This is a genomic window from Kitasatospora sp. NPDC036993 (genome assembly GCF_055607525.1).
Genome location: NZ_JBVJRP010000002.1, coordinates 340,280 through 434,866 on the forward strand (window position 1 = coordinate 340,280; position 94,587 = coordinate 434,866).

Genomic DNA, 94,587 nt, shown 5'->3' on the forward strand with positions numbered 1-94,587 from the left:
GACGAACTGTTAGGTCTCTTGACAGACCAGTGGTCTAGTCCAAACATAAGCATGTCGATCCGACCGGGATGCACTGTGGGGGTGTGGCCACCGGCGGCTGAGGCACTGCCCTGCCATGTTCCGTTCCACCCCCGCTCCGTACGGCGCGCGCATGCGCACGCCGCCCGCATCCACGCGAGCCGGCGAGCACTCGCCCGCCCGCACGCTGGTGCTCCCGATATCCGACCCGGTCCAGGCACCACGCTGCCGACCCCACACTGCTGCGCCGCCCGGACCGATCGCACCTCCCCAACGTCCTGCCCCACCAAGTCTGTTGGAGATTTCATGCGCCTTCGCCGAACAGTCCAGGCCGTGTTGACGGCCTGCGCCACGCTGGTCGCCTCGGCCGGCCTGGTAGCCGCCGGGACGAGCTCCGCCCAGGCCGCCACCCCGCTCCCCAACCGGGTCTTCGCCCCCTACTTCGAGGCCTGGACCGGCCAGAGCCCGGCCCAGCTGGCCGCGCAGTCCGGCGCCAAGCACCTGACCATGGCGTTCCTCCAGACCGCCACCAAGGGCTCCTGCACGCCGTACTGGAACGGCGACTCCTCGATGCCGGTGTCCTCCGCGACCTTCGGCGCCGACATCGCGACCATCCGCGCCAACGGCGGGGACGTGATCCCGTCCTTCGGTGGCTACACCGCCGACAACACCGGCACCGAGCTGGCCGACAGCTGCACTGATGTCAACCAGATCGCGGCCGCCTTCGAGAACGTGATCACCACCTACGACGTCAGCCGGATCGACCTCGACATCGAGGACAACTCGCTGACCAACACGGGTGGGATCGACCGCCGCAACAAGGCGATCAAGCTCGTCCAGGACTGGGCCGTCACCAAGGGCCGGACCATCCAGTTCTCCTACACGCTGCCGACCACCACCTCCGGGCTGGCCGACAGCGGCCTCGCGGTGCTGCGCAACGCGGTCAGCAACAACGCGCGGATCGACGTCGTCAACATGATGACCTTCGACTACTACGACAACGCCACCCACGACATGGCGGCCGACACCCAGACCTCCGCGCAGGGTCTCTACAACCAGCTCGCCAGGCTGTACCCGTCCAAGACCCCCGCCCAGCTGTGGGGTTCGATCGGGATCACCGAGATGATCGGTGTCGACGACTTCGGCCCGGCCGAGACCTTCACCCTGGCCAACGCCACCACCGTGTACAACTGGGCGGTCGCCAAGGGCATCAACACGCTGTCCTTCTGGGCGCTCCAGCGTGACAACGGCGGCTGCCCGGGCACCAAGGGCAACGACAACTGCTCCGGGATCGCCCAGAACACCTGGGACTTCACCCACATCTTCGCGCCGTTCACCAGCGGCTCGACGGTGAGCAACGACTTCTCGATTTCGGCCAGCCCGAACTCCGGTACGGTAACCGCAGGTTCGTCCACCTCGGCGACCATCGCGACGGCCGTGACGGCGGGTTCGGCGCAGAGCGTCAACCTCACGGTCGGCGGCGCCCCTGCGGGCGTCACCGCGACCGTCACCCCGGGCAGCGTCACCGCCGGCAACAACGCCACGCTGAACATCAGCACCACCTCCGCGACGGCGCCCGGCAGTTACCCGATCACGATCACCGGTTCGGCGGCCTCCGGCAGCCACAGCAGCAGCTTCATCCTGACGGTCAACGGCACTCAGCCGAGCAACGACTTCTCGGTCGCCGTGAACCCGACCTCCGGTACGGTCACGGCCGGTTCGTCCATCTCCGCGGCCGTCACGACGGCCGTCACCGCGGGCTCGGCGCAGAACCTCAACTTCTCGATCATCACCGTCCCGATCGGCGGCCTCACCGCCACCGTCACCCCCGGCACCGTCACCGCCGGCAACAGCGCCACGCTGAACATCACCGCCGCCGCGAGCACGATGCCGGGCACCTACCCGCTGATCATCAACGCCACCGGCCCGTCCGGCAGCCACTCCGCGACCTACTCGGTGACCGTCACCGGGACCGGCCCGGCGACCACCGTGGTCAACGGTGACCTGGAGAGCGGCAGCCTGGCCCCGTGGACCTGCCAGAGCGGCGGCGGCCTGGCCTCCAGCCCGGCCCACTCCGGCACCCACTCGCTCCAGGCCGCGGCCACCGCGAGCCAGACCGGCGAGTGCGCGCAGACCGTCACCCTGAAGCCCAACACCAGCTACACCCTGAGCGGTTGGGTGCAGGGCAACTACGCGTACGTCGGCGTCAGCGGTGGTGCCACCGCCAGCGTCTGGGCCAACTCCTCCACCTGGACCAAGGTCTCCGTCCCCTTCACCACCGGCGCCAACGGCACCGTCACCGTGTACCTGCACGGCTGGTACGGGCAGGGCAACGTGTTCGGGGATGACTTCTCCATCGTCTGAGTCCGCTTCGGCTGACGAATAACGGGTGACAGCTGACAGATTTCAACATCTGTCAGCTGTCATCTGTTTTCTGTCCTCTGGTTTCTGTCCTCTGGTTTCTGTCCTCTGGTTTCTGTTCGTCGCTCGCCGCTCTCTGCTACCGCTCCGGTCGGCACAGCGCCAGGTACGCCACCGTCGCCAGCACCCCGCAGACCAGGACCACCAGCGCCAGCAGCACCGCCGACGGCTGCCCGCCAAGGCTGCTCAGCGGAGCGACCACCGCGCCGCACAGGAAGTTGCCCGTCCCGAGCAGCGCCGACGCCGTACCCGCCACCTGCGGCTCGACCAGGCCGAGCGCCTGCGCGGCGGTGTTCGGCAGGAGCACCCCCAGGCTGCCCATCATCACGAACAGCGGCGGGCAGAAGCCGGCCAGCCCGAAGTCCCACACCGTCGTCAGCAGCACCAGCGCCACCCCGGCGGCGACCGCCGCCGCGAGGCTGCCGAGCATCAGCGCCCGCTGGGTGAAGCGCGGCGCCAGCACCCGCCCGTTCAGCTGGGTCATCACCACGATCGCGAACGAGTTCAGCCCGAACAGCAGGCTGTAGGTCTGCGGCGAGACCTGGTACACGTGCTGGAGCACCGTCGACGACCCGCTGATGTAACCGAACAGCGCCCCGAAGGCGAGCGAGCTGGTCAGCGCCAGCCCGAGGAACGGCAGGTTGCGCAGCAACCGCCCCATCGTCCGCAGGGCCGCGCCCACTCCACCGCGGTCCCGGGTCTCCGGCGGCAGCGTCTCGCGCAGCACGCCGAACGCGACCAGGGTGAGCAGCAGTCCGAGCGCCGTGAGCACGCCGAAGGTGCCGCGCCACGAGGTGAACCGCATCAGCTGCGCACCGACGATCGGGGCGAGGATCGGCGCCAGCCCGGATATCAGGGCGATCGAGGCGAGGAAGCGCAGCAGCGCGACGCCCTGGAAGCGGTCCCGGGAGACGGCCCGCCCGATCACCAGCCCGGCGGACCCGGCCGCGCCCTGGACGAAGCGGGCGGCGATCAGCACCGTGAGGTTCGGCGCGAACACGCACACCACGCTGGCCAGGGTGTAGAGGACGAGCCCCACGAGCAGCGGCACGCGGCGCCCGAAACGGTCGCTGAGCGGTCCGAAGAGCAGCTGCCCGGCCGCGACCCCGAACATCGAGAAGGTCAGGGTGAGCTGGACGGCGGCCGGCTGGGCGACCAGGTCGTCGGCGATCGCGGGCAGGCCCGGGAGGTAGAGGTCCGTGGTGAGGGGGCCGAGCGCGGTGAGACCGCCGAGGGCGGCGATCACGGCCCAGCCGGGGCGGGCCTGGCCGGTGTCGGGTGCGGCGACGGATCCGGTGGCGGTTCCGGGGACGGACGGGGCGGGCAGGACGGACGGGGTGGCGGCGGCTGCGGTCGACGTGTCGTCGGTGGGGCCGACGGTCGGGCCGGGCATGGTTCTCCTTGCGGACAGGTGACGTGGGATTCGTTCGCGCTCCGTCCTATCGCAGCCCGGCCCGGTTCCGACAGCGGGGGTGGGCCCTGTTCGGCCACAGAGTGTGCCCGGATCGATCGCCCGCCGGCCGGTCCCTGCTCGGCTCGCCCACGACGACGGCCCGCCCGCACCTTCCGGTGCCCGGCGGGCCGTAGCGGTACCTGGCCAGAATCAATCAGGAACGGCCAGGGGTGATCAGAAATCGGTCAGCAGCAACCGGGGGCGCCGATGCCCGAGCGGTGCGCTCAGTGCTTGACGACGTGCTCGGCCCTTGGCGACGTGCTCAGTGCTTGACGACGTGCTCGGCGCGGAGCGCCGCCTGCACCGCCGCACCGTCCTGCCACGCGTAGAGCTGGTTGCCGTTCAGCGCGACGCTGTAGTGCCCGCAGGTGCCGCTGGCCTTGGTCGCGACGCCCTCGGGGAACCAGCCCGCCTTGAGCGATTCCGGCACCGGGTGCGTGCCCCGGCCCGGCTGCCCGGCGGTGCAGCCGACGGGCAGCCGCCCCTCCGGAAGGGTGGCGCGCAGCAGGCGGTCGTCGCCGGTGGTGGACATCAGGTACTTGACGCCGGAGGCGTTGTCGGGCAGCCAGGCCGGCATCGTGTGACGGTCGGCCTTGGCCTGGGTGCCGGTGTCATAGGCAGCCTGCTGCTGGTGGCGCTCGTCGTACCAGTCGGACACCCGCGGGCCGATGGCCACGGCCGCCACGGCCACGGCCATGCCGGTGCCGGCTACTCCCAGCGCGACCTTGCTCACGATGCCCTTCATGCCCGGCTGTCCTCTCCCGTGTCGTGACCGATGCGGCCGTTGCCTGTTGTTCCCGCTGCCGAGGGCCGTTCACGTCGTTCGGCTCTGCGCCACCGGCCCGGTCTGCGCGGTCCGCCGCCCGGTGTCACCATCGTGTCCCGGACGGACCCGTCGGATCGTCACCACTAGGTCGCGATCTCGGCTCCGACCCACGGGGTAGGTCCTCCACCTTCAGGCGTATGCCGTTCGGCAGAGGCCATGAGAACCGCGGGTTCCGGACCGCCGAGGCCCCGGGCACCTGCCGCTCCGGCACTCAGGGTGGCACCCCCGGGTCGAGCACGACCCGAGTCCCAGTCGAGCCTTGCTCAAGCCCGGCGCCGCCGCAGCCCGGCCTGCTGCACCCGGAGCACAGGCGGCCGGCCCCAGGGTCGGCCACTCTGACCCGGACCGCCCGGCTGGGACCGCCCAGGCCTGGAGCCCTTCGGGCTCAGACCTCCGCCGGTACCGGCCGCGCGACCGGGAACGGGCGGCCGTCGAGGGTCCAGTGCGGGTCGATCGGGCGCAGCAGCGAGGCGTACACCTGGGCGGCGACGTCCGGGTGGCGGATCTCGCCGGTGGGCGGGCCGGCCGGGATGCCGTGCCCGGCACAGGCGACCCAGGCCGTCAGCTCCTCGACCGTACGGCCGCCGTGACCGCCGACGTCCACGTGCCCGTGGTCGGTGACGACGATGACCGTCCACTGTTCCTCGGCGTGGGTCGCCCGGCCCCGGACGGCGTCGAGGAGGCGGCCGAGGCGCTCGTCGGCGGTCCGCATGGACGCGCGGTACTCGTCGCCGCAGCCCAGGAAGTGGGCGGTCTCGTCGACGGCGCCGAGGTAGACGAAGGAGGCCTCGGGGTCGGCGGTGCCGAGGACGTGGACGGCCTCCCGGGTGACCTCCTCGTCCACGGCCTCCCAGGCCTCGGGGGATTCCTCGGCGGGCGCCACGTAGGAGAGCCGGCCGGGGGCGCGGAACAGCGGGCCGCCGGACTCGTTGATCACCAGCGGGTCCCAGCCGGCCGCGACGAAGGTGCGGCGGCGGTCGCCCCGGTTGAGGCGGGTGGCGAAGTCGGGGAACACGTCGAGCCGGTTGCCGCCCAGGTGGTTGCCCCAGACCCCGTGCTTGGCGGGCTCGACCCCGGTCACGATGGTGGCCCAGCACGGCCCTGACATGGTGGGCGTGCCCTCCCCGACGGTGACCGGTACCAGGAACCCGGCCTCGGCGACCTCCTGGAGCCGGGGCATCGGCACCTGCGCCAGGTAGTCGTGGCGGACGCCGTCGATCCCGACGACGAGCACGCGGGGGCGGGGCCACTGGGCAGCGGACATGCTGGGGTTCCTTTCGGTCGTGCGCATCCGGCCGCACCCGCCGAGGGCGCCGCCGACCGCGCCATGCTTCACCGGCCGCCGTACGGATCGGCGTCACTCCGTCGAACCCCAGGTGGCCGCAAGGTGTCGGAAGGGCACCGTCCGACTGCCCGGTGGCCGCCCGCCCGCCCGCCCGCCCGCCGCCCGCCAACCGCCAACCGGCGACCCGCGACCCGCGACCGCCTCAAGCCACGCCGAACCGGTCAGGGCAGCGGGCGGAACTCGTGCACGACCTCGATGCGGCCGACGATGTGCCGGTTGAACTCGGCCAGTTCCCCGGCGGGCACCCAGAGTTCGAGGATCGTGCGGCCGCCCGCCCGCTGCACGGGGTAGCGGGCGAGGAAGGCGGTGTCGACCTTGAAGCGGGTGACGTAGCCGACGCCGGAGGCGGGCACGTTCCAGTCGCGGGCGATCCGGATCGCGTAGTCCTCGTTGAGGACGGGGTAGAAGATCGGCTGCTCGGGCAGACGGGGCGGCCAGGCGCGCCGGTCGGCGGCCTCGACCAGGGCCAGCTCCTCGGGGCCGGTGGGACGCCAGAGGGTGGTGGTCGGGGACGTGACCTGCGCGCTCGAAGGCGTGGCCTGCGGGGTCGGGCCGTTCATGGAAGGGACGGTAGCCGGGCCGCGACGGGCCCGGCCACCGGATATCCCGGCCCCGGGAGGTGCGGGCGGGCCCGTCAGTGGTAGGCGGACTCGCCGGTGATGGCCTCGCCGAGGACCAGGGTGTGGATCTCGCTGGTGCCCTCGTAGGTGAGCACCGACTCCAGGTTGTTGGCGTGCCGCAGCACCGGGTACTCGGTGGTGATGCCGTTGGCCCCGAGGACGGTCCGGGCGCTGCGGGCGATCTCCAGTGCGGTGCGGACGTTGTTGAGCTTGCCGAAGCTGATGTGCGGCGGGCGGGCCGCGCCCTGCTCCTTCAGCCGGCCGATCCGCAGGGCGACCAGGTAGGCCTTCTCCACCTCCAGCATCATCTCGACCAGCTTCTGCTGGGTCAGCTGGAAGCCCGCGATCGGGCGGTCGAACTGGATCCGGCTCTTCGCGTAGTCCAGGGCGGTGGTGTAGCAGTCGCGGCCGGCGCCGACGGTGCCCCAGAGGATGCCGTAACGGGCCTCGTTGAGGGAGGAGAGCGGTCCGCGCAGGCCGACCACCCCGGGCAGCACCGCGTCGGCGGGCAACACCACGTCGTCGAAGGCCAGTTCGCTGGTGACCGAGGCGCGCAGCGACAGCTTGCCGTGCACGTCGGTGGCGGTCAGGCCGCGGGTGCCGCGCTCCACCAGGAAGCCGCGCACCCCCTCCTCGGTCTGTGCCCAGACCACGGCGACATCGGCGATGCTGCCGTTGGTGATCCACATCTTGCTGCCGGACAGCACCCAGTCACCGCCCTCGCCACCCTTGCGCACCGCCCGGGTGCGCATGTTGGCCGGGTCGGAGCCGAAGTCCGGTTCGGTGAGGCCGAAGCAGCCGATCAGCTCGCCGGCGGCCATGCCGGGCAGCCAGCGCTGCTTCTGTTCCTCCGAGCCGAAGGCGTGGATCGACCGCATGGCGAGCGAACCCTGGACGGAGACGAAGCTGCGCAGCCCGGAGTCGGCCGCCTCCAGCTCCATGCAGGCCACCCCGTACGCCACCGCGTCGGCGCCCGCACAGCCGTAGCCGTCGAGGTGCATGCCGAGGACGCCGAGTGCGCCGAGTTCGGGGGCGAGTTCGCGGGCCGGGAAGACCCCGCGTTCGAACCAGTCGCCGATGTGCGGGCGGATCCGCTCCTCGGTGAACCGGCGGACGGTGTCGCGGATCAGCCGTTCCTCGTCGGAGAGGAGGTCTCCGACGGCGAGCAGGTCGGACGGGTCGATCCGGGTCGGCTTCGTCATCGAAGCTCCTTGTACTCTCGGCGGGATACCGGCGAGTATCGCGCACCCGACCGGGCGGTGGACGGGCTCGAACGAGTGAGGATGGCGACACGTCCGACGGCGCGTCACGTAGTCGCCGCGGCGACGGCGAACAGATGACAGCCGACGGATCACAGAGAACGGACGACGGATAACAGATGACAGCTGACAGATTTCAAACTCTGTCAGCTGTCACCCCACTCCACAGAGCCGCAGCACCGCTGTCGTCGCCGCGCCGGCGACGACCACCACCGGGAACGGCGCCCGGCGCAGGGCGAGCACTCCCGCAACCAGCACGCCCGCCGGACGGGCCCACCCCGCGAAGCCGTGCCCCTGGGTGAGCGCACCGGTCACGACCAGGGCCACCAGCAGGACCGCGGCCGCGACGGCCAGCAGGTGCCGCAGCCGCTCCGAGAGAGCGAGCCGGCCGCCGAGCAGCGGCCCCGCGAGCCGGAAGGCGTACGTTCCGGCCGCGAACAGCAGGATCGCGTACAACGGCATCATCGGACCGCCTCCTTCTCCCGGCACTCCATGCTTCGTCCGTCAGCCGTCTTCCGCTTGCCCGCCGTCTTCCGTTCGCCCGCGGCCTCCCGCGCCTTCTCCCCCGCGGCCTCCCCCGCCGCGGGCCGCCCCACGAACAGCAGCCCGACGAGGGCGAGCAGCACCGGCACTCCGACCGGGACGAACGGCGTGGCCGCGACCGCGACCACCGCGCCCGCCACCGCCGCCGTACGGGTCCCACGGTCCGCGAGTGAGGGCAGCACGAGCGCGAGCAGCACCGTGGGGAAGGCCGCATCCAGGCCCAGCGCGTCCGTGTCGCCGATCAGCCCGCCCGCGACCGCGCCGAGCAGCACCGAGAGGTTCCAGATCAGGAACAACGCGATCCCGCAGAGCCAGTAGGCGGCCCGACGCCGGGCCGGTTCGTTCTGCTGCAAGGTGAAGGCCGCGGTTTCGTCGGTGAGCAGGTGCGCACCCAGAAGCCGGCGCCACCACGGGCCGCCGAGCACGTCGGCCACGGCGAAGCCGAAAGGCAGCAGTCGGGCGTTGAGCACCAGTCCGGTGGCGACCGCGGCGAGGGCGCCGCCGCCGGACAGCACCACGCCGACCGCCGCGAACTGGGAGCCGCCGGCGAACACCAGGACGGAGAGCGCGATCGGCACCCAGAGCGGCAGACCGCCGGAGACGCCGATCGCACCGAAGGAGGCGCCGACGAGGGCGTCGGCAAGGCAGACCAGAGCGATGTCACGGATGGTGGCATGTTCCAGTGTTCGGAGAAGCGAACGCATGTTCATTAGAGTGAACCGACCCAGCGCGTTCGTCAAGGCGAACACGTAGACCGATCAAGCGAACGGCATCGGCGGGTCGACCATGGCAGCATGAACGGCAGCAACTGCGACGGAAGCCATGGAAGGGGCCAGGAGAAAGCGTGAGTGGCGAGCATGAGTGACCAGACCACCCCGGCCACGAGCCCCAATGGCAGCGGTCACAGCAACGACAGCGGCACCGGGACTGGCACCGAGCTGATCGGCCTGATCGCCACCTCGATCCGGCGTGAGCGCGAGCGCAGCGGGCTGTCCATGGCCGAGCTGGCGCGGCGCGCGGGCATCGCCAAGTCCACGCTCTCCCAACTGGAGTCGGGCGCGGGCAACCCCAGCGTGGAGACGCTCTGGGCGCTCGGGGTCGCACTGAACGTGCCGTTCAGCCGGCTGGTCGACCCGCCACGCCCGGCGGTCAGGGTGGTCCGGGCCGGCGAGGGTCCGGTGACCCACTCCGAGCACGCCGAATACGCCGCCACCGCGCTCTCCTCCTGCCCGCCGAACGCCCGGCGCGACATCTACCGGATCGAGGCGCAGCCGGGCGAGGCCAGGGCCTCCGATCCGCACATGCCCGGCACCGTCGAGCACGTGTTGATCGGCGCCGGGCGGGCACTGGTCGGGCCGACCGAGGCGCCGGTCGAGCTGGGCCCGGGTGACTACGTGAGCTACCCGGGCGACGCCCCGCATGTGTTCCGCGCCCTGGCTCCGGACACCCTCGCGGTGATCGTGATGGAGCACATCTGACACTTCGTCAGGTAGGTGCGGTTACTTCAACAGCCCGTCCAGGAAGGGGTTTCCGAACACCCGGTGCGGGTCGTGGTGGTCCAGGACGGCGACCGCCTCGTCCCAGCCGGGCCCGCCGCCGGCCCGCAGGCTGTCGGGGATGACCCGGTCGAGCAGATCCTGATCGGACCAGGCGGCGTCGGCGGTGTAGGCCCACCCCTTGGACCACTCGACCCGCAGCCCCGCCCGGGTGCCGTCGAAGGTGCGCAGCAGCCACTGCTCCAACTCCCGGGCGAAGCGCTCCAGTCCGGGGGTGCCGGGGAAGGCGAGGACGTCCAGCCAGACCGCCGTGTCCCACTCGGGGCGGTCCGCGTGCGGGCGCAGCGCCGAGAGCAGCGGGGGCCGGGCGCCGGGAACGCCGGAGGAGGCGGGGTCGTCCAGGCCGGTGGCCCGGATCTCCACCGCGCCGTTCACCGGGAACTCGCCCCTGGCCTGGTAGGCGGCGAGCAACTCCCGGTAGTAGGCGGCGAATTCGCTCACCACCCACTGGAGATCGGCGCGCCTGGTGAGGATCGCGTAGCCGTTGGCGGTGACCCGCAGGGTGGTCGGGCGGACGTACTGGAGCAGGGTGCGCGAGGGGCCCCAGAGATCGGAACGCAGTCCGCCCGCCAGCAGGTGGGTGAGCACCTCACCGCTGAGCAGTCGGCGGAGCAGCCCGCCGGAGAGCAGCACCTCCGTGATGTCCCCGGTGAGGCTCACCTTCGCGACCAGGTACTGGAGTTGGCCGAACAGTGGGGCCGACGCCCAGGCCCCGGTGACGATCTCGCCGGCGAGCCGGGCGACCGGTTCCGGAATGCTGTCCGAGAAGGGGTAGTTGTACGGGTGGTCGACGGCGAGTGAGGCGAACGGCTTGTTCGGGGTGACGCTCCAGGTCTTGAGCCAGGGGTAGTCGGTGTAGGCGAACCAGATCGCCTCGGCCCGGCCGTCGCGTTCCACGAAGTCGGCGAAGGTGCGCGGGCCGCCCCCGCCGCCGAGGACACCGCCCAGCACTCCCCCGAGCACTCCGCCGAGCCCGCCGTCCGTACCGGCTCCCGCACCGGCACCGGCACCCGTGCCACCGCCCGTGCCGCTGCCGGAGCCGCTGCCCGGGCGAGCGAAGAGGTCGCTAGCCGGGATGTCGAGCCGGCTGACGCAGCGCAGCGGCCGGTCGGCGCCGGCCCTCAGCACCACCTCGGTGAGGAAGGCGCGGCCCAGGTGCACCAGGAAGGCGGCGCTGTCGGCCTCGGAGCGGTCGAAGCCGCGCAGCGTGTAGCGGCCGGTGGCCGGGTCGAGGACGACGGCGGTGAGCCGGACGACCTGGTTGCTGACCGACCCGTAGCCGTGCCCCTCCGGCCGCACCTCACCGGCGGCCGGCACGGCGGTGCCGTGGCCTCCGATGGCGAGCACCCCGCCCACGGTGATCTCGCCGGGAGCCGGGCAGGCGGTCAGGCCGAGGCCGCGGCCCGCCAGGTGTGCGAGCAGCGCCTCCATGGTGGCGCCGGTCTGCACCCGGACGGTGCCGGGCGAGTCGGCGCTGATGGCGGTGAGGTGGCGACTGGTGTCCAGCAGCAGGACCCGGGCGCTCTCCCTGGTCCCGGCCGCGACGGTGAGCGGCGCCCAGGTGTGCCGGTAGCCGGAGGCGCGCAGCCGCCAGCCGTTGGCGTGCGCCCAGTCGGCGAGGGCCGGGACCTCCTCGGGAGTGCGGGGCGCGCAGGTCCACAGCTGGTCGGTGCGGATCTCGCCGGACCAGTTCTGGAAGACCCGCTGGTACAGCTCGGTGCCGGCGGGTAGCGCGGGCGGTACGGGCGTGGCGGCCTCAACGCTGTCGGGACCGATGGTGCCGCGCAACAGCCAGGCCGCACCGCCGAGCGCCGCCGACGCGCCCAGCAGCTGGCGCCGGGTGAGGCCTCCGGGAGTGTTCGTGGCGGCCTCGGCGCCGGTGACGCCGGTGACGCCAGTGAACGCGGGCGCGTCAACGGAGGCATTCGTCGGAATCATCCCCTCCGATATCGCCCCGTCGCCCGCTCCGCTCGTCGGCCCGTGTCCTGTGGTCATCGTCCGTCCGCCCCTCGCACTGGTCCCCCCGGGCCGAACTGCGGCACTCCGGGTCCGGCCGGAGTCGGCCCGGCCCGATCCGGAGCGTATGAAGGGGTGGACGGCAGTCTGAAGCGCCTTCCGTCGATCTCACTCCTTCGAGTGAGATCAGCCCCGATCGGGACCCAAGGGCCCCGATCACCTCCTCCGCCCCTCGCACGCCTTCGTTGCCCATGCCACCGACGGGCGCATAGGTTGATCATGACCAGCTCACCCCGCCCCGCCGGAGGCCCCGCCATGCCCTCGTCCGCGACCTCTGCCACAACCTCTGCCACGGCCTCTCCCGCGCCCGCGCCGCTGACCGTCGCGGTAGCCCAGCCCGTCTGCGCCGCCGCAGGCCGTCCGGACACCGTCTCCGAGAACGTGGCCCTGCACGCCGAGGCGGTACGGGCGGCGGGCACCCGGCTGGTGGTGTTCCCCGAGCTGTCGCTGACCGGCTACGACCTGGCCGCACCGGCCGTCGGCCCGGCGGACGCGCGCCTCGCTCCGCTGGTGGCGGCCTGCGCCGCGACCGGCGCCGTCGCCCTGGTCGGGGCGCCGGTCGCCGAGGCCGACGGGCGCGAGTCCATCGCCACCCTGGTGGTGACCGGGGAGGGCGCCGTCGTGGCCTACCGGAAGATGCGCCTCCACGGCGCCGAGGTGGAACGTTTCACCCCCGGGGAGAAGCCCGTCACCCTGGAGCTGGACGGCCTGCGGCTCGGCCTCGCGATCTGCGCGGACGCCGCCGACCCGGCGCACGCCGAGGAGACCGTCGCGCTCGGCGTCGACGCCTACGTCGCCTCCACCCTCTACGGGCCCGGTGCCGCCCAGGCCGAGCGCCGGGACGGACACTTCCGCGACCGGGCCGCCGCCCACGGCGTGTGGTGCGTGCTCGCGACCTGCGCCGGGGCCACCGGCGAGTACCCCGACAGCTCGGGCGGCTCCGGCGTCTGGGCCCCGGGCGGCGAACTCCTCGCCCAGGCCGGTACCGCCCCGGGGGAACTGCTCCGCGTGGAGTTGCCCCGGCGGTAGGCCTCGGACGGCTACGGACGGCGTCCGTAGCACCCGGGTCGGATCACGGGATCATCGGATCATCCCGGCCGGAAATACCCGGGCCCCGCTCGCGGCTGTGGTGATCGGAGATCCGTTCCGGGCCCGTCGGGCCCGTACAGGAGGTGCAGCGCACGATGGGTGACGAGCAGGAGAAGCCGCAGGAGTACCGGATCGAGCACGACTCGATGGGCGAGGTCCGGGTGCCGGCGGACGCGAAGTGGCAGGCGCAGACGCAGCGGGCGGTGGAGAACTTCCCGGTGTCCGGTCAACGGCTGGAGCGCGCGCACATCGCCGCGCTGGCCCGGATCAAGGCCGCCGCGGCCCGGGTGAACGCCCGGCTCGGGGTGCTGGACGAGGAGACGGCGGAGGCGATCGCGGCGGCTGCCGAGGAGGTCGCGGAGGGGCGCTGGGACGACCAGTTCCCGGTGGACGTGTTCCAGACCGGCTCGGGCACCTCGTCCAACATGAACACCAACGAGGTGATCGCCACCCTGGCCGGGGAGCGGCTGGGCCGGGCGGTCCACCCGAACGACCACGTCAACGCCAGCCAGTCCTCCAACGACGTCTTCCCCTCCTCGATCCACATCGCCGCCACCGCCGCCGTCACCCACGACCTCGTCCCGGCGCTGGAGCACCTCGCGGAGGCGCTGGAGCGCAAGGCCACCGAGTTCGCCCGGGTGGTCAAGTCGGGCCGCACGCACCTGATGGACGCCACGCCCGTCACGCTCGGCCAGGAGTTCGGCGGCTACGCGGCACAGGTGCGACACGGACGGGAGCGGCTGCTGGCCACCCTCCCCCGGGTGGCCGAACTCCCGCTCGGCGGGACGGCGGTGGGCACCGGCATCAACACCCCGCCCGGCTTCCCCGCGGCCGTCATCGCCGAGGTCGCCCGCGCCACCGACCTGCCGCTCACCGAGGCCAGGAACCACTTCGAGGCACAGGGCGCGCGGGACGCCCTGGTCGAGCTGAGTGGTCAACTGCGCACGGTGGCGGTCGGGTTCACGAAGATCGCGAACGACCTGCGGTGGATGGGCTCCGGCCCGCGCACCGGGCTCGGCGAGATCAACCTGCCGGACCTCCAGCCCGGTTCGTCGATCATGCCGGGCAAGGTGAACCCGGTGCTGCCCGAGGTGGTGCTGATGGTCGCCGCCCAGGTGGTGGGCAACGACGCGACGGTCACGCTGGCGGGCGCGAGCGGCAACTTCGAGCTGAACGTGATGCTCCCGGTGATCGCCCGCAACGTCCTGGAGTCGGTGCGGCTGCTCGCCAACAGCGCCCGGCTGCTGGCCGACCGGACGGTGGACGGCGTCACCGCCAACGTCGAAAGGGCCAGGGAGTACGCGGAGTCCTCGCCCTCGGTGGTGACTCCGCTGAACCGCTACATCGGGTACGAGGAGGCCGCGAAGGTCGCCAAGCAGGCCCTGGCCGAGCGCAAGACCATCCGCCAGGTGGTGGTGGAGCGCGGCTACGTCGAGCAGGGCCGGCTCACCGAGGAGCAGCTGGACGAGGCCCTGGACGTGCTGCGGATGACGCACCCGTAGCCGGCCGCGCGGCGGGCGGCTGTGGGCATCGGCGCGGGCCGACGGGCGCGGGCCGGGGCGCGGCGGGCGGTTGTGCCCTCCGCGCCCCGGTCACGGGCTGCGGGGAAGATCAGCCCTTGGCACGGCCTGCCCGGCCGCGCCGCATTGACGCTCCGTTCGACGTCATGGTCGCCATCGAGATCGCCGCGAGGCCGAGCAGGAACATCACGGCGCCCACGATGATGCAGGTCACGATGTTCTTGCCGTGCGCGACGGACCCGGAGACGACCCAGGGGGAGATGATCGTCCAGACACCGAGCGCGGCGGCCGCCCAGGCCCTCGCGTGGGTGCGTTCGTAGGCCGATCCGTAGCCGGCCATCAGGGCCGTGTAGGCCAGACCCACGATCAGGCAGGTCACGGTCAGGGTGCTGTACGCCGTGAAGCCGACGATCCATGGCGATGCCGCCAGGAAGAGGCCGGCCAGGACGGCCATGGCCTCGACGGCCTGGGCACGAGGAGTCGAGGTGACCCGCTCGTAGCGTTCGCGGAGTTCGACGATGTCCGGATGGTGCTCCATGCCCGTCGTCGGGATATGGGTTGCCACCGATACCACCTCCTGTGGTCGGGACCGGTAAGGCGCTTGCCCCGTACCCATTCTGGCTCTTATCTAACGTTTTGCACCCGTTGGACGGAAATGCCGGATAACCATCCGATCACGGCGGTGACCTGCGTCTCAACCGTCCGGGTCGGCATTGCCTATGCAACTGGTTGCATAGCAGGATGCGAGCCATGGCACTGGAGCACGCGATCCTCGTCTCGCTGCTGGAGCAGCCCGGCTCCGGCTACGAGCTGGCCAGGCGCTTCGACCGCTCGATCGGACGCTTCTGGACCGCCACCCACCAGCAGATCTACCGGGTGCTGCGGCGGATGGAGTCGGACGGCTGGGTGGCCGCGCAGGAGGTCTCCCAGGACGGGCGACCGGACAAGAAGGTCTACTCGGCGGCCGAGGCCGGCCGGGCCGCGCTGGCCGGCTGGCTGCGCGAACCGGTCGAGCCGGAGACCGTCCGGCACGAGCTCGCGGTCAAGATCCGGGCCGCCGCCTTCGACGATCCTGCCGCGCTGATCTCCGAGGTCGAGCGGCACCGCGAGGGCCACGCCAGCCTGCTCGCCCGCTACCTGCACGGCGAACAACGGGACTTTCCCGACCCCACCGCACTCGACGCCCGACAGGAGCTCCAGCACGTGGTGCTGCGTGGCGGCATCGAGTACGAGCGGATGACCCTCGCCTGGCTCGACGACGTGCTCGCCACCCTGCGCCGCCTCGCCGACAGCCGACCCTCCTGACGGACTGCCGCCGGCCGCCCTGAGCGGCCGACCGCCGGCCATCGGCGAGCACCATGCGGCAGCCGGCAGCCGACGAATGACAGATCACGGATGACAGATAACAGAATCTGAAAGCTGTCATCTGAACTCTGTCACCCCGCCCTCCCCGACACCCTCGACCCCCGGGAGCCCCTCGATGCTCTTCAACCCGCGCAGCTACGACCCCGCCCAGTTCGACGAGCCGACCCGCCGGCTGCTGCGCGCGACGGTGGACTGGTTCGAGTCCCGCGGCAAGAAGGCGCTGATCGACACCTACGTCGACCGCAGCTGGTACGCCGACTTCCTGGCCTTCGCCGCCGAGGAGGGCCTGTTCGCGGAGTTCCTGACCCCCGCCACGGCCGACCCCGACAAGCGCTGGGACACCGCGCGGATCGCCGAGCTGAACGAGATCCTCGGCTTCTACGGCCTCGGCTACTGGTACACCTGGCAGGTCACCATCCTGGGCCTCGGCCCGGTCTGGCAGAGCGAGAACGAGGCCGTCCGCGCCCGCGCCGCCAAGCTGCTGGCCGAGGGCCACGTGATGGCCTTCGGTCTCTCCGAGCGCACCCACGGCGCGGACATCTACTCCACCGACATGATCCTCACCCCGGACGGCGAGGGCGGCTTCACCGCGACCGGCTCCAAGTACTACATCGGCAACGGCAACGTGGCCGGCCTGGTCTCGGTGTTCGGCCGCCGCTCGGACGTCGAGGGCCCGGAGGGCTACGTCTTCTTCGCCGCCGACAGCCGCCACGAGGCGTACCACCTGGTCAAGAACGTGGTGAACGCCCAGATGTACGTCAGCGAGTTCCGCCTGGAGGACTACCCGGTGCGCGCCGAGGACGTGCTGCACACCGGCCAGGCCGCCTTCGACGCCGCGCTCAACACCGTCAACGTCGGCAAGTTCAACCTCTGCACCGCCTCGATCGGCATCTGCGAGCACGCGATGTACGAGGCCGTCACGCACGCCGACAACCGGGTGCTGTACGGCAGGAAGGTCACCGACTTCCCGCACGTCAAGCGGGAGTTGACCGACGCGTACGTCCGTCTGGTGGCGATGAAGCTGTTCAGCGGCCGGGCCGTGGACTACTTCCGGACCGCCTCCCCCGAGGACCGCCGGTACCTGCTGTTCAACCCGATGACCAAGATGAAGGTCACCACCGAGGGCGAGAAGGTCATCGACCTGATGTGGGACGTCATCGCGGCCAAGGGCTTCGAGGCGGACACCTACTTCGACAAGGCCGCGAAGGACATCCGCGGCCTGCCGAAGCTGGAGGGCACCGTCCACGTCAACCTGGCGCTGATCCTCAAGTTCATGGGCAACTACCTGTTCGCCCCGGCCGATTACGCCCCGGTACCGACCCGTCTGGACGCCACCGACGACGCCTTCCTTTTCCGCCAGGGGCCGGCCCGCGGCCTCGGCGCGATCCGCTTCCACGACTGGCGCGCCGCCTACGACCGCCACGCCCAGCTGCCCAACGTCGCCCGCTTCCGCGAACAGGCCGACGGGTTCTGCGAGTTGCTGCTCAAGAACGCGCCGAGCAAGGAGCAGCAGGCGGACCTGGACTTCCTGCTGGAGATCGGCCAGCTGTTCGCGCTGATCGTCTACGGCCAGCTGGTGCTGGAGCAGGCCGAGCTGACCGGTCTGACCGCCTCCGAGCACGGCGGGGACCTGTTGGACCGGATCTTCGACGCACTGGTCCGCGACTTCTCCGCGCACGCCACCGAGCTGCACGGCAAGGCCTCCGCCACCGAGGAGCAGGCCGGCTGGGCGCTGGCGAACGTCCGCCGCCCGGTCGCCGACCCGGCCCGGGACGCCCGGGTGTGGACGCGGGTCGAGGCGCTCTCCGGCGCGTACGAGATGCAGCCGTAGCAACGGCGCTCAAAGACCGCCTCCGGAGGCGACCTCCGGAGAGGGCGTCCGGAGAGGACCTCCGGAGGCGGCGGGCGAAAGCGGGTTTCGGAAAGGACGTACGGAGAAGACGTCCGGAAGCACCGAGACCCCGGGGGTGCCGGTCGGCGGGCCGGCACCCCCGGTTCACCTCTCCTGGCGGGTCCCGCCGTCGCCGAGGCCCATGTCGCGGGCCCGGGCGACGGCCTCGGCGCGCGTGGCGACGTGCAGCTTCTCGAAGATGTGGGTGATGTGGTTGCGGACGGTCTTCTCCGCGACCACCAGCTCGCGGGCGATCCGCCGGTTGTCCAGCCCGCGCGCGACCAGGTCCAGCACCTCGGCCTCGCGGGCGGTGAGTTCGGGGAAGAGCTGCCCCGCCTCGCGCATCCTCGCCCCGGCCAGCAGGGCGGTGATCCGGCCGGCCACCTCGCCGCCGAACACCGCGCCGCCCGCGGCGACCGTCCGCACCGCGTGCAGCACCTCCTCGCGCCCGGCGCCCTTCACCAGGTAACCGCGCGCGCCCGCCTGGAGGGCGGCGAGCAGGTTCCCGTCGTCGTCCGACATGGTCAGCATCAGCACCGGCGGTGGTGCCTCCCGGGTGGCGAGCTGCCGGACGGCCTCCAGTCCGGAGCCGTCGGGCAGCGAGAGGTCCATGATCACCACGGTCGGACGGTGCCGGGCCACCGCCTCCGGGACGTCGGCGACCCGCTCGGCCTCGGCGACCACGAGGACGCCCTCGGCACTCTCCAGCGCCGCCCTGAGGCCCTCCCGGAACAGGGGGTGGTCATCGACGATCAGCACCCGGACGGACGGGGCGTCACCCGGTTCCGAGGGTGCCACCGGCTGTTCTTCATCCACCCGGCCGACACTATCAGCGGCCATCGCGTGACTTTCCGTGACGAGCCCGGGAGGCCGCCCGCGTGTCGGGGCCGTCCCGGCGGCGGGCGACGACCGGCAGATGACAGATGACAGCCGACAGATAACAACAAACAGCTGACAGATTTTGAAATCTGTCAGCCGTCTGTTGCCACCACCGCGGCCGACCGGAGCGAGGCGAGGGATCGCCCCGGCCTCACCCCTGCGGACCGGTCTGCCCCGAGCACGTGGGCCTGTCGCCCCACTCCGGTCCCGGAACGGCGCCGGGTGCGCCGACCCGGCCCAGCACGACGGTGACCGGTCCGCGCCGGCCGACCCGGAGGCCGTACTGCTCCCCCGCCCTGACGTAGACCAGGTCGCCGGGGAGCAGTGACTCTTCGCCGAGGTCACCGAGGAAGACGGCGGCCCCGGTGAGGACCAGCAGGAAGGCGTCGGCCGCCCGGTCCCGGTACGGTCCGCAGGTGCCGCCCGGGTCGATCCGCGCCGTGCCCACGTCCACCTGCCGCCAGCTCCGGGCGGACCGGGAGTCCGACCGCTGAGCGGGGATGTCGGCCCTGGACGTGGGGCGGACCGTGAGCACGGTGGTCGGCGCGCCGCGGACGGCTGAGATCCGGTAGGAGGTGCCGGGCCGGTGGTGCAACGCCTCGCCCGGGCAGAGGATCCGGCCGGCCACGAACAGTCGACCGGAGAGCACCACGGTCACCGACTCGACGGATTCGTAGGGAAGTTGCTCGACCCGGACACCCGGCGGCAGCGCCTCGACGGTCAGTCCGGCGCGGACGGCCGGCCGCTGCTCCGGGTCGATCAGCCGCTGGAAGGCGGGCGCGGTGCGGGGCACGGCAGCGGGGACGAGAATCACGAGAGGCCTCCTCCGGACGAGGACGGGCAGGACCGGTCAGGGCCGGTCGCAGCGGGCGGCGCGGCGCCGGGCCAGGGCGGCCCGGGTGGCGGCCGAATGCCGGGGGACGGCGAGGGTCAGACGGAGCAGTTCCACGCCGAGCGGCCCGGCTTCGAGGTGCAGCGTGCGGCCGCGGCGGGCCAGCAGCAGGTCCCCTTCGGAGGCCAGGTGGTCAGGCTCGCCGGAGAGTCGGCCGACGACGGCGGCGCCGCGCAGCACGTGCAGGACGGTCTCGGTGTCGGACCGGCCCGGGAGGACGTGGTGGGCGCCCGGGCTCAGCCGCAGGTGGTCGAAGGCCTCGCAGGCGCTGGCGAGCATCGGGCGCCGGGCGAGGGAGCGGATCCGTACGCGCTCGCCGTTCGGGCCGATGACGACCATGGCGGAGCCGGTGTCGGTGGTGACGATCACCTGGGGTCGCCTCCTTCGGGAGGGGCTTCGGACGGGGCTGAGGAGGAGACGGGGACGGCGAGCACGGCGTGGAAGAACTCCAGCCCGGCCAGCCCGGCGGTCAGGACGGTCCGCGAGCCGAGCGGCAGCACGACGGCGGTGCCCTCGACCAGCGGCAGGCCGACGCCGACGGATTCCGGGCGGTCCTCGGGTGCCGGGCCGTCCGCGTGGTCGGGGTGCTCGAAGCTCTCGGGCAGGTCGGCGAGACCGGAACCGGCGGTGACGTAGATCGCGTGCTCGACGCCGTCGGCGGCCACCTCGGTGCGGTGGCCCGGGTCGAGCCGTTGCAGCCCGACGCCGCGCAGCGGACCGGCGAGCAGTCGGCCGGGGTCGACCGCACCTCGTCGCCGCAGGTCGGTGATGACGGTTCCCGACATGACAGGCGCTCCTTCCGGTCGCGGGCGGGCTCTGTGGTCCGCCTCTGCGGTCCACCCTGCGCCGCCCGCTGTCCCGGCCACACGGGGGCGTCGTCCCGTCCGGCTCCCGGCCCGATCCCACCCGCGATCCCGGCCCCGTCCCAGGCCCGATCCCACCTGGGATCCCACCCGTGGTCCCGCCCCGGCCCCACCCCGCCTGCACGGCGGTCAGGACCGGTCAGGATCCAGTCAGGACCGGTCCCCGGCTCCGTCCCCCGGCCGCCGCCCGCACCCGCCGTGGGCCCGCCCGCGACCGCCCCGAGCCGAGCGGAACGACGTACGGTGGAACCGGAGGCCGTGTCATGCACGTCACCGGAACCCACTTCACCCGCTTCGCCGACCGCACCGAGGCGGGCCGTCGGCTGGCCGCCCGGCTCGGCCGTCTGGCCGGCCCCGACACCGTGGTCGTGGCGCTGCCGAGGGGCGGCGTGCCGGTGGCAGCCGAGGTCGCCTCGGCGCTCGGCGCACCGCTGGACATCTGCGTGATCCGCAAGCTCGGCGTGCCCTACCAACCCGAGCTGGGCATGGGGGCGATCGGCGAGGACGGCGTCCGGGTGCTGAACGAACAGGTCATCCGGTTCTCCGCGGTCACCGACGAGCAGTTGGCCGAGGTCGAGCGGCAGGAGCGCGCCGAACTGGCGCGCCGGGCCCGCCGCTACCGGGGCGACCGGCCGCCCGCCGACCTGCGCGGCCGTACGGTGGTCGTGGTGGACGACGGCATCGCCACCGGGTCGACCGCCCGGGCGGCCTGCCGGATCGTCCGGGAGCGCGGCGCGGCCCGGGTGGTGCTCGCCGTCCCGGTGGCGCCCGCGGACTGGACCGAGCGCCTGGACGAGGTCGCCGACGAATTGGTCTGCGTCGGCACGCCGTCCCCGTTCTTCGCGATCGGCGAGTTCTACACCGACTTCTCGCAGACCCAGGACGAGGAGGTGCTGCGACTGCTGGCGAAGGCCAGGGAGGGGGGCGGCGGCGGGATCGGGAGCGGTCCGTCCACCGGCCCCGCCGCGGTCGACCGCGAGCTGCTGCTGCCCGTCGCCGGAGTCCGTCTCGCGGGCCGGCTGACCGTCCCGGCCGGCGCGCGCGGTGTCGTCGTCTTCGCGCACGGCAGCGGCAGCGGTCGGCTCAGCCCGCGCAACCGGCACGTCGCCGAGTACCTGAACCACACCGGACTGGCCACACTGCTCTTCGACCTGCTCACCGAGGACGAGGAGGCCGACCGCCGGAACGTGTTCGACGTGGCGCTGCTGGGCTCCCGGCTGAGCGCCGTCGCCCGGCGACTGGGCGCGGCGGAACACACCCCGGACGACCCCGACGACCCCGACGACCCCGACCGCCCGAACCACCCGGACCGCCCGGACGACCCGGTGCCCGAGACCCAGGGCCTGCCGCTCGGCCTGTTCGGCGCCAGCACCGGCGCCGCCGCCGCGCTGCACACCGCCGCCGACCTGGGCCCGGCGGTGCACGCCGTGGTCTCCCGGGGCGGCCGGCCCGACCTCGCCACGCCGGACGTGCTGACCCGGGTGCGCGCCCCGACGCTGCTCCTCGTCGGTTCCCTGGATCCGACCGTGCTCGACCTCAACCGGCAGGCCCGCAGTCGGCTGCGCTGTGCGAGCGAGCTGATGGTGGTGCCGCGCGCGAGCCACCTGTTCGAGGAGCCGGGGACCCTCGACCGGGTCGCCGAGCTGGCCTCCGGCTGGTTCCTCCGCCACCTCCCGCTCCCCGTCAACCCCGGAAGTGCGTGATCGCCCCATTGCGCAGACTTCGTGCGTCACCCCCGGTCAGCAGCACATTTTGCGCAGCGGACCGCGGGATTTTCTAATCATCTTGTACACATTGAGCAGTCAGAATCCGACCTGTTGCCCAACCACTCCGACAGGAGCAAGCTCTCCGCAACCACACCGCCCACCCGTTCGCGGTGTGGTGGCGATCCAGCGGAAGCCTCGACGGCGAGGCCCGAAGTGGAGGAACGAGCGATGACCCCGCAGTCCCACGCCCTTGAGTTGACCCCCGAGGAGCGCGAGGCCGGTCTTGACGCCGACCAGCTGCGCCGCCTCGTCGGCCTCGTCGAGCACGACGCGGCCGCCGATCCGTTCCCGGTGACGGCCCAGGACGCGGTCGTCTTCGTGGTCGGCAACGCCACCCAGACGGCCCAGTTCTACCAGGTCGTCTTCGGCATGGAGCTGGTCGCCTACTCCGGCCCCGAGACCGGCCGCCGGGACCGCAAGGCGTACGTGCTGCGCTCCGGCTCCTGCCGCTTCGTGATCAAGGGCGGCGTCCAGCCGGACAGCCCGCTGCTGGAACACCACCGCCGCCACGGCGACGGCGTCGTCGACCTCGCCCTGGAGGTCCCGGACGTCGACAAGTGCATCGAGCACGCCCGCGCGTGCGGCGCCACCGTTCTGGAGGAGCCGAACGACATCTCGGACGAGAACGGCACCGTGCGCCGCGCGGCCATCGCCACCTACGGCGAGACCCGCCACACCCTGATCGACCGCTCCCGCTACCACGGCCCGTACCTGCCGGGCTACGTCGTCGCGGAGAGCAAGGTCACCCACCCGGAGGGCTCGCCCAAGCGCCTCTTCCAGGCCCTCGACCACGCCGTCGGCAACGTCGAACTGGGCCGGATGAACGAGTGGGTGACGTTCTACAACCGCGTCATGGGCTTCGTGAACATGGCCGAGTTCGTCGGCGACGACATCGCCACCGAGTACTCCGCGCTGATGTCCAAGGTCGTCGCCAGCGGCAACCACCGGGTGAAGTTCCCGCTCAACGAGCCGGCCATCGCCAAGAAGAAGTCCCAGATCGACGAGTACCTGGAGTTCTACACCGGCCCCGGCTGCCAGCACATGGCGCTCGCCACCAACGACATCCTCACCACCGTGGACGTGCTGCGGGCCCGCGGTGTGGAGTTCCTCAACACCCCGGACGCCTACTACGACGACCCGGAGCTGCGCGAGCGGATCGGCAAGGTCCGGGTGCCGATCGAGGAGCTGAAGAAGCGCGGCATCCTGGTCGACCGCGACGAGGACGGCTACCTGCTCCAGATCTTCACCAAGCCGATCGGCGACCGCCCCACCGTCTTCTACGAGTTCATCGAGCGGCACGGTTCGCTCGGCTTCGGCAAGGGCAACTTCAAGGCGCTCTTCGAGTCCATCGAGCGCGAGCAGGACCGCCGCGGCAACCTGTGAGCGTCGGAGAGCTCTGACGGGCTCCGGCGAGCCCTGAGGGACTCCGAGGGGCCCTGACGAACGGATCTCTGCCAAACGGTCGAGGAGGACCACGGAGATGGCGTACTACCGGCAGCTGGGCAGCATCCCGCCCAAGCGGCACACCCAGCACCGCACCCCCGAAGGCGGGCTGTACTACGAGGAGTTGATGGGCGAGGAGGGCTTCTCCTCGGACTCCTCCCTCCTCTACCACCGGGGCATCCCCTCGGCGGTGGTCAACGCGGTGCCGTGGGAGCTGCCGGACCAGTCCACGGTGCCCAACCACCCGCTCCTCCCCCGTCACCTCAAGCTGCACGAGCTGTTCGCGGACCAGGACTGGAAGTCCGCGGACGTCGTCGGCAGCCGCCGGCTGGTCCTCGGCAACGGCGACGTACGGATCTCGTACGTCGCCGCCGGGGCCCCGAGCGAGCTCTACCGCAACGGGCTCGGCGACGAGTGCGTGTACGTGGAGTCCGGTTCCGGCACGGTCGAGACGGTGTTCGGCTCGATCGAGGTCGGGCAGGGCGACTACGTGGTCATCCCGCGCGCCACCACCCACCGCTGGGTGCCGGCCGGCGACGAGCCGCTGCGCGCGTACTGCATCGAGGCGAACAGCCACATCACCCCGGTCAAGCGCTACCTGTCCAAGTACGGGCAGCTGCTGGAACACGCGCCGTACTGCGAGCGGGACTTCCGCGGGCCGGTCGGCCCGCTGGTCGCCGACGCCCCCGGGGACGTCGACGTGCTGGTCAAGCACCGCGGCCCGAACGGGATCTCGGGCACCCGCTACACCGTGCCGCACCACCCCTTCGACGTGGTCGGCTGGGACGGCTGCCTGTACCCGTACGCCTTCAACATCAAGGACTTCGAGCCGATCACCGGCCGGATCCACCAGCCGCCGCCGGCCCACCAGGTGTTCGAGGGCAACGGCTTCGTGATCTGCAACTTCGTTCCGCGCAAGGTGGACTACCACCCGCTGTCGATCCCGGTGCCCTACTACCACGCCAACGTGGACAGCGACGAGGTCATGTTCTACTGCGGCGGCGACTACGCGGCCCGCAAGGGCTCGGGCATCGGCCAGGGCTCGATCTCGCTGCACCCGGGCGGACACACTCACGGGCCGCAGCCCGGGGCGTACGAGCGCAGCATCGGCGTGGACTTCTTCGACGAGCTGGCCGTCATGGTGGACACCTTCCGCCCGCTGGAGCTCGGCGAGGGCGGCCGGGCCACCGAGGACCCCGACTACGCCTGGACCTGGTCCGGTCGGGGGCCGGGGCGATGAGCGCACTGCCCCCGGGGGGTGTGATCCCCGAACTGTTCCGCGGCCTGTTCGACGACGCGGCGGTGTTCCCACCGGGGAACCTGCCGGTCGTCGAGGCGGTGCCCGCGCACCGGGCGCACCGGGCGGCCTGGTACGCCGAGGCCGTCGGGCCGCTCCTCTGCGGGGCTGGCCGGCTGCGCGAGTTGGCCGCGGCGGTCGTGAACTCCCCGGCAGCCGCGGACGCTTCCGCGGCCACGGACTCCGCGGCGGTGACGGCCGCCGCGGCCGAGGGGGGCGCAGCGGGGGCGGACGGCCCGGCGGCGGGCGGCTGGCCGCTCAAGGTCGGGCTGGTGCTGCCGGGGGGCAGCACCGAGCTCGCCCAGGCGCTCGCCGCCGTCGCGCCGTTCGAGCTGGCCGGCGTCGAGCTGGCCACCCGGGACGCCGCCGAGGCGGTGGCCGAGCTCGACCGGCTGCTGCCGCCGGGCGTCCCGGCCGCCGTCGAGGTTCCGCGCGAACTCCTGCGCGGGGACGGGCTGGACGCCGTCCTGGACGTGCTGCTGGACAGCCCGTACCGGGCGAAGTTCCGCACCGGCGGGGTGGTCGCCGAGGCGTTCCCGGACGAGGATGAGCTGGCCGCCTTCCTCACCGGCTGCGCGCGGCGTGGACTGCCGTACAAGTGCACGGCCGGGCTGCACAACGCCGTCCGGCACACCGACCCGGAGACCGGCTTCGAGCACCACGGCTTCCTGAACGTGCTGCTGGCCGCTCAGGAGACCGACCGGGCCACGGCGGCGACGGTGCTGGCGGAGCGCGACGGCGAGGTGCTGGCCAAGGCGGCGCGCGCACTGACGGATCGTCAGGTCACGGTGATCCGAAACTCGTTCACCGCGTTCGGCACCTGTAGCATCACCGAACCCCTGGGCGACCTGGCCACGCTCGGCCTGCTCCCGCCGCCCAGTCCACTGCACCAGGAGGACCGTTGAGCACCACCCCCAGCAGCTGGCTCGCCAGCGCCCAGGACTCGCCGTTCGGCGTGCACAACCTGCCGTACGGCGTCTTCACCGCCGCCGACCGGCCCGGGCGGCGCCGGATCGGCGTGCGTGTCGGGGACTTCGTGCTGGACGCCGGGGCGGCCGCCCGTGCGGTCGGCGCGCCGTCCGTGCTGCTGGACGCGGACTCGCTCAACCCGCTGATGGCGGCCGGGCGTCCGGTCTGGACCCGGGTGCGGGCGGACCTCACCACCTGGCTCACCGACGAGTCGTTCCGCGAGGCACTGTCGCCCGCGCTGCTGCCGGCCGACGAGGTGGAGCTGCACCTGCCGTTCGAGGTCGCCGACTACGTCGACTTCTACGCCTCGGAGCACCACGCCACCAACCTGGGCCGGATCCTCCGCCCGGGCTCGGAGGCGCTCACCCCCAACTGGAAGCACCTGCCGATCGGTTACCACGGGCGGGCGGGCACGGTCGTGGTCTCCGGCACTCCGGTGGTGCGGCCGCACGGGCAGCGCAAGGCGCCGGCCGACGCCGCGCCGAGCTTCGGGCCGTCCCGTCGGCTGGACATCGAGGCCGAGGTCGGCTTCGTCGTCGGCACGCCGTCGGAGCTGGGCCGACCGGTCGTGATGGACGACTTCCGCGAGCACGTGTTCGGCGTCTGCCTGCTCAACGACTGGTCGGCGCGCGACATCCAGGGCTGGGAGTACGTGCCGCTCGGCCCGTTCCTCGGCAAGTCCTTCGCGACCTCGGTCTCACCGTGGATCGTCCCGCTGGACGCCCTGGAGCACGCCCGGATCGCGCCGCCGGAGCGCGACGTCGAGCCGCTGGCGTACCTGGACGACCGGGGCCGCGAGCCGTGGGGGCTGGACCTGGCGATGGAGGTCCGGCTGAACGGGCACCCGGTCTCCCGGCCGCCGTTCGCCACGATGTACTGGACGGCGCAGCAGCAGCTGACCCACATGACCGTCAACGGCGCCTCGCTGCGCACCGGCGACCTGTTCGCCTCGGGGACGGTCAGCGGGCCCGAGCGGGACACCCGGGGTGCGCTGATCGAGCTGACCTGGAACGGCGAGGAACCGCTCAAGCTGCCGGACGGGACGACCCGGGCCTTCCTGGAGGACGGTGACGAGGTGACCATCACCGCCACCGCGCCCGGGCCGGACGGCGCCGTGGTCGGCTTCGGCGAGGTCTCGGGGCGGGTGCGGGGCTGAAGGGTCCCGGGCGGCGGCAGGTGACAAGCCGCGGGTAACAGATAACGGATTACAGATAACGGATGACAGCTGACAGCTGACAGATGACAGCTTTCATCATCTGTCAGCTGTCATCTGTTTGCCCGCCCCTGCCTACAACCGGGAGCCTCCGGTGGCATCGACCACGCGCCCGGTCATCCACCGCGCGTCGTCCGAGGCGAGGAAGGCGACGATGTCCGCGATGTCCTCCGGCGCCCCGACCCGGCCGAGCGCGGCGAGCGCGGCCGCCTGCGCCCTCGCCTCCGGGTCGGCCAGCCAGCCCGCGTTGAGGTCGGTGTCGATGATCCCGGGCGCCACGGAGTTGACGGTGATCCCGCGCGACCCGAGCTGCTGGGCCAGGTTGAGCGAGAAGGTGTCCAGGGCGCCCTTGGTCGCGCCGTAGGCCATGATCTCCGGCATCGCCATCCGGGCCAGGCCGCTGGAGACGTTGATGATCCGACCGCCGTCGCGCAGCCGCTCCAGCCCGTGCTTGACGATGAAGAACGGCGCGCGGACATTGACCGCGAAGACCTCGTCGAACTCCTCCTCCGTCAGGCCCGCGAGGTCGGAGCTGCGTCCGATCCCGGCGTTGTTCACGATGATGTCGACGCCTCCGGTGGGCGCGTGCCCGCTTATCCGCTCGTCGAAGGCCTCCCACAGCGCGACGGCGTCACCGTACCTCCCGAGCGCGGAGGGCAACGCGAAGGCCCGCCCGCCGTCGGCGCGGATGCCCGCGACCACCTCCTCCGCGGCCGCCTCGTCCCGGGCGTACCCGACGGCGACGGTGGCGCCGTCCCGCCCGAGCCGGCGGGCGATGGCCCGGCCGATCCCCCTGCTGCCGCCCGTGACCAGCGCCGTCCTGCCCTGAAGTCCGTACGCGCCCATGGCTGAGCCCCCTTCTGCTGCATCCCGATAGTTATTGAGCGATCGCTCAAAAAAGAAGCTAGCACACATTTCTTGAGTGAGTGCTCTAAAATTCAGCGCATGACAGCGGCGCAGAAGGCGAAAGCAGCACCGGAAGGCGGGGCGACCGCCCCCACGCCGACCCCCACATCGGCCCCCACGCCGGCCCCCGCATCGGCCCCCCGACGCGGCCGCCCGCCGGCCTTCGACCGGGACGAGGTGCTCACCGCGGCCACCCGGCTCTTCTGGCAGCACGGCTACGAAGCCACCTCGGTCACCGACCTCACCTCCGCCATGGGCATCCGCCCCGGCAGCCTGTACGCGGCCTTCGGCGACAAGGAGTCGCTGTTCGAGGAGGTCGTCCGCCGGTACGGCCGCTCCCCCGTCGGCGCGTTCGTGACCGTCGCGCTGGAGGAGGAACCCACCGCGCACGACGCCTTCGCCCGCATCCTGCGCGAGGCCGCCGCCGTCTACGCCGACCCGTCGCACCCGGCCGGCTGCCTGATGATCTCCGCGGCCACCAACGTCACCCCGCAGGACGCCGGCATCCAGGACCGGCTGCGCGAGCTGCGCAACGGGAACCTGCGGACCTTCGAGGAGCGGCTGCACCGGGCCCGGCAGGACGGCGAGCTGCCGCCCGAGGCCGATCCGAAGACACTGGCCGGCTACTTCGGCACGGTCCTCCAGGGAATGTCCCAGCAGGCCAGGGACGGCGCCACCACCGCCGACCTGACCCGCATCGCCGAACTCGCCCTGCGCGCCTGGCCCTGAGCCGGGCCGCACACCCCGGCTCTCCCCCGGCCCGCCCCACCCCCGGCCCGGTGATCACAACCGCCCGCCTCCCCCGGTACGGTGGACCGCGGAATCCGGCCGGGGCCAGGAGGAACGGCGGAACCGGCGGGTACGGACAGCGGACGGCCACGGAGCCCGGTGGACACCGGCAGGCTCCGACGGACGTCGGCATCACCGAGGGACGGGAGCGGGACCCGATGAGCACAGAGGTGGCGGAGGTCCGGGCCTTCCTGGACGGCGGCGTCGGACGGCTCGTACTGGACCGTCCGCGGGCGCTCAACTCGCTGACCCACGGCATGGTCACCGCCCTGCGCGCCACCCTGGACGACTGGGCCGCGGACGACCGGATACGCGCCGTCGTCCTGACCGGCGCGGGCGAGCGCGGCCTGTGCGCGGGCGGCGACATCCGGGCGATGCACGACGACGCCAAGACGGGCGGGGCCGGCACCCGGGCGTTCTTCCGCGACGAGTACCGGCTGAACGCGCTGATCGCCCGCTACCCGAAGCCGTACGTCGCGGTGCTGGACGGCATCACCATGGGCGGCGGCGTCGGCGTGTCCGCCCACGGCGCGGTGCGGATCGTCACCGAGCGCTCCACGGTCGCGATGCCCGAGACCCGGATCGGCATCGCCCCGGACGTCGGCGGCAGCCGCCTGCTCGCCCACGCCCCGGGCGAGTTGGGCACCCACCTCGGGCTCACCGCGGCCTCGATGGGCCCGGGCGACGCCCTGCTCTGCGGGTTCGCGGACCACTTCGTGCCCTCATCGCGCATCCCCGGGCTGCTCGAAGCCCTGGGCCGGACCACCGCCGCGACGGCCGGCAGCACCACCGCCGGGATCGCCGCCCTCGTCGCCGCGCACGCCGAGCCCGCGCCGCCCGCCGCGCTGGCCGCCCAGCGCCCGTGGATCGACTCCTGCTACGCGGCCGACACGGTCGAGGAGATCGTCGACCGGCTGCTGGACTCCGGTGTCCCGGAGGCCAAGGAGGCCGCCGAAGCCGTCCTGGCGAACTCCCCCACCGCCGTCAAGACCACCCTGGCCGCGCTGCGCCGCGCCCGCACGCTCCCCTCGCTGGAGGCCGTGCTCGACCAGGAGTACCGGATCTCCTGCGCCGCGCTGGAGAGCCACGACATGGTCGAGGGCATCCGCGCGCAGGTGATCGACAAGGACCGCAGCCCCCGCTGGAGGCCCGGCACGCTCGCCGAGGTGACGGAGGCGGACGTCGCCCGCTCCTTCGCGCCACGCGAGGGTGATGAACTTGGCCTCGCGCCGCGCGAGGGCGACGCACCGGGCCTCGCCTGATCCGGCCCCCGACCTCCCACCGGCACACCTGGAGCCCGCCATGAACCACCCGGTCCCGCCGCCCCCGGCCGGGGAAACCGACCCGCTGTCCAGGGTCCCGCTGGGCGAGCAGGTGCGCGGGCTGCTGCTGGAGGGCCTGCTGAACGGCCGCTGGCAGCCCGGCGACCGGATCGTCGAGCGGCGCCTGGCCGTCGAGCTGAAGGTCAGCCAGGCGCCGGTCAGGGAGGCGCTGCGGGCGCTCGGGACTCTCGGGCTGCTCGACGCCGAGCCCAACCGGGGCGTGCGGGTGCGCGAGATCGGCCCGGCCGAACTGCTGGAGGTCTACCAGGTGCGGGCCTCGCTGGAGCGGCTGGCCGCCGAGTCCGCGGTGGTCCGGCTGGCCGGCGACACCACCGCCCTGGAGCGGCACGCCGAGCGGATGGCGGCCGCGGCGGCGGCGGGCGACGCGCTCGGCCAGGCCCGGCACGGGGTGGCCTTCCACCGCGAGATCGTGGCCGCCTCCGGCAACGGGACGCTGTTGCGGACCTGGGAGGGTCTCGGGGTCGAGGTGTGGACGGTGCTCTCGCTGCACCGGGTCCGGCCCGAGCTGCACGAGAACGCCGCCGACCACCAGCCGCTGATCGAGGCGTTCCGGCGGCAGGACCCGGAGGCCGGCCGGCTGCTGGCCGAGCACGTCCTGGAGTACGCCCGACGCGGGAGCGCGCAGGACGAGGACGCCCGGCACTCCGACTGAACCCTCCACGCAGCCGTCCACCTCGCGGGTTCTCCTTCCCTTCATCGATAATGTTCGCACAAAGATGATCGATCATCTCTCAAATTACTCGCCAGTATCGCTTGACGCGCCACCAGAGTGCTCCTTACCGTCCAAATAATTCCATGGAGAGGAATGTCATTCCGCATCCCGGAATGAACACCTGAAGCGCACCGCAAAGGGGAATCCACCGTGTCCCAGCCCGTGTCCCAGCTCGACCAGCTGCCAGACCCAGACCCCGAGGAGACCTCGGAGTGGCGCGCGTCCCTCGACGCCGCCCGCGACTTCGGTGGCCCCGACCGCGCCGCCCACCTGCTGCGCCGCCTCGTCGAGCACGCCGAACTGCGCCGGCTCGACATCCCTCCGCTGCTGGACACCCCGTACGTCAACACCATCCCCGGCGCCGCCGAACCCGAGTTCCCCGGCGACGAGGAGATGGAGCGCCGGATCACCGCCTGGAACCGCTGGAACGCCGCCGCCATGGTGACCAGGGGCAACCACCGCGGCGGCCTGGGCGGGCACATGGCCACCTACGCCTCCGCCGCCTGGCTGTACGAGGTCGGCTTCCAGCACTTCTTCCGCGGCAAGGAGGCCGACGGCTCCGGTGACCAGCTCTACGTCCAGGGCCACGCCGCCCCCGGCGTCTACGCCCGGGCGTTCCTGGAGGGCCGGATCTCCGAGGCCCGGCTGGACCGCTTCCGCCAGGAGGCCGGCGGCGACGGCCTGCCCTCGTACCCGCACCCGCGCCGGCTGCCCTGGTTCTGGGAGTTCCCGACCGTCTCGATGGGCCTCGGACCGCTCTCGGCGATCCACCAGGCCCGGTTCAACCGGTACCTGACCGCGCGCGGGATCAAGGACACCTCCGGCTCGCACGTCTGGGCCTTCCTCGGCGACGGCGAGATGGACGAGCCGGAGGCCACCGCCGCCCTGGGCCTGGCCGCCCGCGAGCAGCTGGACAACCTCACCTTCGTGGTCAACTGCAACCTGCAGCGCCTGGACGGGCCGGTGCGCGGCAACGGCAGGATCGTGCGGGAGCTGGAACGCCGGTTCCGCGCGGCCGGCTGGAACGTGGTCAAGTCGCTCTGGGGCGAGGCCTGGGACGAGCTGCTGGCCCGCGACACCACGGGCGCGCTGGTCCGCCGGCTGGGCGAGGTGCCGGACGGACAGTTCCAGACCTACGCCGCCTCGGACGCCGCGTACATCCGCGCGCACCTCTTCCACGGCTCCCCCGAACTGCGGGCGCTCGCCGACACCGTGGACGACCGGCGGCTGGTCGAGACCGTCGCCACCTCCCGCGGCGGCCACGAGCCGCGCAAGGTGTACGCGGCCTACCGCGCGGCGCTGGAGCACCGGGGCGCGCCCACGGTCGTACTGGTGCAGACCGTCAAGGGCTGGACGCTCGGCCCCGGCTTCGAGTCCCGCAACGCCAACCACCAGATGAAGAAGCTCTCCGGCGCGGAGTTCAGGGCGATGCGCGACCTTCTCGGACTCCCCATCCCCGACAGTGCGTTGAACGACAGGATGCCGCCGTACGCGCACCCGGGACCGGACTCCCCCGAGGTCCGTTACCTGCGCGAGCGCCGCGCCGCGCTGGGCGGACCGGCGCCCGCCCGCCGAGTGCGCTTCACCCCGCTGCCCGACCTGCCCGCCAAGCCCTTCGAGGCGCTGTTCAAGGGCTCCGGCGGGCAGGAGATCGCCACCACGACGGCCTTCGTCCGACTGGTCAAGGACCTGATGCGGGACAAGGAGACCGGCCGGCGCTGGGTGCCGATCGTCCCGGACGAGGCACGTACCTTCGGCATGGAGTCGCTCTTCCCGAGCGCGGGCATCTACTCACCACTGGGGCAGACCTACGACCCGGTCGACCGTGACCAGCTGCTCCACTACAAGGAGTCGGCGACCGGCCAGATCCTCAACGAGGGCATCACCGAAGCCGGCTCGATGGCATCGCTGACCGCCGCCGCGACCGCGTACGCCACCCACGGCGAGCCGGTCATCCCGTTCTACATCTTCTACTCGATGTTCGGCTGGCAGCGCACCGCCGACCAGATGTGGGCGCTGGGCGACCAGTTGGGCCGAGGCTTCCTGATCGGCGCCACCGCCGGCCGGACGACCATGACCGGCGAGGGCCTTCAACACGCCGACGGGCACTCCCAGTTGATCGCCTCCACCAACCCGGCCGCACTCTCCTACGACCCGGCGTTCGGCTACGAGGTCGCTGTGGTCGTCCGCGAGGGACTGCGCCGGATGTACGGCGCCGACGAGCAGCACCCGCAGGGCGAGGACGTGTTCTACTACCTCACCGTCTACAACGAGCCGCTGCCGCAGCCCGCGCTCCCGGACGGCGAGGGGGTCGTGGACGGCATCCTGCGCGGCCTCTACCGCTACCGCACGGCGGACGCCGCCGCCCTGCCCGCCGCCGCGCCGCGGCTCCAACTGCTCGCCTCCGGCACCGCCGTGCGCTGGGCCCTGGCGGCGCAGCGGCTGCTCGGCGAGGAGTGGGGTGTGGCGGCCGACATCTGGTCCGCGCCGTCCTGGACGGAGCTGCGCCGCGAGGCGCTGGACTGCGACGCGGACGCCCTGGCGCGGGCCGCGGCCGGCACCGGGGCGGCGGGCCGCGTCCCGTACGTGACCCGGGCGCTGGCCGGGGCGCCCGGGCCGGTGCTGGCGGTCAGCGACTGGATGCGCGCGGTGCCGGACCAGATCCGCCCGTGGGTGGAACAGGACTGGACCTCGCTGGGCACCGACGGCTTCGGCCTCTCGGACAGCCGGGCGGCGGCCCGGCGGCACTTCGGGGTGGACGCCGAGTCGGTGACGGTCGCGGCGCTCGCCTCGCTGGCCCGCCGGGGCGAGGTCGACGCGGAGACCGTACGGCGGGCGGCGGAGCGGTACGGCGTCCGGTTCTGACCGGCCCGGCTCCGCCCCTCCCATCGCCCCCGCCTCCGGCACCTGGTGACCGGCGTCTCGCATACCAAGACTGGCGCGAGGCGGGGCGCGTCGTAGATCGTTGGGTGGTCAGGGCGCGCCCGCGGGCGCCGAGCAGCGGAAATGGGAGTCGACGGCGATGACCGAGACCGAGACCTACGAGACGATCCTGGTCGAGCGCAGGGGCCGGGTGGGGCTGATCACGCTCAACCGGCCCAAGGCGCTCAACGCGCTGAACACCCGGCTGATGAACGAGGTCGTCGCCGCCGCGACCGCCTTCGACCGGGACCCGGAGATCGGCTGTCTGGTGATCACCGGCTCGGAGAAGGCCTTCGCGGCCGGCGCCGACATCAAGGAGATGCAGGGCAACAGGTTCCCTGACGTCTACCTGGACGACTGGCTGGGCCCGTGGGACCGGATCGGCGCGCTGCGCAAGCCGGTGGTCGCGGCGGTGGCCGGGTTCGCGCTGGGCGGCGGCTGCGAGCTGGCGATGCTCTGCGACGTGCTGCTGGCGGCGGACACCGCGAAGTTCGGGCAGCCGGAGATCAAGCTCGGGGTGATCCCCGGCATCGGCGGCTCGCAGCGGCTCACCCGGGCGATCGGCAAGGCGAAGGCGATGGAGCTGTGCCTGACCGGTCGGATGATGGGCGCAGAGGAGGCCGAACGGGCCGGACTGGTCTCCCGGATCGTCCCGGCGGACCAACTCCTCACCGAGGCGCTGGCCACCGCCGGGACCATCGCGGCGATGTCCACCCCGGCGGCGGTCATGATGAAGGAGAGCGTCAACCGCGCCTTCGAGACCACCCTGGCCGAGGGCGTCCGCTTCGAGCGCCGGCTCTTCCACGCCGCCTTCGCCACGGCGGACCAGAAGGAGGGCATGGCGGCCTTCGCCGAGAAGCGCCCGCCGGAGTTCCAGAACCGCTGACGGCGCGGGACGGCAGACAGAGTTCAGCTGACAGATTTCAGATGTTGAAATCTGTCAGCTGAACTCTGTTTTCTGTTTTCCGGCCTCTGCCAGGTGTCGGCTGTCAGCTGTCAGCTGTCAGCCGAGTTCACCCCTCCCCCACCGCCACCGTGTTCAGCCGGGCGAGCCCGCTGCGGGTGGCGGCGACCACGATCTGGTCGCCCGGGGCGAGCCGCCGGGTGCGGTCGGGGAAGTTCCACTGCAACTGCCCACCGTGGGCGAAGCGCACCGCGATCACCCGGACCCCGCCCGGATCCTCCAGGTCATGCCGGTTAAGCCCGATCAGCCGGCTGCCGTCCTCCGCCTTCAGCTCGGCGATCAGCAGCACGTGCCGGAGCACCGACAGTGTTCCGCGCACCTCGCGCCCCATCAGCGCCGCCGCGAACGCGGGCGCGGCCAGGTAGGACACCGACCGGGAGGCCGCGTTGTCCAGCGTCCGGTAGAAGTGGCTCGCGAAGTCGTCCTCGAACAGCCGCACCACCACCCGGACTTCGGGATTGCCGTGGCGCGCCTCCAGGGCCGCCTCCAGGTTGGTGGCGTCGTCCCCGCTGACCGCGACCAGTGCCCGGCTGTGCTTCAGCCTGGCCCGGCGCAGCTGCTGCTCGAACGGGCCGTCGCCCAGCACCACCGGAATCCCGAGCGCCCGTACGGCGGCGATGCCGCGGGCCTGCGGGTCCCGCTCCATGCAGACCACCGGTACGCCCATGTCGTGCAGTTGGGTCGCCACCCGGGTGCCCACGTTGCCGAGACCGACGACGATCACGTGGTCCCGGGTGCCCGCCCCCGGGTTGCGCGGCTGCCCGCGCCGCCCGGAGCCCAGCACCTCGACCGCGATGGCGGTGGCGACCGGCGCGAAGGTGATCCCGCAGACGGTGATCACCACCTGTGCGACCCGCTGCCAGAACCCGCCGGTGCCCGACCCCGAGGAGATGTCGGCGAGCTGGTCCGGCTGGGCGGCGCCGGCCAGGTCGAGCAGTGCGATGTAGACGGTCCAGCCGAAGTTCCGGTTGAGGTACCAGAGCACCCCGAAGGCCAGCAGCACCGCCGCGAAGGCGGTGAGCAGCACCAGCCTCATCCGGGCACTGGTGAAGAAGCGCATGGTGTCGAGCACCCGCCAGCGCAGCCGCCGTTTCCAGTCGGTCGGCTCCCGGGGCTCGATCCGCAGCACCTGGAGCGCCGCACGGCCGCCCGACTCCTCCTCCGGGGCCGGGTCGGCCTGCGGTACCGGTTCGCGCCGTACGGTGCCGGGACGGATCGGCCCGTCGTCGCCGAACTCGCTGGCGAGCCGGACGAATTCGGCCGAATCGCCCTGCTGTTCGGGCAGCAGCCTGATCCTGCCGACGTCCTGCCGGTCGATCTGGTCGGCGACCACGCAGATCCGGTCGGCGGTGATGTCGTCGTCGAACGCGATGTGCAGGTAGCGTCCCTCGATCTCCACCGAGTTGGGCCGTCCGAGCGCCGCGGAGGCGAAGGCCGGGGCGGCGGTGGCGGAACCGGAGAGCGCGGCACCGTTCTTGAGCAGCCGTTCGATGTTCTCGCCGAGCCGCTGGTTGAACATCCGGAACACGATGCGGATGTCCGGGTTGTGGTTCTGGGCGCTGAGCGCGGTGTGGATGTTCTCCTGGTCGCTCCCCTCGACCAGGGCGAGGCCGCGCGCGGTGCCGATGGACACCGCGCGCAGCGCCTCCTCGGTGACGCTGGCGTACTCCACGACCGCGGCGACGCCGGTGAGTTGCTCGATCTGCGGCGCGTGGTCGCGGGTTCGGTCGGCGACCAGGACGACGACCGGGACCTCGTAGTGCTCGACGAGTTCCCGAACCAGTCGGTGGGCCAGCGCGTTGCCCCCGCAGACGATGTAGTGCTGGCTGATCGGCTCGACCGGAGGGGTCCCCCACCCTTCAGAAGTCATACCGACAGACGGTATCGACGGAGAATGTCCGGGGGATGTCGTTCCGGTGACCGAGGAGAATCCCCCGAACGGCCGAACCCGACGCGCGGTCCGGCGGTGACGCGCGGAGGCTGGGGTTCGTTCCCTGCCCGCCAGCCGGGCGACCCGACACCGATCGTGACCCGACGCCCCACACCGGCCGTCGCGGCATCACACGGTCGGCACGTCATCCGTCGCCCGGCGCCAGCCCGAGGAGTACGCCACCGTGGCCCCTCCGATCATCACTCCCGACGGTGCCCCGGTCCAGGGCCCGCTCGGACTGCTCGCCAAGGCCGCCTGGCAGGTCCTGCTGGTCGCCGGACTCGCCTCGCTCGCCCTCGGAATCGTGGTCTTCGCCTGGCCCCGGCAGACGCTCCTGGTGGTGGGCGTGCTGTTCGGCCTCTACCTGCTGGTGATCGGCATCGTGCAGCTGGTCGCCGCGTTCGGCACCCACTCCACCACCGCACTGCGGGTGCTGGCCTTCATCAGCGGCGCGATCTGCGTCCTGCTGGGGCTGCTCTGCTTCCGCAGCGCCGTGCAGTCGCTGCTGCTGCTCGCGCTCTGGATCGGGATCGGCTGGCTGTTCCGCGGCATCACCCAGCTCGCCGCCGCGATCTCCGACCCGCTGATGCCCGCCCGCGGCTGGCAGGCCTTCGCGGGCGTGGCCAACACCCTGGCCGGCGTGCTGCTGATGGTGTGGCCGGTCGGGTCGATCTCCGCGCTGACCGTGCTGGCCGGCTGCTGGCTGGTGATCCTGGGCCTGGTCGAGATCGTCACGGCGGTGCAGGTGCGCGGCCGGGCCAAGCGGATCCCGGCGGGGGTCTGACCGGCGCCTCCCGAAGGCTGCCCACCCCATACCGGAGGCGTCACGGGCGCGGCGCGTAGCCGATCCGGTAGGTGGCGGCCTCCAGGCGCTCCGGGCTGAGCCGGGCGTCGGTCAGCCGCTCGGCGAGCGCGAACGCGGCCTCGCCGCACAGGTCGTGCTCCTCCGTCTCCAGCTCGAAACCGCAGGCGGTCAGCAGCTCGGGGATACCGGGAGCCTCGGCGTCCGTACCGTCCCGCTGGTCGGGGAAGAGCGGCTCGAAGTGGAGCCGCCGAGTGCCGTGCTCCCACCAGTGGAAGTGGTCCGCGGCGTTGACGTCGCGGAAGTGCGAGACCAGCCGGGTGCCCTCGCCGAGCCGGGGGATCACCGTGTCCAGGACGCCGAGGTAGCCGTAGGGCTCGATCGCGAGGGCCCAGCCGTCGAGTTCGGTGACCGCGACGAGCAACCGGTCCTCGGCCGGGTCGAACAGCGCCCCGGCCTCCGCGTCCGCCCCGTCCTCGTAGGCCTCCGAGCGGGCCGTCACCGCTTCCAGGCCCACGGCGTCGCTCCCCGGCAGGGCGTCGAAGCGGCGCAGCAGCTCGTCGGGCGTGAGCCCCTGGACCCGGGTGAGGCAGTAGGCCTCGGCCAGGCCCGGGTAGCGCGCCTCGAACCAGGTGTAGTCGGTGGCGTGTGCGGTCATGGCGGTGATGCTGCCAGACCCCTCGGACAGCGGGTCACCCGGGCACGTCAGAGCCAGACCGGCTCGTCCGTCCCCCAGCGCCCGGGCGGGCGCGACCAGTCGGCCGGCGCGCCCTCGTAGCCGATCGGCGGCAGGGCGTGGCGCAGCCGCCCGTACGCGGAGTCGGTCTCGGTCAGCCACTGGGAGGGGTCGTACGGCCCGGACGGGACTCCCTGCGGCACTTCCGGTTCCGCCTCCGGTTCGATGCCGTGCAGCAGCCAGGAGGCCGTGCCGGCGAGGGAGAAGCGCAGGTGGCGGCCACCGGGGCGGTGGGTGCGCTGGTCGGTGAGCGCGCGCAGGACGGCGGCGGCGACGAGGTAGCCGGTCCCGTGGTCGAGCGCCTGGGCGGGCAGCACGCCGGGGCGGCCGTCCGCGCCGGAGTCGTGGGCCGCCTCGTGGGCCGCCTCGTGGGCGGCGATGCCGACACCCGCCTGGACCAGGCTGTCGAAGCCCCTCCGACCGGCCCAGGGGCCGGTCCAGCCCCAGGCGCAGAGCTGGGCGAGGATCAGGTCCGGGCGGCGGGCGAACAGGGCCCCGGGGCCCAGGCCGTGGGCGTCGAGGCTGCCGGGGCGGTAGCCGCTGACCACGACGTCCGCGGTGGCGAGGAGTTCCTCGAAGACCGCGTGGTCGGCCGGCTCGGCGAGGTCGAGGCGGGTGGAGCGCTTGCCGAAGCCGGTGTCCGCGTGGGCGTCCTCGGCCTCGGGCAGCCGGGGCGAGTCGATGCGCAGGACGTCGGCGCCCAGCAGGGCGAGGGTGCGGGTGGCGACCGGTCCGGCGATCACCCGGGTGAGGTCGAGGACCCGGATCCCGGCGGCGGGCCGGTCCACGGGAGCCTCGCCGAGCGGGCGCACCGGTGCGGACCCGGCCGCGGCACCGATCTCCCGGTGCTCCACCAGGGGGTGTACGGCCGGGCTCACCGGCGCGACGGCCACCGCGAGCGCCCCTGCCTCGTACGCGCGCTCCTGGATCTGCTCGGCCGGCAGTCCGCGGAGCACCTCGGCGAGCTGCTCGGGCCCGGCGTCGGAGGCGAGGCCGAGGGCGGAGAGCAGCCGGGTGCGGTGGTGCGGGTAGTTGGCGTGGGTCCGCACCCAGCCGTCCGCGGTGCGCCAGAAGCCGGAGTGCGGGGCGAAACCGACAGGCGTACGGCCGTCGATCGCCAGGTGCCGCTCGCTGACGAAGGCGGTGGCGACCGCGCCCTGGTCCACCCGGACGGCGGGAACGGGCGCACCGCCACGGTGGGCGGCGAGTTCGGCGGCGGCCAGTGAGCAGACCGCCACCGTCGCCCGGGCGAGCCGGCGCACCGGGAGACCGGAGGGCAGGACGTCGTCCGGGCCGTGGAAGGTCACCCGCTCCAGCAGTCCGGCCGGTCCGCCGAGGGCCGCCCAGGCGTGGGCGGTGGGGCGGTCGGCGGCTGCGGCGGGCCCGGGAGTTCCAGAAGTTCCAGGCGTCCCAGGGACTCCAGGGGCTCCTGTGGGTCCAGTAGGTCCTGCGGTTCCTACGGTTCCTGCGGTTCCTACGGTTCCTGCGGGCAACGGACGATCGGTCATGCCCGGCATTGTGCTCCCCTTCTCAGGCGCTCGCCGTGACGCCCGCCACCAGCATCAGCAGTACCGCCGAGACCATCGTCATCCGGCGGGCCGCCTGCGGGGTGCCGCCGAACCGCCCGCCGAGGCGCCCGCTGGCGTGGGCGACCAGCCCGTACACCACCGCGCAGGCCAACACGTTGAGCGAGCCGAGCGCGAGCACCTGCCCGCCGACCGGCAGTGCGGCGTCCGGGTCGACGAACTGCGGCACCAGGGAGAGGTAGAGCAGCAGCCCCTTGGGGTTGAGCAGCGCGGTCAGCACGCTCTGGCGCAGCACCGTCGCGGTGGGCTGCGGCTTGGGCGCGGTCAGGGCGGCGGCGCCCCCGCCCTTGCGCAGCGCCAGCAGCATCATGACGGCCAGCACCAGCAGGTACGCGGCGCCGGTCAGTCGCAGCACGGGCAGGGCGGCCGGGACGGCGCGCAGCGCGGCGGCCAGTCCGGCGCTGGAGAGCAGGGTGTGGACGGCGTACCCGGCGCAGACCCCGCCGACCGCGATCAGCGCGGCGCGCCGTCCCTGGCCGAGGCCGCGGGCGGCGATGTAGAGCCAGTCTGGGCCCGGAGTGCAGACCAGGAGCAGGTCGACTCCGAGGAAGAGGAGGAGGGCGTGGGTGTCCATGGGCGTGGGCGTGGCCTGTCGTGCTCGTCACGGTGTGGGACCCGGCGCGGCGGCCGGGGGCGTTCCGGCGGTCTGCCGGGGGTCCCGGCAGCTGGCCAGGGCGTCCCGACGGCCGGTTCGGTCACTGAAGGTAGCCGGATCCGACTGGCACGCGATGGCCACTTCCTGCTGGTCGGAGCGGCGTTTTGGCAGAATGTTGCGCCATGGACCGAATCGACCGCAGAATCCTCCGCGAGCTCCAGCAGGACGGGCGGCTGACCAACGCCGAACTGGCCTCCCGGGTCGACCTCACCCCCTCCCCCTGCCTGCGCCGGGTGCGCCAGCTGGAGCAGGACGGCGTGATCCGCGGCTACCGCGCGATGCTGGACGGCGCCGCGGTCGGGCGCGGCTTCCAGCCCTTCGTGACAATCACCATGCGTCACGAGGACCAGATGACGGTCGCCGAGTTCGAGCGCCGGGTGGCCGAGCTGCCGGAGGTGGTGGAGGCGCACCGCCTGTTCGGCGAGCCCGACTACCTGCTGCGGATCGCGGTGGCCGACATCGCCGCGTACGAGCGCTTCATCACCGACGTGCTGTCCGGTCTGCCGGGCATCGCGCAGGTCAACTCGCACCTGACGATGAAGCAGGTGAAGGCCGACCGGGGGCTGCCGGTCGGCGGGTAGGGTGCGAACGGGGGCCCGCACGGCCGCCCGTACGAGGGCAGAGCGACGCACTGCGACGTGGGGGGCTGAATTGCGCGTGATCCGCCGTCTCGACCTGGGGTACTTCGTCCGGCCGGCCGGCGAGACGGGCGGCCCGGAGCCGCGCGTGGAGCCGGTGCTCGCCTACCTGGTCCGGCGTCCGGAGGGACTGCTGCTCTTCGACACCGGGATCGGCGGCGGCGAGCCGGAGACCGAGGCGCACTACCGTCCGGTCCGCCGCCCGCTGCCGGAGGCGCTCGCCGCGGCCGGGGTCGCCGTCGCCGACATCGACCTGGTGGTCAACTGCCACCTGCACTTCGACCACTGCGGCGGCAACCCGCTGTTCGCCGGCACGCCAGTCCTCGCCCAGGCCGCCGAGCTGGCCGCCGCCAGGAACGGCGGGTACACCATCGACGCGCTGGTCGACTTCCCCGGCGCCGAGCACCGCGAACTCGACGGCGAGGCGGAGGTCTGGCCCGGCGTCCGGGTGCTGCCCACGCCCGGCCACACCGGGGGCCACCAGTCGGTGCTGGTGGACCGCCCGGGCGGCGGGCCGGTCCTGCTGGCCGGGCAGGCGTACGACTTCGCCTCCGAGTACGGGCAGGCGGTGCTCGCCCGGCGGGCGGCGCGCGAGGGCGTGGCCGCGCCGCTGCCCGGCTACCGGACCTGGCTCGACCGGGTCGCGGAGTACGGGCCGCGCCGGGTGCTCTTCGCGCACGACCACGCGGTCTGGGAACCGGCCGACTAGCGGCGGACCCACCGGGGCCGGCCGTGTGGAAGGTTCCACCGGTTCAGCAGGTCCAGGTGGTTCGGAACAGTCGGTTCGGAACAGACGGGTTCAGAAGGTGAAGCGCAGCGAGCGGACCCGGTGGTCGAAGCTGGACGGGACGAGCTGCGGCTCGCCGACCGACCGTGCCTCGGGCAGCCGGGTGAAGAGCTCGCGGAAGAGCGCCGTCATCTCCTGCTGGGCCAGGTGCGCGCCGAGGCAGTAGTGCGGACCGCCGCCGCCGAAGCCGAGGTGCGGGTTGGGCGTGCGGGTGATGTCGAAGGCGTCCGGGTCGGGGAACACCACTTCGTCCCGGTTGGCCGAGCCGTAGAACAGCGCGACCTTCTCCCCCGCCCGCAGCAGGGTGCCGCCGGTGCCGCCCAGCTCGTGGTCGACGGCGAGGGTCCGGTTGAACTGGATGATCGGCGTGGCGTGACGGATCATCTCGTCCACCGCACCGCCGAGCCGCCCGTCGAGGTCGTCGAGCAGCAGGGCGCGCTGCTCGGGGTGGACGGTCAGCAGGTGCAGGCCGTGGGCCAGCGCGTTGCGGGTGGTCTCGACCCCGGCGACCAGCAGCAGGCTGAAGAAGGCGCCCAGCTCGCGCCCGGTGAGCCGGCGGCCGTCCAGGTCGGCGGTGACCAGCGCGGAGATCAGGTCCTCCTCCGGTCGGCGACGGCGCTCGCGGCCGATCCCGGCGACGATGCCCTGCATCCGGCCGAGGGCCCGCAGCCCCCGCCCCGGTGCCCGGAACCGGCGGCGCAGCGGGCGGGCCACCCCGATGTCCTCGGAGCTGCGGTTGACCAGGTCGAGGATGGCGCGGCGCGTCCGCTCGGGAATGCCCATCATGGTGCAGATCACCTGGAACGGGAGCTCGGCGGCGACCGCGCTCACGAAGTCCTCCGGCCGCTCCCGCTCGATCCGGTCGACCAGCTCGGTGCTGATCCGCCGGACGTCCTCCTCGACCCGGTCGAGCAGCCGCGGGGTGAAGGCCCGCGAGACGATCCGGCGCAGCTGGGCGTGGCGGGGGTCGTCCAGGTTGACCATCGAGTCGCCGAACAGCAGCCGGACCCAGCGGGCCGGGGCGGGCGTGGTCACGCCGGGCCCGCTGAGGAAGACGGCGGGGGTCCGGCTGGCCTCGACCACGTCGGCGTGGCGGACCAACGCGTGGAAACCCCGTCCGGTAGCGCGGTCACCGAAGAACACCGGGCCGGGACGGCGGCGCAGCTCCTCGAAGGCTGCGGCGCGGTCGGCGGCGGGCAGCTGCCAGAAACGGGGGTCGGCGAGGTCGGCGGGCTCGGGCGCGGTGGCGGGCTCGGGCGCGGTGGCGGGCTCGGGCGCGGTGGCGGGCTCGGGCGCGGTGGCGGGCTCGGGCGCGGTGGCGGGTTGGGAGGCGTCAGCGGCCTCGGCTGCATCAGCGGGTTCGGACGCATCGGATGCGTCGGATGCGTCGGCGGGCTGGGACACCTCGGATTCATCCGCGGGCTCGGACGCCTCGGCAGCCTCGGCGGGCTCGGCGGGCTCGGACACATCGGCGGCCGGGGTCGGCTCGGCCGACTCGGCCGGCTCCTCGCGGCCCTCGGCCTTCGCCGGGGCGGTCGCCGGCTCCGGGGCCGTCGCCTGTGCTGGGACGGTCGGCTGCGCGGTGGCGGCGGGCTCGGCAATGTCGGCCGTGGGCGCCGAGGTATCCGTCGGGGTCTCCAAGGCGGGACCTCTCTGCTTCTTGACGGCGCCGTTCCGATACGCACCGTACGCGATGATGCACATTTAGTGAGCGAATGATGCGCGCTGTCAAACCGCCCCGATGGTCGTACGAGCGGTTGTTCCGGTCTGCATGCCGGTCGGCGCGGCGGGCCGGCGCACCCGCACCGACGGCGGTCCGGAGCGCTGCGGCCCGGGCGGGCGGGCATGTTCTCACGGAACGGATCCGGCCATCACCGGAGGGTGCGGTCCGGGCCCGGCGGGGCGGGTGCGACGATGAGTGCCATCGTGATGACCGACCGGATCCGCCTGCTGCGCGCCGTGGTCTTCGCCGCGCTGTGCGTGGCGATGGCCGCCACCGCGCACGTCGCCATGGCCGGGTCCGGGGTCACCCCATCGGTGCTGGCCGGGGCTTTCGGGGCGGTCCTCGGGCTGACCTGGCTGCTCGCCGGGAAGCGGCGCGGACTCGGGGTGATCAGCCTCTGGATGGTCGTGGCGCAGACCGTGCTGCACCAGTTGTTCGAACAGGCCGGGGCGCTCTCCCGAGGGGGCGGCGGCCTCGGCCGGCTCGCCGGCACCGACTGGGCCGCCCTGCTGCTGTGCAACCCCGACCGGGCGACCGGCGGGCTCTCCCCGGTCGAACTGGCGCGGATGGCGGGCATCGACCCGGACGTCCCGCCGACCACCGGCGGCCTGCGGCCCACGGCGGGAATGCATCACGGCGCCCCGGGCGCAACGGCCGTGGACCAGGGCCTGCCCGGGATGACCGGCATGGCGGGGATGCCCTCCGGGCCGCACGTGATGCCCGACGGGACGTTCCACGGCGGCGGGTCGTACGACGCGGGGCAGAGCCTGGCCGGCGGACCGGCGCACGAGACGGCGCACGACGTGGCGCACGGAATGTCCCACGGCATGTCGCCGGGGATGACCGCCGCCCACGTGCTCGCCGCGCTGGCGTGCGCGCTCCTGCTCTGGCGCGGTGACGCGGCGCTGGTCCGGCTCTTCGAGCTGCTCGGCGCACTCGGCGCGGTGGTCGCGGGGGCGCTGCTGCTCCCACTGCTGGCGCTGTTCGCGCGCCCCTTCGGCTGCCGGGCCCCTGCGCCGCCCCGACCGGCCGACGACCGGGCCCGGCCGCCGCTGTCGGTGCTGCTGACCCACGCCGTGGTCCGGCGCGGGCCTCCGGCGTTCGCCCTCGCCTGCTGACGCGCCCGCCGCTGTTCCCGCACCCTGGCCGCCTCCGGCCGCCGGGACGCGCGCGACGGGCAGGTCGCCCCGGGGTACGGCCGCGCCTTGCGCCGTCGCGCCGCCGGGGTGCGGGCCCCCGCGCGCCACCCGTGCCTCCCCAGGGGATTCCGGCGTGCCGCGCGGCTGCCCACGGACGCCGACGGTGCCGCGCTGCGCGGTGCCGTTCCCAGCCTTCCCCCGGGACCTTCCCATGCCTGAATTCGACGGCGCACCGGCTCCGGCCGGCGCCACCGTCCTGCCGTTCCCCCTGCCCACGGCGTCCCGACCGTGCCGACCGCGGCTAGCGCTCCGCGGGGGCCTGAACTCCGGGCCGCTCCTCGCCCAGCCGGGCCAGCAGCCGGGCCGACCACTCGGGCGACGGCCCGTCTGCGGTGCCCGACCGCACCTGCCGGCGCAGCCGTTCGGCCCGGGCCAGCCACTCCTGGCAGCCGGTGCAGCGCGCGACGTGCTTGTCCAGCCGGGCCTCCGGCAGGCCGCTCGGTTCGCCGTCGAGCCGGGCGGACAGAGCGGTACGAAATTGCACGCATTTCATATGCCCATCGTCCCGCATGACCTCGACGGCAGGCCCGGTCGGGTCGAGCGCCGCCTGGTCGGGGGCCGTCCGGTCGGGGGCTGCCGTGGATGACGAACAGCTCACCGCACTGGCACTGACCGCCCGCGCCGGACGGGCGGCGGACGTCGAGGCCTTCGTCCGGGCGACCCAGCGGGACGTCTGGCGCTTCGTCGCCCATCTGACCGACGTGCAGTCCGCCGACGACCTCGCGCAGGAGACGTTCCTGCGCGCGCTGCGAGGCCTGCCCGCGTTCGCGGGGCGCTCCTCGGCCCGTACCTGGCTGCTGTCGATCGCCCGGCGCACGGTGATCGACCGGTACCGGATGGCCGCCGCCCGGCCGCGCTGCGCGGCGCTGCCGGACTGGCAGGAGGCTGCGGAACGGCAGGGCGGCGCACCGTCGGCCGGGTTCGAGGACGGCATCGCGCTCGGCGACCTGCTCGACCGGGTGCCCGCTCAGCGGCGGGAGGCCTTCGTGCTGACGCAGGTGGTCGGCCTGAGCTATGCCGAGGCGGCCGAGGTCGCCGGCTGCCCCGTCGGGACCGTCCGGTCCCGGGTCGCCCGGGCCCGGGAGGAACTGGTGGCGCGTCTGCGTGCCGCCGAGACCGGGGAACTCGCGACCGCCTGCTGAGCATGAGGGCCACGGGACGGGCACCGGCGGTCAGCCGACGGCCGACGGCTGACGGCTGACGGCTGACGGCTGACGGCTGACGGCTGACGGCTGACGGCTGACGGCTGACGGCTGACGACGAATAGCAGACAGCGAACAGATGACAGACTTCGAAATCTGTCATCTGTTCGCTGAAAGCTGTCAGTCGCCTGCCCCGCCCCCGCCCCGCCTCCCCGAAAAATTCCCCCACGTGTTCGGAACCGGAGCCCCCGAGCCCCCGACTGCTGTACCGGACCCCGCCGCCGAGGCGGTGTCCGGTACAGCAGCACGGGAGACGGAGGGACTTCATGGCAGCGCATCCGAACCAGGCCGCCGCTTCCCTGACAGACAACCGGCAGCACCCGGCCGACCGCTGGAGCCTGGTGGTCGCGGCCGGCCTGCTGTCGTTCGTCGCGATGCTCGACATGAACGTGGTCAACCTCGCGCTCACCGACATCTCGGCCGGCCTGCACGTCTCCCCCGGAGTCGCCCAGTGGGCCGCCTTGGGCTACCAACTCCCTCTGGTCGCCCTGCTGTTGCCCGCCGGTCGATGGCTGGACCAGGTCGGCACCCGCTCGGCCCTGCTGCTCGCGGTCGGCTGCTTCGCCACGTGCAGCGTGCTGGCCGCCTGCGCCCCCTGGGCCGGCTGGCTGATCGCGGCCCGGATGCTCCAAGGCGCCTTCGGGGCCGTGCTCTTCGTCCTGATGCCGGTACTCGCCGCGACCTCCGTCCGGCCCGGGCTGCGCGGCCGGGCGATGAGCGTGCCCGCGACGCTCGGCCCGCTCGGCGCCGTCACCGGGCCGGTCATCGGCGGTCTGCTGCTGGACCACCTCGGCTGGCGGGCGGTCTTCCTGGTCAAACTGCCGGTCTGCCTGGCCGCCGTCCTGATCGTGTGGCGCCATGCCCCGCGCCATGGCGGGCTACGGCCGCCCGACCGGGCCGCGCTCGGTGACGCCGTGCTGATCGGCACCGCGGTGGCCGCCGTCCTGCTCGGCCTCACCCTGGCGCCCAGGGGGCCGCAGTGGCTGCTGCTCACGCTGCCCGCCGTCCCACTGGTGCTGGGCTGGCTGCGCCGCCCCGGCGGCCGACCGGTGGCCGAGGTGCTGCGAGTCGCCGGGACCGCCGGGGTCAACGCCTCGGTGCTGGCGCTCGCCGCCGGCTTCGCGGCCTGCCACTACCTGCTCGCCCAGCACCTGCGCGGCGCCCGGGGCGAGAGCGCCACCGCCACCGCGCTCACCATGCTGGCCTTCCCGCTCGGCATGGTGCTGGCCGGCCGGGTCGGCGGACGGCTGGCCGACCGCTGGGGCGCCCGCCCGACCGCGCTCACCGGCGCCGCCGTCACCACTCTCGGCCTGGCCCTGCTCGTCCCGCTGGACACCCAATGGTCCGCCCTCGACATCGCCGCGCGACTCGCCCTGGCCGGTGCCGGGATGGGCCTCAACGGCGGTCCCACCCAGGCCCTGGTGATGTCCGCCTCCCCGCCGGGGAAGCTCGCCACCGCCGGGTCCGCCGTCCAGCTCGCCCGCAGCCTCGGCTTCGCGCTCGGTCCGGCCCTCGCCACCGCCGCCGCCCTGACCGGTGACCGCACCACCACCGGGACGCGCGCCGGCATCGCCCTGGCCGCCCTGGTCGCGGCGACGGCGGTCGTCCTGCTCGTCCTGTACCGCCGCAGCGGCGACCGCGGCTGACTCCGACGGCCCGCACCCCGCGCCCCCGGCTCCCCGAACACACCCGCACCCGCACCCGCACCCGCACCCGCACCCGCACCCGCACCGCCGAAGGATCACCCCAGATGACCGAGACCGCCCCCGACACGCCGCGCTGCCCGTACGGATACGACCGGCTCCCCTCCCCCGTCCCGCTGTACGGCCCGGACTACAAGCGCGACCCGTACCCGCTCTACCAGCGGATGCGGGAGGCCGGTCCGGTGCACCGGGTGGAGTTCCCCAGCGGCATCCACGCCTGGCTGGTCACCGGCTACCGGGCCGCCCACGCCGCCCTCAACGACCCCCGCCTGGGCAAGAACCACGCGCTGGGCAACGCCGACTGGCGCCGGCTCGCCTCGATCATGCCCGAGCCGCAGCACTCACAGCTCCAGGTCCACCTGCTCCACCAGGACCCGCCCAAGCACACGTCGATGCGCCGGCTCGTCCTGGACGCCTTCGCCCCGCGCCGGGTGGAGTCGCTGCGCCCCCGGTTCCGGGAGCTGGCCGACGCCCTGGTGGACGAGCTGCCGGAGTCCGGCGGCGCCGACCTGGTGGCCGGCTTCGCGGCCCACTACCCCTTCCGGGTGCTCGCCGAAGTCATCGGCCTGCCACCCGAGTTGGCGGAGCGCTTCGACCGGGACTGGGGCAAGGTGGTCCAGCCGGTCGGCCCGCAGGACCCCGGCCGCCCGGCGTACGAGGCGCGGCTGCGCGGCCTCCAGACGTACATCGCCGACGTCGTCGACCACAAGCGCGCCGACCGCCCGGCCTCCGGTCGGCCCGCCGACGAGGACCTGCTGGGCCGGCTCGTCGCCGCCCACGACGCGGGCGAGTTGAGCCGCGCGGAGCTCGACTCGATGGTGTTCCAGCTGCTGGTGGCCGGGCAGGAGCCGGTCACCAACCAGATCACCACCATGCTGGTCACCCTGCTGCGTCACCCCGAAGAGCTCGCCAGGCTGCGCGAGGGCGTCGAGGAGCTCGGCCGGCTCGCCCGGGCGGTGGAGGAACTGCTGCGCCACGACGCCGCGTTCGAGCTCACCACCTGGCGGTTCTTCGCCGAGGACAGCGACCTGTTCGGCACCGCCGTCCCGGCCGGCGACTCGGTGATCGTCTCGCTCTGCGCCGCCAACCGCGACGACGCGCAGTTCTCCGAGGCCGACCGCCTCGACCTCGACCGCACCCCCAACGCCCACCTGGCCTTCGGCCACGGCATCCACTTCTGCCCCGGCGCCGCGCTGGCCAGGGCCGAGCTCCAGATCGCCCTCGCCACCCTGCTCACCCGGCTGCCGGGTCTCCGCCCGGCCGAGGCGCCCGGCGACGGCCTCGCGGACCTGGTGTGGGTTCCCGCCGTCCTGGCACGCGGGGTGAACCGGCTGCCGGTCGCCTACGACCGCCGCCGCTGACCCCCGGGCGACGACCCGCCGTCGCCACCGCCGTCACCCGGCAACGCCCGCCCGCAGCCCGCACCGCACCACCTTCCCGTGGAGGAACCACCATGCCGCCCGTCGGCACCGCTCCCACCGCCACCGCCCCCGCCGCCACCACTCCCTTCATCGGCGCTCCCGCCATCGGCGCCCCCACTCCCGAGGACCGCCCCTCGGCCGAGCGGCTCGCCGCCCGCGTCCTCGGTCTGCTGCTGCCGCACCGTCGCGCCGCCGACCCGGAGTTCGATGCCCGGCCTGAGCACTTCCCGCTCCAGCTCGCCCAGTTGGCGGACTTCATCGCCGCCGGTGAGCCGATCGTCCTCACCCTGCCCGGCTTCCCCTGCAAGTCGCCGAACCCGGCGAAGGTGCTCGGCCACCTGCCCGACGAGGGCGAACGGCTGTCGCTGACCTTCCTCGACGGGCTCTGCGCCGGGATCGGCCGTCTGTACGCACCCGGCGCGCGCATCCTGATCTGCTCGGACGGACACATCTTCGGCGACCTGATCAACGTCCCGGACGACCACATAGACGCCTACTCGGACGCCCTGACCGCGATGATCGCCCGCGAGGGCCTGACCCGCCTCGACACCTTCGACCTGCGGGCCGTCCTCGGCGACCTCCCGTACGACGAGAAGCGCGCCCGGGTGCACGCCCAGTACGCGCCCGGCGTCGAGGAGTTGCGCGAGCAGGTGCTGACCGAGGAGGAGACCCTGCGGCTCTACCGGGGCATCACCCGCTTCCTCGCCGAGGACAGCACCGGCTTCACCGGCACCCGCTCCGCCCTCCAGCGGGAGTGCCGCCGCCGCGCCTACGGCGTGATCCAGCGCAGCCGCGCCTGGGGCGAGTTGATCGCCGAGCACCACCCGCGCGCCGTCCGGCTCTCCATCCACCCGCAGCCGGCCGGGGCCTCGAAGTTCGGCATCCGGCTGCTGGCGGCAGCCGACGCCTGGACCACACCCTGGCACTCCGCGGTGCTCCACCGCACGGACGGCGGAGCGGAGTTGCTGCGCAACGACGAGGCCGCGCGACTCGGCCGGCTGGTCCTGCGCGACGACCGGCCGAGCCACTACGAAAGCCACCGGGAAGAGACCCACGACGAGAAGCAGGACGAGAACCGCCGGGGACGAGGCCGCTGAGGCCCAGGCCTCCTGCGGCTAGGGCCCGGCGGCGGACACCGGCGCCGCCGGGCTGCGGTGGTCGAAGGCGATCAACGGATCGCCGGTGAGCGGGTGTTCGACCACCGCCGCCCGCACCCCGAAGACCCGGGCCAGAAGTTCGGCGGTCAGCACCTCGCGCGGCGTCCCGGAGGCCACCAGGGCGCCGTCGTGCAGGACGTGCAGCCGGTCGCAGACCGAGGCCGCGGCGTTGAGGTCGTGCAGGGCGACCAGGGTGGTGCGGCGCTGTTCTCTGAGCAGGGCGAGCAGTTCGACCTGGTGCCGGACGTCCAGGTGGTTGGTCGGCTCGTCCAGCACCAGGACGTCCGGCTGCTGGGCGAGCGCCCTGGCCAGCAGGACCCGTTGCCGTTCACCGCCGGACAGTTGGGCGAACCTGCGGTCGGCGGCCCCGGTCATGCCGACCCGGTCCAGCGCCCCCGCGGTGATCCGGTGGTCCTCGGCGTCGTCGGCGGCGAAGGCCCGCTTGTAGGGCGTGCGGCCCATCGCGACCACCTCGCGGACGCTCAACTCGAAGTCCCCGCCGCGCTCCTGGGGCAGTGCCCCGATGTGCCGGGCGGACTGTGCGGGCCGCAGCTCCGCCAGGTCCCGGCCGGCCAGCAGCACCCGTCCTGCGCTCGGCCGCAGGTGCCGGTAGACGGTGCGCAGCAGGCTGGACTTGCCGCTGCCGTTGGGCCCGACCAGTCCGGCGATCTCCCCCTCCTCGGCGATCAGGTTGGCCCCGGCCAGCACCGTCCGGCCGGCCAGGGCGACGCTCAGGTCCTCGACGGCGATCCTCAACTGCGCTCCAGTCGTCGGTCCAGCAGGTACAGCAGGGTGGGGGCGCCGAGGACGGCGGTGACCACGCCGATCGGCAGCTCCTGGCCGTCCAGGGCGGTGCGGGCCACCGTGTCGACGACGACCAGCAGCAGCGCCCCGGTGAGCGCGGACAGCGGCAGCAGCCGCCGGTGGTCGCCGCCGAGCAGCAGCCGGCAGACGTGCGGCACCATCAGCCCGACGAATCCGATCGCACCGGACACCGCGACCAGCACCCCGGTGAGCACGCTGGTGACGACGAAGACCTCGCGGCGCAGCCGGGGAACGTCCACGCCCAGCCCGGCGGCCGTCTCGTCGCCCATCAGCATCGCGTTGAGCCCCCGGGCGCGGGACTGGAGCAGGGCCAGTCCGAGGGCCACCGCGACGGCGGGGACGGCGAGTTGGGCCCAGACCGCGCCGCCGAGGCTGCCCATCAGCCAGAACAGCACGCCCCGGGTCTGCTGCTCGTCGCTGGTCTGGAGGACCAGATAGCTGGTGAGTCCGCCGAGGAACTGGGCAATGCCGATGCCCGCGAGGACCAGGCGCAGCGGGGAGAAGCCGCCGCCGCGCCGGGCCATCAGCCAGACCAGCGAGAACGCGGCGAGCGCGCCGGCGAACGCCGCCAGGGAGACGGTGAGGCCGAACGCGCTGCCGAACGAGAGCTGGAGTCCGAAGGTGGTGCCGAGGACGATGGCGGCGACCGCGCCGAGCGAGGCGCCGGAGGAGATGCCGAGCAGGTAGGGGTCGGCGAGCGGATTGCGGACCAGGGCCTGTACGGCGGTGCCGACCAGGCCGAGTCCGGCACCCACCACGGCCGCCAACAGGGCTCGTGGGACGCGTAGTTGCCAGACGATGAGGTCACGGGTGCCGGGTTCGGGGGAATGCCCGGTGAGCCGGCGGGCGACCACCGACCAGACTTCACCGGGCGGGATGTCCACCGAGCCGAGCGAGACGGCGGCGGTCAGCGCGAGCACCAGGGCGGCGGCGAGGACGGCGGCCAGCGGCCCGGCCCGCAGACTGCGGGCCGGGCGGGCTTCGCCGCGCTCCTTCCGGAGAATGGCCGAAGTCACGCTCTACTGACCGTTCTTGGTGGTGTCCGAAGCGTTGGCCGGGTCGGCGTGCTTGACCAGGTCGGGGTGGACGGTGGCGGCGATCTGCCGGACGGCGTCGGCGTTGCGCACCCCCGCGATGGTGGTCACCTCGGAGCCGAGCCGGACGAAGTGCCCCTCCTGGACGGCCTTCAGGCCCTGGGTCGCGGGGAAGCCCTTCAGGAAGGCCTCGGCCTCGTCGAAGGCCTTGCGGGTGGCCTCCTCGCTGCCCCGGTTGCGCACGGCCAGCTGGATCCAGTCCGGGTTCTTGGCGACCACGTCCTCCCAGGAGCCCGGCTTGAAGTCGGCGTCGCAGTCGGCGAACACGTTGCGCGCCCCGGCCTGGGTGATCACGGCGTTGGCGACCTGCCGGCCGCAGACCGACACCGGCTGCTTGGTGCCGGCGTCGTAGTCGAAGACGAAGTAGCTCGGCCGCTGCCCCTCCGGCACGGCGGCGAGCGCGGTCCTGACCTCGCCGAGCTGCTTCTCCATCCCGGCGACCAGTTCCTCCGCCCGCGCGGCGGTGCCGGTGACGGCGCCGAGCCGGCGGACGTCCTCCTCGATCCCGGCGAGGTCGGTGCGCGGCCCCTTGGTGGCCTTCGGCGTCCCGGCACAGGCGGTGGAGAGCAGGTAGACGTGCTGGATGCCGGCCGCCGCGAACTCCTCCTCGCTCGGCCCGGTGGCGCCGCCGCCCATCATCGGCATCGCGCCGAAGGTGTCCACATAGAGGTCGGCACCGGAGCCGAGCAGCTTCTCCTTCGGGATGCCCTTGTCCCCGAGCGCCGGCACCTTGGCGCCCTGCTCGGCGAGGGCGGCGGGCAGGGTGCCCTTGCCGGGCGGGAAGCCGGTGCCGATCACCCGCTCCCCCGCGCCGAGTCGGAGCAGCAGCTCCAGGCTGGAGGCGTTGCTGGTGACGATCCTCGCCGGCGCCTTGGCGATGGTGGTCTCCTTGCCGGCGCAGTCGGCGACCTTGACGGGGTAGCCGCCGGCCGGGGCGGCGTTGACGGTGACGGGGGCTGCCTGCCCGCCTCCGGTCCCGCTTCCGCAGGCCGTGGCGAACAGGGCGACGGCGGCCGCGATTCCGCAGACGACGCGAGGGCGCATGACAACTCTCTCCTGGTCGGTGATCGCGATCGGGGACCGCGACCGGTGGGGGGTGCTTTCGGTGGGGGTACTTGGCGGGGGGTCGGTGGTCGTGTTCGGTGGTCGTGTTCGGGCCCGTGCTGCGGACCCGGACCAGGTAGTCGGGCGGGCCCGGCGGTCGGTTCCCGGGCAATCGCGACCGGTTGCCGCCCGTACATCCCGACCGCCCATACGCCCCACGCCGCACGCCCCGGCTGTCCGCACGCTCCGCCTGTCCGCACGCCCCAGCCGCCGGACGCCCGGGCCGTCCGCACGTAGGCTGACCGGATGGCCGATCCCACCGCCCCGCGCGACGACCTCGACCTCCCCGTCCGGCTCGGGCCGCGCCCGCCCCGCCGGGTGGTCTCGCTGGTGCCCTCGCTGACCGAGGCGGTCGCCGCCACCGCGCCCGGGCTGCTGGTCGGCGCCACCGACTGGTGCAGCCACCCCGCCGACCTGTCCGTCACCCGGATCGGCGGCACCAAGAACCCGGACGTCCCGCGCATCCTCGCGCTCGCACCGGACCTCGTCCTCGCCAACGACGAGGAGAACCGGCGCCCCGACCTGGACGCACTGCGGGCGGCCGGCGTCCCGGTCTGGGTCACCGACATCCGCACCCTGGACGACGCCTTCCGCTCCCTCGACCGGCTTCTGAGCACCGCCTGCGGGCTGCCCCGCCCGGCCTGGCTGGATGAGGCGGAGGCGGCCTGGGCCACCGTCGGGAGCGGCAGCACCCCTCCTGGGCCCAGCGGCCGGCGGCCCGGCGGCCAGCGGACCGTCGTACCGATCTGGCGCCGCCCGTGGATGGTCCTCGGCCGCGACACCTTCGCCGGCGACCTGCTGCGCCGTCTGGGCCTGCGGCTCGTCCACGCCGACCACCCCGAGCGCTACCCGGCCGTCCCGCTGCCCGAACTGCTCTCCTGCCGGCCTGAGTTGGTCGTCCTGCCGGACGAGCCGTACCGCTTCACCGCCGAGGACGGCCCGGAGGCGTTCCCTGGCGTCCCGGCCGCACTGGTCAGCGGACGGCACCTGACCTGGTACGGCCCGTCCCTGGTGAGCGCCCCGGCCGTGCTGCGGCGAGCCCTCGACCACCCGGCCGTCCCCGGCGGTACGGGCTCCCCGCGGGCTGACCGCCGGTGACCCGCGGGGCGGCCGCACAGGAGGACGGCCACCGCCCGGAGCACACCGCTACCACCCGGCCGACCGGCCTGCCGCCGCCCCGCCGGCTGCTCAGTCCACCAACCCCGCCCGGTAGGCGGTGATCACCAGCTGGACCCGGTCCCGGGCGGCCAGCTTGGCCAGCAGGTGCCCGACGTGGGTCTTCACGGTGCCGGTGCTGACGCCCAGCCGCTCGGCGATCTCGGTGTTGGTCAGCCCGCGCCCGATCAGGGTCAGGACCTCCGACTCCCGCCCGGTGACGGCCCGCCGCACCCTCTCACGATCACGATCCCTCTCCCGATCACGATCACGATCCCGGTCCCGCTCCCGCGAGCCGTCAGCGCGTGCGGCCGCCGGTTCGGCGGGCCCGACGGCGAAGGCGCGGATCAGCCGGCGCGTGATGCTCGGGGCGATCAGCGCGTCCCCGGCGGCCACCACCCGGATCGCGGTGAGCAGTTCCTCGGGCGGGGTGGACTTCAGCAGGAAGCCGGAGGCCCCGGCCCGCAGCGCGCCGTAGATGTACTCGTCGAGGTCGAAGGTGGTCAGGACGAGGATGCGCACCCCGCTCTCGGCGGTGATCCGGCGGGTGGCCGCGAGGCCGTCCGTGCCCGGCATCCGGATGTCCATCAGGACCACGTCCGGGTGCTCGGCCCGGGCCAGCCGGACGGCCTGTGCGCCGTCCGCCGCCTCACCCACCACCTCGAACCCGTCGGCGGCGGCCACGATCCCGGCCAGACCGGCCCGTACCAGCGTCTGGTCGTCGGCGACCACGACCCGGATCGGCCGCGTCACGTCGTCGCTCCCGTCACCGGCAGGACCGCGCGGACCCGGAAGCCGCCGCCCCGCACCGGCCCGGCCTCCAGCCGCCCCCGGTACAGGCCGACCCGCTCGGCCATCCCCGCCAGCCCGTGCCCACCGCCCTTCGTGTCACCCAAGCCGCCGGAGCTGCCGCCGCCCAAGACGACGCCGGTCCTGTCGCCCGCGCCGCCGCGTCCCGAGTCCGTCACCTCCAGCACCAGCCGCTCCTCCTCATAGGCCACGTCCACCCGCGCCGCGTCGGTGTCCGCGTGCTTCACCACGTTGGTCAGCGCCTCCTGGACGATCCGGAAGGCCGCCAGCTCGATGCCGTCCGCCAGCGGCCGTACCAGACCGCCGACCCGCAGCTCGACCCGCACCCCGGCTTCGGCGCTGCTCGCCACCAGCCGTTCCAGGTCGGCCAGTCGAGGCGCCGGCGCCAACTCCTCGTCCACGGTGCCGCGCAGCACGGTGAGCAGGCTGCGCAGCTCCGCCATGGCGTCCCGGCTCACCGACTGGATCGCCGCCAGCGCCTGACCGGCCTGCACCGGATCCCGCTCGATCACGAAACGGCCGTACCCCGCCTGGACGTTGACCACGCTCATGCTGTGCGCGATCACGTCGTGCAGCTCCCGGGCGAGCCGGATCCGGTCCTCGGCCAGCTCGGCCTTCGCCAGATCCGCCTGGTGGCGGCGCGACTCGGCCTCGTACGCACGGTGGCGGGCCACCAAGCCGCCGAGCGCCCAGACGGTGACGAGCTCCAGCGCGACGAACACCAGGTTGTTCCACAGCTCCCGCGAGCCGAACTCGCTCAGCCCGGCGCCCAGCAGGCCGAGCGCGAGTACGCCCGCGCCGACCCGGGGCGGTCGCACCGCCGCGACCAGGTAGACCACCATCCCCGCGGCGACCGCCACCTGGAACCCGGCCAGGTTCGCGATGGTCAGCCGCCCGGCCACCGCGACGATCACCACCCAGGCGCCGAACACCACCCCGCCGGCCGCCACCGGCGCGAGCCGCCGCAGCCCGGCCGCCACACCGACCCCGACCACGCAGGCCAACACCGCCACCGTCTCGGCCGTGGACGGCTGCGGGTAGCCGCGGTGGTGCGGGTCGAACACCCGGCAGGCGTCCAGCACCCGGAACCAGGTGACCACGGTGAGCACCAGCGAGACCGCCAGGTCGACCGCCACCCGGTGCCCCGGGCGCAGTCTCCCGGCCACCGGCGGAAGCGGGGCATTGGGCATTTCCCCAGGCTATCCACGCTCCGCCGCCCCGGCATCGCCCCGCAGGCCTACGACCACGGGCAGAGACCGCACCCGGGCCGACGCCGGGTTTCCGCCCACGGCGGGACGCCCCGCCCCCGGCACCGACGGGAACGTGGAGGCACGTCACAAGGAAAGGCACCACGTTGATCGAGGTACACGACCTCACCAAGCGCTACGGCGGCGCCCTCGCCGTGGACGGGCTGAGCTTCACCGTCCGCCCCGGACAGGTCACCGGCTTCCTCGGGCCGAACGGCTCGGGCAAGTCCACCACCCTGCGGATGATCCTCGGCCTGGACGCCCCGACCGGCGGGCGGGCCACCGTCAACGGCCGCCCGTACGCCGCACTGCGCCACCCCCTGCGCGACGTCGGCGCCCTGCTGGACGCGACGGCCGTCCACCCCGCCCGCTCCGCCCGCCACCACCTGCTCGCACTCGCCGTCAGCAACGGCCTCGGCACCCGCCGGGTCCGCGAGGTGCTGGCGCTCACCGGCCTGGAGCCGGTGGCCCGCCGCCGGGCCGGACGGTTCTCGCTCGGCATGAAGCAGCGGCTCGGCATCGCCGCCGCACTGCTCGGCGATCCGGGCGTCCTGCTGCTGGACGAACCGGTCAACGGGCTGGACCCGGAAGGCGTCCAGTGGATCCGCACCCTGCTGCGCGAACTCGCCGCCGAGGGAAGGACCGTCCTGCTCTCCTCGCACCTGCTGAGCGAGACGGCGCTCACCGCCGACCACCTGGTGGTCATCGGTCGCGGACGACTCGTCGCCGACTGCTCGACGGCCGGCTTCCTCGCCGAGCACGCCCCGACCGACGTCCTGGTGCGCTGCGCCCGGCCGGCCGAACTCGCCCACCTGCTGCGGGCGGACGGGGCGGTCCAGGTGCGGGAGGAGCCGGACGGGTCGCTGGCGGTGTCCGGACCGGAGCCGGCCGCGATCGGCGAGCTGGCCGCCGCGCACGGCATCGGCGTCCACGAACTCACCGTCCGGCAGGCCTCCTTGGAGCAGGCCTTCATGGACGCCACCGGCGGAACCGCCGAGTACCGCACCCGTTCCGAAAAGAGGACCGCATGATCACCGCCCCGACCACCCGCGGCGCCCTGGCCGGAGAGTGGGTCAAGCTGCGCAGCGTCCGCGCGACCCCCCTGGCCGCCGCGACCGCCCTCGCCGCCGCGCTGTTCATCGGCCTGATCGACTACGCGAGCGCCGCCGACAGCTGGGACGGCTGGACGACCGACCAGCGCGAACGCTTCGACCCCGTCCGGTACGGGTTCTCCGGCGGCTTCTACGTCGCCGTGCTCGCCGTCGGGACGCTCGGCACGCTGGCCGCCTCCAGCGAGTACATCACCGGCCAGATCCGCTCCACCCTGGTCGCCGTCCCGCGGCGCGGCCAGGTGCTCGCCGCCAAGGTCCTGGTGGTCGGCGGCGTGACGGCACTGCTCGGGCAACTGCTCGCCTTCCTGACCTTCCTGCTCGGCCGGCGCGCCCTGACCGCCAAGCACCTCGCCGTCTCGATCGGCGACCCGGGGGTCACCCGGGCCGTGGTCGGCTGCGGCCTGTTCCTGGCGGCCTTCGCCCTACTCGGCCTGGCGCTCGGCTTCGTCCTACGCCACACGGCGGCCGCCGTCACCGTGCTGTTCGGGACGTTCTTCCTCTCCCCGATGCTGCTGGCGCCGTTCGGGGACGAGGTCGCCCGCTTCGGCCTCCAGAGCGTCTTCGAGGGGCTGGGGACCACCGTCCCGGGCTCCGACCGGCTCGGCCCGGTGGCCTGCTTCGCCGCCCTGGCCGCCTACCTGGCCGTCGCCTTCGCCCTGGCACTGCTCGGCCTGACCCGACGGGACGCCTGACGGCGCCTGCCCGACCGGGGCAGGCCCGGCAGTCCGCCGCCGGCCGTACCGGCCCCAGCGTTGCGGCCGGTACGGCCGGGAGGCCGGAAGAACGGTAAGACCGAGGCCACCGGCCGTCAGGTGCACGGGTCCGGGGCGGCAGGGCTCTTCGAGGTGACGCCCCTCGCCGATCCGACGTCAGCGCCCGGAACACGACAGGGCCCGGGACGCGTGCTCGCGTCCCGGGCCCTGCGGTCGTACGTCGTCAGCCGCGGGCGGCGGCGACGGCGGCGCCCAGCGCCTCCTTGATGCGGGGGCCGAGGCGGGCGAAGCCCAGTTCCTTCATGGCCGCCCGCAGCAGCTCCTCGTCCGTCCGCCCGGCACCGTCGCCGTCCACCCACCGCACGACGGCGAGCAGCTCGTCGGCGGAGTAGGCGGTCACGGGGCGACCGGGCGTGAAGTCCGGCTTCGCGGGACGGGCGTCAGCCGCCGGCTCGGCGGCGGGGACCTCGGGTGCGACGGCGGGGGCCTCGGCGACGGGCTCGGGCTCGACGGCAGCCTCGACGGCGGGCACCTCGGCGGCTACCTCGGCCTCGGCGACCGGCTCCGCCGCCTCTGCGACAACGGTCATGGGCTCGGCGGCAGGCTCCTCGGCCGCAACCTCCGCAGCCGGCGTCTCTACGACGGGCTCCGCCACGACGGCCTCGGGCTCGGTCTCGACCATGGGCTCGGGCTCAGCGGCGACCTCGGCCTCAGTCACCTCAGGCGCAGGCGCGTCAGCCTCGACCACCGGCTCCTCGACCACGACCTCAGCAGCGACTGCCTCGGGCTCGGCCTCGACCACAGCTGCCTCGGGCTCGGCGGCAGGCTCCTCGGCCACAACCTCCGCAGCAGGCTCCTCAACCAGGATCTCCGCCACGACGGCCTCAGGCTCGGCCTCGACCACCGGCTCAGCCTCGGGCTCAGCGGCGACCTCGGCAGTCTCGGCCTCAGTAGTCTCGGCCTCAGCCACCTCAGCCACCTCAGCCGCAGGCCCATCGGCCTCGACGACCGGCTCCTCGACCACGACCTCCGCAACGGCCTCTTCGGTCCGGACGGTGTCGGTCGCCTCCGGCTCCGTCTCATCCGCAGCCCCGGCCAGGGCCGCGGTCGCGGCGGCCACCAGGTCGTCGGCGGCCGGGGAGGGCGCCGGGAGGGAGACCACGGCAGCCGGGGTCTCCTCCTCTGCCTGCGCCGCCTCCGGCACGTCCTCAGCGACAGCCGCGTCCGACGTGGCCTCGGCCTCGACCTCGATCGCAGCCTCGGCCTCAGCCTTGATCTCGACCTCGACAGCCGCAGCAGCCTGCTCGGCCTCCTCGGCCGGAGCCGCCACCGAGGCCGGGGTCTCCTCCACGAGCCCGGCCCGCTGCCCACCGGCCAGCACCTGGAGGGCAGCCGCCTCGGCGTCAGCCTGGCCGGCCGGCTCCTCGGTCCCGGACTCCTCGGTCCCGGACTCCTCGGCCCCGGACTTCTCTGTCCTGGGCTCCTCCGTCCTGGGCTCCTCGGCCGCACTCTCCTTGACGCGGGGCGACTCGGCCTCAGCCTTGACCTCGGCCTCAGCCGCGACCTCGGCCGCCACCTCCGCACCCGGCTCCTCGACCGCCGTCTCCTCGGCGACGGTCTCCTCCGCCAGCCCGTCCCGCTGTCCGGCCGCCAGCGCCTGGCGGGCCGTGTACGCGGCCTCGGCGGCGCGGCGGTCGGCCTTGGCGGCGGCGAGTTCGGCGAGCAGGTCGGCGAGGCCGGCCTCCTCCAGCCCGGCGCGCAGGCCCCGGATGGTGGGCAGGCGGTAGAGGGTGCCCTCGTCCGCGGCGAGCCGCTCGACCAGGTCGATCAGCTCGGCGAAGGGCAGCCCGTCCAGGTCGTGGTCGGGCAGCAGACGGGCGAGGCCGCGCAGCCCGGTGCTGATCGTCTCGAAGGCCTGGGCGGTGCGGTCGACCAGGGCGCCGTCGGCGGCCACCCGCGGCAGGGTGCCGGACGGGGCGAGCGCGGCCCAGGCGCGGCGCTCGATCTCGGCGGAGGTGAGGGCCTCGTGCAGGTCCTCCCGGCGGATGCGGCGGTCGGTGGCGAGCGCGAGGGCCTGCTTGCGCAGCGAGCGGCCGCGCAGCCAGGAGAGCTTGACGCCGTTCTCGCGGCGCCAGGCGCTGTCGGCGGTGGCGGCGGCGAGGGCGCCGAGGTCGGCGTCGTACGCGGCGGGGACCAGGGAGGCCGAGGTGCGGTGCACCCGCTGGAGCATCTCGACCAGCAGCACCGTCTTGGCGACGGTGCCGGGCTCGTCCAGCTTGACCTCGCTGGCGAGCGCGGCGGCGGCCTCCCAGGTCTGCTGGAGGTCGCTGCCGCGCAGTTCGGCGAGGGCGGTGGAGGCCGCGCGGGCGTCCTCGGGGGTGGCGACGGTGTCGACGGCCGCGTACCAGGCGTGGGTGTCGGCGGTGAGCGTGAAGGCGCCGAGTTCGGCGTAGCGGCCGAGGTCCTCGCGGAGGTCGGGCTCCGCGGCGGCGTCCTGGGGGTCCTTGACGTCTGCGGCGTCGGCGACGTCCGCCGGGTCGGCTGCGTCGGCGTTGCGCGAGTGAAGCACTGTCATGTGAGGTCCGGTTCTGGGCGACGACGGCGGGGCTGGCGGCGAGGGGGCGGCGGACCGGTTGCGCGGGGTCGCCCCTGGGGCGGGGCAAGGGGGCGCGCGGTCGGGCTGCCGGTTGTGGAGGCCCAGAATACGGGTGCCCGTTCGAGCCTTGCACGCACCCACCGCCCCGACGGGCGGGTGTCGTATGCCATACCGCCCGCCTGGCCGCCACCCGGGAGGTCCGCCCGGGTGGTCCCGCGGTGCTCCGAACGGGTGTCTCCGCTGCTCATCGGGGCTCATCACGGCTTCTCTCTCCGGCCGCCGCCGGGCCGCCGGAGCCGCTCCAGTGGCCCCTTCCGGACGCCGCGTCCGCGTTCCCGGCCCGGCCGGCCGAGCGGCGGCCGGTGTCCGGCCCGGCCGATGGCGTGCAGATCGACCGGCGCGAGGAACTCGCTGAGCGCCGTCCGGTGCCACCACGCGCCGGTTTCCCGCAGTTCGCGCCAATCGGTGAACCGGTAGAGGTAGAGCGTCGCCCGGACGTGGGTCGGCGGGGCGTCCGGGAAGGGGTTGTGGCGCAGCAGCCGCAGGGTGGCCCGGTCCCCGGTCAGCAGGCGGGCGACGAAGGGCAGGAACCAGGGGCGGGCGTACGCGGACGAGATGCCGGCGAACCACATCAGCCAGTCGAGCCGCAGGTGGTAGGGCGCGAACTGGCGTGGCAGCCGGCGCACGTCACCGGGCTTGCCCTTGAAGCCGTACTCGCGCCAGACGGTGTGCGGGGTGAGCACGGCCTCGTCGGTGCCCTCGACCACCACCTCCTGGCGGAGCCTGCTGATGCTGCCGAAGGCGCCGTAGGTGTTGACCAGGTGCAGCCGGTTGAAGGAGCGGTTCATGGCCTGGCCGCGGGAGACCATGTTGCGCACCGGCCAGTAGCTGAGCACCACGACGACGGAGGTGAGCGCGATCACCAGCGCCTCGTACCAGACCGGGGCGCCGGGGTACGCGCGGGCGTGGACGGGCAGGCCGAGGCGCGCCGGTTCCACCGCGGCGAGGGCGAGGGCGATGGTCAGCCAGTTGAGCCAGGCGAAGTTGCCGGAGGCGACCAGCCACAGCTGGGTGGCGAGGACGGCGCAGGCGGCGTAGCTCGCGACCGGCTGCGGCAGCAACAGACAGACCGGTACGACGATTTGGACGACGTGGTTGGCAGCGGCCTCGACCCGGTGCAGCGGGTCGGGCAGGTGGTGGAAGAACCAGCTCAGCGGTCCTGGCATCGGCTGGGTCTCGTGGTGGTACCTGAGGCAGGTCAGGTCGCGCCAGCAGCTGTCGCCGCGCAGTTTGATCAGTCCGGCGCCGAACTCGACCCGGAAGGCCAGCCAGCGCATCAGCCACAGCACCAGCGTGGGCGGGGCGGTGTCCGCGTTGCCCAGGAAGGCGGCCAGGAAGCCGGCTTCGAGCAGCAGGGACTCCCAGCCGAAGGAGTACCAGGTCTGCCCGACGTTGACGACGGAGAGGTAGAGGACCCAGAGCACCGTCCACAGCAGGACCGAAGCCCAGAGCGGGACGACGTCGCCGAGTCCGGCCGCGACGGCGGCGGCCAGGGCGGCGCCGCTCCAGGCGACGGCGGCGAAGAACCGGTCGCTGTAGTGGAGGTGGAAGAGTCCCGGCGACCGGCGGAACGGGACCCTGGCGGTGAAGCGGGGCACCGGCAGCATGCCGTCGGTGCCGATCAGGGCGCGGAACTGCGCGGCGGCGGCCAGGAATCCGATCAGGTACAGGGCGGCGAGCAGGCGTTGGACGAGCAGCCGGCTCAGCCAGTAGTCGGGGGCGGCGAACCAGTCCATGCGGCCCATGCCTACCACCCGGCGCCCCGGGCCCGGGTCCGGTCGGGGCGACGGAGCGCGGAGGGTTCACCCGCTCGGCCCGGAGCGGCTCCGGCGGAGGCACCGGTCGGCCCCGGCGAAGACACCGAGCGGCTCCGGCGAAGGCACGGACCGGCACCGGCGTAGGCACGCACCGGCCCGGCACCGGCCGGCCCCGGACGGCACCGTGGCGGGGAGCCTCTCCTCGGGGGTGAGAGGCGCCCCGCCACGGTGGTGGACGGGTCGTGCCGGCCGGCGTTCAGCTGGGCAGGACGGGCCCGGGCTCGCCGATGATCGCCGAACGCCCGGGCACCGAGGTGCCGCTCTGCTGGAGCCGGTCGACGAGCAGGGCGGCCAGCGTGCCGAGCTCCTCCTCGGTGCGGGACTGCGCGGTGGTGTCCATGCCGACGGTGAGGACGCCGTTGATCTGGCCGGTGAGCGCGGCGCGCAGCGGGGTGCAGGTGAAGCTGAAGGTCTGCCGGCCGCGCTGCGGGTCGGGGCGGGGGGACTGGATCCGGACGTTGTCGAGGACGGTGGTGCGACCGGCGTGGTAGGCGTCCAGGACGGCCCGCCCCAGGCCCGCCGCGCCGAGCTGCGGGTAGGCGGCGCCGACCGTCCCGTACGCGACCGGCGCACCGAAGGTGTCGGCGTGCTGGGCGTTGGCGTACCGGACCTCCTGGCCGGGGCCCTCGGTGAGCATGATGGGGAACGGCGAACCGTCGAAGGCGGCGAACATCTCCTGGCGCTGGGCCATCAGGTTGTCGCGCAGCCGGATCTCGGAGAGCAGCGCCTCGGCGAGGTGCTGGATGTCGCGCAGCCGTTCACGCCCCCACTGCCGGGGTTCCCGGTCGAGGACGCAGACGGTGCCGATGACGGTGTTGGTGCTGTCGACGAGCGGGGCGCCCAGGTAGGCGCGGACGCCCAGTTCGTCCACCACCGGGTTCCCGGCGAACCGGGGGTAGGCGAGGATGTCGTCGAGGGCGAGGGGGGAGCGCTGGGCGACGACGTGCGGGCAGAAGCCGTGACTCAGCGGCATTTCGCGGCTGGGGAGATCGAACGCGATGCCGCGATCCGCCCAGGAGGGTCCGTCCTCGGCCGTGATGTCGACCGGATTTGGCGGAATGTAGAGCCCCCGGAACATCTGACGTTCGTCATTGATGAAGTTGACCATCGCGATGGGAGCGCGCGTGATACTGGCTGCGAGGTGGGCGAAGCGATCGAAGGCCTCGTCCGCGGACGGGTCGTTGAGCCCGAGGCCGCGCAGCCTGCGGGTTCGCTCGGACTCCCCGGAGGCACCCGGGAACTGGCCTTGAGTGCTCATCACATCAGTCATGGCGCACATGTAACCAGACATCAGCAGGCGGGGCCTTTGCCGTCCAGTGTTCCTCAGCCTTGCTGATGGCCAGTCAAAACCGCACGTGAACGACAGGTCGACGGACCGTCACGAAGCGGAGATCAGTCCCCTTCCGGGGGCTGGACAAAACCCCTCCGGATAAACACGGGCCGAATCACGCCAATCCAAGATCGACTCTGGGACGTCGTGGCGCGCCCATACAACAATGAGCCCTGCCGAAGACACGGACGGCGCCCCCTCACCGGGACACCGCCCGATGACGCATGCGCCGATCGCACCGGGGCGACCGGCCGACACTCCCGCACACACCCACCTACCCCCGTGGGGGTTGCCGGAGCGGCTTCGACGGCACGGACGGAGGCACGGGCACCACACACATCGAGAGGACCGGAGCATGGCGATGGACTACTTCACCGACGACCGTCACGAGAACCTCCGCACCGAGGTCCGTGACTTCGCGGAGAAGGAGGTACGTCCGCAGGTGGCCAGGATGGAGGCCGAACGGAAGGCGGAGTTCGAGCTGGCCCGGGAGATCGCCCGCCGGGGCTGGATCGGCGTGACGATTCCGCGGGAGTTCGGCGGGCTCGGACTGGGGCACGTCGCCAAGACCGTGATCGTCGAGGAACTGGCCCGGGTCAGCGGGGCCGTGGGCGCGATCGCCCAGGCCTCCCAGCTGGGCGTGGCCAAGGTCCTCCACTACGGCAGCCAGACCCAACGGCGCACGTGGCTGCCGAAGTTCGCCACCGGGGAGTGCCTGCCGACCATCGCCGTGACCGAGCCGGAGTCCGGCGGGCACGTGCTCGGGATGGCCGGCACCGCCGTCCGCGACGGCGACGAGTACGTGCTCAACGGCCGCAAGTGGTTCGTCGGCAACTCCCACATCGGCGACGTGCACGGCGTGATCCTGCGCACGGGCCAGGGCAGCCGGGGTCTGTCGGCCTTCCTGGTCGAGACCGACCGCGCCGGGTTCCGCACCGGCTCCCCCGGGTCGCAGAGCGGGCTGCACGGCTTCAGCTTCGGCGAGATCGTCCTGGAGGACTGCCGTGTCCCGGCCGGCAACCGGCTCGGCCGGGAGGGTCAGGGGCTGGACGTCGCCTACTCCTCCTCCACCCTCTACGGCCGGATCAACCTCGCCGCCGTCGCGCTCGGCATTCACACCGCGATCGTCGAGGACACCGCCCGGTTCACCGAGGAACGGGTGCTCTACGGCCAGCCGATCAACCAACTCCCCAACATCACGCTGAAGCTGGGCGAGATGCAGTCCCGGCTGATGACCGCCAGGCTCGCCGTCTACCACGCCTCCCACCTGCTGGACCACGGTCGCGCCTGTGACGCCGAACTGATGAACGCCAAGCTGATCAACACCGAGTACGCGCTGGACTCCGCGCGCAACGCGATGGAGATCCACGCCGCCCGCGGCCTGCAGACCGAGTTCGGCATCGAGCGCTACCTGCGGGACGCCACCCACGTCTACCCGCCGGCCGGCACCTCGGACGTCCAGCGACTGAGGCTCGGACAGGTCGCCTCGGGCACCTACGGCAAGCAGTGGTCGGCGGAGCTGTCGGACCTGACCAGCTGGGCCTGGAGCGAACTCAACCAGCGGGAGAACCCCGCGGAACCACCGGGCGGGCGGGGCGGGCAGGTGCTGCCGATGCCGCTGGCGGGATGAAGACCGTTCTACATATCGTCAGTTGATGTTGTGTCAAGGGCTCATGGGGCTGATAGCGTTCCAGCCGTCGGCTGTCGTGCCAGTGCTCCGCCCCGCCGGTGACACCACGTCACCTGCTCCGGCAGTCCCGGCCTCGAAGCCCCGAAGCCCGGCCACGCCGCACGGGATCGACCCGCCGGCTCGGACCCACCGGTCCGAGCCGGCGTGCCGGTCCCGCGGCTCGGCCCTGAGCGAGGAATCAGATGCCAGCCATATCGGCCACCCGCCCGGGCCACCGCGCCGGCCGGTCCGGCTCCCTCCGCGGCCGGCTCCTCGCCCTCACGCTGGTCCCCACCGCGGGCCTCCTCGCCGCCTGGGGCTACGCCGGCTTCCTGCTGCGCGACACCGGACACCGCACCGCGCTGCTGGCCGGCAGCGCGGTGGTCGCCCTGGTCGTGCTGGTCAGCCTGCTCCACGGCGTCCGGACCGCCCTGACCCTGTCCGCGCGGCTGTCCGGACTCCGGGCCGAAACCCTCTCGCTCGCCCGGCAGGAGATCCCCGAGGTGGTCGGACGGCTGCGCGCCGGGGAACAGGTGCCCGTCCCGCCGGTCTGGACGCCGTCCCGGCGGATCGGCGACGAGGTCCAGCAGAGCGCGGACGGCCTCGCCGCCGTCCGCCAGGTCACGGTCGCCGCCATCGTCCACCAGGCCCGGGGCCGCGAGGGGACGAAGAAGGTCTTCCTCAACATCGCCCGGCGCACCCAGATCCTGATCCACCGGCAGATCAGCATGCTGGACGCGCTGGAGCGCGAGCACGAGGACCCGGAGCTGCTGCGCGAACTGTTCGCGGTCGACCACCTGGCCACCCGGATGCGGCGCAACGCCGAGAACCTGGTCATCCTCGGCGGCGCCCTGCCCGCCCGGCGCTGGCGCAACGCCGTGCCCGTGGTCAACGTGCTGCGCAGCGCCGTCTCGGAGACCGAGAGCTACTCCCGGGTCGTCGTCCAGGGCGTGCCGCGCGTCTCGCTCGGCGGGCAGGCCGTGGCCGACGTCATCCACCTGGTCGCCGAGCTGATCGAGAACGGCACCACCTTCTCCCCGCCGTACACCCAGGTGCAGGTCTCCGCGCAGGAGGTCCCCAGGGGCCTGGCGGTCGAGGTCGAGGACCGCGGACTCGGCATGACCGAGGAGGAGTACGAGCGGCTCAACACGTACCTGGCCAACCCGCCGGAGCTGGACGTCTCCGCGCTCGGCGACGACCTACGGCTCGGCCTGTTCGTGGTGGCGCGCCTGGCCGCCCGGCACGAGGTCCAGGTCACCCTGCGCCCCTCGCCGTACGGCGGGACCCGGGCTGTGGTGCTGGTGCCCTCGGCCCTGCTGGAGCAGGCCGGACAGTCCGCCGCGGTGCCCGGGCTGCCGTCCGGTGCCCGGATCACCCGGACGCCGGTGTCCGAGCAGGCTCCGACGGCGGCGGGGCCCGAGGACGACTCCGTGACCGGGTCCGAGCCGGAGTACGGCGCAGGCGCAGGAACCGGCTCCGGGTATGGCTCCGGGTCCGAGTACGCGGCCGAGTACGGGGCCGGGCAGGTCTGGCAGGGGTCCCGGGAGCCGACGGACGCCATGGACGCGACGGACGCGACGGACGCGACGGACGCGACGGACGCGACGGACGCCATGGACGCGCCGGGCGGTGCGACGGGCGGGGGTTTCGGCGCGTTGCTGGGCGGGGGCCAGGGGGCTCCGGGCTCGTTCGGCACCGCGGGGGCTCCCGCGGTGCCCTACGCGGCGGCCCCTCCGGAAGCCCCGGCGGTGCACGCCCCGGACGGCGCCGGCCCGGGCACCGCGGGAAGCGGCGACGCCCTCGCCGGATCCGCCTCCACGGCCGCGGCCGGCCGCGGAGGGCTGCCGGTCGGCGCCCTGATCCCCGGACTGCCCGGTGCGGTGGTCGTGCCCCGGCCCGTCCTGCCGCGCAGGTACGAGCTTCCGACCGGCCCCGCGTCGGCACCCGGCCCCGGTTCCGACGGCGGCCCCGGCAACGACCTCGCGGGCGCTCCGGCCGGCGTTCCCGGCGGGGGCGGTACGGCCGACCACTCCGCGCCCGTCCACCGGTACTTCCAGGAGGGGCCGGCGGAGCAGGGCCAGGACGGCGAGCTGCGCACCCCTCGGACCCTGCCGCAGCGGGTCCGCAACGCCAGCCTGGCCGAGCAGCTCCGCGTGGCCGACGCGCCCGGCACCACGATGCCGTCCGGGCCCGTCCCGCAACCGCACCAGGCACAGCCGCCGGTGTCTCCGTTGACACCGGCGCACGGATCGCTCCCCGGCGCCTTCGGCCACCGGCACGACAGCACCGAAGCCGACGACCCCTCGCCGACCCGGTCCCGCGCCACCATGGCCGCCATCCAGCGCGGCACCCTCAGCGCCCGCGCGGCCCGCGGCGAGCCGGACGTACCGGTCGCGCCCACCCGCCGGGCCGCACAATCCGCCCCGCGGCAGGCCCCCGCGGAAGCCCCCGCCGTCCAGGAATCCGAGGAACAGCAGTGACGACCCAGCACACCGAAGCCCAGCGCGACCTCAACTGGCTGCTGGACCAGCTGGTCGCCCGGGTGCCCGAGACCCGGCACGCCGTCGTCCTCTCCGAGGACGGCCTGCTCGTCGGCATGTCCCAGGGCCTCGACCGGGCCGACGGTGAGCACCTCTCCGCCGTCGCCGCCGGCCTCCAGAGCCTGGCCCGCGGCGCCGGGCACCGCTTCGACGGCGGCCGGGTCCGGCAGACCGTGATCGAGATGGACCGGCTGTTCCTGTTCGTCACCACCGCCGGACAGGGCGCCCGGCTGGCCGTCCTCACCAGCGAACAGGTGGACGCCGGGCTGATGGCCTACGAGATCAACATGCTGGTCAAGCAGGTCGGCCAGTACCTCACCGCGGCGCCGCGCAGTGACGCCGGCCGGAGCGGCGAGGGCGGCGGTGCGTGACCTCCGCCGCTGCCGAGGGCTCGTTCGACGGGGGATCGTCCGACGAGGAGTCGTCCGACGAGGGCTCCTTCTACGACAAGGACGCCGGCCACCTGGTCCGTCCCTACGCGATCACCAACGGGCGCACCGGACCGGTCCGTGACGGTTTCGCCCTGATCACCCTGGTGGTCACCACCGACCCGCGCACCGACACCGCCCGGCTGGCCCCCGAACCCGCCGCGATCCTCGACCTGTGCCGCGAACGCCCGCTGGCCGTGGCCGAGATCGCGGCCGTCCTGGACCTGCCGGTGAGCGTGGTCAGGGTCCTGCTGGACGACCTGGCCGAGGACCGCTTGATCCTCACCCGCGCCCCGGTCCGGCTCGCCGAGGCGCCGGACCTCTCGCTGATCGAGGCCGTGATCGAGGGCGTCCGCCGGCTCTGACGGGCGGGCAGACCGGGCGCGCAGACCGGGGCGGCGCTCCGGGTGGGGCCCGCCGCGCTCCTCGCGTCCGCCGCGCCTTCCGCCTCCCACCAGTTCCTTACAGGAGAACCGAATTGACGACCCAGAGCCTGGTACCGGGCGCGGTCAAGATCCTCGTCGCCGGCGGATTCGGCGTCGGGAAGACCACCATGGTCGGCTCCGTCAGTGAGATCGAACCGCTCCGGACCGAGGAGCGGATGACCGACGCCAGCATCGGGGTCGACAATCTCGACGGCGTCCGGGACAAGTCCAGCACCACGGTCGCCATGGACTTCGGACGGATCACCGTCCGCGAGGACCTGGTGCTCTACCTCTTCGGCACGCCGGGGCAGTTCCGCTTCTGGTTCATGTGGGACGACCTGGCGGTCGGCGCCCTCGGCGCGGTCGTCCTCGCCGACACCCGGCGGCTGGAGACCAGCTTCGCCGCCGTGGACTTCTTCGAGCAGCGCGGCATCCCGTTCGCGGTCGGCGTCAACTGCTTCCACGGCCGCCGCGAGGCCACCCCCGAGCAGGTCCGCCGGGCGCTGGACCTCGGCCCGGACGTCCCGGTGGTGCTCTGCGACGTCCGGGAGCGGGCCTCCAGCAAGGAGGTGCTGCTCGCCCTGCTCGACCGGGTGCGCCGGAACGCCCTGGCGGCCGTGGGGCCGTGAGGGCCCGCGGGGCTCAGGGACTGAGGGGGCTTACGGGCTCGTGGGGTTCAGGCGGTGGCGTGGACCGGGTGGAGGTCGGCGAGCGACTCGACCAGCGGGGCCAGCTCGGGGACCCCGGTGGCCTCGGCCAGCGTCGTCTCCAGGGCGGCGTCGTGCACCGGACGGGCGGCCGTCAGCAGGTCGCGGCCCTCGGGCGTCAGCTCGGTGTAGATGCCGCGCCGGTCGTCCGCGCAGAGGAAGCGGCTGAGCAGGCCCCGGTCCTCCAGGCGGCTCACCAGCCGGGTGGTGGCGCTGCTGCTCAGCGCCGCCGCGCGGGCCAGCTGCTGCATCCGCATGTGCCAGCCGTCCTGGCGCGAGAGCGCCTCCAGCACCGTGTACTCGACCACCGAGAGCTTGAACTCGGCCTGGAGCGCCTTCTCCAGCGCGGTGTCGATCATCCCGTGCAGCGCGGCGAGCGTCCGCCAGCCACGGGCCCGGACCTCGGCCGCATCGTCGCGGATCCCCATGACTCGCCTACCCTTCCGTCGCGCTGCCCGTACCGGGTGCCGCAGGAGGACACCGTGCGGGATCTCGTAGGAGCTCTCGGACGAGGTTTCCCACGAGGTCTCGTACGGTGTCCTCCTGCGACAAGTATGCCAGTCTGCGCGGGATATCGGTCCGTGCAAATAGTTCGGCTTATACCCGGACGGGTTCCGCCCCTCGGCCGGTCCCTTCCTCCTCTCCCGGCCGGGCCTCCTCTGCCGACCAGGCCGCCGCGCACAGCGCCGTGGCCAGCTCCTCGGTGTAGGAAGCGGCCGCCAGCCAGGCGGTGGCGAAGACCTCGTGGTCGTCCGTGACGACCCGGCCGAAGACGTCGCGCTGCCGGTCCGCCGCGGCGGCCCGCAGACCGGCGAGGAGCTCGGCGGCGGTGGCCAGTCCGGCGGCGCGCAGCAGGCCGCGGTCGGCGGCGGCCGAGGCCTCGCTCGGGGCGAGGGCGTGCCGTCCGGTGGTGACCGCCTGCTCGACCCGGCGGCCGAGCACGTGGACGGGCGGGCCGTGCGGCGCCGGGGCCGCCACCGGCTCGGGGCCGGGGCCGGGGTTGGGCCCGCCGGCGCCCACCGGACCGCCCACCAGCCCGCCCGCAGGTGCGGAGGCGGCAAGGTCGGCGGTCTGGAGGCGTTCGAGGCCGAGGTTGACCCGGCCCGCCCGGTCGGCGGGCAGGGTGAGCGGGTCGGCGGCGTCCGGGGGTGTGCCGATCGCGAGCAGGCGCAGCTCCGGGCGGCCCGCGCGCTCCAGCCGGCCGATCACCCGCAGCCGCAGGCCGGGCGCGGTGGCGAGGAGCGCCAGGTTCGCCCGGAACGGCAGGCCGGGGTGCTCGTGCGCCGGGCTCAGGACGATCACCGGACCGCCCGCCGTACAACGCGCCAGCAGCTGTGGGGTGCCGCCCGGCCCGGTCGGGGCGGTGCCCAGCAGAGTGACGTCCAGGAACAGCAGGTCACTCCCGGCCGGGCGGCTCTCGTACGGCAGCTCCTGAGCCGCGAGCGCCCGCGCCACCTGGGCGGACACCGGTTCGGACCAGAGCCGGGAGGCCGGTTCCGCCGTCCACGCCGCGCCCGCGGCGCGGACCGCCCGGACCGAGGCTCCGGCGCCCAGCCGGCCTCCGGTGGACCTGGTCGCGCCCTGGACGGCCAGCCCGGTACGGCTGAACGCGCGGTGGCTGAGCGCGGCATCGCCCAGCCGGACCGTCCGGCTGCCCGCCCCGACCGCCTGCGGGGCTGCGGCCGCGGCGTCGTCGTGCGGCATCACCTCGGCGATGGTGCTGAGGCGCCCGCCCGCGTCCACGGCCCAGCTGACCGCGCCCGCGTGGGTGGCCGTCAGCACCGGCTCGGCGAACAGCCCGTAGAGCCGCAGGCCGCCCTCCTCCCGGTAGGCCTGGCGCGCGGTGCCGCGCAGCTCGGCGACCGGGGCGATGCCGGCGTCCAGGGCCGTGGTGAGGCCGAGCAGTTCGCGCAGGCCGGCCACCAGGTCCACCAGCCGGTGGTCGGGCGCGCCGGAGCGCGCCGCCCGGATCCGGGTCACCACGGTGACCGCCGCCGCGGCCGGGCGGTACAGGCCCGCGAGGCGCGCCTGGTGGGCGGCGCGCAGCAGTTCGGCCTGGGACACGGCGCCCGCGCCGCCCACCCCGGCGGCCAGCACGGCGGCCGCGGCCCGGTGGAGGTGACGGACGGCGGCGCGTTCGGCCGGGGCGAGCGGAGTGGGGGCCTGCTGGTCGGGCCGGCCGGTCTGCTCCTCGGGGGTGTCCCCGGCCCCTTCGCGGGCTTCCGTGGCTGCCGCCCCGGAGTCGGTCTCCGGCCCGGCCTCGGCGAGCGGGCAGAGGGTGACGGCGGCCGCCCGGTGCACACAGGCCGGGGCGAGCAGGCAGCCGCAGCGCACGCCGGCCTCGGCGGCGACCACCCCGCCCGGGGCGTTCAGGACGAGCACCGTCTCCTCGTCCACCTCCACCCGCCACTCGTCGCCGTCGCGGGAGACCGGCCGCTCCGCCAGCTTCGCCGCCGCGCCGTCCAGCCGCTTCTGGAGCCGGGCGCTCAGCCCGGCCACCACCTCGGCGACCACCTCGGGCCGTACGCCCGGCCAGTCGCTCGTCCGCGCCGTCACACTCATCGCACCTTCTCCCCCACCCAGCGGGCCAGTTCCAGCGGACTCAACGCCGCCACGGGCATTCCGGCCGCGACCAACCGGCCCGCGACCGCCTTCGAGTAGCGGGCCGTCCCGGTGTCGTCCAGCGCCGCGCAGCCGAGCAGGTGCACGCCGGAGTCCACCAGCGCCCGGGTCTGGGCCAGCAGCCCGCCGACCGGCCCGCCCTCCTCGAAGTCGCTGACCACCGCGATCAGCGTGCGGGACGGCACCGTCACCAGCTCCCGCGCGTAGCGCAGCCCGCTCGCGATGCTGGTGCCGCCGCCGACCTGCACTTCCAACAGCAGGCTCAGCGGATCGTCCACCCGCTCCGTGAGGTCCAGGACCTCGGTGGAGAAGGCGACGAAGTGGGTGCTCAGCGAGGGCACTCCGGCCAGGATCGAGGCCGTCAGCGCGGCCCACACCGTGGAGGCCTCCATCGACCCGGAGACGTCCACGACCAGGATCAGCCGCCAGTCGTTGGCCTGCCGCGCCCTGGTCCGGAAGACCGGGCGCTCGGGCACGATCAGGGTGCCGCCGTCCGGCCCGGGGCGGGCGGTGGCCAGGTTGGCCCGGATGGTCCGGTCCAGGTCCAGCCCGCCGCCCGGACGGCGGGACGGCCGCGGCACGGCGATCCCGGTCAGGGCCGGGCGCAGCCTGGTGGCCAGCTCCCGGCTCAGCTCGGCCACCAGGCGCCGCACCAGCGGGCGCAGCCGGGCCACCCGGGCCTCCGGCAGGCCGCCGGCGTGGTCCAGCACGGTGCGCAGCAGGTCGACGGACGGGCGGACGGCGGCCGGGTCGATCGCCTCCAGGACGTCGGTGCGGCCCTGCGCGACGGCGGCGGCGAGCACCTCCTCGCGCACTCCGGGGCCGAACAGCGACTCCAGGTCCTCGGCCCACTCCCGCACTCCGGGGTACGGGGCCTCACGGCCGCCCTTGCCTCCCCTGCTGTCCAGGCCGGGGCCTGAGCCCTCGCCGTGGCCGCTGCCGTACAACTCGTCCAGCGCGGTGGCGAGCCGGGCGCCACGACCGGTCAGGCCGCCGTTGCCGGCGCGGCCGAGGAGCAGGCGCCAGCGCTCGGCGGGGGCCAGGGTGTGGGGGTGGGTGACAGGCGGAGTGGTCGACGGGGTGGCCATGGCGGAGAGCAGGTCCGGGGCAGCGGGCGACGGCGCGTCCGCCGGGGGCTCCGCCGGTGGTGCGGGCGTCGGGGCCAGCAGGCCGCGGCGGGCGAGTGCCGCCCGGGCGGCGAGGTCCGCGCGCACCCAGCCGGCGAGCACGGCGGGGCCGGCCTCCTCCGGCAGTGCGGCGAGCCGGGTGCCCAGGCTCTCCTCGACCAGGGCCAGCAGCCGGTCGCGGGCGGCCGGGCTGAGCGTGTCGAAGCCCCCGCGCAGGGCGGGCAGCCGGTCCAGGAAGGCGTCGTCCGACAGCGAGGTGACCCGCTCCAGCACCGGCTCCAGTGCCTGCGGCGCCGAGTCGAACAGCCCTTCCGCCGCCGTCAGCAGCCCGACCAGCCTGCGGCCGAGCGCCCGCCGCGCCTCCGGGCCGGTCGCGCCGTCCACCCAGGAGGCGGCCCGGCCGCCCAGCACCTCGGCCGGCTCCTGCCCGAGGAGCACCCGCACCGCACCGGCCGCGCCCCGCACCAACGGGCTGCCCCGCTCGGCGAGTTCGGTCAGCATGTGGGCCAGCCGCACCCCGCCGAGCCGGTCCGCCCGCCGCACCAGCTCCACCAGTGCCCGGGCGTCCTGCGGGTCGTCCGATCCGCCGAGGCCCTCCAGCTGCCGTACGGCGGCGGCGGTGAGCACCTCACCGGCGGCGGCCAGGACTGCCTGTGCCGGCCCGGCGGACGAGCCGGGAGCCGCGGCGGACGGAGCGTCGCCGTCGGGGATGCGGAGGCCTGCGGCGACCGGCCCGGTGGGGGCGACGGCCTGCTCGGCTCCGTGATCCGGGGTGTGGCCAGGGGTCCGGCCGACGGCGGGGGCGTCGAGGGTGCCGGGGACTGCCGCTGTACGGCCACCAGCGGCGGCGGCAGCCTCACCCGGGGCACTGTCCTCCGCGGATCCGCCCACCGGGGCGGGCCCGGCGGCCTGGCCGCCGCCGACCCGGGTGGAGCCACCGGGTGCTGATGCGCCCGCCTCCTTGCCGTTCCCTCCCGGAGTGGCCTCGCCCGGGGCGTCGTCCCCTTCGGCTCCGTGCGCCGGGGTGTGGCCGGGGAAGTGGCCCGCCGTCAGGCGGTCGAGGAGGGCCAGGGCGTCGAGGAGGTCGGGGAGGGCGGCGGAGGTCGGCAGGACGGCCGTGAGCTGGCCGAGACGGGTCTCGGCGAGGGCGGGCAGGCCGCAGGAGGCGGCGGCGGTGAGGCCGTCGATGATCTCGCGCGGCGTCGGCTGGTCGGTGAACCGGACGCGCAGGGCGCCTTCGGCCGCCTGCGCGGGGGTGACGCCTCGGGTGCCGGCGACGGTGAGCATGGCGGCGGTGGCGGGCGTCCAGTGCAGGCGCCAGCGGGTGCCGAGGGTCTCGGTGCCGCCGGCGCCGGTGGTGGCGACGGGCTCGGCGTAGGGGACCTCGCAGACGGTGAGGCGGTGCAGGAGGATCTCGCGGCGGCGGTCGAGGTCGCTGCGCAGCGGGTCGAGGCGCAGGTCGCGTGGGCCCGGGTCGGTGGGGTTGGGGAGGCCGAGGCCGGCGAGCAGGGTCTCGACGGCGGGGGCGAGTCCGCTGCGCGGGGCGGCGGGGGTGGGGCGGCCGGTGCGGGTGCCGACCAGGACCTGTTCGAGGGCGCGGGCGACGGCCCTGCCGCGGCCGAGGGGTTCGCCCTGGGCGAGGACGGTCTGCACCGCTTCGACGAGTTCGCCCCGGCCTGCGGCGGCGTGGCCGCGCAGCCGGGCGAGGTCGCCCGCCAGGCGGACGATCTCGCGGGCGTCGGCCGGGCCGCTCGGATGGTCCTGGGCCCGCAGGGCGGCACAGATCCGGACGGCGGTGGTGGTGAGCGCCTCGGCGAGGCGCTCCGGGGCCCCGCCGGCGTCCAGGACGGTGTGCTGCCACTCCGGGTCGCGGATGCCCGCCGGGTAGCCGGAGCGGGCGTCGAGCAGCGGGTAGGTGTACGGGATCAGGGACAGCACGTGCCCGGGGTCGTCCGGGCGCGGCGGCTCCTCGGTGGCGAGCGGGCCGTCCGACAGGGCGGGGGCGTGGAAGGCGCCGACGACGGCGGCGACCCGGCGGCCGCCGGCCGAGGCGGCCTGGATGCGGGCCCGCATCCAGGCCTCGCGGCGCAGGTCGTACGGGTCGACGCCGTGGCCGGTCTCGGCGTCCCTGCGCAGTGCCCAGCCGACCAGCAGGGCGGCGCGCCGGACGGCCTCCGGGGTGGAGCCGGGGGCGGCCGTCTCGACCAGGCGGTCCCACAGGTCCTCGTCGGAGTCCCGGCCGGTGAGGCGGTGGCGCAGCGCGTCGGCGACGCCGGGTCGCCCGGCCCGGCCGTCGGCCCGCGGCTCCCCGGGCCCGCCGGCCGCCGCGCGGGCGGCCCGGTGGGCGAGCGGGAGGTCGCAGGCGATGACCTCCACCCCGTTGTCCCGGGCCCAGCGCAGGGCGACGAGTTCCGGGGAGAAGTCGGCGAACGGGTAGAAGGCGGGCCCCGCCCCCTCCTCGGGCCCGGCCGGGGCCGCCGCGAGGGCGACCGGGGCCAGGGTGGCCTCGTCCGCGAGCCGGCCGAGCCAGGGCTGGAACTCGGCGGGCAGCTCGACCAGGACGGCCTCCGGCCGGGCGGCGTCGAGCAGCGCGGGGACGACCGCGCTGAGGGACGGCGCGTGGTGGCGCACGCCGATCAGGTAGGGGCCCGGACGGCCGGTGCCGGAGGCGGCCAGCCGGTCGGCCTCGGCCCGGACCGTCCGGTCCGCGTCGTCCGGGCGGGGGATCTCCGCGCTGCTCATCGGATCAGGCCTCCAGTGCCGAGCGGAGGTCCCACAGGGTGCGCCAGGTGGCGGCGCCCTGTTCGGCACGGCGGCGGACCGGGCCGTCCCAGTAGCCGAGCAGCCGGGCCGCGTCGGACGGCTCGTCCTTGCGGACCACGCCGAGGAGCTGACCGGGCAGCCGGCCGAGCAGGTCCCCGCCGTCGGGCAGGTAGGCGGCGCTGACGCCGAGCGAGGTGGCGACGGAGACCGCCTCGGCGGTGCTCATCACGGTGGACGGGCGTTCGACGTCCCAGCCTTCGGTGGAGCGGCCGGTGCGCAGGTCGCGGAAGGCGGTGACCAGGGCCTCCAGGACGGCGTCGTCCACCGCGTAGGCGGCGCCGGCCCTGGCCACGGCGACGGTGGACTGGCGGCGGACCAGGTCGACCTCGGCGGCGAGGCTGCCGATCGGGCCGACCGTCTCGAAGTTGAACCGCCGCTTGAGCGCCGCGGACATCTCGCTGACACCCTTGTCCCGCAGGTTGGCGGTGGCGATCAGGGTGAAGCCGGCCGCGGCGTGCAGCTGCCCGTCCTGGGTGCCGGCCAGCTCGGGGACGGCGATCCGCCGTTCGGAGAGCAGTGAGACCAGGGCGTCCTGCACCTCGGGCAGGCAGCGGGTGACCTCCTCGACCCGGGCGACCGCGCCGGTGGTCATCGCGGTGAGCACCGGCGAGGGGACCAGGGCCTCGCGGCTGGGCCCCTTGGCGAGCAGCAGGGCGTAGTTCCAGCCGTACTTGAGCTGGTCCTCGGTGGTGCCTGCGGTGCCCTGGACGGTCAGTGCGCTGGTGCCGCAGACGGCGACGGCGAGCAGCTCGGAGAGCATGGACTTGGCGGTGCCTGGCTCGCCGACGAGCAGCAGGCCGCGCTCGCCGGCGAGGGTGACGACGCAGCGCTCGACCAGCGCGCGTTCGCCGACGAACTTCGGCTCGATGACCAGGCCCTTGCGCCCGGCCTTGAGCTTCTCGCCGCCGCTGCCCATCGCGAAGGTGACCACGGCGCGCGGGGTCAGCCGCCAGCCGGGCGGGCGCGGGCCGCCGTCGTGGGCGGCCAGGAACTCCAGTTCGGCGGCGTACTTCTCCTCGGGCGGGACGATCTGCCGGTCCGCGGGGGCGGTGGCGGTCGCACCCGTGGTGGTCTCGGTGGCGGTCATCGGCGGGCCTTCCTGCGCTTGCTGGTCCGGAGCTCTTCGTAACCGGGGGCGTCGCCCTCGACGGTCCGCTGCCAGGCCCGGGCGAACAGCTCGGGGACGGACAGCGGCACCGAAGCGGGCCGGTGGGTGTGCAGTTCGTACAGGGCGGCCTTCCAGGTCTCGGCCGGCAGCGCGGGCGACTTGGCCTCCTGCCAGCCGCCGGGCAGGAAGAGGCCGCGGCCGGCCCGGGAGCGCTTGGCCTCCAGCACCAGGTCGGTGGCGGCGAGTTCGGCGCGGGCCCTCTTCAGCCGGGCGGGCTTCCAGCCCGTCCAGCGGGCGGCGTTGCGGTCGGTCGGGTCGGGCAGGGCGAGCAGCTGGAGGTAGAGCGTGGCGGCGTCCTCGCCCAGGCCGTGGGTGCGGGACACCTCGGCGACCAGTTCGGGGACGGACAGCCGCGGGTCCTGCAACCAGACCGGGCCCTCGCCGGGGGCCGGCGCCACGGGGACGGTGGCGGCCAGCCGCTCCGGCTCGCCGCGCAGCACGGCCTCGACGGCCCGCCGCTCGGTCGAGTACCAGTAGCTGTTGGAGAGCCCTTCGAGCAGTTCGAGCAGCGGGTCGTCCGGCCCGGTGAGGGCGGCCGGGCGCAGCCAGACCCGCTCCGTCTCCTCGTGGTACGGCGTCAGGACGAGTGCCGGTCCGCAGCGGACCAGGCCGTCCCGGTCCGCGCCGCCCTCGGCGGGCAGGCCGAAGTGGGTGCGCAGGACGGCGGACAGCGAGGCGCCCTTGACGGTGCGCAGCAGGTCGAGGTCGAGCAGCAGCTCCGGGTCGGCCAGGCGGTCGCGCAGCGCCTCGGCGGCCGTGGGCAGCAGCGGGCGCAGCGGACTGTCGGCGGGCAGGTGGTAGGCGAGCCAGCGCAGCGCGGCGATGGTGGAGCTCAGCGCGCCGCTCCCGGGGACGGCGGACTCGTCCTCGGCGACCAGTCGCAGGCCGACCCCCTCCGACTCGCCGAGCCGGAAGCCGGTGCGGCCGGTCAGCCACGGGGTGTGGCCGGGGTTGAGCACCGCCTCGACGGTGTCGATGGGCACCCCCTGGACGGTGGCCAGGACCTCGTCGGGGAGGGTGACGAGCCGTCCGAACCGCCGGATCCACTCCTCGGCCCCGGCGGCGATGTCCGGCCCCTCGGTCCACAGGGTCTTCGGGTCGGCGGGCAGCAGGGCGCCCCAGACGGCGGCGAGGCCGTCGTGGTCGTGCCGCCGCAGCCAGTCCCTGGCGGCCTTGAACTCGGCTGTCTTGAAGTCGAGTTCGGCGGGAACGGCGACGTCCGTCCAGTACAGCAGGCCGCTCGGCGGGCTGAGCAGCAGGGCGGAGCGGGCGACGCCGATGCCGGTGAGCCGGCTGAAGGCCTCGGCCCTGGCCCGGTCGTGCGGAACGGCGCCGCGCAGCGCGGCGACCTGCCAGAACGTGGCGACCCAGGCGGCGTCGACCAGTTCCCCGGTGCCGCGCTCCTCGACCGTGGTGAAGTGCGCGACGGGCCCGAACTCCCCGCTCGGGTCGTGGTCGACGGCGAGCCAGTGCACGGTGCCGTCGGTGTACTGCCGCTGGTGGGCGAGGATGACGACGGTGCGCCCGCCGTGCCGCAGCACCTCGCCCTGGCGCTTGGCGACCGGCCGGCCACTGGTGGCGTTCACGGCCGCCGGGACCTGCTCGGCGAGGACGATCTCGCGCAGGGTGGTGCCGCGGTCGGCCAGCGGGCCCTTGGTCAGCTCGCCGAGCAGCAGGACCAGCGAGGAACGGTGGGCGGGGTCGGTGAACGGCGAGGCCACCGCGTGGGCCAGGGCGTGGACCCGGCCGAGCAGGTGCAGCCAGCCGTGGCTGACGTCGCCGTTGCGCAGGGCGACGGTGGCGGGGGTGCTCCAGCCCTCGCCGTCGGCGGCGGGCGGGGCGGCCAGCACCCCGGTGACGGCGCGCAGGTTGTTGAGCACCCAGCAGTGCTCGGAGGAGCCCCAGTTGTTGCCGAAGCCGCCGGGCTCCGGCAGCACGGCACGCACGGCGTCGCGCAGCTCGTGGTCGCGCCCGTGCTCGGGCTGCCACTCCGTGTCCTGCTTCCTGCCCGGGCGCTCGGCCTCCGGCTGCGGGGCGAACCGGGCGATCCGGTCCAGCAGGTCGGCGGCGAGGCGGGCGATCCCGGCGACGCCGGCGAGCAGCCGCTGGTCCGCGATGCCGGGCAGGATCGCGCCGACCTCCGGGACGGGCAGGGTGCGCGGGGTGCGCCGGGCGAGCGGCCGGCGCACGCCCTGGACGGTGAGCCAGCACCGCTCGTCCTCGGGGACCGGCTCGGTGTCGACCGGCCAGGCGGCGTCGATCAGCCGGGCGGCCTGCTCGGCGGTGACGGTGCGCAGCACCTTGGAGCCGGCCTCGTCGCGCGGGCGCAGGGCGTGCCAGTGCGGGTACGGCGGGACGAGCGGGGTGCCGGCGGCGGAGAGCTCGCCGGCCCGGCAGGGGCGCAGGTCGACGGTGCGGTCGGCGTGGCCGGTGAGGTCGGGCAGGTTGAGCGAGAAGTACTCGCCGGAGGTGTGGCTGACCACCGGTGCGGCCGCGCCGGGCAGGGCGAGCCGGCCGACCGGGACGGTGTCCGACCGGTGTCCGGTCAGCGGCAGCACGATGCGCTGCCCGTCGGCCGTGAAGGTGGTGACGGCCTTGTGCGGCTCGACCCTGGCCCAGCTGCCGAGCACGGTGCCGTCGGTGCCGAGTGGCGTGTGCTCCAGGCCGGGCTGGAGCGGCAGCAGCCAGGTGTTCTTCCGGCTGAGCCGGCCGGCCTGGGCGGTGGCGGCGATCACCGGCGGTTCGGCGGTGCGGCCCAGGGTGCCGGTGACCGGGTCGAGTTCGCGCAGGACGGCCTCACCGTCGGAGGCGTGGCGCACCGTCCAGTAGCCGGTGCCGTCGCCGAGGACGCCGTGCTCGTCGGGCATCCGGGTGTCGCCGGCGTGCAGCGGGCGTTCGCCGGTGGTGCGGCCGCCGCCGGGCAGCTGGAGCGACGGCGGCTCCGGATCCCGGTCCCGGTAGTAGTAGCCGACGAGGACCTCGCCCTCCAGCTCGAACTGCTCGTCCGGGCGGCTGGACCAGTACGCGAGCTGCTTGCCGTCCTGGGGCCAGACGACCAGCAGTTCGCCGTCGGCGAAGCGCAGCCTGGTCCGGTTCCGCTCGTTCGACGGCCGCTCGGGCAGGCGCAGGGTGTGCTCCAGCACGATGCCCTCCGGGCCGACCACGACGGCCCGGTCGAGGCGGGTGAGCAGCAGGTTCGGCCAGGCGTCCTCGATGACCAGGCCGCTCAGGCCCGCGCCGCCCAGGCTGGGGACGGGGTGCTGGGGGGCGTCGTCGGCGGGCGGGTCGGCGAGCTTGCCGAGCGCCTCCTCCAGGGCGGGCCAGCCGAGTTCGTCCAGGATGCCGGCCTGGAGGGCGTCGGTGAGCAGCGTGGTGACGTCGAGGGCGGCGACCCGGTCGGCGACGGCCGGCGCGACCGTCCGGACGGCGGTGCGGTGCCGGCCGAACTCGCGGACCAGGTCGGTGGCGGCGGCCAGGCCGCGGGCGGCGAACAGCTCCTCGGCGCGCTCCTCGGCCCACTCGGCGAACAGCTCGCTCAGCAGCGGCAGGGCGGGCACCTCGCGCTTGGCGGCCGTCGCCCAGGCGGACGGGGTGGCGCGGCGCAGCAGGGGCCGGTAGCGCTCGTCGGCGCCGACGGCGGTGAGGTCGGGGCTGTCGGGGCCGCACTCCGCGACCCAGTCGTGCAGGTCGATGCCGAGGCCGTCCGGCGGGTCGGCGACCGGCACGCCCGCGGTGAGCAGCAGGTCCAGCAGGTCGATCCGCGTCCGGCTGGCACGGATTCCGGTGTGGAGGTCCACCGGGACGGCGTCGGCCTTGAGCCGCTCGATCATCCGGCCGGCCAGCGCGAGGGTGTCCGGGCAGCTGGGCCGGTTGCGCCAGCCGCGGCCGTGGTGGTTGCACCAGCGCTGGAGCCAGGCGGCGGCGGGCTCGGCGCCCTCGGCGCGGGGGCCGGTGAGCAGGGCCTCGGCGCCGGTCTCGGTGAGGACCGCCAGCCAGGCGGTGTCGTGCGGGGCCGGGTCGGGCGAGGCCGGGTCGGGCAGCAGCTCCAGCAGGCGGGTGCGCACGGCCGCGTCGCCGCGGCCGAGTTCGACCAGTGCGCCGTGCCAGGACTTCCAGAACGCGCCGGGGGCCCGGTTGACCGCCGGGGAGTCCAGCAGTTCGGCGAGCAGCGCCCGCTCGTGCTCGGTGCGGTCCAGCCCGGCGGCCTTGACCAGTGCGCGGGCGTCCTCGGCGACTCCGGCGTACGGGGCCATGCCGGCCGCGGACCGCTCGGTGCACAGCTGGCGGAAGCGCTGCCAGGCGGTCAGCGGGTCGAGCCGCTGGGCGAGCTCCTTGACGTACTGGCGCAGGGCCTTGACGGTGAGCGCGCCGGCCAGGGCGAACTCCAGGAAGACGGCGCGCAGCCGCTCCTCGTCCACCGTCAGGCCGTACGTGCGCTCGGCGTCGCGGGCCTTGCCGAACCAGGCGGCGGCGTAGGTCTGGTTGCCGTGGCCGAGGAAGATCCGGCCGACCTCCTCGCAGAAGGTGGGCAGGAAGTGCGGCACGGCCCGGCCGAGGCGGGTGGCCAGCTCGTCGAAACCGTCCTTGGCGGCGCCGGGCTTGGAGGTGGCCTGGCGGGCGAGCCGCTCCATCTCCTTGACCAGGGCGAGCGCGTGGTGGCCGTTGGCGGGGTCGTGGACCAGCGCCCAGGCGGGGAAGCCGAGCGCCTCCTGGCGGACCTGGCCGACCTCGGCGGGCGCGGTCTCCGGCACCAGGCCGAGGAAGTCGAGGGCGAGGTCCTCGGCCGGGCCGAGCGCGCCGGGGACGAGCCGGACGATCCGGCGACCGTCGAGCGCGGGGTGGGTGTAGCCGCGGGCGGTGAGCACGTCGGCGGCGCTGTCGGGGCGGCCGGCGTCGGGCAGCGTGCCGGCGGGGAGCACCGCCCCGGCGTCGAGCAGTTCCTCGGGTGTCGCGGTCCGGTCGGCTCCGGTGCGGTCGGCTCCGGTGCCGGTGGTGGTCGTGGTCAGGCCGGTGGCGGTCATGCGGCTTCCTCCCCCTGGATCGTGCGGCCGGCGTGCAGGGCGGCGGCCATCCGCATGCCCTCGGACCAGGCGACCGGTCCGACCTCGGTGAGCGGCAGGGCGCGGCCGTCGGGGCCGGCCCAGCTGAGCGCGCCGGTCTCGCACGCGTCGTACTCGTAGTAGTCGCCGACCCAGACCCGGGCCTCGACGGTGCGGCCGCCCTCGGTGACCGGCTGGACGGCGGAGCCGCCGCGGACCCGGCAGCCGAGCCTGGCGCAGCGCCCGACCAGCTCGCGCAGCTCGCGGTAGCGGCCGCCGGCGTAGGTGGTGACCTCGGTGCCGGCCGACGGCTCCGCGGGCCGGTGCCAGACCTCGCGGTAGAGCTGCTGGACGCGCTGGGAGACGCCGAGCTCGACGGCGAACTCGCGCAGGTCGTCGAGGTCGTCGAGCAGGACGGGGTGCGGTATCAGGATCTCGCCGTCGGTGAGGCGCACGGTGTCGCCGTCCAGGTCGACCAGGCCGAGGCCGCGCTCGGCGTCGGCGCCGCGCAGGAAGCCGGCCACCGAGCCGTCGGTGGCGGTGACCACGAGGTCCTTCAGGACGCCCTGCCAGGCCGCGTCCGGCCACACCGCGGTGAGGACCGCGGCGGGCACCGGCAGCGATCGGACCATCCAGCGCTCGACGTCCTCCTGGCAGCCCCGCTCGTGCGCGGCCAGCCACTCGGCGAGCTGCTTGAGCTGGGTGACCACCGGGTCGTCACCGAGCTTCGACGGTACGGACTTGAGGTCGCGGCCCGCCGCGTTGCGGCACACCACCCTGCCCTCCCCGTCGAGGGCGACGCGGTACCCTCCCGCGCCCGTCTCCACCCATGCCACGGCCGTACTCCTCACACCAGGGAACGCCTGTCGACGGTGTTGCCGACCAGCGATGCGAGGAACGTAGCGAGGGGTACTGACAACGCGACGGGCGGGGTGAACATGGGCCCTGACATGCAGAGTTCAAACCACTCGAACGAGCGATCGAAGAAGAGAAAAAAGCGGGGCGGCCGCCTCGTGGCAGCCGCCCCCGCCGGACCGGCGGATCGGTTCGGATCGGTTCAGTTCAGATCAGTTCGGATCAGCCGGCGGACCAGCCCGGCACATCAGCCCAGTGGCGCCCCGGGTCAGCCCAGCGGCGCCCTGGGAACGATGACCGGGGCACCGTCGCCCGGCGCCGCCAGCACATGGCTGTCGATGTCGTACAGCGCCCGCACCAGCGGCGCGTCCACCACCTCGCGCGGCGGCCCGCAGGCCACCACCGCGCCGTCCCGCAGCGCGACCAACAGGTCCGCGTAGCGGGCCGCCGCCGCGAGGTCGTGCAGCACCATGACCACCGTCCGCCCGCCCGCCGCGACCCGGCGGACCAGCTCCAGGACCTCCACCGCGTGCCCGAGGTCCAGCGCGCTGGTCGGCTCGTCCAGGAGCACCACCGGGGTGTCCTGGGCGAGCACCATCGCGAGCCAGCAGCGCTGGCGCTGGCCGCCGGACAGCCGGTCGAGGCGGCGGTCGGCCAGCTCCTCGACACCGGTGGCGCGCAGGGCCTCGGCGGTCAGCCGCTCGTCCTGCGCCGACCACTGGCGGAACAGCCCCTGGTGCGGGTGGCGGCCGTAGCGGACCAGCCCGGTGACGGTGACCGCCTCCGGGGCCTGCGGGCTCTGCGGCAGCAGGGCGATCCGGTGGGCGGCCTGGCGCGGGCGCAGCCGCCACACGTCCTCGCCGCCGACCAGGACCCGCCCGCCGTCCGGCCGGTGCAGCCGGGCCACCGCCCGCAGCAGGGTGGACTTCCCGCAGCCGTTCGGGCCGACCACCGCCACCACCTTCCCGGCCGGGACGGTCAGGTCGACGCCGCCGAGCACCGGGCGCCCCGGCCCGTAGCCGGCGCTGAGCCCCTCGATCGTCAACTCCATGACTGCTCCCCCTCGACCCCTCTGCCGGTGTCCGCTCAGTTGCCCGCGAGCGCCTTGGAGAAGTCGCCGATGACGACGTCGGCGGCGAGCGGGCCGCCCCGGGTGGACCAGACCGAACCGTCCACGGTGACGGCGTGGTTGTTCTTCACCGCGTTCAGCTCCTGGTAGGCGGGCTTGGACTGGACCTCCTTGAGCGCGGTCTTGCCGTCGTCGGTGAGGGTGGACAGGAACAGCCAGTCGCCGTCGATCTCGTTGAGCTTCTCCAGACTCAGCGCCGGGCTGTGCGCGTTGCCGTCCTTGTCCTGCGCGGCCGGGCGGGTCAGGCCCATGTCGAGGGCGACGCCGCTGGCGAACTGCTTCTTCTCCATCCAGCTCGGGCCGGTGGGGTTCCAGCGCACGATGGAGACGGCGGCGCCCTTGTTCTTGGCGAGCTCGCCGCCCGCCTTGGCGGCCTTGGCGTCGTAGTCGCCGATCACCTTGTTGGCCTGCTCCATCTTGTTGACGGCGTTGCCGATGCCGCGGAAGGCGAGCTTCCAGTCATCGGTGGGCGCCATGGTGACCAGCGTGGCGGGGGTGATCTCGCGCAGCTGCTTGAGCACCTGCTCGTCCTGCATGTCGCCGGCCAGGATCAGGTCGGGCTTGGCGGCGATCACCTTGTCCATCACGGGCTGGAGCAGGTTGCCGACCACCGGGATGCCCTGCACCTTGTCCTTCAGGTACGCCGGCGGCTCGGCCAGCCCCTGGCCGTTGGTGATGCCGACCGGCTTGACGCCGAGGGCGAGCACCGCGTCCAGGTCCTCCTGGGTGAGGGTGACGATCCGCTTGGGCTCGGCGGGCACCTCGACGGCCTTGCCGGTGGCGTCCTTGACGGTCCGCTTGCCGCCCGCCGCGTCCGCCTTCCCGCCGCCCGCCGCGTCGGCCGCCGGGGAGGCCGAGGTGGACGAGCCCGAGGACGAGGAGCCGGAGGAACCGCAGCCGGTGAGCAGGAGCGCGGCCGCCCCGGTGACGGCCAGCGCCTGGGCCGCACGGCGGCGGACGGGGCTGAGCGGGCGACGGGCGAACGGCATGGGTGCCTCCGGGCAACGGTGGTACGGAAGTTGTGCGACGTCCGGGAGAGAGCGGCAGGTGGAGGTGCTCTCGGGACGACTCGACCATTAGGTTAGCCTTACCTTATGACATTGTCGCAAGCCGACGTCCACGAGGCGCCCCCCGCCGCCGCGCCGGACTCGCCGCCACCGGCCCGGCCGAGCCGCGGCTCCGACGGCACCCGCCCCATCTGGCCGGCCGTCACCGCGGCGGTGCTGCTCCTGATCGCCCTGGCCGCGCTGTCGCTGTCGGTCGGCGCCGGCGAGGTCGGCCCGGGGCGGGTGCTGGACTACCTGCTGAACCACGACGGCGCCCGAGCGGACAGCCGGCTCGCCCTGGTCGTCGGCGACCTGCGGATGCCCCGCACCGTCACCGCCCTGCTGGTCGGCGCCGCGCTCGGCGTCGCCGGGGCGCAGCTCCAGTCCGTCACCCGAAACCCGCTCGCCGAGACCGGCCTGCTCGGCGTCAACGCCGGCGCCTCGCTCGGCGTCGTCGTCGGCATCGCCCTGCTCGGCGTGCAGACCTCCTTCGGCTACCTCGCCTTCGCCTTCGGCGGCGCCGTGCTCGCCAGCACCGTCGTGCTGCTGGTCGCCAGCACCAGGGGCGGCGGCTCGCCGATGCGGCTGGTGCTGGCCGGCTCCGCCGTCGCGGCGATCTTCCGCGGGCTCACCGACGTGCTGATCGTCAACTCCCCCGAGGCGTACGAGCGGTACCGGGTGTGGGTGCTCGGCTCACTGGCCGGCGTGGAAGGCTGGACGACGCTGCGCCAGCTCGCCCCCGTGCTCGGCGCCGGGTTCCTGCTCGCCGCGCTCACCACCCGGCCGCTGACCGCGCTCGCCCTCGGCGACGACCTCGCCCGCGGCCTCGGCCACCGGCCCGGCGCCACCCGGGCCGCCGTCGCCTTCGCGGTCACCCTGCTGACCGCCTCGGCGGTCGCGCTGGCCGGCCCCGTCGCCTTCCTCGGGCTGCTCTCCGGCTTCCTCGCCCGCACCATCGCCGGCCCCAGGGTCGGCCGGCTCACCCTGCTCGCCGCGCTGTTCGGCGCCGCCGTGCTGACCGGCGCGGACGTGCTCGCCCGGGTGGTGGCCAGGCCCTTCGAGGCACCGGTGTCGGTGATCGTCGCCCTGATCGGCGCCCCGGCGCTGATCGCGATCGTCCGCTCCAAGCGCTCCGCCGCCCTCGCCATCGGCGACCAGGCCGAGTCCACGCCGCCCGCGCGAAGCGGGGAACCCGCCCTGCCCAGGCCGGACGTGACGCTGCGCTACGGCGCCTGGTCACTACTGCTGCCGCACCGCGCGCTGCTGGCCTCGCTCGGCCTCACCGCCGCGCTGCTGGCCGCCGTGGTGGTCGCGGCGCACGCCGGACAGAGCGAACTCGGCCTCGGCCGCACCTTCCAGGCCGTGTTCGGCTACGGCGACCGGCTGGACGTACTGCTGGTGCAGAAGTTCAGGCTCGGCCGGATCGTCGCCGGGCTCGCCGCCGGCGCGGCCCTCGGCCTGGCCGGCTGCCTCACCCAGACCCTCGCCCGCAACCGCCTCGCCACCCCCGAACTGCTCGGCGTCAACGACGGCGCGACGGCTGCCGTACTGATCTCCGCCAGCACCGCGGGAACCTTCGGCGCCTGGTGGGCCGGACCGCTCGGCGCTCTCGTCGCCGTCCTGGTCGTCACCCTGGCCTCCGGCGGGCTCGGTGCCCGCGGCTACCGGGTGCTGGTGGTCGGGCTCGCCATGTCGGCGCTCGCCTCCTCGATCATCCAGGTCGCGATGGCCCGTCGCTCGCTCAACTCCGCGGGCTCGCTGTACATCTGGACCAACGGCAGCCTCAACGGGCGGGACTTCGCCGTCGCCACGCCCGTACTGATCGGGCTGTCCGTGCTGGTGCCGCTGGCGCTGGTGGTGGCCCGCCGGCTGGCGGTGCTGCGCTTCGACGACAGCGTCGCCTCCGCCCTCGGCGTCGACCCGGGCCGGGTCCGGCTCGCCTGCCTGATGCTGGCGGTCGCGCTCGCCGGGCTGGCCGTCGGGGTCTGCGGGCCGGTCGGCTTCGTGGCGCTGGCCGCTCCGGTGATCGCCGGTCGCCTGGCCGGGCCCGCGCGGGTGCCGGTGCTCGGCTCCGCACTGACCGGCGCCCTGCTCGTCGTGCTCGCGGACACCCTGGGACGGGTGCTGTTCGCCGGGGTGGAGATCCCCGTCGGCATCGTCACCACCGTCCTCGGCGGTCCCTTCCTGCTCTGGGTGCTGCTCGGCCGCAAGGGCAGCCCCGCCTAAGCCTTTTGGAGTCACTGCTGTGGAAACCCCGATCGTCGCCCCCGACCCCGACGACCCCGCCTACCGCCTGGTCACCTTCACCCACCGGGACGGCGACTGCGACGGCGTGCTCGCGCTGCTGCACACCGTCACCGACAAGGACCGCCACGCCGGCGACCTGACACCACATCTGATGAATCGTCAGACCGACGGCACCTGGGCGATCAGCTACCGGCTGCGCGCGGACCACCGCGCGTCCTACCAGCTGTACCCGTTCCGCGGCGAGGCCCCCGGCACCACCCGCCCCGACTGGCTCCGGGTCCTCGACCAGGCCCGCCCCGACCCGTACGACGCCGGGCCCCGACTGCCCGCCCGCGACGGCCGCCACCCCTCCTCGGTGCTCAGCCTGCCGGCGGCGCCCGCGCAGCCGTACGTCGAGCGGCGCGACGGCGTGCCGCGCGGGCGGACGCCGGAACACACGGTGGCCGGGCGGCGGGTGGACGTCCACCTCCCGGCCGGACACCGCGCGGACGACGGACCGTACCCGGTCGCGGTGCTGCTGGACGGCGAGATGTGGGGCGAGGTGCTGTCCGTCGGCGACACCCTCGACAACCTGACGGCGGACGGCGCGATCCCGCCGACCGTCACCCTGCTCGTCCACACCATGGGCCCGCAGCGGCCGGACGACCTGAGCTGCAACCCGGCCTTCGTCGACCTGCTCGCCGACCGCCTTCTCCCATGGGCCGCAACGGAGTTCGGAGCGAGCACCGACCCCGCCGCCACGGTCGTCGCGGGCCAGAGCGCGGGCGGCCTCACCGCCGCCTACGCCGCCTACCAGCGGCCGGACCGCTTCGGCAACGCGCTCTGCCAGTCCGGCTCCTTCTGGTGGCCGGACGAGACCGAGTTCGACGCGGGCAGCGAATGGCTCACCCGCCGCTTCGCCGCCGAGGAACGGCGCCCGGCCCGCTTCTGGGTCGAGGTCGGCCTCCAGGAGTGGATGCTTCTCAGCCAGAACCGCCACCTGCGCGACGTCCTCACCGCCCGCGGCTACGACCTCACCTACCGCGAGTTCAACGGCGGCCACGACTACGCCTGTTGGCGAGGCGGGCTGGCGGACGGGCTGGCGGACCTCCTCGGACGGCCTCAGCGGCACGCATGAGGCAGTCAGCGACGACGGCGGCTGCCTCACCAGCAGCACCCAAGGCGTCGCCCTCGGCGTCCGGCAGTGCGCCGGCGACGACAACCAGCGCCGGCGCATCGCCGCCTGATCCGCCTCACGTGACCCCCTGACCGCCGGCCCGGCCCCCGCCGGGCCGGCGATCACCCATAGGGATGGGTTCGGTCGATTCGCACACCACCGGGCCGGATGGCGCCTGGCGTCGGAAGCCACACCCGGATGACCTGTGCGACGCGAAGGGGATTCTGGTGGCGGGAGCGCAGTTCCATCCTCCGGCAGGCTCTCACTCCGGAGAAGTCCGCCGAGTTCACCAGGACGCTGGCGGAGGATCATTGAGTCACGATTTGGTCTGGTTCAAGTCCAGCCACAGCGGTACCGAAGGTGGCGCCTGCGTCGAGGTCGCCCTCACCCAAAGCGCCATCCACGTCCGGGACTCCAAGGACAAGGCCGGACCCCGACTCGCCCTCACCGCCGAGGCCTGGGCCGACTTCATCGGCTTCGCCGCCGAGGCCGCTCAGTCCCGGTAGGGCACCAGCCGGGCCAGGTCCAGCTCGAAGTCGAACGGCGCGGGAATGCGGATCCTCTCCCCGAACTCCCGCTCCGTCCTGGTGTGGTAGCGGTCGCGGTCGGGCTCCGAGAACAGCGTCACGGTCTTCTGCCGAGGGTCCACGATCAGGTAGAGCGGAAAGCCCATCCGCGGGTAGTCGCGGACCTTTCCGCTCCAGTCGTTGTCGGGGTTGGACGGGGACACGACCTCGACCGCGACCAGCGCCAGGTCCGCGGGGATCTCGCGGCCCAGCTCGATGACGTCCTCGGGCAGGTAGGTGAGGTCGGGGTTGCGCACGGTGCCGAGTTCGGGCGAGGAGAGGTCGCTGTTCCCGGTCGGGAAGTAGCCGGGCGGGCAGTGCGCCTCGAACTGTCGCTGGACGATCGCCAGGTCGAGCTGGTGGGTCGGCGGCGGCGACGCCTGCATCACGATGACGTCGCCGGACAGCTCTGCCTTGTAGCCGTCCGGCAGACTGCGGCGGGCCTCTTCGAGCAGGCGGTAGTGCTCAAGGGTCATGGTCGTTCCTCCGGTGCTCCGACCACCGTACGGCAGTGGCAGCCGTCGGCCCGAGCGGCTTGTCCGCCACCCGAGTGAACGTCAGACTTGTCCCATGGCAGATGATCGGACCGCCCGGCTCCTCGTAGCCGGCCTCGGCCTCGTGTTCGTCCAGACCGGCGCCGGCGCCATGCCGACCGCCGTCGAGGTGCCGCTGCGCGTGGTCTCGGTGGCCGCGTTCCTCCCCCTGATCGGGGTCGGGAAACGCTGGGGCGGCAGGGAGGGGGCTCCGCTGGGCCTCGGCCTCGGGCGGAACCAGTGGTACCTCGCGGGCTCCGCGGCAGCCGTGGCCCTCCTCGGGGCCTGGGTGGCCGACCGGCTCCTGCACACCCCGCAGGCCGCCGGAGCGTGGTTCGCCGCCGTGGCGGGTGCGTACCTCGTCGTCCTCGCCGCCCTCCGGCGGCTGCCCGCGCTGCGCGTCCTCGGCGGCGCGATGGCCCTGTGCGGGGCGGCCGGGCTGGCGCTGGCCTTCGGCGGCGTCTCGGCGGCCGCCGTCGGCGCCGTCACCGGAATCGCCCCCGGAGCGCTGTTCCTGGGCACGGTGTGGTGGTGGTCCGCCCGGCCGCGGCGCGCGCCCGAGCGGACCACCATGTGAGGGTTCAGTCCTCCGGGGGTGGCCCCGGGGCCTCGGCCGGGAGGCGGAGGGCCAGCAGGGCGCCGGCGGCGACCAGCGCGGCGGTGAGCAGCAGTGCGAGGCGGTACGGCCCGGCACCCGCGCCGTCGTCGACCGCGCCGATCAGTGCCGCAGCAAGTGGAGACTTCGGAACGTTGAGTCCTAGGATCAGACTGTGTCCCAGACTTCGAAGGAAGACCACTACGCGGGTGCCGCGTTACGTCACCACAACGACGCGGTCTACCTGCACGACGACGGCCGGTTGCCCAACGCAGACCACCATTTCGGCTTCGCCGTGGAATGCGCCCTGAAGAGCCTCATGCTGCGGTACACCCAGGTCTCAGTCGCCCCGATCAATCCGGGGGGATTGCCATCCAGCAGGCCGTACATTCCGCAACAGAGCAACAAGCGGAGGTACATCGGGCACCTCCCTGACGCATGGTCCGATACGGGAGATGTCGTATCCGACGCCACGCTCATGCTCCACGGGCGCACGGGAAGCGCACTGTCTGCGATTCTCACGGCTTCGGTGCCATTCGCCACCTGGAACGTGGATGACCGTTACAGCGACGGATCCTCCGTCACCGAAGCTGATGTGCGAGCCCGACGCTCGGTCTCGGAGCTGATTCTCGGCCTGCACGAGCAGGCTCTCATCGACGGAGTTCTCACGTGACCTTCACTCCCGACCCGGTCCGCTTTGACGAGGCGCGGCCTCTCGCCCTTGCCGTGGCCCTCGATGCGGCCGCATCTGGTGTCGACGTCCTGGTCGTGCGGGATATCTTCGGTCGCCTGTCCCTGCTCCTGGACGATCGCTCATGCAAGGTCGAGGCGGAGGACAAGGCTGCCTGGTGTGAACGACTTGTCACCAACCTTGGCCGGTACGCAGCCGACCGGCCTCTTCTCCTTGCTTCGGGTCTCTTCCAGCCGGACGCATACTTCACGTCCCCCAGGGCGGCCGCTGAACTCCGCTACATCGCAGCGCCCGGTCAGGGCAGCATCCGTTGGCTCGACAATACCGTTGTCGGTGGAGACTGGGCCCGTGTCAGCACCCCGGAAGCGGAGTCGGACGGCGTGCGCACTGCGCGCACTGCGCTCTACGGGTTCAAGGGTGGGGTAGGCCGCTCAACTGCAGCCTTCATGCTGGCGAAACACCTTGCCGGAGAAGGCAACTGTGTCCTCGTCGTCGATCTGGACCTGGAATCCCCCGGCGCCGGTCCGATGCTGGTCGCCGACGAGCAGCTACCCGCATACGGAATCATCGATCAGCTCGTGGAATCGGCCCTGGGTAATCAGGAAGGGCTCGACCTCGTCGCGCAAGCCACGCATTTCCAGTTCGGGAACAATGGAGAGCTCTGGGTAGCCCCTGCCCGAGGACGCGGAGTACCCGGCGCTGGGTACGCCTACGTGGACAAGCTCAACCGTGTCTACGCTGACATGCCCGGGCACGGTGGAGGTACCTTCGCCGACCGGCTGGAGGCAGCGGTTCGCGCCTGCGAAGACGCAGTCGCCAGGGAGAGTCGCCGCCCCGACGTCGTACTTCTCGACAGCCGCGCAGGAATCCATGACATCGCCGCCGTCACCATCTCTCGTCTGTGTGACCTCGCCCTACTCTTCGGCAGTGACAACAGTCAGACCTGGGCCGGCTACCGCGACCTCTTCTCGGCATGGCTGTCCTCCGGTCAAGCTCAGGAGATCCGGGAGAAGCTGCGGATGGTGGCTTCCATGGTTCCCGACGCCGATCAACCCGCCTACCTGGAAACCTTCCGGGACCACGCTTGGGAATGCTTCTCCGTCCTCTACGACGACCTCGTCGATGGCGAAACGGGCTTCAACCCCAGCCCGGAAGACGAGTCCGCGCCGCACTCGCCCATCCCGATCCTGTTCGCCATCGAACTCGTCGGCCTCGACGCGGTCTCCACACCTGGATGGGACAATCGTGCGTTCGTTCGCGCCGCGTACCATGCCTTCCTGGAGACCGCCACCAACCTGATGATCGAAGGACCACGATGACCGCCCCGCTCAAGGCCGAGGACTACCGGAACCTGTTGGTCTCCGCGCTGCCCCCCGCACAGGACGCGGACACGGTCGAGCCAACGCTCCTCAACCTCTTCACTCCTGATACGCACCGCCTCGCACTTCACGTTGACACGACCGTCGTTCGCGGTGGCCGAGGAGTGGGCAAGACCTTCTGGTGTCGCTCCCTGCTCGACGATCAACTGCGGGACATCGCCGCGGAGGAATACCGGATCGATCGACTCAGGAGCCTGAAGGTTTCACCTGGTTACAGCGCAATGCTGGATCCCGACCTGTACCCGGGAGCCGGCGAACTGGCAAGCCTGGTGAACGGCGGCATCCGCGCCTACGACCTGTGGAACGCCGTGCTCCTCGTGGCACTCGGACAACGCGAGCTCCAGGGGAACATGGGATGGTCCGAGCGCATCGCCTGGGTGCAGAGCAACCCGGGGGCACGCGATCGAACCATCGCTCAGGCCGACAAGCAGGCCCAGCAGGAGAAGATCACCCACCTGATCCTCTTCGACGCACTGGAGCACCTCCACCGGGACCGGATTCAGGCGGACCGGCTTGTCGCCGGTATCCTCCAGCTGGCTCTGGAGATGCGCCTGAGTACCAAGAACATCCGATGCAAGATCTTCATTCGGCCCGACATGTTCGACGGTGCGCTTCTTCACTTTCCGGATGCGTCAAAACTGACATCGAACGCCGCCAGCCTCCAGTGGACGACCACCAATCTGTACGGTCTTTTCTTCCACTATCTCGGCAACCATGACAGCCGTGAATCCACAAACTTCCGTTCCTCAACCGGCAGCTGGGGCGAACATGCCGGGCGGCATCTGCTTCCGTCCACGTTGCTCGGTGACGAACAGGTCCAGGCGTCTGTCTTCAGCACACTGGCCGGACCGTACATGGGGGCCAACTATCGGAAGGGCATCACATACACGTGGCTGCCCAACCACCTCATGGACGGAGTCGAACAGGTAAGTCCCCGCAGCTTCCTCAACGCACTGAGCATGGCTGTGGACGAGACACGGGGGAAGTACGCAAGCCACCCGTACGCCATCTACCACGAGGGGATCCGTAGGGGGGTCCAGTCGGCCTCGCAGACTCGCGTCAGCGAGATCCGTGAGGACATGCCGTGGGTACGCACGGTCATCGAACCGCTGGCGGGCCAGCAGGTGCCGATCGACCAGCGACTCGTCCTGGATCTTTGGCGGGCATCGGATCTGACGTCCACCCTGGGCAAAGAGGCCGCCCGTGCCAATTCCAGCGGAAGCGGAGTCGAGGTCCGTACCGGACCGCGATATTCGGACGACTTCCTGCGGCTGATCGACGAGCTGATCGCTCTCGGCGTGATGCGCCGTCGCAAGGATGGTCGGATCGACCTCCCGGATGTGTACCGGATCGCATTCTCGATCGGCCGAAAGGGCGGAGTGCCGAAAGTCCAGTCATAGGCTGATCTGATCAATAGCGTGGGCCCGGCGTCTCGTCTGCGCCGGGCCCACCTCATTCCGTTCCTAGTCCTCCGGGGGTGGCCCCGGGGCCTCGGCCGGGAGGCGGAGGGCCAGCAGGGCGCCGGCGGCGACCAGCGCGGCGGTGAGCAGCAGTGCGAGG

At 73.6% G+C, this 94,587-nt stretch carries 74 protein-coding genes and 2 pseudogenes; 39 read left to right on the plus strand and 37 right to left on the minus strand.

Annotated elements, in window-relative coordinates; genetic code table 11:
* Positions 1–324: 324 nt before the first annotated feature.
* Complete coding sequence (locus ACZ7C5_RS04925; RefSeq protein ID WP_470321984.1) at positions 325–2,382, plus strand: glycosyl hydrolase family 18 protein; 2,058 nt, start codon at positions 325–327, stop codon at positions 2,380–2,382.
* Between the two features lie 136 nt (positions 2,383–2,518).
* Here the strand turns inward: ACZ7C5_RS04925 and ACZ7C5_RS04930 are convergent, their stop codons facing one another.
* From ACZ7C5_RS04930 to ACZ7C5_RS04960, 7 genes are all read right to left on the minus strand, one after another.
* Positions 2,519–3,832, minus strand: coding sequence for a multidrug effflux MFS transporter (locus ACZ7C5_RS04930; RefSeq protein WP_401084661.1), 1,314 nt, complete (start codon positions 3,830–3,832; stop codon positions 2,519–2,521).
* 322 nt (positions 3,833–4,154) lie between these two features.
* Entirely contained in the window at positions 4,155–4,637 is a 483-nt protein-coding gene (locus ACZ7C5_RS04935) for a hypothetical protein (protein WP_470321985.1), read from the minus strand.
* A 466-nt stretch (positions 4,638–5,103) separates the two neighbouring features.
* Positions 5,104–5,982, minus strand: coding sequence for an alkaline phosphatase family protein (locus ACZ7C5_RS04940; protein ID WP_401084665.1), 879 nt, complete (start codon positions 5,980–5,982; stop codon positions 5,104–5,106).
* A gap of 242 nt (positions 5,983–6,224) precedes the next feature.
* A complete protein-coding gene (locus tag ACZ7C5_RS04945; protein ID WP_401084668.1) occupies positions 6,225–6,623 on the minus strand; it encodes an ADP-ribosylation/crystallin J1 in 399 nt (132 codons plus the stop codon).
* A 74-nt stretch (positions 6,624–6,697) separates the two neighbouring features.
* Entirely contained in the window at positions 6,698–7,885 is a 1,188-nt protein-coding gene (locus tag ACZ7C5_RS04950; protein ID WP_470321986.1) for an acyl-CoA dehydrogenase family protein, read from the minus strand.
* A gap of 210 nt (positions 7,886–8,095) precedes the next feature.
* Entirely contained in the window at positions 8,096–8,404 is a 309-nt protein-coding gene (locus tag ACZ7C5_RS04955) for an AzlD domain-containing protein (protein ID WP_401085281.1), read from the minus strand.
* Positions 8,404–9,189: an AzlC family ABC transporter permease gene (locus ACZ7C5_RS04960; protein ID WP_470321987.1), complete on the minus strand. Its 786-nt coding sequence runs from the start codon at positions 9,187–9,189 to the stop codon at positions 8,404–8,406. The genes ACZ7C5_RS04955 and ACZ7C5_RS04960 overlap by 1 nt, the downstream gene beginning before the upstream one ends.
* 153 nt (positions 9,190–9,342) lie before the next feature.
* Between ACZ7C5_RS04960 and ACZ7C5_RS04965 the strand changes: the two genes are divergently transcribed.
* On the plus strand, positions 9,343–9,963 hold the full coding sequence (locus ACZ7C5_RS04965; RefSeq protein ID WP_470322098.1) for a helix-turn-helix domain-containing protein: 621 nt from the start codon (positions 9,343–9,345) through the stop codon (positions 9,961–9,963).
* A 21-nt stretch (positions 9,964–9,984) separates the two neighbouring features.
* Here the strand turns inward: ACZ7C5_RS04965 and ACZ7C5_RS04970 are convergent, their stop codons facing one another.
* A complete protein-coding gene (locus tag ACZ7C5_RS04970) occupies positions 9,985–11,979 on the minus strand; it encodes a cholesterol oxidase substrate-binding domain-containing protein (RefSeq protein WP_470321988.1) in 1,995 nt (664 codons plus the stop codon).
* A 297-nt stretch (positions 11,980–12,276) separates the two neighbouring features.
* On the opposite strand from ACZ7C5_RS04970, the gene ACZ7C5_RS04975 reads away from it, so the two are divergent.
* Entirely contained in the window at positions 12,277–13,086 is an 810-nt protein-coding gene (locus ACZ7C5_RS04975) for a carbon-nitrogen hydrolase family protein (RefSeq protein WP_401084682.1), read from the plus strand.
* A gap of 155 nt (positions 13,087–13,241) precedes the next feature.
* Positions 13,242–14,648 carry a class II fumarate hydratase gene (locus ACZ7C5_RS04980; RefSeq protein WP_401084684.1) on the plus strand — a complete coding sequence of 469 codons (1,407 nt, stop codon included), beginning with the start codon at positions 13,242–13,244 and terminating at the stop codon, positions 14,646–14,648.
* 109 nt (positions 14,649–14,757) lie between these two features.
* On the opposite strand, the gene ACZ7C5_RS04985 is transcribed toward ACZ7C5_RS04980, so the two are convergent.
* Positions 14,758–15,231, minus strand: a complete 474-nt coding sequence (locus ACZ7C5_RS04985) for an SPW repeat protein (protein ID WP_470321989.1) — start codon at positions 15,229–15,231, stop codon at positions 14,758–14,760.
* A 185-nt stretch (positions 15,232–15,416) separates the two neighbouring features.
* Here ACZ7C5_RS04985 and ACZ7C5_RS04990 point away from each other — a divergent pair, with 185 nt between their 5' ends.
* Complete coding sequence (locus ACZ7C5_RS04990; RefSeq protein ID WP_470321990.1) at positions 15,417–15,971, plus strand: PadR family transcriptional regulator; 555 nt, start codon at positions 15,417–15,419, stop codon at positions 15,969–15,971.
* A gap of 175 nt (positions 15,972–16,146) precedes the next feature.
* Positions 16,147–17,862: an acyl-CoA dehydrogenase family protein gene (locus tag ACZ7C5_RS04995; protein ID WP_470321991.1), complete on the plus strand. Its 1,716-nt coding sequence runs from the start codon at positions 16,147–16,149 to the stop codon at positions 17,860–17,862.
* 165 nt (positions 17,863–18,027) lie between these two features.
* Here ACZ7C5_RS04995 and ACZ7C5_RS05000 read toward each other — a convergent pair whose 3' ends face one another.
* From ACZ7C5_RS05000 to ACZ7C5_RS05015, 4 genes are all read right to left on the minus strand, one after another.
* On the minus strand, positions 18,028–18,738 hold the full coding sequence (locus tag ACZ7C5_RS05000; protein ID WP_401084693.1) for a response regulator: 711 nt from the start codon (positions 18,736–18,738) through the stop codon (positions 18,028–18,030).
* Positions 18,739–18,952: 214 nt separating this feature from the next.
* Positions 18,953–19,615 carry a hypothetical protein gene (locus ACZ7C5_RS05005; RefSeq protein ID WP_470321992.1) on the minus strand — a complete coding sequence of 221 codons (663 nt, stop codon included), beginning with the start codon at positions 19,613–19,615 and terminating at the stop codon, positions 18,953–18,955.
* Between the two features lie 36 nt (positions 19,616–19,651).
* Positions 19,652–20,062 carry a pirin family protein gene (locus tag ACZ7C5_RS05010; RefSeq protein ID WP_188300716.1) on the minus strand — a complete coding sequence of 137 codons (411 nt, stop codon included), beginning with the start codon at positions 20,060–20,062 and terminating at the stop codon, positions 19,652–19,654.
* The gene (locus ACZ7C5_RS05015; protein ID WP_470321993.1) at positions 20,059–20,478 is read right to left on the minus strand and encodes a hypothetical protein; all 420 of its coding nucleotides are present in this window, start codon (positions 20,476–20,478) and stop codon (positions 20,059–20,061) included. Before ACZ7C5_RS05015 ends, ACZ7C5_RS05010 begins: the two co-directional genes overlap by 4 nt.
* Before the next feature lie 341 nt (positions 20,479–20,819).
* Here ACZ7C5_RS05015 and ACZ7C5_RS05020 point away from each other — a divergent pair, with 341 nt between their 5' ends.
* From ACZ7C5_RS05020 to fahA, 5 genes are all read left to right on the plus strand, one after another.
* The gene (locus ACZ7C5_RS05020) at positions 20,820–22,259 is read left to right on the plus strand and encodes a phosphoribosyltransferase family protein (protein WP_470321994.1); all 1,440 of its coding nucleotides are present in this window, start codon (positions 20,820–20,822) and stop codon (positions 22,257–22,259) included.
* Positions 22,260–22,490: 231 nt separating this feature from the next.
* On the plus strand, positions 22,491–23,705 hold the full coding sequence (hppD, locus tag ACZ7C5_RS05025; protein ID WP_401084705.1) for a 4-hydroxyphenylpyruvate dioxygenase: 1,215 nt from the start codon (positions 22,491–22,493) through the stop codon (positions 23,703–23,705).
* Between the two features lie 97 nt (positions 23,706–23,802).
* Positions 23,803–25,005: a cupin domain-containing protein gene (locus ACZ7C5_RS05030; RefSeq protein WP_470321995.1), complete on the plus strand. Its 1,203-nt coding sequence runs from the start codon at positions 23,803–23,805 to the stop codon at positions 25,003–25,005.
* Positions 25,002–25,967, plus strand: a complete 966-nt coding sequence (locus ACZ7C5_RS05035) for a hypothetical protein (RefSeq protein WP_470321996.1) — start codon at positions 25,002–25,004, stop codon at positions 25,965–25,967. Before ACZ7C5_RS05030 ends, ACZ7C5_RS05035 begins: the two co-directional genes overlap by 4 nt.
* The gene (fahA, locus tag ACZ7C5_RS05040) at positions 25,964–27,187 is read left to right on the plus strand and encodes a fumarylacetoacetase (protein WP_401084713.1); all 1,224 of its coding nucleotides are present in this window, start codon (positions 25,964–25,966) and stop codon (positions 27,185–27,187) included. The genes ACZ7C5_RS05035 and fahA overlap by 4 nt, the downstream gene beginning before the upstream one ends.
* A 132-nt stretch (positions 27,188–27,319) precedes the next feature.
* On the opposite strand, the gene ACZ7C5_RS05045 is transcribed toward fahA, so the two are convergent.
* A complete protein-coding gene (locus ACZ7C5_RS05045; RefSeq protein ID WP_401084715.1) occupies positions 27,320–28,090 on the minus strand; it encodes an SDR family oxidoreductase in 771 nt (256 codons plus the stop codon).
* A gap of 99 nt (positions 28,091–28,189) precedes the next feature.
* On the opposite strand from ACZ7C5_RS05045, the gene ACZ7C5_RS05050 reads away from it, so the two are divergent.
* The 5 genes from ACZ7C5_RS05050 to ACZ7C5_RS05070 all read left to right on the plus strand — a co-directional run bounded on the left by ACZ7C5_RS05050 (position 28,190) and on the right by ACZ7C5_RS05070 (position 34,802).
* Complete coding sequence (locus ACZ7C5_RS05050) at positions 28,190–28,879, plus strand: TetR/AcrR family transcriptional regulator (protein ID WP_470321997.1); 690 nt, start codon at positions 28,190–28,192, stop codon at positions 28,877–28,879.
* 218 nt (positions 28,880–29,097) lie between these two features.
* Positions 29,098–30,201, plus strand: coding sequence for an enoyl-CoA hydratase/isomerase family protein (locus tag ACZ7C5_RS05055; protein WP_401084720.1), 1,104 nt, complete (start codon positions 29,098–29,100; stop codon positions 30,199–30,201).
* Between the two features lie 40 nt (positions 30,202–30,241).
* Positions 30,242–30,934 carry a GntR family transcriptional regulator gene (locus tag ACZ7C5_RS05060; protein WP_470321998.1) on the plus strand — a complete coding sequence of 231 codons (693 nt, stop codon included), beginning with the start codon at positions 30,242–30,244 and terminating at the stop codon, positions 30,932–30,934.
* A 210-nt stretch (positions 30,935–31,144) separates the two neighbouring features.
* Positions 31,145–33,859 carry a pyruvate dehydrogenase (acetyl-transferring), homodimeric type gene (aceE, locus tag ACZ7C5_RS05065; RefSeq protein ID WP_401084726.1) on the plus strand — a complete coding sequence of 905 codons (2,715 nt, stop codon included), beginning with the start codon at positions 31,145–31,147 and terminating at the stop codon, positions 33,857–33,859.
* A gap of 157 nt (positions 33,860–34,016) precedes the next feature.
* Positions 34,017–34,802, plus strand: a complete 786-nt coding sequence (locus ACZ7C5_RS05070; RefSeq protein ID WP_401084728.1) for an enoyl-CoA hydratase — start codon at positions 34,017–34,019, stop codon at positions 34,800–34,802.
* 127 nt (positions 34,803–34,929) lie between these two features.
* Here the strand turns inward: ACZ7C5_RS05070 and ACZ7C5_RS05075 are convergent, their stop codons facing one another.
* Positions 34,930–36,750, minus strand: a complete 1,821-nt coding sequence (locus tag ACZ7C5_RS05075) for an NAD-binding protein (RefSeq protein ID WP_401084731.1) — start codon at positions 36,748–36,750, stop codon at positions 34,930–34,932.
* Between the two features lie 244 nt (positions 36,751–36,994).
* Here ACZ7C5_RS05075 and ACZ7C5_RS05080 point away from each other — a divergent pair, with 244 nt between their 5' ends.
* A complete protein-coding gene (locus ACZ7C5_RS05080) occupies positions 36,995–37,594 on the plus strand; it encodes an HdeD family acid-resistance protein (protein WP_188300727.1) in 600 nt (199 codons plus the stop codon).
* Positions 37,595–37,634: 40 nt separating this feature from the next.
* On the opposite strand, the gene ACZ7C5_RS05085 is transcribed toward ACZ7C5_RS05080, so the two are convergent.
* From ACZ7C5_RS05085 to ACZ7C5_RS05095, 3 genes are all read right to left on the minus strand, one after another.
* Positions 37,635–38,270, minus strand: a complete 636-nt coding sequence (locus tag ACZ7C5_RS05085; protein WP_401084735.1) for a DUF6461 domain-containing protein — start codon at positions 38,268–38,270, stop codon at positions 37,635–37,637.
* A 47-nt stretch (positions 38,271–38,317) separates the two neighbouring features.
* Entirely contained in the window at positions 38,318–39,655 is a 1,338-nt protein-coding gene (locus tag ACZ7C5_RS05090) for a CoA transferase (protein WP_470321999.1), read from the minus strand.
* A 223-nt stretch (positions 39,656–39,878) separates the two neighbouring features.
* Complete coding sequence (locus ACZ7C5_RS05095; RefSeq protein WP_188300730.1) at positions 39,879–40,508, minus strand: LysE family translocator; 630 nt, start codon at positions 40,506–40,508, stop codon at positions 39,879–39,881.
* 203 nt (positions 40,509–40,711) lie between these two features.
* On the opposite strand from ACZ7C5_RS05095, the gene ACZ7C5_RS05100 reads away from it, so the two are divergent.
* On the plus strand, positions 40,712–41,170 hold the full coding sequence (locus ACZ7C5_RS05100; protein ID WP_188300731.1) for an Lrp/AsnC family transcriptional regulator: 459 nt from the start codon (positions 40,712–40,714) through the stop codon (positions 41,168–41,170).
* 79 nt (positions 41,171–41,249) lie between these two features.
* A complete protein-coding gene (locus ACZ7C5_RS05105) occupies positions 41,250–41,936 on the plus strand; it encodes an MBL fold metallo-hydrolase (protein ID WP_401085287.1) in 687 nt (228 codons plus the stop codon).
* A 90-nt stretch (positions 41,937–42,026) separates the two neighbouring features.
* On the opposite strand, the pseudogene ACZ7C5_RS05110 reads toward ACZ7C5_RS05105, so the two are convergent.
* A pseudogene (locus tag ACZ7C5_RS05110) lies at positions 42,027–43,241 on the minus strand (cytochrome P450); the annotation flags it as partial.
* A 687-nt stretch (positions 43,242–43,928) separates the two neighbouring features.
* Between ACZ7C5_RS05110 and ACZ7C5_RS05115 the strand changes: the two are divergent.
* Positions 43,929–44,855 carry a hypothetical protein gene (locus ACZ7C5_RS05115; RefSeq protein ID WP_470322000.1) on the plus strand — a complete coding sequence of 309 codons (927 nt, stop codon included), beginning with the start codon at positions 43,929–43,931 and terminating at the stop codon, positions 44,853–44,855.
* Between the two features lie 322 nt (positions 44,856–45,177).
* Here ACZ7C5_RS05115 and ACZ7C5_RS05120 read toward each other — a convergent pair whose 3' ends face one another.
* Entirely contained in the window at positions 45,178–45,429 is a 252-nt protein-coding gene (locus ACZ7C5_RS05120) for a zf-HC2 domain-containing protein (protein ID WP_401084750.1), read from the minus strand.
* A gap of 85 nt (positions 45,430–45,514) precedes the next feature.
* Here ACZ7C5_RS05120 and ACZ7C5_RS05125 point away from each other — a divergent pair, with 85 nt between their 5' ends.
* The 4 genes from ACZ7C5_RS05125 (at position 45,515) to ACZ7C5_RS05140 (ending at position 50,359) form a co-directional block, all read left to right on the plus strand.
* Positions 45,515–46,078, plus strand: a complete 564-nt coding sequence (locus ACZ7C5_RS05125) for a sigma-70 family RNA polymerase sigma factor (RefSeq protein ID WP_401084753.1) — start codon at positions 45,515–45,517, stop codon at positions 46,076–46,078.
* Positions 46,079–46,404: 326 nt separating this feature from the next.
* Complete coding sequence (locus ACZ7C5_RS05130) at positions 46,405–47,784, plus strand: MFS transporter (protein ID WP_470322001.1); 1,380 nt, start codon at positions 46,405–46,407, stop codon at positions 47,782–47,784.
* Positions 47,785–47,888: 104 nt separating this feature from the next.
* Positions 47,889–49,202, plus strand: a complete 1,314-nt coding sequence (locus ACZ7C5_RS05135) for a cytochrome P450 family protein (protein ID WP_470322002.1) — start codon at positions 47,889–47,891, stop codon at positions 49,200–49,202.
* Between the two features lie 92 nt (positions 49,203–49,294).
* Entirely contained in the window at positions 49,295–50,359 is a 1,065-nt protein-coding gene (locus ACZ7C5_RS05140) for an L-tyrosine/L-tryptophan isonitrile synthase family protein (RefSeq protein WP_470322003.1), read from the plus strand.
* Positions 50,360–50,377: 18 nt separating this feature from the next.
* Here the strand turns inward: ACZ7C5_RS05140 and ACZ7C5_RS05145 are convergent, their stop codons facing one another.
* From ACZ7C5_RS05145 to ACZ7C5_RS05155, 3 genes are read right to left on the minus strand one after another with little or no spacing between them, the layout of a single operon-like run.
* Entirely contained in the window at positions 50,378–51,175 is a 798-nt protein-coding gene (locus ACZ7C5_RS05145) for an ABC transporter ATP-binding protein (RefSeq protein WP_401084762.1), read from the minus strand.
* Positions 51,172–52,260, minus strand: coding sequence for a FecCD family ABC transporter permease (locus tag ACZ7C5_RS05150; protein WP_470322004.1), 1,089 nt, complete (start codon positions 52,258–52,260; stop codon positions 51,172–51,174). Before ACZ7C5_RS05150 ends, ACZ7C5_RS05145 begins: the two co-directional genes overlap by 4 nt.
* Before the next feature lie 3 nt (positions 52,261–52,263).
* A complete protein-coding gene (locus ACZ7C5_RS05155; RefSeq protein ID WP_470322005.1) occupies positions 52,264–53,382 on the minus strand; it encodes an ABC transporter substrate-binding protein in 1,119 nt (372 codons plus the stop codon).
* Positions 53,383–53,688: 306 nt separating this feature from the next.
* Between ACZ7C5_RS05155 and ACZ7C5_RS05160 the strand changes: the two genes are divergently transcribed.
* Complete coding sequence (locus ACZ7C5_RS05160) at positions 53,689–54,540, plus strand: helical backbone metal receptor (RefSeq protein WP_470322006.1); 852 nt, start codon at positions 53,689–53,691, stop codon at positions 54,538–54,540.
* A gap of 90 nt (positions 54,541–54,630) precedes the next feature.
* Here the strand turns inward: ACZ7C5_RS05160 and ACZ7C5_RS05165 are convergent, their stop codons facing one another.
* Both ACZ7C5_RS05165 and ACZ7C5_RS05170 read right to left on the minus strand, forming a co-directional pair.
* Positions 54,631–55,350 carry a response regulator gene (locus ACZ7C5_RS05165; RefSeq protein ID WP_401084772.1) on the minus strand — a complete coding sequence of 240 codons (720 nt, stop codon included), beginning with the start codon at positions 55,348–55,350 and terminating at the stop codon, positions 54,631–54,633.
* The gene (locus tag ACZ7C5_RS05170) at positions 55,347–56,597 is read right to left on the minus strand and encodes a sensor histidine kinase (RefSeq protein WP_470322007.1); all 1,251 of its coding nucleotides are present in this window, start codon (positions 56,595–56,597) and stop codon (positions 55,347–55,349) included. Before ACZ7C5_RS05170 ends, ACZ7C5_RS05165 begins: the two co-directional genes overlap by 4 nt.
* A 164-nt stretch (positions 56,598–56,761) precedes the next feature.
* Here ACZ7C5_RS05170 and ACZ7C5_RS05175 point away from each other — a divergent pair, with 164 nt between their 5' ends.
* Both ACZ7C5_RS05175 and ACZ7C5_RS05180 read left to right on the plus strand, forming a co-directional pair.
* Positions 56,762–57,685, plus strand: a complete 924-nt coding sequence (locus ACZ7C5_RS05175; RefSeq protein ID WP_470322008.1) for an ABC transporter ATP-binding protein — start codon at positions 56,762–56,764, stop codon at positions 57,683–57,685.
* Positions 57,682–58,458 carry an ABC transporter permease gene (locus tag ACZ7C5_RS05180; RefSeq protein WP_470322009.1) on the plus strand — a complete coding sequence of 259 codons (777 nt, stop codon included), beginning with the start codon at positions 57,682–57,684 and terminating at the stop codon, positions 58,456–58,458. The genes ACZ7C5_RS05175 and ACZ7C5_RS05180 overlap by 4 nt, the downstream gene beginning before the upstream one ends.
* A gap of 244 nt (positions 58,459–58,702) precedes the next feature.
* On the opposite strand, the gene ACZ7C5_RS05185 is transcribed toward ACZ7C5_RS05180, so the two are convergent.
* The 3 genes from ACZ7C5_RS05185 to ACZ7C5_RS05195 all read right to left on the minus strand — a co-directional run bounded on the left by ACZ7C5_RS05185 (position 58,703) and on the right by ACZ7C5_RS05195 (position 64,222).
* Positions 58,703–61,054: a hypothetical protein gene (locus ACZ7C5_RS05185; protein WP_470322010.1), complete on the minus strand. Its 2,352-nt coding sequence runs from the start codon at positions 61,052–61,054 to the stop codon at positions 58,703–58,705.
* Between the two features lie 278 nt (positions 61,055–61,332).
* The gene (locus ACZ7C5_RS05190) at positions 61,333–62,871 is read right to left on the minus strand and encodes a lipase maturation factor family protein (RefSeq protein WP_470322099.1); all 1,539 of its coding nucleotides are present in this window, start codon (positions 62,869–62,871) and stop codon (positions 61,333–61,335) included.
* Between the two features lie 277 nt (positions 62,872–63,148).
* A complete protein-coding gene (locus ACZ7C5_RS05195; RefSeq protein ID WP_470322011.1) occupies positions 63,149–64,222 on the minus strand; it encodes a GAF domain-containing protein in 1,074 nt (357 codons plus the stop codon).
* Between the two features lie 415 nt (positions 64,223–64,637).
* On the opposite strand from ACZ7C5_RS05195, the gene ACZ7C5_RS05200 reads away from it, so the two are divergent.
* The 5 genes from ACZ7C5_RS05200 to ACZ7C5_RS05220 all read left to right on the plus strand — a co-directional run bounded on the left by ACZ7C5_RS05200 (position 64,638) and on the right by ACZ7C5_RS05220 (position 69,973).
* Positions 64,638–65,912 carry an acyl-CoA dehydrogenase family protein gene (locus ACZ7C5_RS05200; RefSeq protein ID WP_470322012.1) on the plus strand — a complete coding sequence of 425 codons (1,275 nt, stop codon included), beginning with the start codon at positions 64,638–64,640 and terminating at the stop codon, positions 65,910–65,912.
* A 242-nt stretch (positions 65,913–66,154) separates the two neighbouring features.
* On the plus strand, positions 66,155–68,431 hold the full coding sequence (locus tag ACZ7C5_RS05205; protein WP_470322013.1) for a sensor histidine kinase: 2,277 nt from the start codon (positions 66,155–66,157) through the stop codon (positions 68,429–68,431).
* Positions 68,428–68,862: a roadblock/LC7 domain-containing protein gene (locus ACZ7C5_RS05210; protein WP_401084791.1), complete on the plus strand. Its 435-nt coding sequence runs from the start codon at positions 68,428–68,430 to the stop codon at positions 68,860–68,862. Before ACZ7C5_RS05205 ends, ACZ7C5_RS05210 begins: the two co-directional genes overlap by 4 nt.
* Entirely contained in the window at positions 68,859–69,284 is a 426-nt protein-coding gene (locus ACZ7C5_RS05215; RefSeq protein WP_401084794.1) for a DUF742 domain-containing protein, read from the plus strand. Before ACZ7C5_RS05210 ends, ACZ7C5_RS05215 begins: the two co-directional genes overlap by 4 nt.
* Before the next feature lie 113 nt (positions 69,285–69,397).
* Complete coding sequence (locus ACZ7C5_RS05220; RefSeq protein WP_401084796.1) at positions 69,398–69,973, plus strand: GTP-binding protein; 576 nt, start codon at positions 69,398–69,400, stop codon at positions 69,971–69,973.
* Positions 69,974–70,020: 47 nt separating this feature from the next.
* On the opposite strand, the gene ACZ7C5_RS05225 is transcribed toward ACZ7C5_RS05220, so the two are convergent.
* The 8 genes from ACZ7C5_RS05225 to ACZ7C5_RS05260 all read right to left on the minus strand — a co-directional run bounded on the left by ACZ7C5_RS05225 (position 70,021) and on the right by ACZ7C5_RS05260 (position 85,803).
* The gene (locus ACZ7C5_RS05225; protein WP_401084799.1) at positions 70,021–70,479 is read right to left on the minus strand and encodes a MarR family winged helix-turn-helix transcriptional regulator; all 459 of its coding nucleotides are present in this window, start codon (positions 70,477–70,479) and stop codon (positions 70,021–70,023) included.
* 169 nt (positions 70,480–70,648) lie between these two features.
* Positions 70,649–72,613: a hypothetical protein gene (locus ACZ7C5_RS05230; RefSeq protein ID WP_470322014.1), complete on the minus strand. Its 1,965-nt coding sequence runs from the start codon at positions 72,611–72,613 to the stop codon at positions 70,649–70,651.
* On the minus strand, positions 72,610–76,542 hold the full coding sequence (locus ACZ7C5_RS05235) for a vWA domain-containing protein (RefSeq protein WP_470322015.1): 3,933 nt from the start codon (positions 76,540–76,542) through the stop codon (positions 72,610–72,612). The genes ACZ7C5_RS05230 and ACZ7C5_RS05235 overlap by 4 nt, the downstream gene beginning before the upstream one ends.
* Positions 76,543–76,546: 4 nt before the next feature.
* On the minus strand, positions 76,547–77,710 hold the full coding sequence (locus ACZ7C5_RS05240) for an ATP-binding protein (RefSeq protein ID WP_470322016.1): 1,164 nt from the start codon (positions 77,708–77,710) through the stop codon (positions 76,547–76,549).
* Positions 77,707–82,812 carry a hypothetical protein gene (locus ACZ7C5_RS05245; protein ID WP_470322017.1) on the minus strand — a complete coding sequence of 1,702 codons (5,106 nt, stop codon included), beginning with the start codon at positions 82,810–82,812 and terminating at the stop codon, positions 77,707–77,709. Before ACZ7C5_RS05245 ends, ACZ7C5_RS05240 begins: the two co-directional genes overlap by 4 nt.
* Entirely contained in the window at positions 82,809–83,666 is an 858-nt protein-coding gene (locus ACZ7C5_RS05250) for a DUF4132 domain-containing protein (protein WP_401084810.1), read from the minus strand. Before ACZ7C5_RS05250 ends, ACZ7C5_RS05245 begins: the two co-directional genes overlap by 4 nt.
* A 287-nt stretch (positions 83,667–83,953) precedes the next feature.
* On the minus strand, positions 83,954–84,736 hold the full coding sequence (locus tag ACZ7C5_RS05255) for an ABC transporter ATP-binding protein (RefSeq protein ID WP_188295684.1): 783 nt from the start codon (positions 84,734–84,736) through the stop codon (positions 83,954–83,956).
* Positions 84,737–84,771: 35 nt separating this feature from the next.
* Positions 84,772–85,803, minus strand: coding sequence for an ABC transporter substrate-binding protein (locus ACZ7C5_RS05260; protein ID WP_470322018.1), 1,032 nt, complete (start codon positions 85,801–85,803; stop codon positions 84,772–84,774).
* Positions 85,804–85,908: 105 nt separating this feature from the next.
* On the opposite strand from ACZ7C5_RS05260, the gene fhuB reads away from it, so the two are divergent.
* From fhuB to ACZ7C5_RS05275, 3 genes and pseudogenes are all read left to right on the plus strand, one after another.
* Positions 85,909–88,086 (plus strand): Fe(3+)-hydroxamate ABC transporter permease FhuB, encoded by a 2,178-nt coding sequence (gene fhuB / locus ACZ7C5_RS05265; RefSeq protein ID WP_470322019.1) that lies wholly within the window; start codon positions 85,909–85,911, stop codon positions 88,084–88,086.
* A 10-nt stretch (positions 88,087–88,096) separates the two neighbouring features.
* Positions 88,097–89,224: pseudogene (fes, locus tag ACZ7C5_RS05270) on the plus strand (enterochelin esterase); the annotation flags it as partial.
* 350 nt (positions 89,225–89,574) lie between these two features.
* Positions 89,575–89,769, plus strand: coding sequence for a DUF397 domain-containing protein (locus ACZ7C5_RS05275; RefSeq protein ID WP_470322020.1), 195 nt, complete (start codon positions 89,575–89,577; stop codon positions 89,767–89,769).
* Here the strand turns inward: ACZ7C5_RS05275 and ACZ7C5_RS05280 are convergent.
* Positions 89,757–90,305 carry a Uma2 family endonuclease gene (locus ACZ7C5_RS05280; protein ID WP_401084822.1) on the minus strand — a complete coding sequence of 183 codons (549 nt, stop codon included), beginning with the start codon at positions 90,303–90,305 and terminating at the stop codon, positions 89,757–89,759. The two genes, ACZ7C5_RS05275 and ACZ7C5_RS05280, sit on opposite strands and share 13 nt — an antisense overlap.
* A gap of 94 nt (positions 90,306–90,399) precedes the next feature.
* Here ACZ7C5_RS05280 and ACZ7C5_RS05285 point away from each other — a divergent pair, with 94 nt between their 5' ends.
* The 4 genes from ACZ7C5_RS05285 to ACZ7C5_RS05300 all read left to right on the plus strand — a co-directional run bounded on the left by ACZ7C5_RS05285 (position 90,400) and on the right by ACZ7C5_RS05300 (position 94,427).
* Entirely contained in the window at positions 90,400–90,939 is a 540-nt protein-coding gene (locus tag ACZ7C5_RS05285) for a hypothetical protein (RefSeq protein ID WP_401084825.1), read from the plus strand.
* Positions 90,940–91,132: 193 nt separating this feature from the next.
* Entirely contained in the window at positions 91,133–91,630 is a 498-nt protein-coding gene (locus ACZ7C5_RS05290) for a hypothetical protein (protein WP_470322021.1), read from the plus strand.
* Positions 91,627–92,967, plus strand: coding sequence for a KGGVGR-motif variant AAA ATPase (locus ACZ7C5_RS05295; protein WP_470322022.1), 1,341 nt, complete (start codon positions 91,627–91,629; stop codon positions 92,965–92,967). Before ACZ7C5_RS05290 ends, ACZ7C5_RS05295 begins: the two co-directional genes overlap by 4 nt.
* The gene (locus ACZ7C5_RS05300; RefSeq protein ID WP_470322023.1) at positions 92,964–94,427 is read left to right on the plus strand and encodes a hypothetical protein; all 1,464 of its coding nucleotides are present in this window, start codon (positions 92,964–92,966) and stop codon (positions 94,425–94,427) included. Before ACZ7C5_RS05295 ends, ACZ7C5_RS05300 begins: the two co-directional genes overlap by 4 nt.
* The last annotated feature ends 160 nt before the right edge of the window (positions 94,428–94,587 follow it).

Excerpts from the sequence above, each read along its gene's own strand:
- ACZ7C5_RS04925 (WP_470321984.1), top strand. The coding sequence starts at position 325 with ATGCGCCTTCGCCGAACAGTCCAGGCCGTGTTGACGGCCTGCGCCACG.
- ACZ7C5_RS04930 (WP_401084661.1), bottom strand. The coding sequence starts at position 3,832 with ATGCCCGGCCCGACCGTCGGCCCCACCGACGACACGTCGACCGCAGCC.
- ACZ7C5_RS04935 (WP_470321985.1), bottom strand. The coding sequence starts at position 4,637 with ATGAAGGGCATCGTGAGCAAGGTCGCGCTGGGAGTAGCCGGCACCGGC.
- ACZ7C5_RS04940 (WP_401084665.1), bottom strand. The coding sequence starts at position 5,982 with ATGTCCGCTGCCCAGTGGCCCCGCCCCCGCGTGCTCGTCGTCGGGATC.
- ACZ7C5_RS04945 (WP_401084668.1), bottom strand. The coding sequence starts at position 6,623 with ATGAACGGCCCGACCCCGCAGGCCACGCCTTCGAGCGCGCAGGTCACG.
- ACZ7C5_RS04950 (WP_470321986.1), bottom strand. The coding sequence starts at position 7,885 with ATGACGAAGCCGACCCGGATCGACCCGTCCGACCTGCTCGCCGTCGGA.
- ACZ7C5_RS04955 (WP_401085281.1), bottom strand. The coding sequence starts at position 8,404 with ATGCCGTTGTACGCGATCCTGCTGTTCGCGGCCGGAACGTACGCCTTC.
- ACZ7C5_RS04960 (WP_470321987.1), bottom strand. The coding sequence starts at position 9,189 with ATGCGTTCGCTTCTCCGAACACTGGAACATGCCACCATCCGTGACATC.
- ACZ7C5_RS04965 (WP_470322098.1), top strand. The coding sequence starts at position 9,343 with ATGAGTGACCAGACCACCCCGGCCACGAGCCCCAATGGCAGCGGTCAC.
- ACZ7C5_RS04970 (WP_470321988.1), bottom strand. The coding sequence starts at position 11,979 with ATGATTCCGACGAATGCCTCCGTTGACGCGCCCGCGTTCACTGGCGTC.
- ACZ7C5_RS04975 (WP_401084682.1), top strand. The coding sequence starts at position 12,277 with ATGACCAGCTCACCCCGCCCCGCCGGAGGCCCCGCCATGCCCTCGTCC.
- ACZ7C5_RS04980 (WP_401084684.1), top strand. The coding sequence starts at position 13,242 with ATGGGTGACGAGCAGGAGAAGCCGCAGGAGTACCGGATCGAGCACGAC.
- ACZ7C5_RS04990 (WP_470321990.1), top strand. The coding sequence starts at position 15,417 with ATGGCACTGGAGCACGCGATCCTCGTCTCGCTGCTGGAGCAGCCCGGC.
- ACZ7C5_RS04995 (WP_470321991.1), top strand. The coding sequence starts at position 16,147 with ATGCTCTTCAACCCGCGCAGCTACGACCCCGCCCAGTTCGACGAGCCG.
- ACZ7C5_RS05015 (WP_470321993.1), bottom strand. The coding sequence starts at position 20,478 with ATGTCGGGAACCGTCATCACCGACCTGCGGCGACGAGGTGCGGTCGAC.
- ACZ7C5_RS05020 (WP_470321994.1), top strand. The coding sequence starts at position 20,820 with ATGCACGTCACCGGAACCCACTTCACCCGCTTCGCCGACCGCACCGAG.
- hppD (WP_401084705.1), top strand. The coding sequence starts at position 22,491 with ATGACCCCGCAGTCCCACGCCCTTGAGTTGACCCCCGAGGAGCGCGAG.
- ACZ7C5_RS05030 (WP_470321995.1), top strand. The coding sequence starts at position 23,803 with ATGGCGTACTACCGGCAGCTGGGCAGCATCCCGCCCAAGCGGCACACC.
- ACZ7C5_RS05035 (WP_470321996.1), top strand. The coding sequence starts at position 25,002 with ATGAGCGCACTGCCCCCGGGGGGTGTGATCCCCGAACTGTTCCGCGGC.
- ACZ7C5_RS05045 (WP_401084715.1), bottom strand. The coding sequence starts at position 28,090 with ATGGGCGCGTACGGACTTCAGGGCAGGACGGCGCTGGTCACGGGCGGC.
- ACZ7C5_RS05050 (WP_470321997.1), top strand. The coding sequence starts at position 28,190 with ATGACAGCGGCGCAGAAGGCGAAAGCAGCACCGGAAGGCGGGGCGACC.
- ACZ7C5_RS05055 (WP_401084720.1), top strand. The coding sequence starts at position 29,098 with ATGAGCACAGAGGTGGCGGAGGTCCGGGCCTTCCTGGACGGCGGCGTC.
- ACZ7C5_RS05060 (WP_470321998.1), top strand. The coding sequence starts at position 30,242 with ATGAACCACCCGGTCCCGCCGCCCCCGGCCGGGGAAACCGACCCGCTG.
- ACZ7C5_RS05070 (WP_401084728.1), top strand. The coding sequence starts at position 34,017 with ATGACCGAGACCGAGACCTACGAGACGATCCTGGTCGAGCGCAGGGGC.
- ACZ7C5_RS05075 (WP_401084731.1), bottom strand. The coding sequence starts at position 36,750 with ATGACTTCTGAAGGGTGGGGGACCCCTCCGGTCGAGCCGATCAGCCAG.
- ACZ7C5_RS05085 (WP_401084735.1), bottom strand. The coding sequence starts at position 38,270 with ATGACCGCACACGCCACCGACTACACCTGGTTCGAGGCGCGCTACCCG.
- ACZ7C5_RS05095 (WP_188300730.1), bottom strand. The coding sequence starts at position 40,508 with ATGGACACCCACGCCCTCCTCCTCTTCCTCGGAGTCGACCTGCTCCTG.
- ACZ7C5_RS05100 (WP_188300731.1), top strand. The coding sequence starts at position 40,712 with ATGGACCGAATCGACCGCAGAATCCTCCGCGAGCTCCAGCAGGACGGG.
- ACZ7C5_RS05115 (WP_470322000.1), top strand. The coding sequence starts at position 43,929 with ATGAGTGCCATCGTGATGACCGACCGGATCCGCCTGCTGCGCGCCGTG.
- ACZ7C5_RS05120 (WP_401084750.1), bottom strand. The coding sequence starts at position 45,429 with ATGAAATGCGTGCAATTTCGTACCGCTCTGTCCGCCCGGCTCGACGGC.
- ACZ7C5_RS05130 (WP_470322001.1), top strand. The coding sequence starts at position 46,405 with ATGGCAGCGCATCCGAACCAGGCCGCCGCTTCCCTGACAGACAACCGG.
- ACZ7C5_RS05135 (WP_470322002.1), top strand. The coding sequence starts at position 47,889 with ATGACCGAGACCGCCCCCGACACGCCGCGCTGCCCGTACGGATACGAC.
- ACZ7C5_RS05140 (WP_470322003.1), top strand. The coding sequence starts at position 49,295 with ATGCCGCCCGTCGGCACCGCTCCCACCGCCACCGCCCCCGCCGCCACC.
- ACZ7C5_RS05155 (WP_470322005.1), bottom strand. The coding sequence starts at position 53,382 with ATGCGCCCTCGCGTCGTCTGCGGAATCGCGGCCGCCGTCGCCCTGTTC.
- ACZ7C5_RS05160 (WP_470322006.1), top strand. The coding sequence starts at position 53,689 with ATGGCCGATCCCACCGCCCCGCGCGACGACCTCGACCTCCCCGTCCGG.
- ACZ7C5_RS05170 (WP_470322007.1), bottom strand. The coding sequence starts at position 56,597 with ATGCCCAATGCCCCGCTTCCGCCGGTGGCCGGGAGACTGCGCCCGGGG.
- ACZ7C5_RS05180 (WP_470322009.1), top strand. The coding sequence starts at position 57,682 with ATGATCACCGCCCCGACCACCCGCGGCGCCCTGGCCGGAGAGTGGGTC.
- ACZ7C5_RS05185 (WP_470322010.1), bottom strand. The coding sequence starts at position 61,054 with ATGACAGTGCTTCACTCGCGCAACGCCGACGCAGCCGACCCGGCGGAC.
- ACZ7C5_RS05190 (WP_470322099.1), bottom strand. The coding sequence starts at position 62,871 with ATGGACTGGTTCGCCGCCCCCGACTACTGGCTGAGCCGGCTGCTCGTC.
- ACZ7C5_RS05195 (WP_470322011.1), bottom strand. The coding sequence starts at position 64,222 with ATGACTGATGTGATGAGCACTCAAGGCCAGTTCCCGGGTGCCTCCGGG.
- ACZ7C5_RS05200 (WP_470322012.1), top strand. The coding sequence starts at position 64,638 with ATGGCGATGGACTACTTCACCGACGACCGTCACGAGAACCTCCGCACC.
- ACZ7C5_RS05205 (WP_470322013.1), top strand. The coding sequence starts at position 66,155 with ATGCCAGCCATATCGGCCACCCGCCCGGGCCACCGCGCCGGCCGGTCC.
- ACZ7C5_RS05225 (WP_401084799.1), bottom strand. The coding sequence starts at position 70,479 with ATGGGGATCCGCGACGATGCGGCCGAGGTCCGGGCCCGTGGCTGGCGG.
- ACZ7C5_RS05230 (WP_470322014.1), bottom strand. The coding sequence starts at position 72,613 with ATGAGTGTGACGGCGCGGACGAGCGACTGGCCGGGCGTACGGCCCGAG.
- ACZ7C5_RS05235 (WP_470322015.1), bottom strand. The coding sequence starts at position 76,542 with ATGAGCAGCGCGGAGATCCCCCGCCCGGACGACGCGGACCGGACGGTC.
- ACZ7C5_RS05240 (WP_470322016.1), bottom strand. The coding sequence starts at position 77,710 with ATGACCGCCACCGAGACCACCACGGGTGCGACCGCCACCGCCCCCGCG.
- ACZ7C5_RS05245 (WP_470322017.1), bottom strand. The coding sequence starts at position 82,812 with ATGACCGCCACCGGCCTGACCACGACCACCACCGGCACCGGAGCCGAC.
- ACZ7C5_RS05255 (WP_188295684.1), bottom strand. The coding sequence starts at position 84,736 with ATGGAGTTGACGATCGAGGGGCTCAGCGCCGGCTACGGGCCGGGGCGC.
- ACZ7C5_RS05260 (WP_470322018.1), bottom strand. The coding sequence starts at position 85,803 with ATGCCGTTCGCCCGTCGCCCGCTCAGCCCCGTCCGCCGCCGTGCGGCC.
- fhuB (WP_470322019.1), top strand. The coding sequence starts at position 85,909 with ATGACATTGTCGCAAGCCGACGTCCACGAGGCGCCCCCCGCCGCCGCG.
- ACZ7C5_RS05280 (WP_401084822.1), bottom strand. The coding sequence starts at position 90,305 with ATGACCCTTGAGCACTACCGCCTGCTCGAAGAGGCCCGCCGCAGTCTG.
- ACZ7C5_RS05285 (WP_401084825.1), top strand. The coding sequence starts at position 90,400 with ATGGCAGATGATCGGACCGCCCGGCTCCTCGTAGCCGGCCTCGGCCTC.
- ACZ7C5_RS05300 (WP_470322023.1), top strand. The coding sequence starts at position 92,964 with ATGACCGCCCCGCTCAAGGCCGAGGACTACCGGAACCTGTTGGTCTCC.